The sequence below is a fragment of the Mesorhizobium sp. ISC11 genome, assembly GCF_037162595.1.
GTDB classification, from domain to species: Bacteria; Pseudomonadota; Alphaproteobacteria; order Rhizobiales; family Rhizobiaceae; genus Mesorhizobium; species Mesorhizobium ciceri.
On record NZ_JAVSPW010000001.1, the window covers coordinates 5,080,089 to 5,195,431 of the forward strand.

A 115,343-nucleotide genomic window follows, 5' to 3' on the forward strand; every position below is an offset into this window, starting at 1 on the left:
TCGAGCCGGGTGGGTATGTGAGGATTTATACCCTGAGCTCGGCGCCTGGTGAGCTGACGGTGATGTTCGATGGATGCAATCCCGGTGATGGGTCGACCGTCGATAGTTGGACCAACAATCCTGCGCGGCGTCAAAAGAAGTGGGAAAACGCCTTCGGCGATCCTTTGAACAAACTTCCCGATGAAATCCCGAATGCGGCTTCCGCGAGCCAATCTCCGATCATGGCTGGAATTCAGAAAATCAAGCTGTCGCTCTTCGATAGCAGCTTGGCCAAACAGGGCAGTCCCAAGCGATTGGTGGTCGCCTCTGACATGATCGAGCATACGACGATTTACTCGCAGTACCGATCGGGACTGGATTACCAAAAATACCTCAACAGCGCCGCCGACCGCACATATGGGACGTCGCTGGATGGGGTGGGCATCACAATTCTTTATATCGATCGGGCAAAGAAGCCATTTCAGACCCTGGATCACGCGGAGTTCTGGACACATTGGGTCCAGAACCATCACGGCGAGTTCGAAAAGCTGGTTGGCTTGGATGGGTTAAACTGATGGCGAGAGCGCACGACAAACCTTTGCTGGATCATCCACGTCTGCCGGTCGTGGTTTTCGCGGCATTGACACTCGGCGGGTGTGTATTCATCGCCATTGCAAAACTCTCAGGCGTAAATCCGATCGTCGCGGCGGTAGCACCGGCCTGCCTGATGTTTTTCTATCTCGGGGTTTCGATCTTTGCTGGAAAGCTACAACTGCACGACGAGCAGACCGGCGATAACCTCTACTATATGGGCTTCCTGTTCACCCTGACGAGCCTTGGGGTCTCGCTGTTTCAGTTTGGAACGGAAGGCTCAACCGACACGATCGTCCAAAATTTTGGCATCGCGATCACGTCGACGATCACCGGTATTGCTCTGAGGGTTTTCTACAATCAGATGCGGCGCGATCCCGCGGACATTGAGCGAACGGCGAGGCACGAACTTGCCGACATGACACGGCGTGTAAGAGCCGAGATGGAAAGCGTAACCAGGGAGTTCGCCGACTTTCGTCGTGTCAGCCATCAAATGCTCGAAGAGGGCTTTGCAGAGATTGCCGAGCAAGCGGCACGCAATGGGGAGCACATTCGATCTGCCCTGGACAATATTGCCATGGAATCGATCAAGCCTGTCCAAGAGGCGTCTGCCAAGCTCAGTGACGCGTTGCAGCACAATTTCGGGCAAGTCGAAACCCAGTTTGCTTCGATAGCGAACCGCGTTGGAGCTGCAGCGGATTTGCTGGATAAAGCCAACAGCTCGATGTCCAACTCTGTTGGAAAGCTCGGTAATCAAGCCGACAATATGGCTGCCAAGCTGGAAAAGGTGGTTGTTCCTGATGAGGTGCTGAAGAACGATCTGGCGCCGATGGTCAAGCTCCTGGGTAATGCTGTCGCACAATATGCGATAAAAACCGAAACAGCCTCGCAAGAGCAGCAAACGCGGATGACCGGTCTTGCCGACGCAGTGATCAAGGTGGCGACTGGAGTGGAGAGAGCGGCAGCGGCCGCAGAAAAGACCGCAGAAACTGTCCAAGCGCAGCAGCGTTTGACTGAGGAGTTCATGGCTGTGATGCAGAAACACAGCAATGAAACACGCGGCCTCGTCGCAACCCTTACACAACATAGCCTCCCGGCCGTGCGCACTCCCCAGCCTCTGAGCAATGCGATAGCGAACGATGTCGAGCGAGTGGCGGCACCTTCCACTGTTGCCTCCCCTGTGGAGACGCCAATCAAGGTTTCGGATGACACGGAGGGCGACACCTTCCGATCGTTAAGCAGTCCGGCGGAGGTGGAGAAGGGTGAACCGCCAAAGAGAGCAAGTTGGTGGGGCAGGTGAGTGAGGTTAGCGGAACAGCCATTACGTTTGAGCGCAAGGGCTATGGCCGCGGCCTGATACTCGGCCTGACGATGGCTGAGACGATGCTGCTTCTCGTTTTCTGCCTTTTGCTTGCTGCAGGCGCGCTCATCGCCAAGACAAAGAAAGAGGCTGCGGCAGCGCAGAAGATTGCGCAGTCCCTCAATGAGAACGCTCGCAAGCTTGACGAGGAAAACAAGCGGTTGCTGGCTCAGCTGAATGCCATGGTCAAGCCTGCAAGTCGACGCAATGTACCAGATCAAGAATGGCGTGAATTGGTCCGGGCCAAAGAGGCCGCAGAGGCAATCAAAAAAGTGGGACTGACCCTTGAGGAAGCGGTGAAAAGCGCGCCGGCCGCCAAAGTCCTCTCTGACAACGACGTCGACGTTGATCAGGCCAAAGCCATGATCGAGAAGATGAAGGTTCTGCGCGAGCTCGGCTACGTTGGCACGGGCAAGACGTCCAAGGATCTTGCTGACGCACTGAAGAAGGCAAGGAACGAGGCCTCTGCTGACAAGCCACACGATTGGCCACCGATCATCAGTCTTAGCGAGCTCGATGGCTATAATTTCGATACTGGAAGTGCGGAGCTTTCCGGTGGCTTCAAAACGAAGTTGCGGCAGATGTCGAAGACCATTGCTGGAATTGCAACTTCCTATGGTGTGGACGTCATTGAGGTGATTGGCCACACGGACGAGCAGGCGATGTCCGGTGACTCATCGAATATGGACAGAGGCCTTCAGCCCGTACTGGCGCGCAAGATGGACATTGGCACACTCCATCCTGCCGACAATGCCGGGCTTGGATTAGCGCGAGCGATCTCCGTCACAGGCATCCTGCGCGATATGCCGGAACTGAAAGGCTTCACCATCCTGCCAATGTCCGGCGGCCAGTTGATATTGCCTGGCGACCGGCTCACCGACGGCGCACAGGCCGGCGACGTCAAGGCGAGGAGGCGAATTGAGATCAGGGTCAGGCAACGTTCGCGAGAGACAGATATTGGACTGGTTCCGGTACCAAAGTTGTGAGGCGAACTGCCCTTGGGTTTCGCTCACAGGGCTTGGGGGGGATTGCGGGGATGGGGTTTTACGTTCGAAAATCGATTAGTGCGGGACCTTTCCGCTTTAACTTCTCGTCTGGCGGGGTTGGCGCGTCCGTTGGCGTGCAAGGTCTTCGTATCGGGACTGGCCCACGAGGGCATTATATTCATGCAGGCGTCGGCGGTCTCTACTACCGAGGCACTTTGGGAAAGCGCAGCGCCAAGCAGACGCTGCAACTGTCTGAATTCCCATCTGGGCCAAAGCCCCATCCAACATCCTCACCCGTGGAATATGTCAGCGGTGGCGTCGTGATGAGAGAAATCGAGTCCGCCGATGTGATCGAGATGCGTGATGAGACATTTGCCAATGTGCTTGATGAAATCAATGCGAGGCAATCGCAGACGCGAATGTCGCTCATCCTGGCCGTGCTGTTTGGGATCGCCGGATTGATCGCAGGCGCAATGCTGGGAGGTGGGGTGGCGCTGATCGGTATTGCTGCCTTTTTGCCGGGCATGCTTATTGGCAACTGGTTGGACAGCTACCGCCGGGTGAGCGTGCTCTACTATGATTTGGAGCAGGACGCGGAGGCGGCCTACGGGCGACTTGTCGCCGCCTTTGACACGCTCACACGCTGCGCGGCGAGTTGGCATGTCGCGGCTGGTGGCAAGATAGAGGATCTGACGACTTGGAAGCGCAATGCGGGAGCCACGATGTTGGTCGATAAAAAGTCGACGACGCTCCAAGCTTCCTTGCCGACGGTTGTTCGCAGCAATGTCACACCACCGTCGATACACGTCGGCCGGCAAATCCTTTATTTCATGCCAGACATGATTTTGGTGAAGGACGGAAACCAGTACGGTGCCGTTGGGTATGGAGACCTCAGGACGCAATTTGCCCCCAGCAATTTTATTGAGACCGGCAAAGTTCCATCTGATGCTGAGATCGTGAGCTATACCTGGGCTCATCCCAATAAGAATGGCGGACCCGACAAACGCTTCAGAGATAATCGGCAGATCCCTGTCTGTCGCTACGAAGCCTTGCGGTTTTCTAGCCCATCCGGGCTCAACGAGCTGGTGGAATTTTCCAAGACAAACGTCAGCCAGCCCTTTTGCCAGGCTCTATTGGCACTCGCGCAAATGCACCGAAACGCTGGTGGCCAGTCCGGCTTGCTGAAAGCGCGCTAAGGAATTGGCTTGGTCAGCAAATGCCTTCGCACGGAATTCCGTCGCCGTCCCGGTCCAATTTGGGTCCCCAGCTACAGTTATTGAGATACCAGCGCGCCTCATCGCATGAGGAGATTTGCTTACAATAGCGACGCGGTTGACACGAATAGCTCTGAGCTATTTGGCGACGGCCTGTAAGGCCGTAGGATGTGTCATTACCGGGTTTATTGTTGGCTGCATGTGTTGCTCGCCAATCCCAAGGGGCTGTGAAAGTGCCAACCCAGATGCCAATCTTGGCCCTTTGGGCATCTGCCTGTTGTGACGCGTAACTACCATGGCTGTATCGAGGCCAATCCAGGGCATAACCCTGTTCGACCATCCAAGACGCAATGCTAGCACCGTCCGCCCGCTGACAATCACCAACGAAGCGGTTGTAACGATCCCACGAAACAAAGTTGCACTGGATGGGTCGGGATTGACTGAGGAAGATGTCCAGTGCTTCTGCGGATTTGCGGCCGCATGGGTATTCTTGCCCGCTTGCGTCGCTGCAGTTTTGGCTGCTTTCAGGTGCGTCGATGCCATTGAAACGAATACGCTGTCCGTGGATCTCGATCGTGTCCCCGTCAACGATGGACGCTACGCCGACGATAGGCTTCGGTTTTGACCCGAGTGCGCTTGCTGTATTGGGTCCCGCGATCTGGTTGCCCCACCCTGTAAAGTAGGAGGTGACATAAGCGCCCACTGCTAGCGTGATCACCAGGATCGCGGCTAATGATTTATGTGAAAAGAAACGCTTGCGCATAATTGAAACCCGGCCGCGTCTTGGCCGCGAGCTGCGGCGATGGGAATAGCGATCGCGATTCAATTTTCGATCCTTTGCGAAGCTGCCAAATGTTTTGCTAGCGCGTCTTTGACTTCTTGGCTGCTGCTTTCTTGGGCGCGGCTGCTGTGCGACCGAGGCCAATCGATTTTGCCAATCTGGAGCGATTGGCTGAATAGTTAGGCGCGACCATGGGGTAATCGTTGGAGAGGCCCCATTTTTGGCGATAGGCGTCGGGCGTCAGTCCAAAATGCGTGTTCAAGTGTCTCTTGAGGGACTTGAACTTTTTGCCGTCTTCGAGGCAGACGATGTAGTCTGGAGTGACTGAGCGCTTGGGGTTGACCGCGGGAACTTGGTCGGGTTTTTCCGGTTCGGACGGCTGGCCGATACGCGCTAATGACGAATTGATGCTGGCAATAAGGTCCGGCAATGAGGAGACCGGCACTGAATTCTTGCTCACATAAGCCGCAACGATATCGGCGGTAAGCTCCATCAGCGCGGTGGCCGTATTTTGGATTTCGTCAGTCACTTCATGGCTCCGGACTTCTGCAGTGAAATCCCGATCTATTACTTATCGGCTAAAAAAACCAGTAGAGGGAGGATACTAAATGCCAGGCGCTAATAGTGATGAATGTTAAAGCGCCAATCAGAATGCGGAACCACGAGAGACGGTGGATTGATTGGGCGCGGCGTTTTCTTTGTATGACCAGGAAAGCGGCTTGAGGCTCACAGGCGGATGCATTTAGATTTGGACGAGTAGGACCTACGCATGACATTTTCGAAAGACCCGCCGCCGGAGGTTAAGCCCCAGAAGGATAAGGCAAAGACTGGATCTGAATTGGACCGCGTTCCAAGTGCGGGAGCCATTCGGGTCCGCAACGGACTCTCTGTGTCAGAAAAAGACATTGTGGAGGCGGCTAAATACGGGGGCAGGGAGCGAGAATCCTCGTCGGATAGCGACTAGGCAAAGGGGGCCAAGAATGCAGGCTCTGACCCATATCACACGTCGCAATATTGGACGGTGTCCAGAAGTGATCGCAGTCGTTTCTAATTGAACACGGCTGTTTTTTCTTGCGCGAACGCTCTACGCGGGCTCTAGCTGGTTCTCCTTTCAAAGGGGATGTAAGTCTTGGACGTAAAACAGTCAGTCTTCCAAAGCGATCTCCCTCTAAAGGAGAAACTCGAGCGCGCCAGGATGGAGTTGCTCGATCTTTCCGCCCGCAATCGACTTTTGAATGTGCCGCGGTTTTCCAAGAGCGCGAAGACGATCGATATCGTCGATGAGAAGTCGTCCGAAATTTATCGATTGCTGGTGACCGAAGGAAAGGCTTTTACCTTCCTGGCCGGCAAGCCCGATAGGCCGAAAGCGGGCCAGGATGAAAGCAGCCCTCCAGACGAAGAGATCGACTATTCCCCCGTCGCTCTCGCCCAACCAGAGGACGATGGAGTCGATAACAGAGGGATATCCGCGCGGCACTCGGACACCAAGCTGCAGACGCGTATGACCCCAACTGGGCTGCAGCGGCGGCTCCTTGATCTCTACCATGATGCCCGCACACTCGAGGAAGAGCAGGGCGTCAATATCCTCTTTCTGGCCCTTGGAATGCTGAAGTGGATTGACCCGAACAACAAAGAGAACATCCGTCAGGCCCCCCTCATTTTGGTGCCGGTTCGGCTTGAGCGAGGGGCCGCTGGAGAAAAATTCCGCCTACGAGCCCGGCCGGAAGATCTTACCGCAAACCTCTCCTTGGAACTCTATCTCGACCGCATTCACAAGCTCGCTCTGCCGCGTTTTGAGGTGGGAGATGACTTCGACGTCTCGGCCTATCTCGATGCCGTTGCCGAAGCAATTTCGACCAAAGAGGGTTGGGAGGTGCTTCGCGACGATATGGTGCTCGGCTTCTTCTCGTTTGCGAAGTTCTTGATGTACCGTGATCTGGATCCGGATCTCTGGCCCGATGGCGCAAAGATTATCGAACAACCGAAGATCCGCTCGCTTCTTTCAGATGGTTTCGAAACACGCGAGCCGCTTATGTCGGACGACATAGCGATTGATCCGCACATTGCGCCCGCCGAAATGTTGCATATCGTCGACAGTGACAGTTCTCAGACACTGGCGATCCATGACGTCAGAAAAGGTCGCGACCTCGTTATCCAAGGTCCGCCTGGGACAGGAAAATCGCAGACGATCGCAAACATTATTGGGTCGGCCGTTGCCGACGGAAAGACCGTGCTGTTCGTGGCCGAAAAGATGGCAGCGCTGGAGGTCGTCAAGCGACGGCTTGACACTGCTGGGGTGGGGGACGCCTGCCTTGAGCTGCATAGTAACAAGGCGAACAAGCGCATGATGCTAGAGGAGCTGCGGCGAACCTGGCAACTCGGATCGCCCAGGGGCCAGCTTCCTTCTTCCCTAACTGATCGCTTGCTGGAGGCTCGCGATAAACTCAACGCACATGCTGCACGAATGCACGTTGCGTTCGGAGCGTCCGAACTCACTCCTTATCAGGTTCTCGGCCAGCTAACCCGACTAAGGCAGGTCGGTCAGAAACCAGTGGACATCGAACTTACGGATGCCACAAGCTGGACAACTGACGGCGTTTCGCAACGTCGCAAATTGCTCGATGAGGTCTCTCAGCGGATCAACGAGATCGGCTTGCCGATCCACCACCCGTGGCGGGGAGTTGGCCTGGATGTCGTTCTTCCAACGACCATTGAGAGGCTCGTCCCACGCATCGCGGCGTTGCTGGACCAAGCCAAGGCACTGCACGCCAAACTGGTCGGTATCGCTGAGCGGATCAAGGCCGAGCCTCCGAAAATTCTCAGCGACAGCGGCGAGATAGAAGATCGCGCTGAGCTTCTCGCGTCCGCGCCTGGACTTCCTGCCGAGGCGCTCGTCTCGCCGGTATGGGATGAGCGTCCGAAAGACATTTCATCGCTTCTCTGGTCAGGAACGGATTTCGCCCGCAAGTCCGAGGAACTTTCGGAGCAGTTGGCGGCAACGGCTATCGACACGCCAATTGAAGGTCTCGAGACAGAGCTTGCAAAGCTTCCCTCGGAATTTCCGAAAGATGGTTTCCATCGTGCGCGACAGCTCACCATTCTGCTCCCACGCTTGAGGGAAGAAGCTGAGCGCCTGAATCAGGAACTCGGATCGGCGATATTGCCAGACACGTTGGCAGGCTTGCTCAGGCTGGCCGTGACCGGCGAGCGAGTAGCGGCAGCACCTGACGCAAGTCCGGAGGCCTTCGCAGCCACCGTTTGGGACTCCGGACTTGAGCAGGCAGGCGACCTTGCCGACAGCGTAGCGACGCTTGAGGCTGCCAGAGCCGACCTTCAGGGCAAGGTTGTTGACGCGGCGTGGAGCACCGAGGTGGCCGCGGCGCGGCAGGCGCTCGCCACACACACGGGAATATTGAAAGCATTGAACGGCGACTACCGTCGCGCCACAGCACTTGCGCGGACTATTGTGGTCGACCCTAGCGCGCCTGCGACGCAGATAGTTGGTCTCCTCGACCTTTTGATGAAGGGTCAGGCTGCCGCAGCAAGAGTCCGCGAAGGCGACGCTTTTGGCCGTTCCGCCTTCGGGGCAGATTGGCGTGGGGAGCGATCGGCTTCCGCGCCACTGCTCGCGCTAGTGGAGTGGATGCGGACTCTACGAGGGCTAGGCCCCGAACCTCGGATTATCGCCGGCCGGATGGCGGAACGCTCCGAGGCCGGTGCGCGTGCAGCGCGCGTTCGCAAGGTTATCGAAATCGGTCGGCCAATTATCGAAGGTTTCTGGAACGATCTCGGGCACCTCGCGTCATCCATGCTAGGCGACGTGGCTTCCGCCGAGCGGGCCTCGCTGCAACTGATGGAAGCGAAGGCGAGCACTGTAGCTCAAGCCGATGATGCGTCACGACAGGTTCTGACTGACGTTCCGGATCTAATCACTGAGCGGGTGGAGCTACTGCGCCGACTAGGCAGACTACAAGCACTTGCTCAAGGGATCGATGCGGGAGAGAGCCTTGGCAAGTTCGTATTCGGCTCGTCGTGGCACGGTCGAGGATCCGATTGGGCCGCTCTCACGCAAGCCGAGCTTTGGCTGAAAGAAAATGGCTCGATCCGACATCTGGCTGCGCGGTTGCCTGAAAGAATCGAGATCGCAAACTCGGCACGTTCAGCACGTGAAGCGGCCCAAGCGGCAGCGCGGGAATTGAAGGCGCTTACAGGGGATTTGAAAGCCGATGCTCCCTCCTTGTTTGGAGTAGTCGATTTTCCGGACGTCGCGATAGGCGAGGTCGTTTCTCGGCTGCAGGGTTGGCTCGATCATCAGGAGCAGCTCTCGAAATGGGTTGCCTATGAAGAGCGATCCGAAACGGCCCGAAAGGCTGGACTGGGACAGTTGATAGACGGCCTAGCCAACGGCCAGATTACAACAGGATCGGCTCGATCAGTTTTTGATATGGCCTACTACGAACGAATGTTTCTGGCGATGGCGACCGATGAGCCGGAGCTGGCAAGGTTCGACGGGGAACTGCATTCCAGGGCTGTACGTGACTTCGCAGATCTGGACCGCCAGCGCATCAAGGCCGGCGCCATCGAAGTTGTAACGGCTCATCACCGGAAAATTCCTTCAAGAGACGGCGGAGCTGGACCTGTCGGACTGCTTCGTTCTGAGATGGCGCGCAGACGAGGCCACATGCCCATCCGGCAATTGATGCAGAAGGCAGGCCCTGCCATCCAGGCGCTGAAGCCAGTGTTCATGATGAGCCCGCTTTCGGTGGCGCAATTCCTGTCGCCCGGCCGGATGTCCTTCGATCTGCTCGTGATGGACGAGGCGTCTCAGATCCAGCCCGTGGACGCACTTGGCTCGGTCGCCAGGGCCAGTCAGGTGGTCGTCGTTGGCGACGAACGCCAACTGCCACCCACGACATTCTTCGCGAAGATGACAGGCTCGCAGTCTGAAGATGACGAGGGTGAGGGCGCGCAGGTCGCCGACATTGAAAGCATCCTCGGCCTGTTCACGGCCCGCGGCTTGCCGCAGCGTATGCTGCGCTGGCACTACCGTAGCCGTCACCAATCTCTAATCGCAGTATCGAACAGCCAGTTCTACGAGAACCGGCTTTTCATCGTGCCAAGCCCTTATACCCAAGAGGCAGGTATGGGGTTGCGGTTTCATCATGTGCCGGAGGGGGTCTTCGATTCCGGCGGCACAGGAACCAATCCGGTAGAGGCGAGAGCAGTAGCGGAGGCGATCATCCGTCATGCGAAGGTGAACCCGCAAGAGACTCTAGGCGTTGCAACATTTTCGGTTAGCCAACGCCGCGCGATCCAGGATGAACTCGAAGCGCTGCGGCGACTAAATCCCGACACCGAGGAATTCTTTCACGCTCATCCAAGCGAGCCATTCTTCGTCAAGAACCTCGAAAATGTTCAAGGCGATGAGCGCGACGTGATCATGATCTCGGTGGGGTATGCCAAGAATGCCCAGGGATACATGGCCATGCGTTTCGGCCCTCTTGGCGCGGAAGGCGGCGAGCGTCGGCTCAACGTCCTCATAAGCCGCGCCAAGCGCAGCTGCGAAGTATTCGCGTCCATCACAGACGAGGACATCGACCTGGAGCGTGGCAAAGGGAAAGGCATCTTCGCCTTCAAGCTCTTCTTGCACTACGCGAGAACAGGGCGAATTTCGCTTGCCCAAGTCACGGTTCGCGAAATGGATTCAATCTTTGTAGAACAGGTAGCCAACGCGCTGATCGAAATGGGTTATCAGGTTCATGCTCAAGTGGGCATTGCCGGCTTCTTCATCGACCTCGCAGTTGCGGATCCAGAGAGGCCAGGCCGCTATATTCTTGGCATCGAATGCGATGGCGCAGAATATCACTCATCTCGCTCGGCCAGAGATCGAGACCGGCTTCGGCAGTCGGTTCTGGAAGACCATGGTTGGATCATCCATCGCATCTGGAGCGCTGACTGGTTCCAACGGCCTCGTGAGCAGCTGGAGCGAACCATACTAGCGATTGAGGCCGCCAGAAAAGAACTCGATGAGCGGGCCGAATTGGGGGTCCAGAGAAATCGAGCTGTAGCCGTGCAGGTTGTTACGGTCGACCGAGGCAACGTGACGGAAATCGGTCTCGAAAGCACAAACGGATCCGAGACACCCAATCGAGCCTACGAAGAGGCCGAACTAAAGCGACCGGGATCGTTCGAACTCCACGAGACGCCCAGCGGAATCATGGCCGGACTGGTCGAGCAGGTCGTGGCTACAGAAACGCCAATCCATGTCGACGAAATAGTTTCGCGTATTCGGGACGCCTGGGGTCTGCAGCGGGCCGGTGGCAGGATTCAGGATGCAATCGAGCGGGGGGTAAGCATAGCACAGAGAGGTGGTTCAGTAGCCCGTCGAGGCAACTTCTGCTTCAAGCCAGGTGTTCCTGTTCGTCTCAGGGATCGCAGTGGGGTCGTGTCCGCTGGATTGCGCAAGCCCGAAATGATTGCGCAGGACGAGGTCGCCCAAGGCGCTATGGAAGTCGTGAAATCCAACCTCGGTGCGACAGAGGAAGAAATCGCCACAGGCGTTGCCAGGATGCTGGGCTTCAAAGCCACAAGCGCACAATTAAGGCAGCTGATTTCAGCTGGGGTCGCCGATTTGGTTGCCAAAGGAGTGTTACGGTCCCAAGACGGCTTGTTGGTGGCCGGCGAATCCGCGAGCGAGAAATTAGCTGAAGTGTAACGGGGCGCTGCAGCGCCCTCGTTGCAATTTCTGTCGAAGCTCGGAACACCTCTTTTGCTGGCGGAGGCCGAATGGCATTTCGATTCGTACACACGGCCGATATTCATCTCGACTCGCCGCTTCGTTCGCTGGCGATGCGAAATCCCGATCTTGCCGGGCTGGTGGGCGACGCCAGCCGCCAGGCATTCGTTTCGATAGTGGATCTCTGCCTTGAGGAACGTGAGGCCGCGTTGGTCATTGCTGGCGACCTATACGATGGCGACCAGACTTCAATGAAGACAGCGCGGTTCTTGGGCGCGCAGATGACACGCCTGCACCAGGCCGGCATCATGGTTTTCAAGATCCGCGGTAATCATGACGCCCTGTCGCGGATTTCCAAACAGCTGGTATTTCCCGACACCGTTACCATCTTTGGTGGTCGTGCTCAGTCGGTATTGCAGACAGCCGGCGGTCTGGACGTCGTATTCCATGGTTTGAGCTTTGCGAACCCTAAGGCGCCGGACAGCCTGTTAACCAAATATCCGGCGGCTCGTGAAGGGGCCGTCAACATAGGCATCATGCATACCAGTCTGGCTGGATCGCCAGGTCACGACGTTTACGCGCCCTGCAGCATCGCTGACTTGCACGCCCACGGTTTCGACTATTGGGCCCTCGGCCACATCCATGCTCGCCAAGTCCATCCTGGCGCCAGTGCCGTGGTGATGCCGGGAATACCGCAGGGGAGGGATATCAACGAGGCCGGTGAGAAATCAGTCACCCTGGTGACGGTGCGCCACGACCGTTCGGTGGAGATCGAGGAACGGCTGACCAGCGTTGCGCAGTTCGAACGGGTGAGCGTCGACCTTACCGGAGCGGTGGAGTGGCCCGAGGCCGTCGCGCGTGTTCGCTTCGCACTCGAAGAGATGCGGGCAACCGTCCGATCGCGTCATGCTGTGGCTCGCATTGGCCTGACAGGAACGTCACCACTGATGTGGGCGCTGATCCGCGACAGGGACCTCCTTCTTGCCGAAGCCGAACAGGCTGCGGAACAGCTAGGCCATACGTGGGTGGAGAAGCTCGAGCTTGACCTCGCGCCGCCTCGGACGGAGACCGCCGAGGATATTGCTGATCCGATTTTCGAACTCGAGCAATCAATGCGTGCCGATGCCACCTCGGAGGCCTTCCGCGCTGAGGCGAGGGCGTTCGTCCAAAAGATGGTCGCCGACCTTCCGGCCGACGGGCGGGATTTTGCTGGGACGGACGAAGCCGGGCTGGAACAGTTCCTCGATCAGGTGCTTTCCAAGGGCGCGGACTTGGTGACTGCCCGCCTTAAGGCCGGTGGATCGTCATGAGGTTGCGGCGCCTTGACCTCATTCGTTATGGAAAGTTCACCGATCGTTCGATCGACTTCGGACCCAAACCGGAATCCGGACCTGATCTGCATATCGTGTTTGGCCTGAATGAGGCCGGCAAATCGACTGCGCTTTCGGCCTATCTAGACTTGCTGTTCGGCATCGAGGAACGGAGCCGCTACAACTTCCTGCACGAGTACAGTGCCATGCGCATCGGCGGGGTGCTGGAACTGGCCGGCTCCGAACACACGTTCACGCGTACGAAACAGCGCAGTAATTCGCTATTGAATGCGACGGGCCAACCGGTAAGCGAGGTGGCGATCACGGCGCATCTCGCCGGTCTGTCGCGCGACGCCTACACGACGATGTTCTCACTCGATGACGAGACGTTGGAAGCCGGCGGAAAATCTATCCTGGAGTCGCGGGGCGACCTCGGCAAGCTTCTGTTCACGGCCAGCGCCGGTCTTGGGAACGCAAGTGATACGTTGAACGCCCTCGAGGCCGAAGCAGACGCTCTGTATCGGAAGCAGGCGCATGGAACCGAACTGGCGCTGTTGAAGAAGCGCCTTGTTGACGTAAAGTCGCGCAGGGATGCGATCGACACCCTTGCATCAACCTACGAGGGCCTGGAGGCCGAACGTCTCGATGCAGCGCAGCAGTACGGCCGAACCATCAGCGATCGGGCGGTGCTGGTGGCCAGGCTGGATACCTTTGCTCGTTACGTGCGTGCTGCGCCGATGCTGGCGGATATCCGGCGCAAGATTGCCCGGCTGGATCAGCTGCCGGACATCGCCTCCCCAGCCCGGACATCGACGGGAAGTGTCACCGAACTGATCGATGACGATGCCAGCCTCAGAACGCGGCTGTCCGCAAACATCGACGAGACCGAGCGCCTGGCGGAAAAAGTCACTGCGGTCGACGAGGACGAACCGATCCTGTCGATTTCCGAACGCATTCGCGGGCTGGCGGAGAGCAAGGTGCGCCATACCGCGGCTGGCTTTGACTTGCCCACTCGCAGGATGGAGCTGCAAATCCTCAACAACAGCGTGGCGAGCTGCCTTGCCGCCTTGGGCCGATCTTCCGAGGCGGATCCTGGCGCGCTGCTTCTGCCTGCCGTCACCGTTGGCGTCGTTCGCGCCATGGTCGAGCAGAGGTCCGGGATTGCTACCGGGATGCGTGCCGCTCGCGACGAAGCCGCGGCGGCACTCGATGCGCTGCAGGTGGCAAGGCAGCGGGTCGGCGAGGAAAGGGCGGTGCCCGAACCTGCCAGGGCAAGGCTGGGCTCGGCTTTGTCGAAAGCGCGAGCAAGCGGACACCAGGCAGAGATTAGGACGGCTCGCGAGGCGGAAGATGCGGGAACAATCCGATGGAAGGCGGCGCTCGCGCGCTTGCGTCCATGGAACGGAGATGCCCTCGCTCTCGCCAACGTCGCGGTTCCGAGCGCCGGGCAGATTGCCGCCTGGAAGACGGTAGCGTCAGAACTGGCAAGGAACACCGCCGTACTTGCCGAACGCCTTGCTGAATACGAGGGCAACCATGCCATGCTCGCCGCACGATTGGATGCCCTTCGTGCCTCGGGCGACATTGTCGACGATGAAGCGGCTACCGCCATCCGCCGAGTTCGCGATGATGCGTGGGCAACGCACCGCGCAGCGCTGACCGGTGACACCGCTGACGACTTCGCCGTGGCATTGGCGCGCGATGACATTGCCAGCGCAGGCCGGCTGGCCGGCGCGGCGGATCTGGCTGAGATCCGGGCAACTACGCGCGAGCTGGCCGAGGCCGCGGCCAACCTGTCACGCAACGGCATCCAACGCACACAGCTCGGCAAGGATGTGGATACCCAATTGTTGGAAATCCGCGCGGCCGCCAGGGACCTGCTCGGAGACGCCGTGGAACCTTCGTCTGAGCGCCTGATCGAAAGGATCGAGGATCAGATCGAGGCGCGCAGCGATGCGCTCGCTGCCTGGGAGCAGATCGAACTTGCTCGCTTGAAGGCCGAGCGAGCCGCTGACGCCGGCGAGCAGATACGCTTGGAAATGAGAGCAGTGCTGGGAAGCGTCGGCATTGTATCAGAGTCCAACGACACCCTCGAAGCAATCATGGCCATCGCGGAGCCGTTTCTGGATCGGCAGCGCAAGGTGGACGCCGAGTATGCCGAGGCGCTCAGAATGGTGAGCTCCAAAGAAGAGGATCTAGCGGCACGACGGGTTGCAGTAGGTGTGGCGGAGCGTCGCGAGGAGGAATGGCTGGCCGGCATTACCGAAGCACTCAAGGGAACTTGGCTCGAAAGCGGGCTCTCCGCATCCGGCGTCGGCACTGTGCTCGATCAATTGGCCGAACTTTCAAGAAGCCTGCAGGAACGGGACGACCTGCAGCTGCGTATCGACAAGATGGAGGCCGACAGGGCCAATTTTCTGGTCGAGGTCATCGCCGTTGCGGTTGAAGCCGACGAGCCGACGAAGGATACCGACCCGGAGCAGTTGGCCATCCGCCTTGCCGAGCGCCTAGAGCGTGCCGAGCGGACACGTGAAACGAAGGCAAGCCTCGGCAACGACCTGAAGCGCCTCAAGGAGGCGCGCGACATCCTCGACACTGAGATTTTGGCACACGAACGCCGCAAGAACGAGGTGCTGGGCGTCTTTGGTGTCGCCACTCTGCCCGAGGTAGTCGAACGCGATGAGCTGTTGCGTGAGCGCGATGGCTTGCGCACCACCGTCGCCGAACTTGAGGAACGGATAGTGGCGGAGCTCGCGGTCGACGGATTCGAGCAGGCCCGCTCGATCCTGGACGCGATCGATTTCGACGGCCTCGCGGTCGAGAAGGCTGAGGGTGAGCAGCGGCTTCGCCTGTTCGATGAAACCATCCAGCAACAGCTGATCCGGCAGACGCGCGCGGCCGACAAGCTGGACGCCATCGGCGGTGATAGTGCGGTTGCACGCCTGGATGCTGAACGGCGCACAACCCTGCTGGAAATCGAGGAGAAGGCCGTTCGCTACATAGAGCTGAAGCTTGGCATCATGTCGGCTGGCAATGCTTTGCGGATCTACCGTGAGAGCCATCGCTCCGGCATGATGGCGCGCGCATCAGACGCGTTCAAGCTAATGACGCGTGGCCAGTATTCGGGGCTGACAACCCAGCCTGTAAGAGGTGGTGAGGTTCTCATTGCTGTGCAGGGTGACGGGCAATCCAAGGTCACCGAAGCGCTTTCAAAGGGTGCACGATTTCAGCTGTACCTTGCCCTAAGACTCGCCGGTTATTACGAGTTCGCGCAATTTCGGCCCTCGGTCCCATTCGTCGCCGACGACATCATGGAGACGTTCGACCATATTCGCTCGGAGGAGGTTTTCAGGCTGTTCGGAGCGATGGCAAACACAGGTCAGGTCATCTACCTGACGCACCATAAGCATCTATGTGAAATAGCTGAGGCTGTCGTACCGGGAACGAGGATCCATCAACTCGCACAGTAATTTTCTCCGGAATACGTGAACGAACCAGTGAAGGACGCCGAATTTGACGGCAAGTATGCGCCCAAAGTCAGACGTTCCGGCAAACTTCGCGTTCGTCCAAAAGCGGACATATCGCCCGAGCCATAGACGGCCCCGATGTGCCCATAATGGACGTCCTGCAAATTCATTGTCCTGCCGAATCTGGACTTCGAGAGCTGGCCCTAAACAGCAATTGTATCGCGCCTAGCCGTCCTATCGCCGGGGCGCCAATTGTAAACAACGGCGAACTATACCAATATCGTTACTGGCTTCTTCCGGTGCGACTCGGGAGAACGGGATGGGCAATGAACGCGAAGACGCAAACGGGAAAACACAGCGCCGCTGGCCAATACCTCGGCTATGCGCTTCAACCTGTACGCCTTTGCTTTCACCTGCTCAACGCGCCTAGCGGCGCCTTGGTCTCTCTTGAACATTTAGACGATGTGGCGGTTCACCTGGTCGGCGGCGAAGTCGTTCTTGAGCAAAGCAAGAGCGCACTGAAGCAAAATCCGATATCCGACTGGGCTGCGGACCTGTGGAAGTCTCTGGCCAACTGGCTCAGCTTCATGGCGGCGGGAGAGATCGACCCGGCGACCAGCCATTTCCGGCTATATGTCACACCGGTGAAGGCGGGTGCCTTCGCGATCGCGCTGAACGACGCGAAAACAGATGCCGACGTGGAGGCGCTGGTCGCTAACCTCGCCAAAGCCCACAGCAAGCTGAAAGCTGCACCGGCATGCGACGCCGACGTCCAAGCTTTCCTGAACGCTGATGCGGCTCATTGCGCCGCCTTGGTCAAGAATCTCGCCGTTATCAGCGTCGATGCAGATCCCGTCGATCCGATACGCGCGATCTTCAAGCCGACGGTCTCTCCGCTCATCATCGACCTAGTGTGCGAACGCGCGATCGGCGCTGCGAAGGAGGCGGCGGACAGGCTGATTAGAGCTGGCAAGCCCGCCATCTTGGACGTGGACGCGTTTCAGGCCGAGCAAAGAGCATTTGTTCAGAAGAACAACCTTCCAGGGCTGCTGTCGTCTTTCACCAAGCAACCGCCTGTCGAGGCCATCGAACAATTGATCGCCGACCGTCCCGCCTTCGTCCGCCAACTCGAGCTGATCGAGGTGGGAGACGAAGCGTGCGTCCGGGCTGTTAGCGATTACCTTAGGACGCTCGCCGACATCTCGATCTGGGGCGAAAGCGGGCTAATCTTTGAGAAGAACCTAAGTGACTGGGACGATGATCTTGTCGGTCGCTATGAGCACGTCAGTGCAGAGGTGCACGACATACAGGCCGGACACCCCGCAACGGTTCGTGGTAGAATAGTTTACAGGCGCTGCGCGCAGTTGCAGCCTCCACTCGATGGTCGAGTCGTCCCCGGTCATTTCGTCCACGGATCATTCAACGCCCTTGCCCACGGCCTGCGCCTCGGCTGGCATCCCGACTACCAGACTCTTTTGGAGCCAGCGACTTGATTGAGGCTGGCCGATCGCACCTACCGCTCAGCGACCTCGCCCTTGTCCAGAATCCAGGACTTGGGGCTTTCGCATTGTGGCAATTTGGCCAAGGTTTCCAGGCTGAGGACGAACGTCCAGCGCCGTTCGCCTTGGCGTTTCTCGTGCTGCCAATCGTCCTGCATCGCGCAACGCTCGAAATCGTGACTTCGACAAACCGACCCTCTGGACTGGCGCTCTTCGCGGCCAAGCTCGGGAAGGAACGGGAACAACTCCTCGCCGTCCACGAGCGAGCGCTGCTGCTGCGTACTCTGACATTGCAATCGGCCGCTGTCGGTGTGAGCGGGCGGCTGCTGTCCGTGGATTACAAGGATGCTACTTTAAGAGCAAACGTACCAGAACCGAAACCGAGGAGGCTCGTCCTTCCAGAGCGCGTCAAGCACCTCGGACCTGCCTCGGAGAAATTGGGTTTCTGGTTTTCGAACCTGGGGACCGCGCAGGTGGCCAACCTGTTACGGGTGGAGTTCTAGATGTATTTCCAGCTTCGAAAACTGATCCTTTGGCCCCGCAATGGTGCAGCGCCGCGGGTCGTCAAGTTCGAGCCCGGTGTCGTCAACGTCATCAGCGGCGCGTCGAAGACCGGGAAGTCCGCCGTTATCCCTATTGTTGATTACTGTCTGGGCTCGGAGAAATGCGCGATTCCGGTGGGCGTAATCCGCGAGAACTGCAGCTGGTTCGGCATTCTGATCGAGACGCTGGAGGGCGAAAAGCTCTTGGCGCGACGCGAACCGGGGGACCAACAGAGCACAGGCGACATGGTGCTGCTGGAGGGCGCACAGGTCGAAATTCCGGAGACGATCACCGACAAGACCACCAATGTCGACACGGTCAAGCGCGCGATGAACCGCCTGGCAGGACTGACTGACCTCGACTTCGAACCAGGTACAGAGAATGGATTCAAGCAAAGGCCAAGCTTCCGCGACCTCATGGCCTTCACGTTCCAACCTCAGAACGTGATCGCCAATCCCGACGTGATGTTTTTCAAGGCCGATACGACGGAACACCGGGAGAAGCTAAAGACCATCTTCCCGTACGTTCTGGGCGCGGTCACGGCAAAGATTCTCCAGGCGCGGTTTGAGATCGATCGGCTCCAGCGCAACCTCCGCCGGAAGGAGGCTGAGCTACGCGCGATCGTGTCGGCAACTGGCGCTTGGCGGGCGGAGGCGGAGGCGTGGCTGCGTCAGGCAGTCGAACTTGGCCTAGTCGATTCCTCCACTGAAGTGCCGAAGGACTGGAGTGACGTTGTTGACCTGCTTCGGCGCGTGTCGAACAGCAACTCAAGTCTTGCTCGACCAAGCCTGGCCGGCATCGATGTGGTGCTGACGCGTCTGGAAACCCTTCGTGCGTCGGAAACTGAAATCGCCGCGCGACTTACCGAGCATCGTCAGCGCCTGAACGAACTGCGCCGTCTGGTGGAGAGCAGCGAGGCGTACGGCGACGCCATGCGCATCCAACGTGACCGCTTGGACCTTTCCACGTGGCTGAGGGACTTGGCCGACGAGTTCGCCGATCCGTTGGTCGCACTCGGGGACGGCGGCCGCGAGAAGGTCTTGGCCCTTTGCGACAACCTCGGCGGTCTGGAGATCCGACTGCGGACCCACCCTGCGATGTCTAACACGCTTGACAAGGAAATCCTGCGCCAGCGCGGCGCCGCTGAAGCGGTCCTATCTGAGTTGAACGATGTCCGTAGCGAGATAGCGGTGCTGGAACGGGACTCTGACGTCGCCCGAGACGAGGCCAATCGCTTCGATAGGCTTGAGCGCTTCCTCGGTCGATTGGAGCAGGCGTTGCACGTCTACGACCGCGCCGACCAGTCGTCGGATTTGCGGCAGGAACTCACCTCGCTGCAGGCCGATATTGCAACGCTGCAAAAGACGATCTCCGAGGCCGACATCCAGCGCAAGCTATTCAACGCGTTGCACCAAGTCTCCCATCATGCCAATCGGCTGATTCCGCAGCTTGACGCGGAGTGGCCCGAGGCCCCGATTAGGCTGTTGATTGAAGACCTGACCGTCAAGGTGACTAGGGGAACGCGTGAGGACTACCTGTGGGAGATTGGCAGCGGCGCCAATTGGCTCGCGTATCACGTCGCACTAATGCTTGCGCTGCAGCACTACTTCCTGGCCGAACCTCATCACCCAGTCCCTGGTCAGCTGATCTTCGACCAACCTAGCCAAGTCTATTTTCCTAAGCGGGCGGCGGGCGACGAGGGCCCCGACCTCATCGCGTGGAGGGATCAGGACGTGGTCGCCGTCAGGAAGGTCTTTGCGCTCCTAGGCGCTGAGGTCATGGCCGCGAAAGGTCGCCTCCAGATCATCGTGCTGGATCATGCAGATGAGGACGTCTGGGGCAAGCTTCCCGGAGTCAAGTTGATTGAGGAATGGCGTGGACAGGCCCTCGTGCCTCAGGCTTGGATTGCCGCCGCATCTTCCAACGGTGGATAATAATCTGCTGCCAGAGGAGAAGGCATGGCGAACGTGGACGAGATCAACCGTCTGACGGCCCTTGGCTTGAACGTCATCACAGCCATGGATGTCGCGGAAGGAAAACTAGACGAAGCCTTCGAGGTCGCCCGCGCTCAGGAGAAACGCAAGGTCGACATCTGGTGCAAAGGAAGAAAGAACATTCCGGTTGCACTGACTGCGATATGGGACTGCGATCCTGCAAACTTCTATCTCGCGTTCGACGGCGATGATCCCAGCGACCACGCTTCGACGGATTTCATTCTTATCGACGCTGATGTCACTGACGTTGGCGGCAGGCTTACCTACGCCGCCAGCAGGGACAAGGGTCCTTGGCATCAACGTTACAAGAGCAAGAGCTGTGGGATCGCCTACCGATGGCTGCATGGCCGCGGTGTCACACCGCCTTTGCTCGGCGAGTACCAAGGCCAAGTTCACATCGTAGGAGGCATGCACCGCTTCCATCTTGCCAAGCACTATGGGACGACGCGCATGCCATTCCTCGTCCGGAGGGCCGAACTAGCCGCAGTAATGGCGTTGATCCCCTCGGCGACCGACACCGCCAACTCGTAATGGCGGGGACTGCAGAAAAGAAGCGAATGAGTTGCGAACTTACCGGGATCACTCCCCGAAAGCTGACCGACGGCTTCCGGCCCCGTTGCGGCCATTCTTACTCCCGCACTTTGGCTTTTCCAGCGCTAAACCGGCCTTGGGCGATGAATGGAAACGGTCAGATGTTCCCGGTCTGTGCTCGAAAAGTCGCATAAAAGGGCAGACTGGTGTGACGTCCGGAATTATTGGGCCTTTCACGGGTTTACCGGTCCCGAATTATCGGTTGCTGGCGGGCGGGCTATGCGATTGAAAACAGGAGAGTTTTCTGGCTAAGGGTGGGGTTTCAGACTGAGTTTACCAATGCCCTTAATGACGATTAATTCTGGATTGGCATCAGGTGATTGGGTTTGCGCAGAATATAGCCGCCCTTATTGGTAAACCCGCTCACGGTCGACAACGGATTGGTCAACCTAGGACGACAGGATTGGTAAACCGGAGCCGCCCTATCGACGAAGGTCTAGCTTGGCGCATTCACTGTCGCCGGTAGGCAGATATTCGGGCGACAATCGGGACCAGCGTGCGACGCCGCCAAGCGTGAGACACGTCGGCTACGCCGCAAATCGACACGGTTTGACCGGGCGCAATACCGCACCGATCTTCTAATCTCGGCTTAATTCCGGAGAGAGGCAGATAATTCCGGACGCCACACTGATTGGTAACCTAAGGCCACCCACCACGCGGATTGGTAGCCCACAGGAATAGGTTTGGTAACCCTTATCGAGTGAGGGCCGCTCGTACCTTTCGGCGGGTTCGTTTCAGTTCTAAGCCCGGCTTAATTCTGGACAACGACAGATAATTCTGGACGGCACAGTGGAACTCAACGCGTTGTAAGGATGGCATAGAGAAGCAGTAGCCCTCCAGTCTCGCTACTGGAAAAATTCTGGAAAATGGGTCTGCTTGGCTGGACGCAGAACGTTGTGATTATTCAGCCGGCATTTCTGAAGCTTCTCGAACACAAACAGCTTGCCTTCGCGCACGCTATCTTCGAGCGACTTCGCCTTCGCCAGATGCGCCGCAATCGCGCTGGCCAGCATGCAACCTGTTCCGCGCATCGATATAGCAAGGCGCGGCGTGTCGAAGTGGATGGGTTCATGATCGGAGCGTAACAGAATATCGGCCGATCGGGGACCCGACGCGTGCCCACCCTTGATCAGCAGGGCCTGAGGGCCGACGGCCTGCAGTCTTTGTCCTTGTTGGAGCGCACCGTCCTCATCCGAAGCCGGTTCGGAACCAGTAAGGAGCGCCAGTTCAGGAAGGTTGGGCGTGACAATGCAGCAAAGCGGCATCAAATCGCGCTTCATGGCAGCGATAGCGCCTGCTTCCAGAAGTGCGCGGCCTGAGGTGGAGGCCAGCACAGGGTCGAGTACTGCCGGCACTTGCGGAAATTTGCGCAGCACTGCGGCAACGGCAACAATGATCTTGGCAGTCGCCAGCATGCCGATCTTGATTGTGGCTACGTCGTTGGCCTGTAGCGCGGCACACATCTGATTGGCCACCATGCTGGGTGGCGAATGATGGATTTCGATCACGGCGTCGTGCGTTTGCACCGTTAGCGCTGTGACGGCGAGACAGGTGCGCACGCCAACGGCAGAGATCGTCTCGATGTCGCGTGCTATTCCAGCACCCCCGCTGGAATCTGATCCGCCAACGACAAGCACATGCGGTTCTCGTCTCATCGCCATCGGTCCGTCTTTTCGATCCATTCTCGCGTGCGCGCTTCGGGGTCGAAGCTCAACGTGATGTCCGTGACCACTGCGGCGCTGTTGGCGCCGGCCTCAAAGACGCCGTCGAGGCGGTCGGGGTTGAGGCCGCCGATGGCGACCAATGGGATCGGCGCCACCCGCCGCTTCCACTCGCTGATCCGCTCTAGCCCTTGCGGTGCCCACTTCATTTTCTTCAAAGTGGTGGGATAGATCGGACCGAGCGCGACATAGTCGGGCTCGGCAAACATGGCCGTTTCCAGCTCGACATGATCATGCGTGCTCAATCCGAGCCTGACGCCCGCTGCCCGTATCCTCGAGAGGTCGGCCGTTTGCAAATCCTCCTGGCCCAGATGCACGAAATCGCAGCCTTCCTCGATTGCCAGGCGCCAATAATCATTGATGATGAGCTGGCTTTTGTGTTGGACACACCAGGCCTTCGACTTGCGGATCTCCGCGCGCAGCCCGGTTTCATCCATGGTTTTGATGCGAAGCTGAATCAGCTTGACGCCGAGCGGCGCCAACCTTTCGATCCAGGCGGCGCTGTCGACGATCAGGTAGAAGGGATCGAGCTTCATGAAAAAACGGCCCTGCCGACCATCGGTGTCGATGGCACGGCGACGTCGCGCGGTTCGAGCATTCCCGAACTGAACGCCTCACGACCGGCGTCGACCGCCTTACCGAAAGCACGCGCCATGCCGACCGGATCTGCCGCCTTGGCGACCGCTGTGTTCAGGAGCACGGCGTCAAAGCCGAGTTCCATGACGGTGGCCGCGTGCGACGGCCGTCCGAGCCCCGCATCCACAATCAGCGGGACGCCAGGGAAATATCCGCGCATCGAGCGCAGCGCCGTCATGTTGACCGGTCCCAAGGCGGAACCGATCGGTGCGCACCACGGCATCAGGACCTTGCAGCCCGCTTCCAGCAGCCGCTCGGCGACAACGAGATCGTCGGTGGTATAGGGGAATACCGCAAAGCCGTCCTCGCACAGGATGCGGGCGGCTTCAACCAGACCGAACACATCCGGCTGTAGCGTGTCGTGATTGCCGATCACTTCGAGCTTGATCCAGTTGGTGCCGAAGACCTCGCGCGCCATTTTCGCGGTGGTGACGGCTTCCTTGACGGAGAGGCAGCCGGCGGTATTGGGCAGGGTTCTGGCGCCCAGCGAGCGGATCAACGACCAGAATTGTTCGCCGGCCCTACCGCCCGCCATCTCACGCCGCAACGAGACGGTCACCACCGACGTGCCCGATGCCTTGACTGCATCGGCAAGGATGGCCGGCGAAGGATACTGAGCCGTGCCGAGAAGCAGGCGCGACGAAAGCTCGGTTCCATAAAGCTCCAACATGCTAGCCGCCCTGCATGGGCGAGAGGATTTCGATCCGGTCGCCGTCGCTCAACTGGAACTCCGCGCGGTTGGCTTTGTGCACGAGGTCGCTGTTGACGGCGGTGGCGAGCCAATCGCCCTCATAGTCGAGCGCGGCAAGCAACTCGGCCAGCGTGGTGGCGGCAATCTCACGCGCCTCGCCGTTGACCATCAGTTTCATGAGCATGCTCCTTGGTTCTGTCTTGACTGAAAACCAGGTCGGCAGCCTGGCGCGCCATGGCGGGGGCGAGGAGAAAACCGTGACGATAAAGACCGTTGATCGCGATGATCTCACCGTCTGTTTCGACGCGTGGCAAATTGTCGGGAAATGCCGGACGGACACCCACACCGGTTTCAACGATCTCGGCCTCACCAAAGGCCGGATGGAGGGCATGGGCGGCGCCCAGCAGCTCCATCATGGAACGCGCCGTCACCGGTCCGGCGCTCTGGCTTTCAATCATCGTCGCTCCGATCATGAAACGGTGATCGGTGCGCGGCACGGCATAAAGCGGAAAGCGTGGATGAAGCAAACGGACCGGCCGCGACAGCGAGACATCAGGCGTGCGAAGGATCAGCATTTCGCCGCGAACACCGCGCAGCCTGTCATCGGCCGCTGCCATTCCCATGCAGTCTATCTGACGGGCGAATCCCGAAACAGGCCGGGCGTCGCAGCCGAAGTGGAATTTGACACCCATGGTCGCAAGCTTGTCATGAAGTGCCGCCATCGCCGGGCGTGGGTCGAGGTGAGCCTCGTCGGGGAAGAGCAATCCACGCCGGAAGCGGCCGGCGAGGTCGGGTTCCAGGAGCGCAATTTCGTTTTCATCGACGCGCCGATGCCCTGACGTGCGACTGGCGAACCGGTCAAGCTCACCGGCATCACGCGGCGCGGCCACGACCAATGTCCCGGCCCGTGTCACCTGACCCGACAGCACCGCATCCCACCAGTCGGCAGCATCGCGTCCGAGATCCAGCACCGGCTGCTCCGCGCTTTCGCGCTCGCACCATGGCGCCAGCATGCCGCCGGCGAACCACGACGCGTTGCCACCAAGGCCATGCCGCATCTCGGCGACGGTGACCGTCGCGCCGCGGGCGGCGAGTTCGAAAGCGACGGTGAGGCCGGCAACGCCGGCCCCTTTGACGAGCACCCTCATGATGGTTTGGGAGCCTCTGGCACGACCGGTACGCCAGTCTCGTCCGCCTGCATGTAGAGATCGCCGCCCTCCCGGTATTTTGCCGCCATTGCCGCCATGCCTTCCTTCTGGGCCTCGGCACGGATGTCGTGGGAAATGCGCATGGAGCAGAATTTCGGCCCGCACATCGAACAAAAATGTGCCAGCTTGTGCGCCTCCTTGGGCAAGGTCTGGTCGTGGAAGGACCGTGCGGTTTCGGGGTCGAGCGACAGGTTGAACTGGTCCTCCCAGCGGAACTCGAAGCGCGCGCGCGAAAGGGCATCATCCCTGGTTTTCGCTGCCGGATGGCCCTTCGCCAGATCGGCTGCATGGGCGGCTATCTTGTAGGTGATCACGCCAATCTTGACGTCGTTGCGGTCGGGAAGGCCGAGATGCTCTTTCGGCGTGACGTAGCAAAGCATTGCGGTGCCGAACCAGCCTATCATGGCGGCACCTATCCCTGAGGTGATGTGGTCATAGCCCGGCGCGATGTCGGTCGTCAGCGGCCCCAACGTGTAGAACGGCGCCTCACCGCACACTGCGAGCTGCTTGTCCATGTTCTGCTTGATCTTGTGCATGGGGACATGGCCCGGGCCTTCGATCATCACCTGGCAGTCCTTTGCCCAGGCAATCTTGGTGAGTTCTCCAAGTGTTTCCAGTTCGGCGAATTGCGCCGCGTCGTTCGCATCGGCGATTGAACCGGGACGAAGGCCGTCGCCGAGCGAGAAGGAGACGTCATAGGCTCTGGCGATGTCGCAGATCTCCTCGAAATGCTCGTAGAGGAAGCTCTCCCGGTGATGGTGCAGGCACCATTTGGCCATGATCGAGCCGCCGCGCGAGACGATGCCCGTGACCCGGTCGACGGTCAGCGGGATGTAGTGCAGCCGCACGCCGGCGTGGATGGTGAAATAGTCGACGCCTTGCTCGGCCTGCTCGATCAGCGTGTCGCGGTAGACCTCCCAGTTCAGATCCTCGGCGATGCCGTTGACCTTTTCCAGCGCCTGATAGAGCGGCACCGTACCGATCGGCACCGGCGCATTGCGCACGATCCAGTCGCGGATGTTGTGGATGTTGCGGCCGGTCGACAGGTCCATCACCGTGTCCGCGCCCCAGCGGATAGCCCAGACCATTTTTTCGACCTCTTCGGCCATCGACGATGTGACAGCCGAGTTACCGATGTTGGCGTTGATCTTGACCAGAAAATTGCGACCGATGATCATCGGCTCGCTCTCGGGATGATTGATGTTGGCGGGAATGATTGCGCGCCCGCGCGCCACCTCGTCGCGCACGAATTCGGGTGTGACGAAATCTGGGATCGCCGCGCCGAAGGCTTCGCCGTCGCGTTGCAGCTTGCCGCGCATCACCTCGCGGCCGAGATTCTCGCGGATGGCTACGAACTCCATTTCTGGCGTGATGATGCCGGCGCGCGCATAGGCAAGTTGGGTCACCGCCTTGCCCTGCTTGGCCTTGAGCGGCCGATTGCGTATCGGAAATTCCGGTGTCAGGCGCTCGCCGGTGGCGAATCCATTGTCTTCCGGCCGGACGTGGCGGCCGTCATAGGCTTCGACATCGCCACGCGCCGTGACCCATTCGTGGCGAAGCCGGGCAAGGCCTTTTTCGATGCTGGTTTCGACTGATGGATCGGTGTAGGGGCCGGACGGATCGTAGACGGTGACGGGCGGTTCGCCGGCCGTCGGATGGACGGAAATCTCGCGCATCGGCACCCTGATCTGCGGGTAGAGGACGCCGGGCTTGTGGATTTTCCGCGAGGCGGGCAGTGGTCCCGTCGATACGGCGGGGGTGAGGGCATTCATCGTGAGGCTCCTTTGCTCATGCATTGGAGACCCAGTTCTGTGCCGGAAGGATGAAAAGACGCTTCTGTAGACCTGCTGCAACAGGACCTCGGGCGTAAACTCCCGCAAAGCGCTTGCACCGTCCCTACGCCAGTATGAACTGGATCAGGTTCAACGGGTCACTGCGCCGCGAAAGCCAGCAGTATCTCAGCCCCTTGCCGGGACTCCCCTGGTGAATGCCTTAGGTTGAACGGGCTGACGCTATCTTGTCAAGCGCATTCGGGCGCCTTCGGCCGGTGGCGACGACCGGCGGCCAGCCGGGCGGAGAGCTCGCGCATGCATCGGGGACAAGTCACGCCCCGTAGACCGGGGCTGAATGGCCAAAGCCTCATTCGCTTCGTGAAGGATGGAGAAACTGTATTGGCCATGTGCGCGTATCGACCAAGTAGCTCAGGCGGTCACGGATGTGGTTATTCTGGTCGAAGGTGACGAACGGCCTTGGGGGTCACCTCCTTTAGGATTCAGAGGTTGGAAGACGGCTTCTCGCGATCACGGCCATCAGGAAATACCTGTCTTCGGCTCAACCTCGACATGGCGTCCGATCGACCGCAGATATACAGCTATCTCGTTCATGAGATGATCGCGTTCGCCGTAGATTTCAGCAATCCTACGCAGCTGTGGCTCGACGGCCCTCCGTTGCGCTGGCGTGAAATCAGCATCGCCAAAGACGTATCCCAAGTTGCCAATCGCGCAAATTTTGCAGCCGGCGTCCACAACTGCTTGTACGAATGCCGGAATGTCTTTTTCTTGCATGGTCTTCATGTCGAACCTCTCGTGAATGGCGTGCTTGCGCCCCAATCTGCCTTTTCAGCGTGTCCTCTGGGCGGCGCAAGCCCTGAGCGTGACTGTGCACGGGCAACCTCGACTATCCCATCTGCCACGCTCTTTAGAATCGGTGGGGTCTGGTGATCGCAGGCTGGGCCACTCAAAAGCCTGCAAGAAGAAAGTCATGGCGACCATTGCTCAAGATCGCAAGGGTGCGTGCAAGACCTTCCGTTGGCAGTCATGCACGCTCGCTCAGAGATAGTCCGGCCGCGGAAATTCTCCCTTATTCGTAAGAAAGCTCATTGAGCAACTGGGCATTGAGCAACTGGGTCTCACGTCACGGGTCTCGTGTGCTTCACAGCCGAAAAATAGCCGCCGTGGCAATTCTCGAAAAGTGCAGGCTACCTCGTTAAGGACACTGCGGATGATCGTTCGCGCTTGGCAAAAGCGAACGGATTAGTCTATGGCTCTCGGCAGGGGGGCGAGTTATGCGGCGGGTGCGAATCCTTCAAGTAGGCGATATTCACTATCCGGACTGGCATCCTTCCTCTAGCAACATCGATGCCAAGGATAGCAAGTTCGCTCCGAAAATAACGCAGAAGCTACGCGCGTCTTCGCTGCGTGCCGTCTTGACGAAACTTCGGCGGCTGACGACTTCGAAGCCCTTGGATTCGATCGCCTTCATGGGGGATTTCACGAGCCGTGGCGACAAGACCTTCATTGCTTCGGCATTCCAGCATTTCACGTTGCTCTGCCGCGCACAGGGACGCAGTTCAAAGGCGCTTCCGTTGATATTCGTACCGGGAAATCACGATGTGAACCGTGATGACGCGCGCGAACTTGGACCGACTGAGAAATTCAGCGAAATGGCGAGTTTAGCCGCCCGCTTGGGTTGGCAGACCGTTCCCGTGGACCAACCCGTGCACTTCAGACTTCCGACAGGATCCGCAGGCGCAAACTTCATCCTCGTCAACACAGCGATAGGCAGTTGGGAGCTTCAAAACCTTCCCGCGTTCCTTCGTGATCGTCTCGAGGCACTCAGTCCTTCTACAGAGCCTGTAGATCTCGGCTCGCCGGACATCTCGGGACATTCGCCCGCGACACCTCCCAGCGATCCAGACAAGGAGGCGTCCGACGACGAGTATTACGGTCAGATGGACACGCCATACATCTCGCGTGAGATGCTTGCAGGCCTACAGGAATTGCTCCAGCAGCCCGACATGCGTTACGGCATCATAATCGGCCATCACAATCTGCTGCCACAAAAGACTCCGCGCATTACGCCATACGCGGAGATGCTCAACAGCGGATTTGTCAGAACTCAGCTGCTGCAGGGCAACAAGCCTATCGTCTACCTGCATGGACACATACATGCTGATCCGGTCGAGATCGTCAACGATCCAAGGTTTCCGGACGGCAAATTGATCTGCATCTCAGCACCAGAGATACAGTCAGGTTTCAATGAGCTCGTCTTCTTCACGACCGATCAGGGAGAGCTCGTCGGCATCCGACTTATACCCTACCGCACCAATGTCGCCGACGGGACGGTCATGGAAGGCGAACATTGCTTTATTTCGACCATGTCCAACGGCAAGGCCTTTCTGAACAACGACACGTTTGACCTGCTGCGCCGACTGCGCGACCATGCCACCAGGCGCGGGAATGGGTTACTCTTCTGGGACGAGATCACTGAGATTGCTGCCTCCGCCGAGCTCGGGCTAGATCTGGAAGACTCTCTTCTGATGCTCCAAGCGGCGCGCTTCATCGAGATAGACGGCCTCACCAAGGCAAACTCGGCTTGGCGCATTAAGGTAAGGGACGAATAGCGATGGAGAATCCGTTCGGCCCCAACAGGATCGAGTACGAAAGCCGCCCGATACTGTGGTTCAGTCAGAAGTCGGCGTTGATTTCTGCCGCCGCCAAGCCGGTCTTCGTCGCAGGGACGAGAGGCAGCGGCAAGACCAGCATTCTTCGCTCGCTTTCCACAGTCCATATTCTTGAAGACAAAAGTCTCTCGGACCAAGTCGGCAAGCTCGCTTGGTATGGCGTCTTCTTCCAGCTCAATGAGACATTCTCGCCCCTAATCGACAACGCCGTTCTGAACCTCATTCCGGAGCGGATACGCTTCGACACGGCCGCCGTGATCCCGCGGCAATTCGTAATCTTCTCTCACTATCTGGAGCTGAAGATAGTCGAACGCCTGCTCGAGAGCATCGGCCAGCTCAGACGCGACGGCCACTTGAAATACCGGGCCTCCGAAGATAGGGACGTCGCCCTGGCACTGCATCGCGAAGTGCTGCACTTCATACCCCAACCTGCCCGTCTCGACTTCTTCAGCATCGATGAGCTGCGGGGTGGGATAACCCGGTACGTCGACGAATGCTTCAACGCGTTCTTCTTTGCCGCCGATGCCGGAGCGACCGGCTTCAGAGCAACAGACCCTGGCGCGATCATTAACAAGGTCGCGACCGCGATCACTCCACTTTTAAATGGCCCATCTTTCGCCGGTGACAGGGCGCCCTTCTTCAAGATACTGATTGACGACTGTGAAGCACTGACACCGCTCCAACAGCAGTTCCTGAACACCTTGGTGAGAAAGACGCGCGGCAACGTGAAATGGGTCCTCGCCTACATCGGCGGCCTCTACGACACGATCCGGACGATCATACCCGGCCAGTCGCTCTCGAATGCTGACCGGGACGTCGAGAATCTTGATTCAGTCGATCCGAGGGAGTTCGCCACGCTGTGCGAGAACGTGTCGTCGCTTCGGCTGTACTATGCGCTTCCTGACCATCTGCGGAGTGATCTCGAGCGCAACGATGCGCTCAGCGCGTTTTCGCTCAAAAACCGGCTGGGGCGGCTTTCCGTCAATGACATCATCGAGCGGGTTATCATATCGGGTCATTCCGAGGGCAGAGAAGAGCTTGTGGCACTTGCTGATGCAGCACGTGAATTCCTCTCCGTGAATTTGAGGACGGCGGATCAGCAGCAATTCCTTCTTGATCGAAAAGCGCGCCCTTATGCCGAAGGGCTGGCGCTCGCGCTCATGAACCCGGAAATTAAGCGCCGGCCCATGAGCAAGGCGGATGCTTCAAATCTGAAGAGGTCGATCGCCCGGAAACAGGGATGGGCTTTTCTGAAAGCGTGCCAGATGCTGCGTCTGCATGACTACCCGTACGTAGGGCACCAGATCATCACATCATTGAGCGACGTCTGTATACGCGATTTCCTTGATATAATGGGAGAGATCTTCCGCCGCAGTGTTCCGAGTTCCAGTGATCCACGAAAACTGGTGGAATTCATCAACTCGGATTTACAGATTCATCTCGAACAGCAGAGACAGGCTGTGAACGCCGCCTCTCAACGGAAGCTTGATGGACTTCAGGCGCTTTCACATCCGTACGAAGAAGAGAGCGTGCGCATGGTGCGGGCGTTGGGTTACCTGACCGCTCGCCTCCAGACAGAGTTTGCCGAAGAAAATGCTCTAGGAACGACAGAGAGAGGCATTTTCAGGGTTGATCTAAAGGAAATGCGCTCGCTGGTGAACCGACTGGAGCAACCCAGCGGAAAACTGGACGAGGTCCTGCGTCGGGCGGAAAGGGATGGGTTTATCCGGGAGGTCTCCGCCGCCGGCAACTTTGAGGTGGACCGCGCCGACCCCGCATCGAAGGAGATGATGATCAGATTGCATCGGCGATTTGCACCTTACTTCGGGTTCTCCTATCGCGGCCCGTACGAAATCAACACAATCCCTGCGGCGCGGATGGTCGACCTGCTTTTTACCAGGCATCGGCTCCCAGAAGACTGGGCCGACTCGGTGTTTAAGGAGCTCGTCGCGCGGCCCGCACTCAAGACCGAATTCCAGCACTCGCTTTTCGAGAGCGATCTCGAATGACCGCTTCAACTGTCGAGTATCGAGTCTTCGGCCATCTGGCCGTCACCGAGAAGGCGAGAGATGCAGGTACCTGCGAAACGATGGAGGCAGATATCGCGATCGTCGCGCTTGGATGGGAAACGCGTTTCGCCGCGTTCGAAAACCATCTTGACCTGAAGGTCGGCAAGATCGTGGTTCTGGACTTTGCTCTGAAGGAAGCGAACGTCCCAGCCGTCGAAGAAAACCGGCGAAAGCTCATCGCTATGGGTACCCGATGGGGCGTCGAAGTGACTGTGATCACCCTCGAGCCTTCCATCGAGTATCAGAAGAACATCAATCTCCTCGATCACCTGCTCACTCAGATGGCCGCTTCATGTGGCTCATACGAAGGAAGCCTGCGGAAGGTTTTCGTCGAGTGCTCGACGATGCCGCGAATCTACATCCAATGGCTGATTGCGGTGGCATTCAAGAAAATGTCGATTCAGTCTCTCGAATTCGGGTACGCCGAAGGTATCTACGGGAACGCGATCGGCAAAGAGGATTTTTCCAGCGGCTTGGACCGATACGTCACCGTCCCTCATCTTCAAGGCAGCGGAGGAATGGGCGAAGAGAAAGTCCTGCTCGTGGGGATCGGAGGAGATGCCGACGTATTCTACGGATTGATCGATATCGTCAGTCCGGAACGGATCTCGCTCCTCGTCCCAAGAAGCGACAAGAATGCGCATATCGATGCTTTGCTCGATCAACAGGTGGCCAAGGTACGTGAAACCCACCGGCTCGAAGATGGCGAAGTTCGCGACATCCAGGCTTTCGGGCTGATGGCCCACCTCGATGCTTTCGAGACGTATCTCGACGGGTTCGGCTCGCGTGCGGTGGTGAACGTTTTTGTCAGCGGCCCGAAGGTTCAGGCCATCGCTGCTGCCGTGCTCGCCTGCTCCGACAGCCGCGTCCATCTCAAGGCAAGAATTCCCACCTCCTATGCCCATCGTGAAGTCTCAGCGAATGGGCGGTATCATATCTATAGGCTGATTGACCTGACATCCCCTGCCTGCAGCCTTCCCGGGACGTTCTGACACTATCTTGCATTCGAGTAGCATCATGGTCCCAGTAGCCGTTCCGCCAAGCCTTCAGCGCATGTTCGTGTCGCCCGATCCGGTCGATGGGGGGCTAATTCCCACTTGGAAGCTGCTCTACATCAGATCAGGGGGGAATGCAGACTGGCAGAATTCCGTCTAATTAGCGACTAGCTAAAACATATACTCAGGCGAGACTGTTCAGCATAGAAATAGTGAGTCGGCCGTGAACTATCCGCAAGCCATTGATCTGGCCTGTTGATTGAGGCGGATAGCGGCTTTGGAATTGCAGGATTAGCGGTATTTGGACGCTGTTTTCCTGCAATTCGGTTTTGCGATTCCCTTGTGGCGCGGAGCGTGATTCACTCGGTTCGGCGGCGGCGAATCGAGGGGACAGCGAATGTCCAGGCCACGCGAGAAGCGCGAGACGGGAGAGCAGGACCTGTTCCGCTCCCGGCTCGACCAAATCATCAACATGAAGCACGAGCTGGTGCGGCTGGCGCAGGCGATCGACTGGCCGGTGCTGGAGGAGCGTTTCGGCGCCGTCTATTCGGACGGCCCCGGCATGCCGCCGCTGCCGACCCGGCTGATGGCGGGGCTGGCGATCCTCAAGCACACCTTCAACCTGTCGGATGAGGTGCTGTGCGAGCGCTGGGTGGAGAACCCTTATTTCCAGTATCTCACCGGCGAGACGTTCTTTTGCCATACGCTGCCGTTCGACCGCTCCTCGATGACGCGTTGGCGCAGCCGTATGGGCGAGGAGCGGATTATGGTGCTGTTGCAGGAGAGCCTCAGCCTCGCGGTCAAGACCGGGGCGATGAAACCGGCCGACACGCGCCAGGTGATCGTCGACACCACCGTGCAGCCGAAGAACGTCATGTTCCCGACCGACGCCAAGCTCATCCATCGGGCACGCGAACGGCTGGTGCGGCTGGCCAAGAGGACGGGTCTCCATTTGCGCCAGAGTTATGTGCGGGTCGGCAAGCTGGCGCTGATCAGCCACCAGCGCTATGCCCACGCCAAGCAGTTCAAGCGGGCCAACAAGGCGCTACGCAAGCTCAAGACCTATCTCGGCCGGACCATTCGCGACATTGGTCGCCAGATCGCCGGCGATCAGGGGCTGGACGCTGTTCAAATGGCCGCTCTACCAGGCCGCCACCGTTCTCGAGCAACGCCAGCGCCAGCGCGGCCGCAAGATCTACAGCCTGCACGCACACGAGGTGGAATGCATCGGCAAGGGCAAGGCGCATGCGCCCTACGAGTTCGGGGTGAAGGTGTCGGTGGCCACCACGCTGAAGCGCTCCAGGGGCGGCCAGTTCGCCCTGCATGCAAAAGCACTGCCCGGCAATCCCTATGACGGCCACACGCTGGCAAGCGTCATCCCCGACATGGAAAAGACCATCGGCAACGAGATCGGCCGCATCCTCGCCGACGCCGGCTATCGCGGCCACAACGCACCGCAGAGCCACAAGCTCAGGGTCTTCACCGCGGGCCAGAAACGCCGCGTCACCCCAGCCATCAAGCGCCAGATGCGACGGCGGTCGGCGGTCGAGCCCGTCATCGGCCACATCAAGAGCGAACACAGAATGGGCCGCAACTACCTCGCCGGCCAGCAGGGCGACACCCTCAACGCCATCCTGGCCGCCGCCGGCTACAACTTCTCCCTCCTGCTCAGGTGGCTGAAGGGGTTTTTGTCGCTCTTGATTGCCCTGCTTCAAATCCGGCCGAAGCCGGTCGCCGCTTAGGGCTCGGATTGTTCACGGTCGACTAGTGAGCACTCTCCAATATGTTAGGCTCTGTCGCAGTAGCGCAACAAGCTCAGTCTTTGGATGGGTGGTATGAGGATGAGACGACTGAATGTGTACAGGCTCAGTCTTTTTATCGAGGCTCTCGTTTTTGTCGTAAGCGCGTTCGGTGCGACGTGGCTTACCAGCTTTGTGAACGCGCCATGGTGGACATATGTGATTATAGCGGCCATCGCTATGGGCATGTTCGTCGCCGTGCGTGGGGTCCTTTCTGAGCCGCAACGTATGGGACTCTTGGCACACAACTCGGCAGCGACCTCTGCGTGAACCCAGACGCCTTGAAAATGTGCCCGATGCGTCCGGATTTTTGGCGGTGATCTTCATCAAATGCGATGAGCTGCAATTTCTGGCGACGGCCACGCTAAGGGCGGGCCTCCAGCACCATGTTGAACGGTGTCTCCGCGGCGCGACGCAATCGCTTGAAGCCGCCGCCGGTCACAACCTTGCGCAGCCTCGCCTCACCGGCCTGGGCTCCAAGCGCGAGCCCGACTTCCTGCGACACGGATGCGGGCGTGCACACGAAAGTGGAAGCGGCATAGTAAACGCGGCCGACGGGATTGAGGTTCGCCGCCAGATGATCATGCGCGAACGGCTCGACGATCATCCACGTGCCGTCCGGCTTGAGCGATCCGTGGACATGGGTGGCGGCGCCCGTCGGGTCGCCCATGTCGTGAAGGCAATCGAAGAATGTGACGAGGTCATAGGTTCCGGGATAGCTCTTGGCGGCCGCCACGTCGAACCGCGTGTTAACGCCGACGCCGGCTACCTCGGCCGCCTTGCGGGCGCGCTCAATCGAAGGGGCATGATAGTCGAAGCCGACGAAGCGCGAATTGGGGAAGGCCTGTGCCATGAGCACGGTCGATGCACCATGACCGCATCCAACATCCGCGACGTCCACGCCGCGTTCGAGCTTCTCGACGACGCCCTCCAAGGCCGGCAGCCAGGAGTCGATCAGATTGGCATTGTAGCCTGGACGGAAGAACCGTTCCGTACCGCGAAACAGACACGCGCTATGATCGTGCCACCCGACGCCCTTGCCGGACTGGAATGCCTGCCTCACCTTTTCTTCATCGAGCCACAGCGCGGACAGGAACTCGAATGCGCCTGCCATGAAGGCCGGGCTGTCTTCATCAGCGAACACCAGCTCTTGCTCGGCGTTGAGATAGAATTTGTCGCTCGCTTCATCGTAGTCGACGTAACCCGCCGCCGCCTGCCCGGAAAGCCATTCCCTTACGAGGCGTTCCTGGGTGCCGGTGCGTGTCGAAAGTTCGGCGGCCGTCATCTTGCCGCCTTCGCGCAATGCCTTGAACAGGCCGAGTCTGTCCCCCAGCAGGACTCCCGCGCCCGTTGCGATCGCACCGAGATCGCCGACCATTTTCCCCAAGAATGCGTCCAACTTTTCCTGATTCGCTTCAGACATCTGAATCTCCCTTTGGGTTCAATCTCTCCAGGCGACGGAGCCGTGCTCGTCATGAGGCGCCTTGAGCATCAGATGCTCGAAGACATGCAGATATCCCCGGCGGCTCATTCCGCGCTGCCGATCCTGCACCAGACCATATGGGTGACGACCGGCGCGGTGGTCGGGAATGACAGCCACCTCCATGCCGTTGAAAAGCAGGAAATCCGTCACTTTGCCCTCGTCGGTAACCGGCGGAGCCGGAGTGGTCGTCACCAGGGCAAGCCCTGTTGCAGCAGGTATCCTTGGGCAGCCTGTCAGAACATCGATGACTCCGGTTGTGGTGCCGGGGTGGGCGATCAGGGGCCAAGTGATTGTTCCGCGGCGGCTGTATGTTGTGGTAAGGTGATCATGCGAACTCTTGTTGGTCGGTCACGTGTTTTGCGGATGACCCGCATGTACTGTGCCAAATGAGAAAACCATTCAAACGCAATCCAGTAGATCTGACTGTATCCGACATTGTCGGAATTTGGACATCGCCGAACGCGAAGCGCTCGGGGCTTGTGACGATACTTGAGCGTGCTGCTTCGGAGGAGGGATGAGCCTCGAACCGGCCGCGAGGCCTTTTTCTGGCAACGGATATTCCGGCCGGGTTAGGCCGCGAGGAAAGCGACGGTGAATAAGAGGTAGAGGACCAACCGTTTTGAGCGGGTAGTTGCCGTGTTGCGCCCCCAGGCAAAGGCCAGCACCACGGAGCAGTATTTCTGGTGGCGATACTACAACGCCTTTTAGTGCCGGTTACCCGTTTTTACCCAGTTGGCCTGGTGCATTCAGAGCGAGCTCGTTGGAAACCGCTTATTGTGGCTATGAGCGAACTCGGGATGGAGGAGTGGACCCAAAAATTGGCAAAATGCCCCAGGGAGGATTACATGGGTCGCTCATTCCCCGTACTCGTTACAGGTGCGCGTCGCTTCGCAAACAGCTTGCTTTTGACTTGGCGTTTTTTGCCGTCTCGGCATCGCTCACTAATTCGGCCGCTGCCGACACCGTGAACTGGCGTCAATTCGAAGGGACCAGCATAACTTGGGCCTACGACATCCACCCCTATGCGGATGCTCTCGCTGCGCAATTTCCGGAGTTCGAGAAGCTGACCCGGCATCAAGGTCACGCCGGAACTCTACCCAGACGATTCTTACTGGAACAAGATGACGATCCAACTGACGACGAAGTCGCCAGCATGGGATGTGTTCGGCACTGGCATTCAGCCCGCGTAGGACCTCGCTCCGAGTGGCGCCCTGGAGCCGCTGGACAAATACCTGAGCGATTGGAAGCTTACCGATGCTGGATACGACTACATTACGTGGACATGATCAAGAAGTGCGCGGCTCCTTCCTTCGCGTCCGGCCGCAGCGCGATGACGATCGACTCAAATATGTTCGGCTTCTGGAACGATGTTGCGGGGAAGCCGGCATCCGGCAAGATCGCCTTCGCTCCGCCGCTGCACGCACCGAGCGCCACGAGCTTGGAGTCTGACATCTGGATCTGGGCTCTCGCCATGAACGCGGCTTCCGAAAAGAAGGGCACGGCCTGGCTGTTCATCCCGTGGGCCACCTCCAAGCAGGTGGCGCTCAAGGGTGCCCTTGCTGGCCAGCTCGTCAATCCGCCGCGCACGTCGACCTGGCAGACGACACCTGGACTAAGTACGCTTCGCAGCCCGAGTTCAACAACTTCGTTGACAGCTTCAAAAAGATACAGGACCAAGCCGCGCTGGCTTTCACACCGCGTGTCGGCTTCGGCGAAGCCATGAACGCATGGGCCGTGGCGATGCAGAAGATGGTAAACGGCGATGACGTCGAGACGACGTTGAGGGCGCTTGCCGAAGAAATCCGCACTGGCCTCTGATCAAAAGGAACAGGGCAGTACTATTGCACTGCCCTGTTCCCGCCAACGGCGGAGATCACGCCGTGTCACCCCAAGCACTTAAACCCAGCGTGCCGATGGCAGCCGAAGGACCTGGCGCGCGCGCCTCGTCCGGTTCGGCTTCGCTGGAGGGGCGTTCCATCGACTGTTTCAGCCTTGCAATCATCCAGGCGCTGGCCAAAAGCCAGATGGAGCGCCGGCTCAGGAACCGGCGCAAAAACTCGAGCCTGCCGGCGCTGATCGAGCTGGTGCTGGCGCGGCCGCTGGTGTCGGCAGGTCTGGTCGCGGCCGAGCTGAAAATTAGCCAGCGCGCTGCGCTCGGGCTGGTGCCGAACTCGGCATCCGTGAGGTGACCGGCAGGGGGCGCTACCGGGCGTGGGACCCCGTTTAGCTGCGGCGGGCTTTGGCGAAAGCGACAGCACTGATGATTTTTGCTGTACGCTCATTCTCCCTCATCTGCGCGTTGACAGAAAACCAGCAGGCGAGGGTCACAGCACGCTGTGCTCCCCGCGATTTCCGGAAAACCAATGAAAAACGACTTTGATCGATCGCGCGGGACGTATCATTCAACCATGTCGAGAACGGGCGTGACGGCACGTACACTATGGACCGAGAGAACTTTGTCTGGCGACTTTGCGCACGCTTGCAAAACTCTTCGGAAAACTTCCTTCTGTTGATCCAATGATCGTAATGAGCTGGAGTGGCATCGCCGCTCTCCTCGGTTCTTGCTCTCTCAGTTGAACTTGATGCTAGCCTGCACGAAAACGCCGTAGCGCTTTGCCTTCCAATCGTCGGCCTGCGGGGAACCACGACCGCCCATTGCCTCTTCGAAATGAGCGGTGCCGTTATTCGCCACGGCCGCAACACCGCCTCGAGCTGGACGCCATGCCCATCGCCGTCTTCGGGAATTAGCTTGATCTTGGGCGCATGTGGTGCTGCTCTTTGCCGTCGAGCCGCGTGAAGAGGAACGCCACGTCACCAGAAAGGCTGAGTCGCTCGGTGAGTTGCGTCTGCCCGGCCAAGCCGAGTCGCAGCGAATGCCAATCGTTGTCCTGGCTGAGAGGTTGACGTAGGTGGGACGGTTGGCACACAGGTTCCCCAGTTGGTCGCCTGCTGCGTGCAACCGAAAGCATCGTAGCTCTCGTGCCAGAAATTGTTGCCAACAAAAGCACCGATGCGGTAGCGCGGTGAGTTCAAGAAATTATATCCAAGATCGGCGGTGAAATAGCTGACGCCGCCCCCGCGCTGATCACTGAATGTGTTTGAGTAGCCCCCCATTTCCGTAAGAAGTCCTCGTCATGAGAAAATCCTCCCTGATGCCGCCCGCACCGAGGAGGCCTTTACGAAAATGCCAGTCGGATTGTGGACTCGAATGCGCGTCTAGATCGTCATAGGTGAGCCGCGAGACCAGTGACGTACCTTTATGATTGTAAAGTTCCTTCGATGCGTTGCCGGTACTGGCCAGTAACGTAGTCCACCCTCGAAGGAAAAGACTGAGGCCGCCGACCCGGCTACCGACGCCGACTCGCAATCACCGGCACTCGACGGCGGTTCGGAACTTCTCGGTGCCGCAGCGCCGGCCAAGCCGGACGGGCCCGGTGAAAAATTCGTCGTCGAGGGCAAGGCGCCCGCTGCTGCGCCCGGCCGCGCCGACGATTTTTCTTGGCCGCCAAGGCGGCAGCCTGCGGCCGGGGCCACAACCGAAACGACCACGGCGATCAGTCCGTAAGCTGCCCGGGGCAGCGGAAGGGCGGAAAGCGCCTTCAGGTGGCCGCACAAGTAGGGTCTCGAGACGGACTCAGCGCGGCAGCACGCTCGATCCCATCAGCGCCTCATCGATGGCGCGCGCCGCCTGGCGGCCCTCGCGGATCGCCCAGACGACCAGCGACTGGCCGCGCCGCACGTCGCCCGCCGCATAGAGCTTTTCGACGCTGGTCCTGTAGTCCCGGTCATTGGCCTCGACATTCTTCGAGCGGCGGCTGTCAATGGCGATCTTCATCTGGCCGGCCAGTTCCGACACCGGCCCGCGAGCGGCTGGCCCGGCAAAGCCGATGGCGATGAACGCGAGATCGGCGCGGATGACGAATTCGGTGCCGGCGATCGGCTTGCGCTTTTCGTCGACTTCGCAGCATTTGACCCCGGTCAGCTGGCCGTTTTCGCCGATGAATTCAAGCGTCGCCACCTGGAATTCGCGCTCGGCGCCTTCGGCCTGCGAGGATGACGTGCGCATCTTGGTCGCCCAGTATGGCCAGACCGACAGCTTGTCTTCCTTTTCCGGCGGCTGCGGCCGGATGTCGAGCTGGGTGACGCGCACCGCGCCCTGGCGGAAGGCGGTGCCGACGCAGTCGGAGGCAGTGTCGCCGCCGCCGACGACGACGACATGCTGGCCGCCGGCGAGGATCGGATGCGACGGCCACGCCACCGACTGGATCGGTTCGCCGCCGACACGCCTGTTCTGCTGCACCAGATAGGGCATCGCGTCATGCACGCCGCCGAGATCGTCGCCGGGAATGCCGGCCGCGCGCGGCGTTTCGGAACCGCCGCAATAAAGCACGGCGTCATGTTCGGCGAGCAGCTCGGCAACCGGCTTGTCGACGCCGACATTGACGCCGCAATGGAAGGTGACGCCCTCGCCCTGCATCTGCTCGATGCGCCGGTCGATATAGTGCTTCTCGATCTTGAAGTCGGGAATGCCGTAACGCATCAACCCGCCGGGCCGGCTCTCGCGCTCATAGACATGGACGTCGTGGCCGGCGCGGCCGAGCTGCTGGGCAGCCGACATGCCGGCCGGGCCGGAGCCGATGACGGCGACGCGCTTGCCGGTCTTCTTCTCCGGCGGATAGGGCCTGATATGGCCGGTCTCGTAAGCCTTGTCGGCGATCGCCTGCTCGACCGTCTTGATGGCGACGGGGATGTCCTCGAGGTTCAGCGTGCAGGCTTCCTCGCAAGGTGCGGGGCAGATGCGGCCGGTGAACTCCGGGAAATTGTTGGTCGAATGCAGGTTGCGGATCGCATTGTCCCAGTCGCCATTGTAGACGAGGTCGTTCCAGTCCGGGATCTGGTTGTGGATCGGGCAGCCCGTCGGCCCATGGCAGAACGGAATGCCGCAATCCATGCAGCGCGCGGCCTGTTTCTCGACCTCTTTGTCGGACATCGGCAGCGTGAATTCGCGGAAATGCCGGATGCGGTCGGAGGCCGGCTGGTACTTGTGCACCTGCCGGTCGATTTCGAGAAAGCCTGTTACCTTGCCCATAGTCCAGTTCCTGCTGTCCAGATGGTGCGCCTGGCGACGCCCTGCAGCTGGATCAGATGGGGCATCCCGTCCACACATGGGCCGCACCAAGTTGCCCAAAATTCGACTATGTACACTTGCCGGGCTCAAAGCTCGTGAGGGGCTCGCCATGCAGCCAGTTCTCGACTCTAATCGAAGGAGCCGGGGACTCCATCTGCAATACCACGTTGCGGTCCAAAGCTATTTCCAAAGGTTTCTGCACGAGCTGGTTTCCTCTCAGAGACGGCACACGGGTTCAGGGAGGAGCGCATCGCTCGTCTTGCCCCATTGAGTGCAGTCACAGTCACTCAGTCTCAAAAGCCATGCCAACGCGCTCAGCGCGCAGTTAGCGCCCATTGCTTCGAAAAACCTCGTCAGTGCCCAGATGTTGGTTGTAATGAACCTGACATTTGTCTGACGCTGTCAGCTTTTGGACACGCGATCACGCGCTTCGTGCCGCCAGATGGCCAGGCCGAGCCCTGTGTTGCCAGCGGTCGCTTCGATGATTGTACCGCCCCGCGCGTGCCACGCTGTTCGGCATTAACGATCATCGACAACGCAATGCGATCCTTGATCGATCCGCCGGGATTCTGGCTTTCGATCTTGACGAAGCGACGACACCTGCCGGTATCGAATCTCTTCAGTTCGACGACCGGCGTCTCCCCAATCAGATCGAGCACTGACAAATGGCGGACGCAGGCGAGAGGACGCCTTTGTCGACGGTCGGCGGAACATCTCGAGGCTCATGCGGCTGCGGTCTCCAGAATGTCGGCATAGTGCCGTTGCGCAATATCGGGATGCGAGCGCAGTCGGCTCTTCAGCAGTTGCGGAACAGGGGATTGTCGGGGTCGCTGGCGGGGCACCCGCTTCGGCAGCCAGTTCAGGCGGCAGGTCAAGAAACCGTATGTCGGCATCAAGCCGCGCGCCGAAGAAGAAGGGAATAGAAACAGTGCCCTTCGAAAGACCCAGGGCGACGGAAATCATTGCATCGGGCGAGTTCATGCGCCTGAAGCAGCGCTGGCTGCAACTGCTTCATAGCGACAGGCGGGCGGAGACTCTAGCGGGGCTTTCGCCGCTTGGTTGATTGAGGCTCTCGACGAAGCCACTAAGATTCGGCGGCCGATAATAGCTTGCTGCTCATTGGGACGCCGACCAACGCCGGGATTGAGAAAGGCAACCCTGCCCCACAAGGCGGGTGTCACACGTGCGGTGCGTCCGCTCGTCGCGCCGGATGGTCTTTGAGACCTGGGTTCACGGCTATTCAGATGCACCCCTGTCGGCTTTTCGGTGCAGGCCGCCAGGCGGCGTGTTGCAGCAGCGGTAATTAGTTTGAGAGCGTGCGAGCACGGGCTGCATAGTGAGATCATTTGCCGGCGTGGGGACCAAGGTGTGGCGCAGCCTTAGAGAACTCAACACCGAGACCGGAGCAACGGAGACGGCTCTTTCGTCGAGACAGTTTAATTGGAAGGCCGAGAAGCACCGGCTGGGTAGCGTCACGCCGCATCATTCTTTGCGGAGCTGGAGCGCGCGGGATCGCTGGAGCGGCTGGTGAAAGCGGTTGCCGGGGCGCACGCCAACAACAACACGTGAGCTGGCGCCTCGTGTGGCAAAAGGAGGGGGCGAGAGCCCATGGCCTGCAATGAAGCGATCAAGCATTGCGATCGTGGAACCAAGCTGCCTAGTCGACCATCCGGACCGCGGCCTTCAAGCCAGCTCGCCTTGGAATCGGCCTTCCAGGAATCACCGTCAAGGCCGACTCACGACCTTTTCGCCATGAGCCGCGAAGAGGGCATTCCGCCGGAAGCCGATGGCTGCCTTCTCTCGTTCATCGACGGCTATGTGGTGAGCGGCCATGTGCCGGTCGGCACGGTCAACAAGCTCTTGACCGAGCGGCCCGACATCAAAGGGCATGACGCTGCCCGGCATGCCGATGGGCTCCCCCGGCATGAGTGGCACGAAGGAAGCGCCCTTCGAGATTCTCGAAATCCGAAAGTCTGACGCGACCGGCGGCATCTACGCCACGGAATAGGAGGCTTCGATGATGGAATGCATGAGCGGCATGATGATGTTCGGCACGGGCCTGGTGTGGCTGCTTGTCGTCGTCGTGCTCGTCCTCGGGACGGCCGCGCTGATCAAATACCTGTTCTCCAGCGGCGGCAAAGGAGAAGGGCGTCGGTCCTCTTATCGATGCGTGGCCGCGGCAGGCCTCGGATTGGTCTGGACATTGCCTTGGCTCGCCAACCGGATGGCCGCGCCCCGGCCGCGGCGATAGCGCTAGGCAAGACGGTTTTAGCCAGGCGAAGGTCAGCGCGATTGGAAAGCCCGCTGCCTTCGGGACGCATGCCGGCGCCGGGACCGGCCGCGGTCGTCGGCGGCGGCTACCAGAGCGACATGCCGGGCTTCGGGAATGTCCTCACCGACGAGGAGATCCGGGCCGTTCTGGCCTTCATCAAAAGCACATGGCCCGAGCGGGAACGCGCCTATCAGGCAGATGAGCCGCCGGGAGCGGGAGCAGACACAGTGAGACCAATCCTAGCCGCGGAGCCCTCGAACGCCCCCAACCGGAATGCATTGTCCATGAAAGCGAAACCGTCGCTTGCGATTCAATTTCTGGCGCTGATCCTCGGGACCTCCGCGCTGGCCCACCATCCGGGCGCCGATCTCGACAAGATGAGGGACAGCGCGGAGAGGTTCTTCCAGGCGATCGACGAGCAGGCCGCGCCGCCTTTCGAACTGGCCGACGCGGACGGAAGGGCCGTCCGCCTTCCGATCTCTCCGACAAGATCGTGGTGCTCTACTTCATGACGAGGTAACCTTGGAAGAAGAAGGCGACGGCCACTGGCGGCAGGATGGCAAGCACGCTGGCCGCAAAAAGCGGCCCATACTCATAGAAGCGGGCCGGTTCTGTCGCAAATCGTGCTTTTGGCCACAACTGGACGCTTTCGCGCGCTTATGGACCAGCTCACATGACAGGGCTCGACGTGCCCCGGGGTGGCGCCCTACTTCCACGCTCGCACTGTCACACTCCCGCCGAAAGGCGGGTTTAGTGAGTTATGGCAGTGACTGTGCCACCAGTCCAAACGTCGAGTTTCGCGGCAACTTCGACGCTTTCCTTAGCTGACTTGCCCAAAACCAGCGCGGCCAAAGCATACTGCTTGCCGCTCCCGATGGCATAATATTCACCTTTCACGGGATCACTTGGCAGCCAATTGCCGTCCAACAATACGGCTTCCCCATTTTTGCGCACTATCAGCGCCTCAAATTCAAAATTGTCGTCGTTGCGCGGCACAGGAATATCAGAAACATCCATGCCCTTCTCAACCCAGTCTCGAACGGCCTTTGGAATACCCAAGGACGAAGAGGAAACGCCGATGAGTGTGCCGTCGCATAAGCGAAACACCTTCGTTTTCTCACCGACGGATACTGAGTCAAAACCCAAGGCTCGGCCGTCGCCAGCCATGGTTCCGTTCCTGTAAGCTATTGTTGTCATTGGCACCCTTCTATCGCTGCATCAAACTTCAGGACCTTGCGCATGTCCCCTGTGTCAAGGTCACTGACCGACGGCCTATTTGCCTGATACACGATACAGGCTGCGCTCCTTGAGTTCGCGCACGGGTGGCCGTCATCTTGCCGCCTTCGCGCAATGCCTTGAACAGGCCGAGTCTGTCCCCCAGCGGGAATGACAACCACCTCCATGTCGTTGAAACGCAGGAAATCCGTCACTTTGCCTCGTCGGTAACGGGCGGAGCCGGAGCGGTCGTCACCGGGCAAGCGCGGTCGCAGTAGGTATCCTGGGCAGCCCGTCAGACATGGATGGCTTCGGTTGTGTCATGCGACTTCTTGTTGGTCGGTCACGTGTTTCCGGATAACCAGCATGCGCTGTGCCAAATGAGAAAACCATTTAAAGTCAATCCAGCAGATCTGACTGTATTCCGACATTGTCGGAAATTGGACATCGCCGAACGCGGGCGCTCGGGGCTTGTGATGATACTTGGGCGTGCTGCTTCGGAGGAGGGATGCGCCTCGTACCGGCCGCGAAGCCTTCCTGCATTTAAGGCGCCAGATCAATTGAACGCGATGCCGGGCAGCGTCGCAGCGGCTAAGCCAGCCACTCGCATTGCTCCCTGACAGGATGGTGCCGATCCTGCTGAGATCGCATGCTGGCGCGACGTTGCTTTGCGGCCACCGTCGCGCCTGCCCGTGAACTGTTCGCGCCTGTGCTCATGCTCGCCTTGACACCCTCGATGGGTCCATCCGGGATGGTCAACCATCCGGAACATAGCGGGCAGGCGGGCATCTTCACCAGCAGTCTCTGTGTCGCTCTCGTGGCGGCAAACAAGATCGAGGCTGGCGGGGTGATGATCAACGGTCCTCGAACCATCGATTTTGATCGCGGTGGCCGTTCAGTGCGTTCAAGCACGAGGCGCCGTTAGACGGCACCGCAGCATCATAGCGAAGTGCCATGCAGGACGACTCCCTGCAGCATCGTCTCGCGCAGCCAAACACTTGCCGGATCACTGTTGTGAACGGCCGGGCGTTTGACGGCCTGTGACGCGAAAAGGCAACGGAAGATCTAGCATTTATGGGGGAAATGTTTTTTCGGAGTGCTTGACCCGCAGGAAGGGCAGGGCATGACTGCCTATCGCCCGACCCGGCAAGGCCGCACTCATGACCGGCTGGGCTCGGTTAATCCTGCATGCCGCGCCCATGAGGTTACTTGTCCGGAGTGCGTCGAGCACAACGAGGAGATGTAGTTCACGATCTTTGAAAAGCGTGGTCAACCATCCAAAGTGTGGATGCCTTTCATCGAAACAAACGATTTCATCAATGTTCTGGAATCCTGCATGGGCAGAAGCACCTGATGGACACCGATGCCCCCACTGCCTCATGGCGTGGCGAGCGTCTTAAGAAACCGCCCGAAAGGAGATTTTTCATGCGCTCTACCGGGCAGTGGAGTGCTGGGAAAGGGAGTTGCAACTGACCGGCCATGTCAAACTGTCCGACTTCTTCCGAGCCTATGGACAGACCGGGAGACGCGCACGTGTAGCGGCTCACATCGTCATACTGCACCTACGCCACACACCGGCCGGACCTGATCCGGCTTTATGAGCATTGGGTTTTGTCAGTTGCCCAAGCGTGATGGCTTTCGCGACGCGGCGCGCCTCAGGAACTGAGCCGCGTCCAGGTCGAAACGCGGGAAAGAAAGACAGGAAACAGAATGGCCGATCAATTCGCAACGGACGTCATTGCCCTGATCAAGAAACGCGCCGAGTCGGAGAGCGGTGAGGGAATGCCTGCGTCATTCGTCGGCGAGATAACAATCGCCACGGAACTGGACGCGCTCGGGTTCGATTCGCTGGGTTTGGCGGACGTCCTCTGGGATGTGGAGCAGGCCTACGGCATCAAGATCGACATGAACACGGCCGATGCCTGGTCCAATCTCAAGAATGTCGGCGACGTCGTGGAAGCCGTCCGCGGCTTGCTTGCGAAGGAGGCTTGAATGCACAGGCGCGTCGTTATCACCGGAGTGGGCGGCCTGTGCGGACTGGGCACCGACGCCGCCTCTATGTGGAAAGAGATGCGCGAAGGCCGCTCCGCCATCGGCCCGATCGCCAATTCCGAGCTTCATGACCTGGAGGGCATGACCGGCGCTGAGATCAAGGCGCTGCCCCAGCACGACATCAACCGGGGGCATCTCATCTCCATGGACCGCTTCAGCTTGCTCGCCGTGCTTGCAGCGCGCGAAGCCATGCGGCAGGCCGGACTTTCCTGCGACGAGGGGAATGCCCATCGCTTCGGCGCGACAGTGGGCGTCGGATTTACCGGTTCGTACGCAACAGAACAAACTTACCGCTCACTGCTTTTGGGTAGCGCAATCCGTGCTGAACTCTTCACTGGAGTAAAGGTGATGCCCAGCGCCGCTTCCGTCCATCTTAGCTTGAGCCTCGGCTTGCGCGGGCCGGTCTTCGGGGTGACCTCCGCATGTGCCTCGGCCAACCATGCGATCGCCTCGGCGGTGGACCAGATCAAGCTGGGCCGGGCCGACGTAATGGTTTCCGGGGGCAGCGACGCACCCTTCGCATGGGGCGTGCTGAAAGCATGGGAAGCAATGCGCGTGCTTTCACCCGATACCTGCCGGCCCTTCTCCGCCGATAGGAAGGGCCTGGTGCTGGGCGAGGGTGCGGGCATGGCCGTGCTGGAAAGCTACGAGCATGCCACGAGGCGTGGTGCCACAATTCTTGCCGAGATCGCCGGCGTCGGCCTTTCCGCCGATGCCTTCCACATTGCCGCGCCATCTGTCGAGGGGCCAGCGTCGGCGATGCGCGCCTGCCTTGCCGATGCCGGGCTGAATGCCGAGGACGTCGACTACCTCAACGCGCACGGCACCGGTACCAAGAGCAATGATCAGACTGAAACGGCGGCGATCAAGCGTGTGTTTGGAAACCACGCTTATTCGATGTCCATCTCTTCCACCAAGTCCACGCACGCGCATTGCCTCGGCGCAGCGAGCGCGCTTGAAATGATCGCCTGCGTGATGGCAATCCAAGAGGACGTCGTGCCGCCGACCGCCAACTATCGCGAGCCAGATCCCGCTTGCGACCTCGACATCACACCCAATGTGCCGCGGGAGCGCAAGGTGCGCGTCGCCATGAGCAACGCCTTCGCCATGGGCGGTACGAACGCAGTTCTGGCATTCAGGCAGGTGTAGAAGCCATGCAAGACGCCTCATTTGAGGTCACCTGTCGTATCTAGCTGCTTGCCGGACCACTATGTAAAGCGAGCGCTATTGGCTGCCTCTGCGATGCGGGAATTGGCAGCGGACGTCTCTCGATCAAACAGGCATCTTGCTTGTAGAATTCTTTTAATCGTGAAGCGGCGCGAGTGCGCTATCCGTTGAGGTGAGCAAGGCCGGCGCCCTGGGTGAGCGCTGGTGTCGGGTGGTGGAAAGTACAGGGGGAGCTGTGTGGCCCCTCTTTCTCGGCCTCGACGATGTGCGAAGGAGCCTGCGCGGCGAACGGGCCAACGCCCCAGGCTCAGAACCTGGGCGAACCTAACTCCCGCCAAAGGACAGCCCAGAGCTGGATACACGAAAGAGATACTGAACCCGCGAATCAGATTCTGATCAATCGTCGTGTCTGAGCTCCACTCGGCTCTTACGGAGATAATCGCGCGGCCCGGCAACGGCCGCGCGTGCCGCGGGCGTGAGCTTTGCGCTTCGTCAGAAGTGCCTCGAGCGTGACGACGATAATTGACCAGCCATATGGAACGCATTCGCCCAGTTATCCAAAGCGTGGATACCTTTCATCTAAACAAAGGATTTTACCGTTTTTGCTGCAGGTCCCATAGAAGCGCTTCAAGTTGGAAAGATAGGTAGTTCCGATGGTTGCGTTGGATCTGAGGAGCATCATCTGGTGTGCGGGGCGTACAAAGTCAGTCGCATCTGCATTGCGGCTTGGTCTTTCGGCGGTCCCCACAAGTTACGCCCCGTTGGCGCGACGCCAATTATTTAATCAATGCTTGGACATTTATCTCAACCAGACAGCTACAAGGTGAGGTCTTCCATGCGTCCGAATGTCGAGTGGAAGTTGTGCTGGGAAAATGAGCTGCAACTGGCCGACCATGTCGAACTCTCCGACTTTTTTCGAAAGACCTATGGACGGACTGGCGCCTTCAACGCGGAGCCATTCGAAGGCGGCCGCAGTTGGGCCGGCGCGAGGCCGGAATTCCGCGCAATCGGCTACGACGCGCATGGGGTAGCGGCTCACATCGGCATGCTGCGGCGCTTCATCAAAGTTGGCGAGGTCGACTTGATCGTCGCTGAATTGGGCCTGTACGCGGTTCGTCCGGATCTTGAAGGGCTCGGAATCGGTTTTTCGATGCGCGTGGCGTACCCAGTGCTCCATCAGTTGGGTGTTCCATTCGCTTTCGGCACGGTTCGGCACGCGCTGCGAAACCATGTCGAAAGATTCTGCAGAGCCGGCCTCGCGAACATTGTGTCGGGCGTTCGCGTACGGTCGACCCGTCCAGATGTGCATCCCGACCTGCCGCCCACGCGCCTGGAAGACGTACTCGTGTTGGTTTCGCCGATCGGACGCTCGATGGACGAGTGGCCGTCTGGTACCCTGATCGACCGGAACGGTCCGGAACTATGAAGCCTCTGGACTACATATGCGAAGGGCAGAGTGACAATGCCGATCGCATTGCAGAGCGCAGCGTCTATCTGACGTTTGACGACGGTCCCAATTCATTTTTCACACCGCAGATACTCAATGTGCTGGCGCAACATCAGGTGCCGGCGACCTTCTTCGTTGTTGGGGCCTACGCGGCCGACGAGCCGGAACTCGTTCGCCGAATTATTACAGACGGCCACGGTATAGCCAACCACACGATGACTCATCCGGACCTAGCTAAATGCGGGTCCGTCGAAGTCGACTGCCAGATAGTTGAGGCAAACAGAGTCATAGGGATGGCTTGCCCGCAGGCCATGGTTCGGTACTTTCGTGCACCCTATGGCATCTGGACCGAAGAAGTAATCGCTGCATTAGCGGGTGAGGCATTGGCGCCCGTCCATTGGTCCATTGATCCACGCGACTGGTCTCGCCCCGGCGTTGACGCCATCGTCGACAGAGTGCTCGCCGATATCCGGCCGGGCGCAATCGTGCTGTTGCACGACGGGTGCGCTCCCGACGAATTGCAACCAGGCAATCAAGCCAGTCTGCGCGACCAGACGGTGACAGCGTTGTCACGCCTAATTCCAGAATTGCACGGCCGCGGATTTGTAATCCGATCACTTCCTCAACATCCCTGAACAAACAGAGATCCTATGGACCTTCTCACCACAGCCAGTACTGTTGCCGTTTCGTCTTATGCGGTGCTCTCGACTGTTTACAGAGGCATGCAAGCGGTCTACTCCCAACCGGAAAATGTTACGCCGCCGTCGGAAAGCTTGTTCGGATCCGACCGTTGGCCGAGCGTGGATGTCATTATCCCCTGCTACAATGAGGACCCGCGCACACTCGCGGCGTGTTTAGCTTCCATTGCAAATCAAGATTACTCCGGAACATTTCAGGTCTATCTGGTTGACGACGGTTCTGGAAATCGTAATGCCGTCATCCCGGTACATCACGCCTACGAGGGCGACCCGAGATTCAATTTCATTCTGCTCCGCGAAAATGTTGGCAAACGCAAGGCGCAGATCGCCGCCATCCGCCGCTCATCTGGAGATTTCGTGCTCAGCGTCGACTCTGACACGACACTTGCGTCCGACGTCATCACGAAGCTTGCAGTAAAAATGCGGGATTCCATGGTCGGAGCGGCCATGGGCCAGCTGACGGCATACAACCGCAGCGACACTTGGTTGACCCGATTGATCGATATGGAATACTGGCTGGCTTGCAATGAGGAGCGCGCGGCGCAAGGTCGCTTTGGTGCGGTCATGTGCTGCTGCGGCCCATGTGCAATGTACCGCCGGTCTTGTCTCCTTTCTCTGCTGGATCAATACGAGACGCAGCTGTTCAGGGGGAAACCAAGCGACTTCGGTGAAGACCGTCATCTTACGATCCTCATGCTGAAAGCAGGCTTTCGAACCGAGTACGTTCCAGGTGCCGTCGCGGCGACAGTCGTTCCGGACAAGATGGGACCTTATTTGCGCCAACAACTCCGCTGGGCACGAAGCACTTTCCGGGACACGATGCTTGCGCGAGGTCTACTGCGTGGCCTGGATCGCTATCTAACTTTGGATGTGATGGGAGAGAATCTCGGCCCATTGTTGCTCGGCATCGCGGTAGTAACGGCGCTCGGTGAGTTACTATTTTCACATACAGTAAATTGGTGGACGGTGCTGGCTATTGTCACGATGACCATAATCAGATCTACGGTGTTATCTTTCCGCACTCGGCAGCTTCGATTCATCGGCTATTCAATGCACGCGTTAATCAGGATATTCCTGTTGATCCCCTTGAAGGCTTACGCCCTGTGTACATTGAGCAATAGCGATTGGCTGTCGCGTAAAAGTGTTCCCCTGCCCAACAGCAGCACAAAGGAAATCACAAGCGCGATGCCGCTTGGCGGAGCAAATGCTGCGGGCAATTCTGGAATTGCGGAGTCACTTCATACTGCAGATCTTTCGCTCACAGCTAGTGAAGTCTGACGGCCTTGCAGCGCCGAGTGACCGAGTAAGTTGTGTCAGTCGACACGGGGTGAAGCTTGTCGAGTTACCTATGGTCAGAACGGGGACTATGTGGAAGCGACACGTGGCATCTTGACGTTATTCTTTGGCGGAAGCGATACACACGTCGCTCCGGCCGCGACTTTCCAAAGGTGTCATCTCAAGGCGGTGGCCTGCTCTGAACCAGAATTCGCAAGTAAGCTGCCGGTGGCCAATCGGACTCATTCCGCTTGAGATAGACGCATGTCCAATGTAGCAATCGACCTTACCGGCGTAACCAAATTATTCGGAAACAAGCTCGTTGTGGACGGGCTGTCCTTCACCGTTGCATCGGGAGAGTGCTTCGGTCTGCTGGGGCCTAACGGCGCAGGCAAGAGCACGATTGCGCGTATGCTCCTCGGTATGACCCGGCCTGACGCGGGTGATATAACAGTCCTCGGTCTACCAGTGCCGGCACGCAGCCGCTTGGCCCGCAAGGGCATAGGCGTGGTCCCGCAGTTCGACAATCTCGACCTGGAATTTACGGTACGTGAGAACCTGTTGGTGTTCGGGCGCTACTTCGGCATGAGTACAAGAGAGATCAACGCCGTCATCCCACGGCTGCTCGAGTTCGCTCGCCTTGAGAGCAAGGCGGATTCACGTGTCGGCCTGCTATCCGGCGGGATGAAGCGGCGCCTGACGCTGGCACGTGCTCTGATCAACGACCCCCAGTTGCTTGTGATGGATGAGCCCACGACCGGCCTCGACCCGCATGCCCGCCATCTGATCTGGGAGCGACTTCGTTTCCTGCTGGCGAGCGGAAAAACGATCATTTTGACCACCCATTTCATGGAAGAGGCTGAGCGGCTTTGTGATCGGCTGTGTGTTCTCGAGCGGGGACGCAAGATCGCCGAGGGCAGTCCTCATGCGCTGATCGACGAGTACATTGGGTGCAACGTGATCGAGATCTTCGGCGGTAATCCACAGGAGCTGATTTCGCTGATCAGACCGTACGTTCAGCGTGTCGAGGTAAGCGGCGAGACGCTCTTTTGCTATGCGCCTGAGCCGGAGGATGTGCGCATCCAGCTTCGCGGTCGAGCGGGTCTGCGTATTCTAGAGCGTCCACCCAGTCTGGAGGACGTTTTCTTGCGGTTAACCGGACGTGAGATGGAGAAGTGAGCAATGGGTGAACGTTTTGCGGCCGCTCTACCCGCCAACGCCTGGAACTGGATGGCGGTGTGGCGCCGCAATCATCTGGCATGGAAGAAGGTGGCATTTGCTTCAATGCTCGGCACCCTTGCTGATCCGATGATTTACCTTTTCGGGCTCGGCACTGGCCTTGGACTGTTGGTAGGCCGCATCGAAGGTGCATCCTACATCGCCTTTCTGGCAGCCGGCATGGTTGCGACGAGCGCGATGACAGCATCAACCTTCGAAACAATTTACGCGGTTTTCGGTCGAATGCGCGATCAGGGCACTTGGGAAGCAATCCTGCACACACAACTTACCCTCGGCGACATCGTTCTCGGTGAATTGACCTGGGCAGCCACAAAGGCTTTTCTGGCCGGTACGACAATTGCGATTGTTGCGGCCGCGCTAGGTTATGCCGCGTGGACGTCGGTTCTCTACGTGCTACCGGTCGTCGCTCTCACCGGATTCGCCTTTGCGAGCCTGGCCATGCTCGTCATCGCGCTCGCGCCCAGTTATCACTATTTTATTTTCTATCAGACGCTTGTCATCACACCCATGCTGTTCCTTTCGGGCGCGGTTTTTCCAGTCGGCCAATTGCCAGGAGTGTTTCAGCAGATTGCGGCCTTCTCGCCCCTGGCGAATTCTATCGAGCTAATCCGTCCGGTGATGCTCGGCCGCCTGGGCGACAATGTAGGGCTGCATATAGGCGCACTTTGCATGTTCGCTGTATTGCCTTTTTTTCTGTCGGCTGGACTGTTTCATCGACGACTAATGCGTTGACGCTTGCTTACACCCATTAACCAGAAGGAGGTCCGCAATGCCGGATGCAAACTGCCCACAGCGGCCCGGAGGCATGCGTATGCTAGGAATCGCGAGTGGTACAACGCCGAAGCCGGGCGCCACCCAGCCGCTGCAGGCACCCGCCCAGCTTCGCGACCACACCTCGAAGAACAGGCTGGATGGTGAGGCGCGGACCCACCCGGAGCGTTCAATCGATAGCAGCCAAGCTTCTTGTGCGCGTCCACAGACCGTCGCGGCCATTATTTAGTTGGATACACATGCAATGACCCACAACGAAGCAACTCCTGAGCCTTTTGTGATCCTTGCTATGCCAAGGACCGGAACACACTATTTAGAAGAATTGCTAAACGAGCATCCGACCGTTTTGAGTAACGGTGAGTTGCTAAACGAATATGATCCCAATTGGCCCAGCACTGATCGCCTGCTAGGCACGGATCGCGAGCTTCTTGAGCTTGCCTATGTGCGCTGCCCTATGCGCGACTACAAGAATGTGACGCATCTTGGATGCAAGATCAATGAACCTCAGTTTCGCGAGCGTCCCGCATTCTTTGCGGAACTGGCTCGTTGGCCAGCACTCAAGGTCATCCTTGTTGTTCGCCGAAACGTATTGGAATCGCTCCGATCCTTTGTGCAGGCCAGGGAAAGCGGTCACTGGCTGAAGTTCAGCTGGGACAACGATACCGCTCGGCCACCGAGCGTCAGGTTGTCAATCGCCGACTGTGAGGCTTATTTCAAAGCCGCCGACGATTTTCACGCTCGCGTTATGGACTCCTTCACGTCGACCAACCTGCTTGTAATGGAATACGAGAGCCTACTTCACGAACCTGCCCAATGCCTGGGAGCGGTTTGGGATTTCCTGGGCGTTCCAGCGCTTGAGCCATCAGATAACGCCATCCTGCAGCGCCAGGAAACGCGACCGCTGGATCAAACGGTGGAGAACTTTGACGAGTTGCGGATTCACTTCGCACGGGGACCTTATTCAAGATTTTTTGACCTCGGAGATTCAATGCGCTCCTACGCTTAATCGCTTGTACCGCGTGCTCTGATGGGCGTGTAGGATATCCTGCAGTTTGCGCGCATTCCGTCGCAAAACTGACAAACCAAAGTCACCAAGACGACAGAGATATCGGCCGGCAGTCGATCTGCGGCAGACATCAAAGACACGGCCGCAAGGCGACCTGGTCAATTCCCTCTCTGGCGAAGCACTTCTTCAGACGCGATCTTTGGCGAGCCTTGAGTGCAAATTCCGGCAAAGGTGGAGGGTTCCAGTGCGCAACCCGCACCAATCTCGCTGGACGGGACAGGCCTCCAGTTGGCACGGCGCTTGCTCCGAGATGACAGCAGCGCTCGACCGGAGCGCAGCATGGGAGAAGGAGGAGCCCCCACCCCGATCCGGTCAGGGAGAGAGAAACGGTGTTGGTTCCAAGAGTCCCCCGCGCGATCGCAGCGCCCCGCAAGCCCCATTTTGCCCGGACCTACGTGCAGGTGCTTGCCGCCATAGTCCTGGGAGCCGCAATTGGCTACCTCTATCCGGAAACCGGCCAGAGCCTGAAGCCGCTCGGCGATGCCTTCATCAAAGTCGTCAAGATGATTATCGCACCTGTCATCTTCCTGACAATTGCGACCGGCATTGCCGGCATGAGCGATCTGCAGAAGGTCGGCCGAGTTGCCGCCAAGGCGATGGTTTATTTCCTCACCTTCTCGACACTTGCACTCGTTGTCGGACTGATTGTCGCGAATATCGTTCAACCTGGCGCCGGCCTCAACATCGATCCGGCCTCGCTCGATGTCCAAGCCGTTAAGGGCTATGTGGCCACGGCTCACGAGCAGTCCGTGACCAGCTTCCTGATGAACATCATCCCGTCAACGATTGCCAGTGCCTTCGCGGAAGGCGACATCCTGCAAGTCCTGTTCTTCTCGGTCCTGTTCGGCATTGCTTTGGCGATGACCGGAGAGACGAGCAGGCCGGTCGTTACCTTTCTCCAGGCGCTTACCGCCCCCATTTTTAAGCTCGTCGGCATTCTGATGAAGGCTGCACCCATCGGCGCCTTCGGCGCAATGGCCTTTACGATCGGCAAATACGGAATCGGTTCGGTGGCCAACCTCGCGATACTGGTCGCGACGTTCTATCTTACCGCCTTCCTCTTCGTGTTCGGGGTTCTCGGCGCGGTCTGCCGCTACAACGGCTTCTCGATCTTTTCTCTCGTCCGCTACATCAAGGACGAGCTGCTGCTTGTCCTGGCAACGTCCTCCTCGGAGGCCGCGCTGCCCTCGCTAATGGAGAAGATGGAGAAGGCCGGCGCCGCCCGTTCGGTCGTAAGTCTCGTCATCCCTACTGGATACTCATTCAATCTGGACGGTACCAATATCTACATGACGATCGCCGCCCTCTTCATCGCCCAGGCGACGAACACAGATTTGTCAATTGCCGATCAGATCCTCCTGCTGCTAATTGCGATGCTTTCCTCGAAGGGTGCGGCAGGCGTCACCGGCGCCGGCTTCATCACATTGGCCGCTACTCTCTCTGTCGTGCCGAGTGTTCCCGTTGCCGGAATGGCTCTAATTCTTGGCGTGGACCGCTTCATGTCGGAATGCCGCGCGCTGACGAATTTAGTCGGTAATGCGGTGGCATCGCTCGTTGTCGCTCGCTGGGAAGGCGAATTGGACCAGTCACGGATGGAAACCGCTTTCCGCGGTTAGGGTTACATCAAACTGGCTCCCCGCAAGCAAGATCGCAACAGCGCGACGTGTAAGTAGCGGCCTTGACACAACAGTCGAATTGCCAGCCTCCAAAGAGCGCTGGAAATAGAGTACTAACGCAGTGAGTAATACAACACCATGAAGCCCCTAAGCAAACGAACGGTTCACGGAGACTCATCTGGGTGCGCATGGAGCGCTGTTCGTCGAATGCGCTATCCGCGGGGTGGGGGAACTATTTCAGCTTGCCGCCCCAAGCCGTCGCGGGAGCGCACCGGATGATGGAGGACCGGCCGATCAGAATCGCTAGGGGAAAGCGCGTCACAATAGCCGATCTCGCCCGCGAAGCCGGAGTCAGCGTAGCAACAGTCGATCGGGTTCTGAACGTCCGCCTTCCGGTGCGAGAGGAGACCGCCCAGCGGGTCCATGCGGCCGCGCACGCGATCGGCTATCATGCTGCCGGTCTCATCAAACAGCGCTTGCAGCAGCACCTGCCGCACTACAAGCTGGGCTTCATCTTGAGAAAACCTACCCACGATTTCTACCAAGATTTCGCTCGCAAGATCGAAGAGTCGGTCAGTATGGCTAAATCCTTCCACGGCCTTCCGATCATCGAGTTCGCGCAGTCACATTTGCCGCGTGACCTGCTCCCGCTTCTTAAGGACCTTGGGAGCCGCTGCCAGGCGATCGCCATGGTGGCGGCCGATCACCCGAAAATCACAGCATCAGTCGAGGAGCTCAAGGCGAAAGGTATCCCGGTATTTTCGCTGCTATCCGACTTCGCCGATGGCGTGCGCGAGGGCTACATCGGCCTCAACAACAGCAAGGTCGGACGGACTGCCGCTTGGGTGTTTTCCAAGGCCGCAAAACGGCCCGGCAAGGTGGCGGTGTTTGTCGGAAGCCATCGCTTCCAGGCGCATGCGACGCGGGAAACGGCCTTTCGTGCGTATTTTCGTGAGAACGCGCCAAAATTCGAGGTGCTTGATGCGCTCGTGAACCTTGATGAACGGCAGCTCACTTACGAAAAATTGCTGGATCTTATGCAGCGGGAACCAGAGCTCGTCGGCTTCTATATGGCCGGCGGGGGGATAGAGGGGGCAATTTCCGCGCTCCGAGAAGAGGGGAGCGGTCAGGATCTCGTCGCGATCGTGAGTGAAATGACGCCGCAGTCACGTGGGGCGCTTGCGGATGACATCTTGACGATGGCGGTCGGCACGCCAATGCGCCGACTTTGCCAGGAGCTGATAATGGCAATGGAGCGGGCCATCAAAGCCGGCGTCGCGGAGAGCCCGGGGCAGACATTTCTGCCGTTCGACATTTATCTTCCGGAAAATATTTGACCTTGATGGATTTCTATCATGAGCGCCCATTTTCCTTTCACCGATGAAAGGAAAGCTCGATTGACTCGGCCGTCTCTGTCCGATCTGTGAACCGGCGTGGTTCCGTCTTGAAAGAAGCCGGATGCCGAAATGGCAGCCGCGCTTCATGGAAGGAAAGTCAAGCAATGCGCCAGGTATCGCCCCGCTTTGCACTCGATCACATGGCGGCGCCCCGCCTTGACGTCAGTGCGCTTTTCGCGCTTGCCCGTGACCAAGGCCTGACCGACGTCCAAATCCGTTACCCTCATTTCAGCAATCCTGTCGCACGCGGCATTCCGGCTGCGGACGTTCGGTTGGCCGCTACCGAAGCGGGCGTCACGATCATCTCTGTCAACGCCTTGCAGCGGTTCAACGACTGGACTCCAACGCGTCAGGCCGAGGCAAGCAACCTCGCCGATTATGCGACGGCGTGCGGGGCGGAGACGCTCGTGTTGGTGCCGGCCAACCGCAGCTCGTGGCCCACCAATAGCGAGCGCCAGGACAATCTTCGTTTCGCTCTAAACGAGATCAAGCCAATCCTCCAGTCGCGGGGTCTGATCGGTCTCATCGAGCCGCTGGGTTTCCGAACCTGCTCGCTTCGATCAAAGAAGGAAGCGGCCGAGGCCGTTGCCGCGGTTGATGGCCAGTCCGTCTTTCGCCTCGTGCACGACACGTTCCACCACACCCTGGCCGGGGAGACATGCCTGTTCTGCGAGCTTACCGGCCTGGTGCACATTTCAAGCGTAAACGACCCGACCTTCTGGATTTACCCCGATCGCTTTCTTGCAGGTTCCGACAATGGCAGCCAGATTCAGGCGCTGCTGGATGGCGGCTACGCGGGACCTTTCTCATTCGAGCTGGTCGAGGAAGTCCATTCTCTGGACGATCTCGCAGGCGCACTTGCCGCCAGCATCGACTTTATCCGGCGAGGGCTATTGTCGTCAAAGTAGATGGTGACAGGAGTAGTGACTATAGGTGCGCCTGAATTTTCCGTGGGTTCACAGCGGGGCAGCCATCCGAGATGCCTCCTGTATCATTATCTCCCGCATCCAGATGCTTGCCGGATCGCTATTGTGGAGGGCCGGCCATTGGAGGGTCTCGGTGAATGTGGGAAATGGCAGCGGAAGTTCGATAACCCGCAGGGGGAACGTTTTTTCGAAATGCCTGACCAGCCGTAAGGGCATGGTCGCTATACGAGCTGTGCCGGACACCATAGGTGGAATCATGCTGAAGCCCTGCACGGCGACCTCGACACGTCTCTTAAGGCCATGCTCAAGCAAAAACCATTCCTCGATAGACGGCTTCATCGTACGCCCGAACCTGACCGCGACGTGCCTCATCGACATGTATCTCTCGAATGTAAGCTGCTGTGGCAGCTGCTTGTTTGTGGGACAGCCTACGCACACGAGCTTCTCGTCAAACAGCGCAACGCTTGAATGCACACTCGACGTGAACATATCCGGTAGAATTAGAAAATCGACGTCACCGCGCCGGAGAAGCTCATCGGGGCTATCGTCGACAGGCAGCAGTTCGAAGCTGACGGCGGGGGCTTCCCGTGAAATACGCTCCACAAGCTTTTCGAAAAACACGAGCGTGACGAAATCGGAAAGAATGATCCTGAAGAGGCGATCGGCTCGAGCTGGGTCAAACGGATCCGAAGAAATAATCGAGCACTGGATGTGCTGGAGAGCGTCGCGAACTGCGGGGGCAAATGCTGCCGCACGCGGGGTTAGAAATCTTTCGCGACCTCTTATCGTAAACAGTTCATCGCGGAAATAATCGCGCAGTCGGGCGACGGCCGCACTCATGGCGGGCTGACTCAGGTTAATCCTGCGTGCCGCCGCCGAGAGATTACGCTCCGTCAGGAGTGCGTCGAGCACAACGAGGAGATTTAGATCAAGTCCTTTGAAACGCATGTCATCAGCCATCCATGGGATGGATGCCTTTAACCGAAACAAACGACTTTAACAATTTAGCATTCTTGCAATCTTTTGTCGCAAAAAGTTTATGATGGATGACGTTAAGGTCCGACATATGAGCCGCGTGATCTGCCGAAGCGAGCAATCGTTCGTACTGTGCAGGTCAGAGATTGGCAGTTTGAAACGCCGGGCCGATGGCGCCGGTCTATCAACCAGCGTCTTCGGCGGCCCCGACCTAGCTAGGCGTGGAACCTAATAGGGTGCACCTTTCCAGTCCGAGGCGACTGATGGGCGGTTTGATCCTAAGCTGCCGTGAGGCCTGTGCCAATTGTATCGGCGAGCCAATGCAGCAGTCCGGCAGCGTTTTTGAGAGCTGTTGTAGGCTCGGCCTAAGCCCATTGGCGCAAGCCTATCTGAACGAAGCGCTTGGCCTTGCCGCTATCCGGTATGTGATCTGTGGTGCCTTCTCGTCCTGCTGTTCTTGTTTTGGAACGCCCTTATGGTGAGCCCATCCGGGACGTGGGGCACCGGGAGCACAAAGGTGCAGGCAGGCCGTCAATAGACCGTGGGCTGAGAGCCCGAGCTCGTTACATGGCCGCCCCTCGCGACTTTCCCGGATGCGCTGCGAGCGCGGATCAGTAGATGTCGTGTTGCCCGCCAGCTCCCGTCTTTGACCGAGCCAAGAAGGAGGAACGGGCATGCTTATCATCGGACTGGATATTCACCGCGCCTTCGCCGAAGCAGTGGCATGGGAGGAGGGCAGGCTCAGGCGACTCGGCCGCGTCGACATGCGGCGCGATCTGCTGGCGGCGTTCGCCGCGAAGCTGTCGCCGAACGATGTCGGGGTGATCGAGGCCACCGGCAACGCGACGTCCGCTGCAGCTGTGGTTGCGCCGCATGTGAAGAAGGTGGGGATCGCCAAGCCGAAACAGGTGTTTATCGTTGCCTATGCCAAGATCAAAACGACGATCGACGCCGACGTTCTTGCGCAGCTCTATGCCAGCGGCTTCTTGCCAGAAGTCTGGATTGCGGACGAGCCGACGCAGGCTCTGCGTCGACAGGTGACACGGCGCAATCAGATTGTCCGACAGAGATCTCGATTGAAGAGCGTCATCCAGTCGATCCTTCATAGCCACCTGATCCGTCCTGCCCGCATGCTGACCTGTGCGGCGCCAAGGGTCGGACCTGGTTAATCGAGCAGGTCGTACCGCAGGACGAGCGCCTCGCGATCGATGGGCATCTGCGCGAGTTCGACCGATTGGGCGAAGACCTCCAGGTCATCGAACGCGATCTTGTCCGCTCGGCTCTCGAGGATGAAGGCGTGAAGCGGCTGATGACCATTCCCGGCGTCGACATCACCGTCGCGCTGGCGATGAAGGGCGGCGATCGGCGACGTGTCGCGCTTCGACGATCCGCAGAAGCTCGTGACCTATCTCGGGTTGAACCCAAGCGTCCAGCAGTCCGGCCAGGTCCGGCCTACCATGGGCGGATCACCAAGCAGGGCCGTGGTCATGCGCGCGGCATGCTCGTCGAGGCGGCCTGGGCGGCCGCTCGTGCTCCCGGACCGTTGCGAGCCTTCTCCCTGCGGCGTGCGAGCCCGGCGCGGACAGCATGTCGCGGCCGTGGCAACCGCACGCAAACTCTCTGTCGTGATCTGTCATCTGTTGAGAAGGGCGAGAGTTACGCGTGGGCTCGACCCTCCCTGCATGCCAAGAAGCTTGCGCGATGTGGAACTCAAGGCCGGGAGCAAGGCTGTGCGCGGCCAAAAGGGAGCGCACGCCTACAACATAAAGAGCCACCGGGAAGAAGAGCGCCGCTGGGTGGAGCAGGCCGAGGGCGCCTATGCACGCCTCGTCGCCGGTTGGAACCCACGAGGTCCGAAGAGGGTAGGCACGGATGCCGCAAACGAGGCGCGACGATAGAAGCTGCGCGGCAGGGCTCTCATCTCGGACCCTGCTCTTCGCCACGCGGTCGTCCGTGCGCGACAGGAGAATAGCGCAGATTTATCAAAAAGGCTCTTGTCGATCACATCAGTGGTCTTGGGCGCTGTACGGCCGGGTGAAGACTTTGCAGGTGGCCCGGAAAGCGTTTGACCTGCAGCGAAGCAATTGTCGTCATTACGCGCTCGACCCGGGCGCCCAGCTTGGCATAAGGGCTACGTGGCCTCAGGAAGCGTCGTCGCCAATGCAGACCATGGACGAATTCCCAGCCGATGCCGAGATGCCGGTCGACCGTGCCTGTCGCCGTCCGGTGATGCGATGCCCCCGAGCGGATGAGTTCGCCCCGGATGCTCCCGGTCACGACGCACGGGTTCGGGTTCCAAGGCGCTCAGTTTTGTTCGCGCCCAATCGGTGTAGGACGCGGCAGAAATACGAGCGTGACGAAATCGGAAAGAATGATCCTGAAGCGGCGATTCGGTAGAGCCGGGTCAAACTATCCGACGAAATAAACGATCACTGGATGGGCGGGGGAGCGTCGCAAACTGGAGGGCAAGAGCTCCCGGACGCAGCGTTAAGTTTGAATACCTCCGCGGACATGGTCGCGAGCTTATCGCGCAAATAAATCGAGCAGCCGAGCGCCGGCCGCACTCATGACCGGCTGGGCTCGGTTAATCCTGCATGCCGCGCCCATGAGGTTACTTGTCCGGAGTGCGTCGAGCACAACGAGGAGATGTAGTTCACGATCTTTGAAAAGCGTGGTCAACCATCCAAAGTGTGGATGCCTTTCATCGAAACAAACGATTTCATCAATGTTCTGGAATCCTGCATGGGCAGAAGCACCTGATGGACACCGATGCCCCCACTGCCTCATGGCGTGGCGAGCGTCTTAAGAAACCGCCCGAAAGGAGATTTTTCATGCGCTCTACCGGGCAGTGGAGTGCTGGGAAAGGGAGTTGCAACTGACCGGGTCCGACTTCTTCCGAGCCTATGGACAGACTGGGAGACGCGCACGGTGTAGCGGCTCACATCGTCATACTGCACCTACGCCACACACCGGCCGGACCTGATCCGGCTTTATGAGCATTGGGCTTTGTCAGTTGCCCAAGCGTGATGGCTTTCGCGACGCGGCGCGCCTCAGGAACTGAGCCGCGTCCAGGTCGAAACGCGGGAAAGAAAGACAGGAAACAGAATGGCCGATCAATTCGCAACGGACGTCATTGCCCTGATCAAGAAACGCGCCGAGTCGGAGAGCGGTGAGGGAATGCCTACGTCATTCGTCGGCGAGATAACAATCGCCACGGAACTGGACGCGCTCGGGTTTGATTCGCTGGGTTTGGCGGACGTCCTCTGGGATGTGGAGCAGGCCTACGGCATCAAGATCGACATGAACACGGCCGATGCCTGGTCCAATCTCAAGAATGTCGGCGACGTCGTGGAAGCCGTCCGCGGCTTGCTTGCGAAGGAGGCTTGAATGCACAGGCGCGTCGTTATCACCGGAGTGGGCGGCCTGTGCGGACTGGGCACCGACGCCGCCTCTATGTGGAAAGAGATGCGCGAAGGCCGCTCCGCCATCGGCCCGATCGCCAATTCCGAGCTTCATGACCTGGAGGGCATGACCGGCGCTGAGATCAAGGCGCTGCCCCAGCACGACATCAATCGCAAGCAGTTCGTCTCCATGGCCCGCTTCAGCTTGCTCGCCGTGCTTGCAGCGCGCGAAGCCATGCGGCAGGCCGGACTTTCCTGCGACGAGAGGAATGCCCATCGCTTCGGCGCGACAGTGGGCGTCGGCGGCTTGGGCTGGGATGTGATGGAGGAAACTTACCGGGCCCTCCTTTTGGACGGCGCGAGGCGAGTTGGCATCCTCGCTGTACCCAAAACGATGCCAAGCGCCGCCGCCGGCCAGGTGAGCTTGAGCCTCGGCTTGCGCGGGCCGGTCTTCGGGGTGACCTCCGCATGTGCCTCGGCCAACCATGCGATCGCCTCGGCGGTGGACCAGATCAAGCTGGGCCGGGCCGACGTAATGGTTTCCGGAGGCAGCGACGCACCCTTCGCATGGGGCGTGCTGAAAGCATGGGAAGCAATGCGCGTGCTTTCACCCGATACCTGCCGGCCCTTCTCCGCCGATAGGAAGGGCCTGGTGCTGGGCGAGGGTGCGGGCATGGCCGTGCTGGAAAGCTACGAGCATGCCACGAGGCGTGGTGCCACAATTCTTGCCGAGATCGCCGGCGTCGGCCTTTCCGCCGATGCCTTCCACATTGCCGCGCCATCTGTCGAGGGGCCAGCGTCGGCGATGCGCGCCTGCCTTGCCGATGCCGGGCTGAATGCCGAGGACGTCGACTACCTCAACGCGCACGGCACCGGTACCAAAAGCAATGATCAGACTGAAACGGCGGCGATCAAGCGTGTGTTTGGAAACCACGCTTATTCGATGTCCATCTCTTCCACCAAGTCCACGCACGCGCATTGCCTCGGCGCAGCGAGCGCGCTTGAAATGATCGCCTGCGTGATGGCAATCCAAGAGGACGTCGTGCCGCCGACCGCCAACTATCGCGAGCCAGATCCCGCTTGCGACCTCGACATCACACCCAATGTGCCGCGGGAGCGCAAGGTGCGCGTCGCCATGAGCAACGCCTTCGCCATGGGCGGTACGAACGCAGTTCTGGCATTCAGGCAGGTGTAGAAGCCATGCAAGACGCCTCATTTGAGGTCACCTGTCGTATCTAGCTGCTTGAGGGGCGGGGCATTGTGATACAGGGAGAGCTGTGGGGTCCCTCCTTCTCGGCCTCGACGATGTGGAAGGAGCCTGTGCGGCGAAACGGGCTAGACGCCCCCAGGCCCAGAACTTGGGCGAAACCAACTCCCACCAAAGGACAGCCGGTTTAGTAGCCGAACAATGAAACCTCGCTCGACGAGCCGCCGTCTCTACTGTCTCCGGCCTCACGCGGTTGAAGCGAACAGCGCAGCAGCTACTGTTCCGCACAACTCGGATGGCAATTGGGACAAGTCCGCACATGTCGTCACGTACGCTGAACGCCGCAGGTACAGCCAAACTGGGGCGGGGCGTTTCTGCCGTTTTGATAGAATTCTATCAAACTGACAATTTTCCTTGCATAAATGCAAGGAGAGCTCGGTTGACTCCCCTCCTTTCTTGTCAAGGATGAGTTTGCAGGCTGCGGTGCGGCAGAAGCCGGACAGAACAGCGACCGGTCGAGTAAAGGCCTGCGCAAACCGCATATTGCGAGCGCCCGCGCGGAGGAAGACGCTCGTCCTGGTGAAAGGCAACGATGCTCAGGCGCCATTGCCATTTGCCGAGGGCGTCCGCGCGCCGAAAATTTCGAAGCAACAAAGGTGAGATCGAGAATGATGATGACGAAATACAACACAGCTCACCGTCCAGTGCAGTTCTACCGGCGGGTGGCGGAGTGGGATGGGCTGCCAAATGGAACGTAAAAAGATCAGCAAGGAGATGCTTGGCGATAGTCAGGCGCTGCGCAAGCTGCGTGAGCACCTTGTCAAGGTGGCCAAGGCGAAGACTACGGTCCTGTTGCGAGGTGAATCCGGAACCGGTAAGGAGCTGGTTGCCAAAGCCATTCACGAGCTCTCGCCTCGCGCCAAGCAGCCCTTCATCAAGGTCAATTGCGCGGCGCTCACCGAGACGCTTCTGGAATCTGACTTGTTCGGTCATGAGAAGGGTGCCTTCACCGACGCGAGCAGTTTGCGCAAGGGGCGCTTTGAGGCTGCCGACAAAGGCACATTGTTTCTGGACGAGATTGGCGAAATATCAGGTTCGTTCCAGGCTAAGCTGCTGCGTGTCCTGCAGGAGCAGGAGTTTGAGCGCGTCGGCAGCAACCACACCATTAAAGTTGATGTTCGCGTGATTGCCGCAACGAACAGGGACTTGGAAACGGCAGTTCAACGCAAGGAGTTCCGGCAAGACCTCTATTATCGCATCAACGTCGTCACTTTACGCGTGCCGGCATTGCGCGAAAGGCGAGGTGATATTCCGCTCTTGGCCGCTCAGTTTCTCAAGAATTTCAATACTGAGAATGATCACACGCTGACCTTCGCTCCCGAAGCGATTGAGGTGCTAATGAACTGCGAATTTCCAGGCAACATCCGAGAGCTCGAAAACTGCGTTCAGCGGACGGCAGTTCTGGCGACGGGTCCATCAATCCTCAGAACTGACTTTGCCTGTTACGCGGATCAGTGCTTGGCCGCGGCGCTGTGGAAGAACGGACCGCCGACGTCAGAGAAGTCGACTACGATCGAGCCTTCCGCCGCCTGTGCCGCCCCGCCCGTCGGCGACGGGCAAGCGCCGATAGGCCCTGCCACGAGTCGTGGTAGGGTGCCCGATGCCGATACGGTCATTGCTGCCATGGAAAAGTGTGGCTGGGTGCAGGCAAAGGCGGCGCGCCTGCTCGGTTTGACCCCGCGCCAGATCGGCTACGTGCTGAGAAAACGCGGTATCGAGATCAAGCGTCTCTGAAACAACCCGCCGAGCAAGAGCTGGAGCAGGTCAAGCATTGGTGCTCTGGCGAGCCCATCGGCCAGGCTTACGAAGTGGGTGTGAACAGCGCTGCCAAGATTCCGGCCGTGTGCTTTCTACCACGTAGTCATACTGGGGCTCTGCGACTGACAAACTAAAAAGGAGTAATCCTATGGCTAGTAACTTCGCTCTACACCGCAAGGGCAAATCAATTCGACGTGCCTGGATCCAGAAATAATCGATGTATTATTGGTGACACGCCAGCATGCGTAGAGGCGACGCGCAGATCTCCGCTGGCGGGACCTGGTCGATACATTAGCTGATGGCTTACCGCTCGATATCACGCAATCTGAGATGGGCATGAAAGTGAGTTCGACCGCTGGACAGTTGCCGACCTCGTCAGGTATTGGCCCCTGCGACCGGTTGATCTGCGATATCCAAATTCGCGGAAGTTGGTCGAGACGAAACTGTCGCCCCGGCTCGTGACCGACCGCGCGCCCGGCAAGACCGAGTTACAAAGTTGCCGAGGCAGTTTGATGTGCGTTCCTGCATCACTGTACGGGACACGACCTGACGGGAGACTATGATGCGTAGCCAAAAAGAAAAGATGCTCGCAGGCGAGTTTTACAATGCGGCGGATCCGGAGATCCAAGCTGACCTGTTGGCCACCGGGGCTTGGCTCAAGCGGTACAATGATACGCTGGGGCAGACCACGGGGCATTGGCATGAGCTTTTGTCCGAGCGGCTGGGAGAGGTTGGGCGCGGAACGGTCATCCGTCCGCCCTTTTTTTGCGACTACGGATTCAATATCCGCATTGGAGCCAATGCCTACATCAACTTCAACTGCGTTATTCTTGACGTGGTAGAGGTCAAAATCGGGCAAGGAACGGCAATTGGGCCTGCTGTGCAGATTTATACCGCCGATCATCCACATGATGCCGAGCAGCGGCAGGCCGGCCTGCAGGTCGGGCGTCCTGTTCACATTGGCAGCCGTGTCTGGATCGGCGGTGGAGCAATCATTCTGCCTGGCGTCACGATTGGTGATAATGCAGTGGTAGGCGCTGGCTGCGTGGTCACACGAGATGTTCCCGCCGGGGCAAAGGTAGTGGGAATTCCTGCTCGCGTGGCCGACCCACATAAACAGGCATAATCAACCTCGTTGACCCTGGAGGTGCATGCGAACTGTCGAAACTGTGCCGAATTTTTGTCGAAGCCATTGAGCGCTGCATATGTTGTCGCGACTCGGGCGCTTCAGTTCTTTTGCCACGGGGGTCACAAGATCATGTGCGTAATGCCGCCGCAACGTGCTCACGTCCCGCAGCAGCGGACCCTTTCACATCGCCCAACGAATTCAGAGCCTACGTTGTGCTGCCACTAGCATTACTACTCACGAATGTATTCCCAACTGAGTTTTCGCCCTTGGAGGCAAGCAGCGACTCACCAGCAATCGCCGGCCATTAATCCTGGCTAGCATCGACCCCGACGAGGCGAGCCGCGGCGTTGCGGATCGGCATGTCGATGACCGTGATTGCGCCTTCGGCAAGGAAACGACGTTCGTTTCTGGTCAGCGTAGCCGAATCGATCACCGCAAAATGTGGGCCAGTGGAGCGCTTCATCAGCTGTCTGGCATATGTGCGCAGCATCTGATCGTTGAAGCGGCAGCCCACGAAGAAAAAACCCCGGTTGACGCGCCGTTGCTTCACCGCGTCCGGGATCGGCGTCTGGATATCAATTTCGGTTAGGACTTCGACGTAATCGGAATCAGCCACGAGGAAGTTTGCCGCCGGCCTGACGCTGCCGTGCGGCGCATAGAGCACCGTCCTAGCCACTTGTTCGGCCTCGAGTTCTGTTCCTGACAAATCGTAAGTTCTCGTCCAGATGTTACCGATTCCGGTCGCGCGCGTCGTTCCTTGTATCTCGACAACGTCTGTTTGGCCGGCCTCTGCAAGGGCTGCTCGCATGGCGCCATCGTACCAGCTGTCGATGATGACAGACAGTTGAAGGGTTGCGAGCCAGGCGTGAAGAACGGTCGGCTCGGCGGGGGCTGCGAATATCTCCGCCATCCACGCTTGGAGAGTCCGACGATGTCGGCGCTGCTCGATAAACTGCGCGACCGACCACATATTGGTGCGAATCCTGGAAGGGGCAGGCGCCCGCTTGTTGAGGGCCGCGGCGACATCTTCAGGGGTGCAAGGTACAGGTGATTCCGGTGGGTTAAGCTGCAGAAGACCAGGACCGAGATAGGGGATCACTCGATCGGCCTTGAGAGCGCCGTTCAGCAGGTCAATCAGTTTTTTGGCAAAACTGCCCCGGACGACGACGAGATGGTCCCAGCTCAGCATCGTGTTCATACGCGTTTCCTCTCCGCCACTGAACCCACCGGCATCAGGCCCCGTCGGAAATCTTCATCGCCTCGACGGTGATCGGCAAACGCGTGTCGCGCGGAAGGTCGGGCAGCATGAGCCGCCAACCGTTCCTGAGCGTCACGGTCCCGCCCCATAAGTCAGCGTTCTCAATCTCGGTGATCGGCTCTTCGAGATCCTTCTTGGGGACATAAGCCGACAAGCCAGTAGCGGTCCTGCGAATCATTACTTTCATCCGGCTGTTCCCCCGTTGGAAATGCCTTCAGCTCCGCAGGGAACCTCGACTTTGTCGAGGCTAATGAGTTCGCGCGCTCGCATGCCGACGACCGTGCCACGATCGATCCATTCGACCGCATAGATGAAGAATTGCTGGAGAAAGGTTCCAATGTCGCGCACGTAGCCTTCGTCGCCCTTCCGCACGAGGTTTTCGCCGATCTCCTTGCCGGGATAGGTGCCGTCGTTTTTTATGTGGCGTATCGCACGGACCCGCTCACCCTGCATGAACCGTGGCGGTCTGCCGATTTCGACCTCCTGTTCGCGTCTGGACCACATGCTGTCCATTCCTTTCTCGAGGTTTTTGTTGTGGTCGCGGGTTGCAGGCGTCGTCGTGCGGCGAACCCGACCGTTTCGGTAGGAATCAAGCGGGAACGCAGGTTTTCGGTACCGGACAGACCGACACGCATTGCTGCGTATCGAAGGCCTCCTTGCATTCGGTGCACTTGTTTGGATCGATCACATAGGCGTCGCCCTTGAACTTGATCGCTTCCGAAGGACATTCGAACTCGCAGGCCCCGCATTGGGTACATTGGGATGCGATGATCTTTAAAGCCATTCTAACTCCTGGTTATCGGACGAGACGGCTCAGGCCGTCGCCGCTAGTGGTCTGATCCCAAACTCTGCCGCGTAAAGTGCGCTGACTGCGGTCTCGATGTAGTCATGGCCATAGGCGTCGGTTACGCGCAGTCCAGCTCGCGAGAGTTGTTCCTTCGGGCGATTTCCGATCTTGGCGCATAGCACTATGTGTATGCCTTCGAGCGCTGCGATGACGCCCTCGAGGATGGCGTCTTCGCCCCCGCCTCCGAGGCAATACCGCTCGACCTTCCGATGCCCGACCAAGCTGATCCCTCTAGGCGAGACTTCATAAACCTGGAATTCCTTCGCGTGGCCGAAGTGTTCGTTGACCCGTCCACCTCCCTTAGTGGCCACCGCAACCAGAAGCGACTTTTCGGAGTCTGTTGCCTTGACCATACCGATGGCCTCGCTCCTCGCCGCCTCATGATCACGGCGCTCGTGTGCGACCACCTGCCGATAGGCCTGACGCTTGCCAGCATCGTAGGCGACATCGTCGGGAATCCCGTCCAGCGTGAATTCCTGGCCACGATCTTCACCGAGCAGGCCGACAGCATCTGCCCGGCACTGCCGGCAGTGGCGCATCAACTTGGCGCCACCTTCAAGTCGATCCTGAAGAGCCATCATCTCCATTGCCGTTGGGCCGCGCTGCCCGATGAGTCCGTAGTGGGTACCGTGCGCCGGGTCCGAAATCAGAGGCATCACGTTGTGCAGAAACGCGCCCCGCTCCCTGACCATTTTGTTCACCTCAAACAGGTGCTGGTCGTTCACTCCAGGAATCATCACCGAGTTGATTTTGGTGAGGATGCCGCGCGCGCTCAGCATCTCCAGGCCCAGCATCTGCCGCGCGTGCAAGATTCGAGCGGCTTCGATGCCGAAGTAGCGGCGATTTTCATAAAAGATCCAAGGATAAATCTTTGCGCCGACTTCCGGGTCGACCATGTTGATGGTGATCGTCACGTGATCAACATTCATTTCGGCAAGCTCGGCGACATGGTCCGGCAGCACGAGCCCGTTGGTGGAGACGCACAGCTTTATGTCGGGGATTTCCCTGATGACGCAGTCGAACGTTGCCTTCGTTTTCTCCCAGTCGTAACAGGCATCCCCCGGCCCAGCGATGCCAAGAACCGAAAGCTGCGGAACTTTGTTGGCAACCGCGATGACCTTGCGTAGCGCTTGGTCGGGCGTCAGCTTCTCAGACACAACACCAGGCCGGCTCTCGTTGGCGCAATCGTATTTGCGATTGCAGTAGTTGCACTGGACATTGCAAGCCGGCGCGACCGCCACATGCATACGCGCGAAATAGTGATGCGCTTCCTCCGAAAAGCAGGGGTGATCCTTGATCCTTTCCCAAATAGCCGGATCCCCTTCGCCCGGGCTGGTCGGCGACGAGCCGTAGGAGGACGATGCGCAGACGGATTTCGCGGCTGCCAGAAAACCCTCGGATGTCGTGCTAGTCGGACCCTCAATCGAAACTGTCGGTGAGGACATCAAACGGCTCCGTTGCTGGTAACGTCGCGGTTCAAGGTGCAAGAGCCATACCAACTTAAAACAGCGGCTTCAGTTCACTATTTGGGTCAATATCGCATTGTGTCAGGCGGGCGCGACACAATTTTGTCCTGCTTGCGACAGCACAAGTCCAAATCCGTTCAGAAGCACAAAGCACTCCTTGTCGCGCACAGGGCGCGCAAGACCACTGGCCTGACGATTGGCTCATCAGGCTCTTAGAATTTCCTTCGGCTCGATACTATGCCGGCGTATCGCCTAGCCGACTTGTCGCAGCGTGAGGCCGAGAATTCGAGCCGCATTAGCCTGAACCCAGCCGGCCTTCTCCATTGTGTCGATCAGCCGTCAGGCTCCGTCCGCCGCGGTCCCAGCCCCCGTCCGGCCGTATCGTTAGAATCGCAACCGGCTATTTCGTGCTCAGGGGGCGCCGATGCGCCGAACCGGCATCGTGCTGGCCCGTGAGAGCTCGTCGATGACATTGCCACGTTCCGAAAGATTGGTTCCTTCCAGAGGAGAACGCCAAGCACGCAGTTCTCCGGCTCGCGGACGTTGCCGGGGAAATAGCATTGCGAGATCAGCTCAACTGCCGACGGCGCAAAGCCATGGTTCTCCATATTTCAAGGGTAAGCGCTGTGTCCTTCCAGGAGGACCCGGCGATCTGTGGGCCTGCCGATTCTGACGTGGATCGGAGATCGGCTTGTGTCTGAACTTGAACTTAAGATTGACGCTGAGCGGCAGCCTCGGCGTTTTCGAGGGTGATCAACGGCGCTGTTGGTCGGCGGCGTTGGTCGATGGACGACAAGGCACGGAGTCATCTCCGAGACCCTGGAGCCGACGCGGTGATCTCGGAGGTTGCCCGGCGCTACGGGCCGCGGCCGCGGCGGAACGCTCGCAAGCTTGCGACGCTGGCAGGACAGGCCACTCCCGCCTAGTGGTTTCGGTGGCGCCACCGGAACGACCCGTTGGGCCAACATCCGTGCACCAGAGCTCAAGGCCACGGCCTGAGAATCGGCCGCCGCTCACCCTTTACTTGGTTCCTCAGAGAAGGAGAGCAACTTCCGTCGGTGCGAGGGTCATTGCGTCGGCCAGTGGCGAGTTCCTGCCACGCCCAGCCATCCTGCTTCGCGACCCATTCTCGCGCTCCCGCCATCGCGGGTGGAGTGGATTAGTGCAGACGACATAGGTTCGGGGCCTGCCGTTGCCGAGCGGGTGCTCGAGCTTAAGTCCGCTTTCGTAGGTGCCTGCCTGCGCCGCACTCAGTCCGTGAGCGAGTGTCCCTCGGGAATGCCGAATGCTGTTGGCGGCGGAGTCGGCATGAAGATACCCGTCCTTCCTCCGCAACCAATTTTCGACGGGCGGCAACGATGTCGGGGGGCATGGTGCTGAATCCACTTTGACCGCTCTCGACGATGGCGCCGTCGAGATAAACGAGATGGCTGATATGGTCGGGTATCCGGTCGGCGGCGCCGGTGATGCTGATGCCGCCTAGACTGTGACCGACAAGGATCACATCGCTCAGTTCTTCCGTCACAATGTGGTTGACGATGTCGGTCACGAATGTGTCGGGCGTGATGTCCTTGCACAGCAAACGTGCGCGTTCGCCGACACCTGTCTGGGTCGGCGTGGTCATGTGGTATCCCATCTTACGAAGATTGGCGGCCACGTCCCGCCAACACCATCCGCCATGCCAGGCACCATGCACTAGCACATACGTCTTTGCCATGGGTTGTGCCGTTCCACTTGCTCACCGGCCGTTGTGGCTGCCATCCGGCACGATGGCCGGGCGTTGTCCCAAAGGGGGGCTCGACCACGTGACCGGTGGTAAGTCCGGCGCACAGGGCAGCGCCGTGGCCTCGAGGACACCGCTAACGAGTCAAGGAAATTTGAATTGCGAAAGGCCAATATTCACTAGCTCTTTGCAAGTGGATGGAGAGGCTCATGGTGTGCCGCAGTTGCTCGCTGCCGGCATGCTCTTGGCACGGTTCCGGCTGATCATCCGAACTTGAACAGGACACCAAAGCCGCCGCGCGGATAGTTCCACTCGATGTCGCCGCCTTTCTCGCACAATATCCGGCAGGTGCCGCATTCCATGCAGCCGTCGGCGGTGATCTCGACTTGACCCTTGTCATTCAACTCATAGCATTTCGCCGGACAGACGTAGGTCAACGCAAGCAAGTTCGCGCTTGGCTTGTCGTGCGGTCGCACTATAATATGGGGGCGGCCGGAATCGACCAGATAGCGGTTCTGGTAAAGTTTGTCCTCGACACGAACCTTCGTCACTGCGATCGTCATCTTGTACCCTCTTCAGCGCCATGCCAATGCCAGGCGGACCGCGTCGCTGACCAACCCCCAGCGCGAGCGCGCGTTGATGAAGGCGGCCGTGGTGTTCTTTTCCTTCTCGATCTTCGGCGTGCCGTCGACACGCATGAAGTTCTGAGCGGCATGCGACATCAACCGCGGATAGCTGTCAAAAAAGTTGCTGGAATTGGTGTGGAGCAAGGCTGGCATGTCCTTGTATTTCTTAAGATCCTTGATCACAAAGGAGTCATCCAGCATCGTCTTGTAGAGCGCAAGGTTCGCTTTGGTCATAGGACTGTTGCGGCTTTTGACTTTGATGATCGCCTCAGCCGCGACACGACCCGAGGTCATGGCAAGGTTCGAACCCTCACGGTGAATGGCATTGTTCAGTTGCGCTGCGTCGCCGACGATGACCCAACCGTCGCCGAAGAGCTGCGGAATGGCCTTGTAACCACCTTCGGGGATAAGATGGGCGGCATATTCTTTCACCTCCGAGCCAGCGATCAGCGGCCGGATCGAAGGATGGTTTTTCATCGCATCTAGGAGGGCGGACGGGCTCTCCATCGTCGCGGCGAAATCCGAGACCAGGCAGCCGATGCCGAGTGAAATCGACTCCTTGTTGGTGTAAAGGAAGCCGAGCCCGGCCATGCTGCGAGAGATCGTGCCCACGGCCTCGATTACGCAGCCTTCATCGCCCTTGACCCCGAACCGCTGGCCAATGACCTCTTCGGGCAAGAAATGCATTTCCTTGACGGCAAGCGCCACGGTCTCCGGCTTCGGCATCTCGCGCAGGCCTGCGCGAGTGCCAAGCAATCCCGACACCCCTTCTGCGAGAACGACCACATTCGCGAAGACCACTCCGCCAGCCCGGTCTGTGCGGACGCCGATCACCTTGCCATTGCCATCACGGACGAGTTCCGTCGCGGTCGTCTCACACAGGACCGTCGCGCCAGCCTCGCGCACCTTGCGGGAAAACCATTTGTCGAACTGGGCGCGGATGATCGTGTAGCGGTTGGGTTTCGCCTCATTGAAGTCGTCCGACCGGTAATGAATTCCGGTGTGAGACGTGTCGTCCATCACCCAAAGTCGCTGTTCGACCAGGTGCCGCTCGAGGGGCGCATCATCCCGGAAGTCCGGGATGATCTTCTCCAGCATGTTCGCGTACATTATGGCACCCTGGACGTTCTTAGAGCCCGGATATTCACCGCGCTCCAACTGCAGTACCTTCAGCCCCTGGCTTGCCAAAGTGTAAGCAGCTGCGTTTCCAGACATGCCGGCTCCGACCACAATGGCATCGAATTGTTCAATCATGTCCTCTCCCTCAACTCGCAAGCTTGTCTCGACTGTGCGGCGACAGCCGCCGGGTGAAGGCTTCCGTCAGTGCGGGCAGGAAGCGGATTGCATCCGTGACGATCCCGAGGTGGGCGAACTCGAAAATCGGCGCGTTCGGATCGGTGTTGATCGCGACGATGAGATCGGCCCCCTCGACCCCAACTCGGTGCTGGATGGCGCCGGAAATTCCGGCCGCGATGTAAAGCTTCGGTCGAATGGTCTTGCCAGTTTGTCCAATCTGTCGATTAGCCGGCATCCAGCCCTTCTGGACCAAGGGGCGCGAACAGCCATGCTCGGCGCCGATCGCTCGGGCAAGATTCTTCACAAGCTGAAGGTTCTCCGCCGCTCCGAGACCGAGGCCTCCCGCAACCACGACATCCGCATAGGCAAGATTTGCCATTGCCGACTGGTTATCCGGTAGGAAGCCGAGGACTTTGGTGACGATATCGTCCTCAACGAGCGACAGCTTGTGCCGCATGACACGCCCGACCGGCTTATCCACCCGTTGCGGCATAGGCATGACCCTTGGTCGCACCGTCGCCATTTGCGGCCGGTAATTTAGTGTATAGATCGTACACAACAATGAGCCACCAAAAGTCGGACGGGTCGCGGCGAGTGAACCGTCGGAATCTACATCAAGTTCGGTGCAGTCGGCCGTGAGCCCCGTCTGCAGGGTCGTCGCTACCGAGCCTGCAAGATCCCTGCCCAGTGTGGTCGCGCCGAGAAGGAGGATTTCGGGTTTATGGGTATTGACCAGATCCGTGAGCGCCTTGGCGAACGGCTCGTTCCGGTAGTCGGCGAGCGGCGGCGCATCGACGATGTAGACAAGATCCGCCCCGTAAGCGAAGGCCTCGGCAGCAGCGTCCTCGACCATCTCGCCCGGCGGTCCCAGCACGACGCCCGCGAGCTGGACTTCAAGCTTGTCGGCCAATTTGCGGCCTTCGCCCAGCAGTTCGAATGATACAGGATGCACATTGCCGCGTTCGAGCTCGAGGAAGACCCACACGTGCCGGTAGTCTTTGAAACGGTCGGGAAGTTCTTTCTTTACACCGGCACGGCCGGGGGCAATGCGAGGGGTAGTTTGGCTTGCGGTCGACATTTTCTGCTCCTGGCCGTCACGTGCCGCTGTTGAAGGCCAGCTCATGTTCCAGCGCCGGCCGGCGGGTTAAGATATCGGCGATGAGTTCATCGGCTATGTCCTGCAAGCCCCTTTCCGCGGTGTCGATCTGCGCCGCGCTTTCTGCCCGTGCGGTGGGGGCGAAAACACGCTTGACGACTGTAGGCGAGCCACGCAGACCGCACCGGGTGAGATCGTCAATGCCGGCGTCGGCTGCAGTCCACTTCACGACTTGGCTGCGCGCCGCGCACAGAGCCTGCTGGAGCGAGCCCCGGCGGATTTCGTTGGTGTCTTCCAGCATGGTAATGAGGCAAGGGAGTCTGCTCTTCAGCAACTGGGTGCCGCCTTCGGCGCGACGCGCGACTTCGATCTCTCGCGTATCGAGATCGATGGAGGCAATCTTCGCGACATAGGTAAGTTGCGATAAATCTAGGCGCTTGGCTATGCCCGGTCCGACCTGGGCGGTATCGCCGTCAATCGTCTGCTTGCCGGTGAAGACGATGTCCGGCCTGCCGAAAGTCTCCCCAATTTTTGCGATTGCTTGCGAAAGAGCAAAGGAAGTCGCCAGCGTATCGGATCCGGCAAAATAGCGGTCCGTCAAGAGAACTGCTCGGTCAGCACCGTAACCGAGCGCCTTTCGCAGCGAGTCCTCCGCCATGGGCGGACCCATTGTGAGCACAGTAACCTCGCCACCATGAACGTCGCGCAGTTTGAGCGCTTCTTCGAGGGCGAACAGGTCGTAAGGATTGATGATGGTCGGAACACCCTGACGCATGATCGTGTTCGTCACCGGGTGCACGCGGATCTGTGCCGAATCCGGCACCTGCTTAATGCAGATTACGATATGCATTGGCGGTTTCTCTAAGCTCCCAGTCCGGATTCGTGCTTGGCGGTTCACCTCATTGCCTGCATCGTTCATGCCAAGTCGTCTTCCTGCCTCTATTCCAGAAGGTGGCTTCGTTTGCTTCCGAGGAGGCGTCATGAGGACTGGATTTGTCGACTTCTCGACATTGTCGCGTCGCAGCCGTGTCGGGCTCATTACTTTCCGAACCGCTTCAGTGCAGAGTCGAGCGGGACGAAGGCGCGGCCAGGTGCGGGACATATGTTTGGATCGTGGTCCCTTAGCACCTTGAACACACGTTGCGTGAGCGGCGAGGAAGTCGCGAAATCTTCGTAGGCGCGTTCCAGCTTGGCGCGCACCCGCGCGGCGATTACCTGGTTAGGCAGACCGGAGAAATCTTCTTCGGCAAGGTATTGGCCCACGCGCTTCATGATATGGAGCCGCGAGACATTCATCACTTTCGGGTCGTAGGAGACGCCAAGGCAGGCGAAGAAGTCCTCCGCGGCCGACAGGCCCTTCAGTCGCGCTAGGATATCGGTGCGATCGATCGGGCGGCTATCAGCGGAGCAGTTCATTGTATTCTCCCGGCGCGTAATTGTGGTGTCGATGCATTGGTGACATTGCTGACGGCGTGCCGACCTCTGGCACGGCGGCTGGGCAAGAGACTTGGCGATCTCAAGCTTTTCTGAAGTGGTGAAGGCGACCCCGAGTTTGACTGCTCTCCATTGCGCAGGGTCGTCACGTTGAGGAAGACCTCACGGCTCGTCGGCTATTGTGCCGCTCGGACCCGGGCCGGAATGAAGCTGTTCCGCACCTCGCCCGCACAGTCCAGCACTGGGAACGGCCCGTAGCTTCTCGGTGATCGCAGGCAGGACCTCAAGCACGCGGTCTACGTCATCTTCGCCGTTGTCACGCGACAAGGAGAAGCGGACTGCCCCACATGCCGCGTTCATAGCGATCAGAACATGGCTCGGTTCCAGTGAGCCAGAGGCACAGGCGGACCCGGCGGAACAGGCGATTCCCAGCCGGCTCAGGACAATTGGAATTGCATCGCCTTCGATACCTTCGAATCCAATGTTTGCAGTGTTTGGCAATCGCTCTTGCGGATCGCCGTTGATGGATGTGTTTGGGATGCGCTGGATGATCCCGTTCTCAAGGCGGTCGCGCAACCATTTTATTCGTTTTGTCTCGTCCATGAATTTCAAGGCGAGTTCGGCCGCCATGCCCAGTCCGACTATGCCGGGTGTGTTTTCAGTGCCTGCACGCCGGTCGCGCTCTTGGTGCCCACCCTTGATCATGGAGGAGAAGCGCACGCCACGTCTTACATAAAGCGCGCCTATCCCCTTTGGACCATGCAGCTTGTGGGCGGAGAGCGACAGCATGTCGATCGCGGTCGATTTCAGCTCAATCGGAAGCCTTCCGACCGCCTGCACTGCATCAGTGTGGAAAAGCGCGCCGACTTCCCTGGCTAGATCGGCAAGCTTAACCACGGGAAAGATCGTACCGGTCTCATTGTTCGCCCACATTATCGAGACGATTGCCACTTGTGGAGTGAGAGCGGTTCTGTAGGCGTCCAGGTCGAGCCGGCCGTGGTGATCGACTGGGATAATGTGCACCTTGACGCCGCGCGTCTTTTCAAGGTGCGCGCACAACTTCAGAACGGCCGGATGTTCAACCGCGGAAGTCACTATTTCCGTTCGGTCGGGCATCACCTCCAGCGCCGAAAGGATGGCTGTACTGTCGCTTTCAGTCCCGCCCGAGGTGAAGATGATCTCGTCCTCGAATCCCGCGCCGATGAGGGCTTGCAACTGTTGCCTCGCCTTTCTCACGGCTTCAGCAACCGATGCGCCATAGGCGTGCATGGACGAATGATTGCCAAATTGCTCCGTAAAGAAAGGCAACATCGCTCCAACGACTGCAGGATCAACCCGCGTCGTTGCGTTGTTGTCGAGATAGACAGGGTTCATGGGAGTGATCCTTCAACTGCTGAAATGATTCAAGGGTAGGCGGGCGGCCATTGAACCTCTGGCGCATATCGTATCTGGTAAGGTGGGCGGCCGGGCGAGCGATGGCTTGGCTGACCGGTCGCTGTCGACATTGCCCTTTGGTGGCGGCATCTGCCGGGAATTCAGCTGTTTCGGGCAATTTTGTTTGCTTGCCCACGGCAACGATCGATGATCGCGATTTGGCGCATCACCGAACGCAATTGTTCCGGGCCGACAGTGCGTGTCGGCCGGTTCCAGAGCGCCGGCGGTTACCGGTTCGACGCAGTATTCCTTGGCGTCGCTATAGTCGAACATAGCCTGTTCCCTAGCAATCATTTGCAGGACTTGCCGCAGCCGCACGTCTCACGCGCATTGGGGTTATCGAAAACAAAGCCGGATGTTTCGAGCCCATTGACGAAGTCCACGGTCATGCCGGCGGCATGGGGTTGGGAGCCTCTATCCATGAACACCTTGAGCCCATCTCGCTCGATGATCGCATCGCCCTCACGTGAGACGCTCTCCAGGCCCATTGAGTATTGGAAGCCGGCGCAGCCGCCGGCATGGACCATGATGCGAAATCCTTCCGCCGGCTCGCTGGCGCGGTAAAGAGCGGCCTTGATGGCGGCAACAGCGTTGTCGGTGAGCGTAATCATGGCTCGATTTCTCCTCGGTCCGACGTTTTCGCGGATCATCTCGCATGGACCGTGCCAAAGGGAAGACGTGTCAAAAACCGTAGGACATCCCGACGTCTCTTATGCTCGATTGCTGGGGAGACGTCCGACAACCGACACTTACTGTCGGATTTGTCGCGTCCGCGTCACAGGAAGGGCGCCTGAGTTCGCGATGCACTCACGCGTAAAGCAATGAACAGAGCCAAAGATGTTCAGAGCTTGCCGCGGAGCAACTGGCACGATTTTTGTGAAGCCTTCGTTGCGGCGGCAAAATTGCCGGCCGATTCACCTTTGGGTTGCCCTCGCAATCGAAGAACGAAGGAGAGCAATATGATCCATCAGACCCGCCTTGAGTGGGAAAGCAGCACCGCCGGTGGTACCCGAATGCTCGATCGGCCGATTGGCGCCGACCACCCAACAATCGCTCTCTACCGGCGATTGGCCGCTGACCGCCCGGAGACAGGATTCGACTGGCATGTGCCTGACGATCGATCGCGTCCGCCGTGCACACCCCTGAGGCCCGTTTTTCGATCGATCGTCAAAAGAAGAACGGGGCAGGGGTAAAAACATGGATCAGCGCAAGAAGCGGTCGCCCAACGAAATCCGGCGTGCGTGGGAAGTCTGTCCGAACATTCCCGCGCGTGATTTCGCAGCCCAATTGGCCATTTCGGAAGCGGAACTGGTCGCGGCCCATTGCGGTTTCGGCGCGGCACGCATCGACCCGCGCGTCAATCACGTTCTGACGGGCCTCGAATTCGTGGGCGAAGTGACGGCGCTGACCCGCAATCAAGGTGCCGTGCACGAAAAGATTGGCGTCTTCAACAGAGTGATAACCGGCAACAATCACGCCATGGTCCTTGGTGACGAATTCGACCTTCGCGTCTTCCCGCAAGCTTGGAGGTATGGTTTCGCTGTTGAAAGGCGCCATCGCGGCGGAATCCAGCGCAGTTTGCAATTCTTCGACGCCACCGGCGCAGCAGTGCATAAGGTGCATCTCAGGCCGGTCTCCAACCTTCATGCCTATCGAAAGCTGGTGGCCGAGCTCGTATCCGCCAACCAGGAGCCGACCATGTCGCTTAAGGCGAGAGTAGCCGACCTGGGCGCGAGGACTGCGGACTGGGCCGGCACGGTGGACGACCTACGCGAGCACTGGAGCCGGCTGACTGACGTCAACCTTCTAAAGACGCTCAAGCTCAGCCGCTGCCAGGCTTTGCGCATGGTCGGCCAGGATTACGCTTGGCTGCTCGACAATGCCGCAGTTGGCGCCGTGCTCCAGCGTGCGGCCGAAGACGAATTGCCGATCATGTGCTTCGTCGGCAACCGAGGTTCTATCCAGACCCATTCCGGCTTAATCAAGTCGGTCAAGCAGATCGGGCCGTGCATCCATGTGCTGGACGAAATGTTCCGGCTGCATCTCAGGACCCACCAAATCCGTGAGGTTTGGGCCGTGCGCAAGCCGACCAATGACAGTCACGTCACCTCGCTCGAAGCATATGGGTCCGACGGCAAGATCATCATCCAGTTGTTCGGTGCGCGCAAGGAAGGCGAACGCGAGCGCGACGACTGGCGGGTTCTGGCGGAAAACCTGCCTCGTTTCCCCGACAGCTACATGAGAAAAGACCGATCGTCGTCGGTGGGACGCCGGCGCCCATCTGCCTCCGCAGCCAGTAGCCGGGCATTGAAGCCGAGACCGGGGACACGATGACGCAATAAGCGCGCTGTATTATCGCAACGCGATGAGCAGGAAGCAATTTGGCGCTGCCCCATCGACCGCATGGTTACGACGAAGCCGCGGCCTTTGGGCCGAGCTCAGAGGTGGCAATAGCGTGAACGCCGCCGACCGTCACTCCCCACCAGGCGGTCAGGTTTTGCGGTTCGGGCCGAGCAAAAATACTGTCAAGACAGCGAGGAACGTGGCAACCGCGCTGTAGACAAAGACACTGGCAATACCCGTGTGATCCACCAATAGGCCACCGAAAGTTGTGCCGGCTGCGATGGCCACTTGGAAGGTTATGACCATCAGTACACCAGCGCTCTCGGCCTGTTTCGGAGCGGCGCGTAGCACCATCCATGTCTGCAATCCGACCGGGACCGCGCCAAAAGCAAAGCCCCATACGGCAACTGCAATTGCCGAGGTCAAGGCCGATGCTCCCATGGTCAGGAGCGAGACAGCGGCTACGGCAATGAGCAGGGGCGGCAGGGCCGCGACCGCCTTGAGACTGTGTTTGGTGAGGAATGCGCCGGCTAAATTGCCGAAGACGCCGGCCGTGCCAAAAGCAAGGAACACGAGCGGGATTGACTTCTTTTCGAGCGCAGGAACGCTCTCGAGAAAGGCGCGGATGTAGGCGAAGCTGGCAAAATGGCCGGAAGCGACCAATAGCACGACTAGCACCGCAACCTTCATCGCCGGATTCTTCGCGACATCCAGCGGGCTGCGGAATCTGCGCACTTCGATCGGAGGCAGTGGCGGAATGGTTACGAGTTGCACGAGCAGCGCAACGGCACTCACGATTGCGGCGACCTTGAACGAGGCTCGCCATCCCCAAATGTCACCGACATAAGCGCCGATTGGAGCCGCGCAGACGGAGGCGACAGAAACGCCGGTGAGGATGATCGACATGGCGCGCGGCATGAGGTGACTTGGAACCAGCCGCATCGCCAACGCTGCCGAAATAGACCAAAAACCACCAAGCGATATGCCAAGGACGACGCGTGCCGCCAGCAAAACCGGCAGCGACCCCGCAACCTCTGCCAGAACGTTCGACAGGATCAGCAGGAGCGTCATCGCCCAGATGACGACCCTGCGGTCCAGACGCTTTGTCACCATGGCGATTATCGGTGCCGAGATCGCCGCGACGATTGCGGTCGCTGTTAGCGCCTGTCCAGCCGTGCCCGTGGTGATACGGAGATCATGCGCGAGCGGTGTCAGAACGCTGGCGGGCAGAAACTCTGCCGTCACAAGCCCGAAGGTGCCGAAGGAAAGCGAAATGATGGCACCCCATGCAGGGCCAGAACGTTGATATGGACTTTCTGGGTCAAGCCGATCTCGGTCGAACAAAGCCGCGTCCACTAAATCTGTCGCCGATTCGGTCATGAATGAGTTCTCCGGCTAGGAGCTGTTGCAGCAGGGGTGGCTACATCGCCGGGGATCAAAGCCGCGAGACCTTCCGGCGGCGGCCAGTCGGCATCAGTCGAGGCCTCGGCGCCCGACGCATCCGAGGCCTCATCGGAGGGCCGACGGACCCAACCGTCGACAATGCGGGAGAGTTCTCGGCGCGGTCGCATCGATCGCATTCGTGAAGTGCGGTCTGTTCACTGCGAACCAAGCAAGCCGAACGCGGTGTCCTCGATCGAGGCCTTGATGGGGGGATGATCGACGATCTCTATATTGCTTTGAAGCAGGAAGTTCCGTCGCCATATGTGGTTATCCTGGCAGCCAGAATTGAGCGGTTGTCGCAAGCACCAAGGCGGTCGCAATGAGTGCAACGAGGCGGAAGTCTGATGGATGGCTGCGGTTCGATGGCCGCGCGATCGACAAAATTGAGGTGATGAGTTATCCCTTTTGAAGCCGTTGCTCCCAATTCTGGGATAAGGTAATTGCAGGCGGTCCCAGCAACGTCGGGCGGCCTTTTTGGTGATCGAATTCATGGGACGACACTCTCGGTCCGTGACGCATCTGCGAATGACTGCGCAAGTTCCGTGCCATCAACGACAAATCTGGCTCTGCTGAGCGGGTGGTGGAGGCACGAGCGTGGGCTATCCCAAGAGCTTGCCGCAAGGTTGTTCGAAGTTGAGGTGCCGGATAGACCGCAAATATGTCGGGCGGCCTGGGGTTGGCCAACACGAAGATGCGCAAGTTCAAAAGGACGAGCTGAACCCTTGCCGATATCCGTCCGAGGCTGATCTGGAGAAGGTCAAGAACTGCGTCTTGAAGGCTTCCGCCGCACCGGCAAATGCGAAGCCAAGGTGCTGGGCAAGATGGACAGGGCCATCCAACCCGTCGACTGGACGCTCATTAATGGCGTCGGTGTGGCTCTGTAGCTGGCGAGAAAAACGCCCTGCTGAAAGACAAAAGCTCGTGTGGCCGGCTCTGAAGGACGGCCAATGAGGCAGGCGAGGAGAGGCTATAGTCCATTCGTGTAGGCTGATCTTGTCCCACGGAGGCGGCTAACCACCCCGCCAGACATCATCGAGGGGAGCGCCACTAGGCTCACCCCAAGTGTTGGTCGTTTCCACCTGGTGACCTCGGCCAAGTCACCAAGCCGCTTAGCGCAAGCTTTCGAACTGGATGCTCCCCAGGCACATGATCGGCTAGCGATCCCACCAGTTGAGTTGCTCCAAGTCGGTGTCTAGCTTTCTACATTCTGTGTCCGACGCTGGACAAGAATGTTGCAATCCCGACCAGTAAGTCAGCACAGGCGCCACCTGTTGCCCAGCAAAACGGCAAGGATTATCGAAAGACGAATTCGGCACGGAGCTTGCACCAACGATTGCATGCAAATGCCGACAGCATCTCATGAACGGTCTCTCGATTCTGGCGCGGTTAAATCGCGGCCGGTTCCAGATCATGTCCCGCCCGAAATGGTGAGGGACTTCAACCTGTTTACGTCGCCCGGCATGTTGCCGACGGCTAACGGGGATCCGCATGCCGCGGTTGCTTGCGTTCATGCCGGGCCTCCGATCTTTTATTCAACCAGCAACACGCGCGACGGTCGGGGTACCTGGGTCATCACTCGCGCGAGCGACCAGCGCCGGGTGCTGCAGGACACCGAAACGTTTTCCAGCCATCGCAGCATCTTCGCCTCTGTGCTCGGCGAGAGCTGGCCGATGATCCCGCTTGAGCTCGATCCGCCATTCCACGGTGTTTTTCGCTCACTGCTCAATCCGCTGCTTTCGCCAAAGCGGGTAATGGCATTGGAGCCGGCTGTCCGGGAACGAGCGATCAAGCTGATCGACAGGATCGCCGCATCAGGCACGAGCTGCGACATCATGAAGGATTTTGCAGTTCCGTTCGCGGTCAATATCTTCCTTCGCTTTATTGGGCTTTCGGACGACGGACTAGAAACATTTGTCGGCTGGGCTAGAGATCTGCTCCACGGCGATAAGGAGCAACGACCACCCGCAGCCCGGGCGATCGTGGCCTTCATCGACGAACTTGCCACCGAGCGCCGCAAGGAGCCGGTCGATGATTTCATGACCTTCATCGTGAAGGCAAAGGTCGAGGGTCGTCTGCTCAGTGACGAAGAAGTCCGTGGCATCGGCGTGCTTGTGTTCGTCGCGGGACTCGACACGGTCTCAGCAGCCATATGCTTCGACTTGGCCCATCTCGCGCGCAACCCCAAAGATCAGGAATTGCTACGAAGCGAACCTGACCGGATTGCCGTCGCTGCGGAAGAATTGCTGCGCGCCTATTCGACCATTCAGATGATCCGAGTGGCAACGAAGGATGTCGACTTCAAAGGCGCGCCGATCCGCAAGGGAGATTATGTTTCCTGTGCCACGATGATTGCCAATCGTGACCCGGCGGAATTCGAATGCCCGAATGAGATCGATCTGGCGCGCGAGGACAACCGGCACGCTGCCTTTGGCTATGGTCCCCATCGTTGTCTTGGCTCACACCTTGCCCGGCGGGAGATTGTCATTGGCCTGGAGGAGTGGCTGGCGCGCATCCCAGCCTTTCGGATCAAGACAGGGACTGAACCTATCACCTTCGGCGGCCATGTGTTCGGGATCGAGAATCTGATCCTGGACTGGTCCTGAAGTTTCAGCCAACGACATTGGAGTTCGCTATGCGTGTCGTCGTACATAAAGCCAGATGCCAGGGTCATGCGCGCTGCTGGGCGCGGGCGCCGAGAGTCTTCAAGCTTGATGACGCCGGCTACATCTTGCCCGGTGATATTGATGTTGCCGATGGGGAGCAACTGCTTGCCTCAAAAGGGGTACGAGCCTGCCCCGAACAAGCTCTGGAAGTTGACGAGCCCCCCGCTAACTCAGTTGTAGAGAGAGACACACGCAAAGTGCAGACTGGCATCGGGAAGGACAAAACAATCATACAATTCGCGACAGACCCTGTCGACCACGCGAAAATTACCGAACTGCGTGACCGAGAGGCGATCCGCAACTGCCTGTATCGGTACTGCCGCGGGATAGACCGCGCCGATGAGGCGGCGCTGCGTAGCGCATACTGGCCCGAAGCGTATGACAGGCACGGTCCCTATTGCGGACCGGCAGAGGACTTCATCCAATTTGCTCTCGGTCTGCCGGGGCACCGTAACATCCATCAAATCACGAACAGCCTGATCGACTTCATCAGTTCAGCAGAGGCCGCGGTCGAGAGCTATTTCACCGCGCTGCAACGCGGACCGGATACAGACCAAGAAATACGTCAGACGCTGCTTTGCGGCCGTTACTGCGATCTGTTTCAGAAGAGGCAGGACGAGTGGCGAATTGCGGAACGGACAGTCGTCTACGATTGGGTTGAGGAGCAAATCCCGCCAGCGATTCTTGAGGCAGATAGGTTCGGCCAGCGACAGCCGATTGGAGCACCACATCCAGACGATCCCATCTACCAGTTGCTCAAGGGTCACATCCCCACCGACCAAGATGGCGTCGAGGGTCCCCAACTGGGAGCTGCATAAGTGGGTAGAAATGGAGGATGAGCGCCCTACGGGAACGACATCTGTGTGGGGCCGCAACTGGCGGTCACTGCAACGATTTGGCTCGGCCCTTCATTCCGCCCAAGGTTGATGGGCTGAGATCACAAGCGGTCATCGTGGAGAAGCTCTCGTGAAACTGGCAGCACGCACCGTAATCATCACAGGCGCTGCGGGCGGGATCGGCCGTGCCCTGGTCGATATCCTTGCCGCGGACGGAGACACTGTAGTTGCGGTGGACCTTCCGGGCAGTGGTGTGGTTGAACTGGCTCGGGATCTCGGGTCGCCGCACGTCGGTCTGGAGTGCGATGTGTCGCGAGAGAAGGACATGCTCTCACTTTTCGGCCAGGTCGAAGCACGCTTCGCGCAAATCGATGTCCTCATCAACAATGCGGCGGTTGGACCCACGATGGATAGGATCATCGACACCGCTGTCGATACCTTCCGACGCGGCGTGACAGTGAACCTTATTGGGCCATTCGTTATGGCCAGGGAAGCGGCGCGGCGCATGAAGCCGGGCGGTGCGATCGTCAATGTGGCTTCGATGGCGGGCGTGGTCGGCAATCCCAGGCGCAACGCCTACGCAGCCTCGAAAGCTGGCGTGATCTCGTTGACAAAGTCCCTTGCATGCGAGTGGGCTATGCGAGGAATCCGCGTCACGGCGGTGGCGCCGGGCTCCGTCCGCACCCCAATGGTCACAGAACTGGCACGCGCTGGCAAAATGGACCTCGCGGCGATACGCCGCCGCGTGCCGATGGGGCGCTTGGCTCGCCCCGACGAGATCGCCAGGGTCGTGCGTTTTCTGAGCAGCACGCAGGCGCGCTACATCACCGGCTCGGTGCTGGCAGTCGACGGAGGCTGGATGTCATTCAACCAGCCGGGGGATGCTCACCCGCCGGTGGATGGTGCGCTCCAAGCCGAGCTCTCCTGTCCGGCCGAATGCACAGATGCGCGAATCGTGCTCGTCACCGGTGGCGCAAAAAGCATTGGCGCGGCCGTCGCTCGCCGCTTTGCCGCGAACGGCGACACCGTCGTGATTGCTGATAAAGATGGCACTGCAGCGGCAGAGCTGGCTACATCGCTCCCCGGCAAGCATCTGGCGAAATCGCTGGACGTGGCCGTCGAGAGCGATGTGGTGTCGATGTTCGAAGAACTGAGGGGACGCTTCGGGTATATCGATGTTCTGGTCAATAGTGCTGATACCGCCGACAGGATTGTGCCTGCGATCGAGCAACTGTCGAAACAGCTCGAACACGTCCTGGATGTCAACCTTACCGGCGCCTTCACCTGCGCGCGCGAAGCGATCAAGGCTATGCGCCCGGGCGGCGTGATCCTCAATCTCGGGTCGATCGACAGCTTTCTGCCGTTCGCGCCGCGCCATGCCTACGGCGCCTCCAAGGCGGGGATGGATATGCTGACCCGTTGCATGGCGGCCGAACTCGGGCCGGTCGGAATTCGGACAGCCACCGTCGCTCCTGGCCACATCCGCACGCCCGCACTTGCTCAGTTGGCCAAAGCCGGCCGCATCGACCTGACAGCAATCGGACGACGCATCCCCATGGGCAGGATGGGACGGCCAGAAGACGTCGCAGATGCATCGTTCTTCCTTGCTTCGTCTGACGCCTCATACATCAACGGCTCGATCCTCTACGTGGACGGCGGCTGGACCTCGTTCGGTGATGCGGGAAACGCCAGCGAGCTCTATGACGAATGTTTTGCGGAGGCGGCAGGTTAATTGCCAGGCCTTCGCAGGGCGACCGGCCGAGCATTATGAAGCCTCGGCTCCACGACGCACCTGAGGTGCTTGAGATCCAAGCATGCGCATGCCGAGCACATTCCCGGTCGGCTGACGTGTCTATAACGAGGAGAAATCATGGAATTTGCCACTTTCATTCTGGCCGCCCAGCGTGGCTATCACCAATCCTCAGAAAGCGTCATCCGCAACTCCATCGAACAGGCCGTCGCTTCGGAGCAGGCTGGGTTCAACACCGCGTGGTTTGCTGAGCACCACTTCAACAATTACAGCCTCATACCATCCCCGCTGATGATGGTGGCGCACTGCGCCGGCTTGACAAGCACGATTCGCCTGGGCACTGCCGTCTGCGTGCTGCCGCTTTACCAACCGCAGCGCCTGCTGTCCGAGATCGGCTTCGCCGACATCGTTGCGAACGGCCGTCTCGAGCTCGGCGTAGGCTTGGGATACCAGCAGTTCGAGTTCGAACGGTTCGGCGTGGACATCGATGAGGCGCCGGCCGTCTTTTCGGAATACCTGGACATCATTCTCAAGGGCCTCAACCAAAACGTCTTCGAACACGACGGCCAATATGAGAAGATCCCCCCAACAGCGATTTCGGTCCGCACAGTCCAGCAGCCGACGCCGCCTATCTGGATCGCTGGCGGAGCCGCACGGATGGCTCGGGCCTACCGCGAGGGGCACAATTTTTTTGTCACAGCCTTCCACGACGGCTTAGAGACTTTGACCACACTGCGTGAATCAGTCGAGAGGGCGGCGGCATCCGAGGAAAAGAACGTCACCGACGTCAAGATATCGCTGCTGCGCTGCTGCTATGCCAGCCACGACGAGTTGGAGATCAACAGCTATCTCGACAATGCCCGCTTCCAGCGCCGGCTTTCTGAAGCCCTGCATCAGCGCCGCCAACAGAGCCACGATGGCTACCTGCTGCAGGAGACACCGACCCAGCAGGATCTGTCCTTCGAGACCATGCGCAAAAATTTGCCGATTGGCAGCGTAAATCGCGTGATTGATCGCCTGCTGGAAGAGATCGATATCTTGAAACCGGACCAGATCGCAGTTCAGACTCAATTGGGCGACTTCGACCAAAAGACGATGCTGCGCCAGATCGAGCTCTGGGGCGACAAGATCATCCCTGCGGTCAACAAGGCGCTTTGTCATGCCGGAAGCTGAAGCCGGCCGTTACGATGATGGCTGCCTATCCAGCGCGCAATGGCGTGGGTCCGAGCTAGGGAGGAGCTTCGATCAGCATGTGCTGCCCTGCGTACATTCACGTTCGCTTGAGGAGGTCCAGGCGGGCGAGGTGTTGGCGACGGAGGGGACAGGCCTTTCGTCTGTCGAATTGCGTGATGTCTTGGCCGCAACTTTCCCGTCTACCTCCAGCAGCGTATTCGCTTTGGAGGAGTTGAGCGAGCCCGAGCCGGAACTGGAAGAGGAACTGCTACGCCGGCTGCTGCTAGCGCATGCTGCGCCGGCCGACCCGGCGAGCGCCCGCTTGGCCAAGATCATCGCCCGGCGTGCGATGCGCATGGACCATCTTTGGCGGGATCTTGGCCTCTCAAATCGCGCTGAGCTCAGCCGCCTGCTTGCCAGACATTTTCCCGCGCTGGCGGCAGGCAACACAGAAAACATGAAATGGAAAAAGTACTTTTACCGCAAGCTGTGTGAGGCCGAAGGCTTTTCGTCATGCACAGCACCCAGTTGCGGGGAATGCCATGACTTCGAAAGCTGCTTCGGCCCGGAGGAAGTTGAGAGTTGCCTCTCGCCGACCACGAATGTCGGTTAGTCACTTCGCTTGATCGCAGCTGCGGACAAACGCTTATCGCGGCGCCGTCGTATGGAGGAAGGGATGTTCATCGCCTCGCGATATTTGGTGACGGTACGGCGAGCGACATCGATGCCGGTCTCCTTGAGTTGAGCAACGATGTCTTCGTCGGAATGTACCTTGTCGAGCGATTCTTCGGCTATGATTGCCTTGATCCGATGGCGGACAGCTTTGGCGGAGTGCGCATCGCCGCCCTCGCAGGATGCGATTGGCGCAGCGAAAAAATGCTTCAGCTCGAACACCCCGCGCGGAGTTAACATGTACCTGTTCGAAGCCACCCGGCTTACCGTCGACTGGTGCATGCCGATCTCGTCAGCGACATTTTTGAGACAGAGAGGCCGCAGATGGGCGGCGCCGTGTGTAAAAAAGGCATCCTGCTGGCGCACGATTTCGGTCGCAACCTTAAGGATCGTCTTAGCGCGCTGCTTGAGACTGCTGATCAGCCAGTTCCCTGTTTCCTGGCAATGGTCGAGAAACGCTTTGCCTTCCGGATTTTGCTTGGTCAGCTGCGAGATTTCGGCGACATAGGTTTGGTTAATCAACACTTTGGGCAGCGTGGCCGGATCAAGCTCCACCCGCCATCCACCTTCGGACGAGGGCATTACCCAGACGTCCGGTACGATGGTTTCCGGCGTCCCGGACTGGAACCGGTCTCCAGGCTTGGGATCGAGCGCGCGGATTTCGTTCCTCATGTCGAGGAGATCCTCCTCGTCGACTCCGCAACGCTGCTTCAATCCCTGAAAATCCCCCCGTGCAAGCATCTCGAGATTGGCGACCAAAGCTGCCATAGCCGGGTCGAACCGGTCTTGCTGGCGCAGCTGAATCTCCAGGCATTCGCTGAGAGTTCGCGCAAAAATGCCCGGCGGATCAAATTGCTGCAAGATTCCGATGACCCGTTCCACATCAGCTTGCCGAACGTTTAACCTACTGGCCAGATCGAAAAGGTTTACCTGAAGATAGCCAGTGTCCTCCAGATGAGCGGCGAGCTGTCCGGCAATCAGCCGCTCCTGGGGGGTGAACGGGGTGAGGGCGACCTGGCGGGCGACATGGTCGTGCAATGTTTCGGTGTGGGCGGTAAACTCCTCGACGGCAGGTCGATCGTTGCCGCTACTGCGTTGCGACTTCCATTGCCCGCGCCCGCCAGACGGCCCGCCAATGGGCGATTCGCCGATTTCGCTTCTGCTTTGACTGCTCCGCTGATCCACCCCTGGCAGCGGCGAATCGTCGTCAAACGGGTCAGGCTTCAAAACGGGGTTCTTCTCGAGTGCCTGCTGCACGAGCTGATGGAGTTCAGTATGCGTCAATCGCAGCAAGCGAATAGCTTCAATGGCTTGAGGCGATAAGACCATACGTTGCTTCTGGCGTTGAAGCAGGCTTGCTGAGAGATGCATGTTGAACCGTGATCTGCCGAGGAGGCTCTAGTGTGTGCTTGGGTTGTGTGAGACTTTCCACTTCTGGGTCATGCCGCCGCCTTCAATTTGTCGAGAACGTTTTGCGGGGATGAAACGCCATAGGGGTCCGTCTCGCAGTTGTCACAGAAGCCTTCCTCCTCGAACCACTGCTCCACCACGCCATCGTCGATCAGAGCGGCGTATCGCCAGGAGCGCATGCCAAAGCCCAGATTGTCCTTCGCGACCAGCATGCCCATTTTGCGCGTGAACTCGCCCGACCCGTCTGGGATCAGCTCGATCTTCTGCAGCCCCAAGGACTTTCCCCACGCATTCATGACGAAAGCATCGTTGACCGAGACGCAGTAGATCGCGTCAATTCGCAGTTCCAGAAATTGATCATAGAGTTTTTCGAAATCGGGCAGTTGGAAGGTCGAGCAGGTCGGGGTGAAGGCGCCAGGCAGCGAGAACAGGATGATGCGCTTGCCCCCGAAATAATCGTCGGAGGTCTTGTTCTCCCACCGATAAGGATTTGGCCCCCCGATCGACTCATCGCGAACACGCGTGCGAAAGGTCACGAGAGGAACGTTCTTTCTATAGGTCATTGATTTGCTTCCAGGCCAAAGTGGTACGGTGCATTTTTCGGTTAAACTGAAGCGGCATCGACTTCGGTCGACAGTTCCGGCAGCCTCGCGCCTTGGCGTGGTTGCCTCGGACCGGTCTTGTGCAAGACCGCCCCCGAGCAGGCACGTTCAACGGCGACGAGCTTCCGCGGAGACGGGGAATTTTGCTCGCGTGCTTTATCGAGCTTTGAGAGGTAGGCATGGTCTGCAACCGTGATTTTGACTGCGTTCTATCGACCGAGTCGCAAGCGCCATGCCAATTGACCCGATGCCTTGGGTTCACTTCGGTTTTTGCAGCAACTTTCGTGTTGTGCAGTAATGCCGGTCGATATTATTGCTCAAGCAGCACTGGAAATTGGGTGCGACTCCGTTCGGCAAACCCGGCCTTTGTCCGAAGCCGGACACGAATGTCGGAAATAGCCAAACGCCAGGATCTGGGGCGGGTTAAGAAACGTTACCGTGGGCACCGGCTTCAGCACAATTGCGCCACGCGAGCATGGCTCCCAGCGTCAATGCCGTGCAGCAGCGAGACGAAGTCACTGCAGAATATCAACCTCTGCGAAGTCGTTGAAACCCAGCATGTGCGAGCCGTTCGAGGCGCAGATCAAGGCATGCTCGAGGAAGAGCTCGTGCTCTCGGCAGCAAGTGTTGCGACGTCTGACAAGGATCGTCGCGCTTCAAGGAAAAGAACCTGAATGGTGCACGGCTTGTGAAGGCCGGCGCATGGAAATGGCTGGGCTGATCATCCTCCATGAGGGTTGAATGAAGAGCTGGCCCCTATCTCCCTCAGCTGCAACGGGGGGAGATAGGGCATGTCCGTCTATCGCGCTGGGTAACATTCCTCGGTGATGCAATAAGGGGGAGCAATTTCTCATTTCGGCAGACACGACCCAGCTCTCCTTTCATGCGCTGATTCCCCCAGGGGAAATCGCGACTCCAGGCTTCCTATGCAGCGAATCGCGGTGCTGTCCGATGTCCGACAATGTCGGATGCGGATCGTAGCTGGGCTAGATCCGTCACTTTGCCTCGATGGTTTCCCACTGGCCTCATATCTGCTTCGCCCAAATGCGGCGACATAACCTGTGCGGCATCTGTGAATGGATCGACTTCAATCCAGACCTCGGAGGTCCCGATGCGCGAAGGGAGCTTGCCGATATGACGGCCACCATAGCGAACCACGGTCCGGACGACGAGGGGACTTGGATCGGCGGGCCTGCGGCGCTGGGACACCACCGCCTGGCAATCATCGATATCCAGGGCGGCCGCCAGCCGAGGATGCTCCAGGAGGATGGCCGACCTGACTTGGTGCTCGTCTACTCGGGTGAGACTTACAACTACCGCGAGCTGCGTCAACAGCTGGCCGGCCTAGTCCATCGCATGAACACGAGCAGTGACACCGAGGTGGTGCTGCACCGCCCCCGCGAGTAGGGCTCTTCGGCGGGTACACTTTTTTCACGAAATCCGTGAATGTTTCTCGCGACATCATCCCGCAATCGGTGGTGCAGCGGGTGAAGAGCCCGTATCCGGCTATCCAGAATGCCGCCTACGACAAGATACTACGTACGCGATTCACTGTGATGCTGGACGACCTAGTGCCGGCAGCGGCACCGCTGTTGTCCGTCGACAGGTCCCGCGCTTGCTCGGTGCGACCAACAACCTTAAGCGCTAGGGCGTAACCTGACCCTGCAAGATCTCCTCACCGACTATAAGGTGCGCCTCACGATCTGAGACGATGGGACAGGATGGCTAAGGAGGTGCGCCGTCTTGCATGCCCCGCCAGCGAGGCGAACCCTCTTGGCTACGCGCGCCACCAGCGACGCTCCATATCGTCAGGCCTGCGTCTCATGCTCAGATGAGCCGGTATTTGGCTCTCTCATCAGCAAACCGAGAGAGCCCATGCCAAGACGGAAGCAAGCAAGACGAACGAGCGTCAGAGATATCCTGCGCCTGACCCATAAACAGGGCAGTCCGGTGGGCCAGGTGGCAGAGCAACTGAGGTTCGGCAAGACTTCGGCTTCCACCTATCTGCGGGCGCTGGAGACGGGCTGTCGTGCAGGCCCTGCATGCGGCTTTGAGGACGATGCGATGTTGAAACACCGTCTGTTGGGCCGAATCGGCCGTCGGCCACACGTTGGGTCGTCATCAGGTTCTCGACAGCTTCCCGGTGTCAAATCCAAACCGTGGTCGGCGATCCCCACCAGGGTGGGAAGGCAGCGCTGATATAGCCGAACGTCGATCAAGTCACGATCAACGATTGCCTCATGTCACATGCCCTGCGGGACTGAAAAACGGAGAAGAACATGTGCGATGCAAAACTGAAGACCGTGCTTTCGCTTTTTTCGCCGGTGGCCAGCAAATTAGATGCTCTCTCGTCCAACGGACCAGCGACGGATGCAAATTGCGTTAAGCTAAATACGAACGAGAACCCGTTTCCGTTGCCGAAGAGCGTAATGCAAAGTGCAATTGCTGCGATCGAACACCAGTATCTTTATCCGGAAGACGACAATCTCAGCTTAAGGGCAGCTGCCTCCGATGCTTACGGATTTTCCAAAGATCAGGTGATTGCCGGCAACGGTTCGTCGGAGCTGCTCGGACTCATCTACAGAGCTTTCCTCGCCCCAGGAGATAGAGTGGCAATGCTGTCGCCCGGATTTTCGTTCAACCGTAAACTTGCCATGTTGCAGGGTGCCGAGTTTCTCGAAATCGCATCGAGCGAAGCTCATCCCCTGCCGATAGAAAAACTGCTGTCCGGCCCTGCAAAAGACGCGAAGTTCATTCTGTTGGCTAATCCGAACAATCCGACCGGAACATTCGTGCCGGTGGCCGAAATCGAACGCCTTGTGGAGCAAGCAGATCGCTTGATCGTCTTGGATGAGGCCTACGTTGACTTCGCACCCGACCATGCCCTGCGCCTCGTCAATAGACATCCGAATCTTTTGATCTTGAGGACTTTTTCAAAGAGCTATGCTGCTGCTGGCGTGCGAGTCGGCTTCGGTTTCGGTCACCCAGAAATCATTGGCAGGCTGCGCAACATCCAGAATGTCTTCAACATGAACGTGATCGGGCAGGCGGTCGGGAAAAGCATTCTTGCGCATCGCCACGCCTACGAAGAGAACCACAGGCACATCAAGCATGAACGACAGCGAGTGACCCTGGCGCTGTTGCAACTTGGCTTTTCCGTAACACCCTCCCACGCAAACTTTTTGCTGGCCCGTGTGCCAGCGGGACAGGAGGGCTCATGCTGGCAAGCCGCGTTGAAAGAGCAGGCGATCCTCATCGCCAGCTTTCCTGACGTAGATTTGAAGAACTGTATTCGCGTCAGCATTGGCACCACAGAGCAGATGGACAAATTCCTTGCTGCCGCCAAACGCGTCTGTATGAGCTTTAAGAAGAATCGCGGTGTGCTCAAGCATGAAGTCAATTCACATTAAGCATCAAGTAATGATATGTCTGAGCTATGATGGTTAGCGAATAAATATAGGTAATTTGGAGAACAATTAATTGAAGAAAATTTCCGCTTCGGGCCTGACCTTCGGCATCTTCGATCATCTGGACGAAAACGGCGATGACATCGCACAGCAATATGCAGATCGGCTGAGCCTAGCAGAAGCGTGCGATGGCTTTGGCTTTTATGCGTATCATCTCGCCGAGCACCACTGTACCCCGCATGGCAGAGGTCCATCACCGAATATGTTCTTAGCGAGCGTCGCCCAGCGAACCCGCAGTCTTCGTGTTGGTCCCATGGTAATGCTACTTGCGCTCTATCATCCGCTGCGTGCCTTCGAGGAGATCTGCATGCTTGATCAGTTGAGCGGCGGCAGGCTTGAACTCGGCATAGGGCGCGGCTCTGCTCCCACTGAATTGGGATACTTCGGGGTTGCTGTAGAAGCAGCACCAGAACAGTATGCGGAGGCCAGTGAGATTCTCATCAATGCGATGAAAGGCGGGACGCTTTCTTATCAGGGCCGCCACTTTGAGTTGAAAGATGTTCCGCTGACGTTGAGACCTCACCAATATCCCCATCCGCCGACATGGATCGCCACCAATCGACCCGAGCCGGCTAGCTGGGCCGCTGCGAATGGGGCAAACATCGCCTGCGTCGGACCCTCCACTTCTGTTCGCAGCGTTACCGACGCGTTCCGCGCCGCCCGAATTCACGATGCTGACATTGGCCAGCAAGCGCCATTTCTTGGATTGCTCCGAATGGTGGTGATAGGGCCTTCTGAAACAGATGCGTATTTGCTCGCAGCACCTGCCTATGAACGATGGCTCAATAGCTTCAAATTTCTATACGAACTAAATGCCATTTCCACTCCACCAAACTTGCCTTTGAACTTCGATGCAGCAATTGAAAGTGAATTGTGCGTCGTGGGAACGGCAGATTCTGTCCGAAAAGCTCTCCTTGATCAGCTGGAAGAGGCAGGTGCTAATTATCTTCTGTGTCAACTGGCATTTGGAGATTTGCCGCTGGATGCCTCACTATACACCGCATCGGCCATTCGATCCGAAATCATGGCTCGAGTTGCCGCATCGTGAATCCGTCGTGTGATTGGAGGAGCAGCGGCAGCGCTGCTCCTCATTGCGAAACGGTTGTGGGGGCCGGACTCCTGTGTCAGGTGTAAACCATTGGAGCACGTCCTATCTGATCCAGGTCATATCCTGCGGCTTTGAAGTAGTTGGCACATTCGGCTGGGGTGAAGAGGTCGACGACCGCGCCGAGGCGTCCTGACCTTGCCCCTCTGATCTAATCCGGTTTGAAGTTCGTTCTGGCCCATCCAGAGGACCAGGACATGAAACGCAGCCGCTTCTCTGAAGAGCAGATCATCGGAATTTTGAAGAAACACGAGGCCGGGGTATCGGTTGGCGATCTGTGCCGCAAGCACGGGGTCAGCGACGCCTCGATCTACAATTGGAAGGCCCGCTTCGGCGGATGGATGTCACCGAGGCTCGGCGACCTGAAGGCGCTGGAGGACGAGAACACGCGCCTGAAGCGGCTTTTGGCCGACGCCATGCTCGACAATGCCGCGTTGAAGGACCTTGTGGGAAAGAAATGGTGACGCCCGCCGCCAAGCGGAAAGCTGTCGCTCGCCTGAAGGAAGGCTTCGGGATGAGCGAACGGCGGGCGTGTAAAGCCATCGGCTGTTGCCGCATGACGGTTCGCTACCAGACCAGCAGGCCGGACGACCGGGAGGTTCGCGAGCGGATGAAGGCGATCGCGCAGGAGCGTCGCCGGTTCGGCTACCGGCGTCTTCTCGTGATGCTGAGGCGGGAGGGCCTGGTCGTGAACCACAAGAAGCTGTTCCGGCTCTATCGGGAGGAGAAGCTCGCCGTTCGCCGCCGTGGCGGCCGCAAGCGGGCGATCGGGACCAGGGCGCCGATGCTGGTGCCGCTGAGGCCCGACGAGCGCTGGTCGCTCGACTTCGTATCGGACCAGCTCACCGACGGGCGCCGCTTCCGCATCCTGGCCGTCGTCGACGACTGCACGAGACAGTGCCTGGCACTCATCGTTGATACGTCTCTCTCGGGCATGCGGGTTGCCCGCGAATTGGACCGGCTCATCACCAGCGCGGCCGGCCCAGGATGATCGTCAGCGACAATGGCAGCGAGTTCACCTCGAACGCCATCCTCTCCTGGGCGGATCAGAACCGCGTCGAATGGCATTACATTGCGCCCGGCAAGCCGATGCAGAATGGCTTCATCGAGAGCTTCAACGGCCGACTGCGCGATGAACTGCTCAACGAGACGCTGTTCACCTCGCTGGCTCAGGCGCGCGTAGCCATCGCCCTGTGGCACGCCGACTACAACACCGCGCGGCCGCACTCCCCCCTGGCAGACCCCGGCCAAGTTCGCCAGCACCTTCAATCCGCGACGGTCGCTCGCGCTGCGCTATGCCAAAGGCTCCGCGCCAGCGCCCGTCGCTTCACCCGCCCAGCAGGGCACAACCCACGCCGGAAACGAACTCAAAACTGCTGGGGCAACGTCAGTCCCATAGAGCCTTGATGGTTATCTCGGCCTTTGCTCGCAGCAGCGCCTTAGGTTGGGCGAAGGCGTTCTCAATTGATGGTGTGGATGGCTCCTGCTCCCGGCGTCGCATTGCGCCATAGTTGGGATGTTGTCATCCCCGAGCAAAGGAGCCATCCATGTCAGAACTTGCCACAGTAGGCATCGACCTCGCGAAGAGTGTCTTCCAGGTCCATGGCGTCGACGAGAACGGTCGGGTTCTCGTGCGCCGCCAGCTTCGCCGAAGCCAGTTGCTGGCGTTTTTCCAGAAGCGTCCGCGATGCCTGATCGGCATGGAGGCTTGCGCAGGTTCTCACGACTGGGGGCGCCGGCTTCAGGATATGGGGCATGACGTCCGGCTGATGCCACCATCCTACGTGAAGCCTTACGTGAAGCGCGGGAAGACGGATGCTGCGGACGCGGCCGCCATCTGTGAAGCCGTGACGCGCCCCTCCATGCGGTTTGTCGCGATCAAGAGCGAAGCCTGCTCGTCGGTTCTGGTTCTTCACCGCACGCGGGACTTTCTGGTTCGCCAGCGCACGCAGATCGGCAACGCGATTCGAGCCCACATGACGGAGTTCGGTGTCATAACGGCGAAGGGCGCGCAAAATGTCGATCGTTTGCGGGAACAACTGGATCGGCTGCCGCAAGCGGCTCGGCTGCCCATAACCCTGCTTTTCGAACAGTTGGCCGAGACGAACGAGCGGATCGAACGGCTGACCGAAGAGATCAAAGAGACCCACGAGCAAAATGAGGCAAGCCAGCGTCTGGCTACGATCCCGGGCGTCGGCATGCTTTCGGCGACGATCATCGCGGCGACGACACCTGATGTCAGCAATTTCGACTGCGCGAGGGACTATGCAGCTTGGCTCGGCCTTACACCCAAACCGCACTCCACCGGCGGCAAGCAGAAGGTCGGCCGAATATCGAAGATGGGTAATCGATATATCCGCCGGTTGCTCTATCTGGGCGCCATGGCACAGATCATGCTCAGATGTAGACTGAAGCGCGAGCCCGGATCGGACTGGCTATCAAGCATGTTGATGCGGAAGAAGACGAAGGTCGTCGCCATCGCTTTGGCGCATCGCATGGCAAGAACAATTTTCGCCGTCCTTAGGGACGGATCACGCTACGAGCCACAGGCAGCCTGACAGGCTCTCGGAATGGTCAGGGCAAAGTGAGGTGATGGCGAACAAACGGAGACGAAGAACCAGGACACCCCGATCAATCCGAAGCGCCTCAAGCGCGCTCGATTGAGTGGGACCTGTTCTCCAAGCGGATATTCATCAGGGCGCGCAGCGATCCCGTTGCACATTCAGACGCCGTATACATGGCCGCAACCGACCTGTTCACCAAACCCGATCTGACACCCTTGACCCGCAGGAGCCATCCATACACGGATTGAAGTCGGGACTGTAGGGCGGCAGGTAGAGCAGGCTCGCCTGCGGCCTCAATCGCGCCGCGCAGGGTTCTCCAGGCGGATGTCGCCAATGTCAAATTTGCTGGCATCCATGTCGCCCTCGCCAACCGCACAAGCGAAGGCCAGAAAGCCAACATGTGTTCTGCGGCTTAATTAAGAGCCAGCCGATGTCGGCCGAACATCACCTTGTCTCGAAGTCGACGATCGGACAGCAGGTTGCGAAAGTTGGCGCGATGCGAAACAAACTGCTGAAGCGCTCAACTTTTATTGATCACGCGTGTTGGACGCGACGCACTCCCGTTCCAATCGGGCTGAGCGCAAATTCTCCCGGTTCACAAAACTGAGTCGCTGGAGTAGTGGGGGCGCAGAGAAATCTCCGGTCGCAGCCTTACCCGGTCAAAACAAGGATACCAATGATGAAGACTCTCGCCGTCTGCTCTGGCGGATTGGACTCCGTTTCCCTTGCTCACATGGTGGCAGCGGAGCACGAACTCACCGGCCTTCTATCTTTCGACTATGGCCAACGGCACAGGAAGGAATTGGGCTTCGCCGCTCTTTGCGCGCAGCGACTGAAGGTCCCGCACCAGATCATCGACATCGGCGAAATTGGCCGTGGCCTTTCCGGCTCAGCGCTGACTAGCAGTATCGACGTGCCGGACGGCCACTACGCCGAAGACACGATGAAGATTACGGTGGTGCCGAACCGCAATGCCATCATGTTGGCAATCGCCTTCGGTCTCGCCGCCGCCCACAGCGCCGAAGCGGTGGCGGCGGCCGTGCATGGTGGGGACCATTTCATCTATCCCGATTGCCGTCCGGCCTTCATTGAAGCTTTCCAGACAATGCAAGACCGCGCGCTCGACGGCTATGCGCAGATACGCCTCTATGCACCGTATGTGAATCTCAGAAAAGCTGACATTGTTGCGGATGGCGCAAGATACGGCACCCCGTTTGCTGAGACCTGGTCCTGTTACAAGGGCGGCGTGCGTCACTGCGGACGATGCGGGACCTGCGTCGAGCGGCGCGAAGCGTTCCATCTCGCCGGGCACGCTGATCCCACCGACTACGAGGACGCCGATTTCTGGCTTGAGGCGCTGCGCAGGAGGCGCGCGTAATGTTCCACATCAGCAAGGAATTCCACTTCTCGGCCTCGCATCAGCTCACCTCCTTGCCTCCCAACCATCAATGCGCGCGCCTGCACGGGCATAACTATGTCGTCGTAGTGCAGCTGTCGGCCAAGGAACTGGACGCCCACGGCTTCGTGCGCGACTATCACGATCTGGCGCCGCTCAAACGCTACATTGACGAGAGCTTCGACCATCGGCACCTCAACGACGTGCTGGGACATGAGAAGGTCACGGCGGAATGCCTGGCCAGACATTTCTATGAATGGTGCAAGGCACGTCTGCCGCAGACCGCGGCCGTGCGCGTTAGCGAAACACCGAAAACTTGGGCGGAATACCGTCCGTGACCGACATGCATCCCGCAATCCGTGTGAGCGAGATATTCGGGCCGACTATCCAGGGCGAGGGCGTGCTCATCGGCTTGCCGACGGTGTTCATCAGAACCGGCGGATGTGATTATCGCTGTTCATGGTGCGACAGCCTTCACGCGGTGGACAATCAGTATCGCCATGAATGGCTACCGATGCCGATCGATGCCGTGTGGCAAACCGTCCATGCGCTTTCCGGCGGCAGGCCGGTTATGGTCTCCTTGTCAGGCGGCAACCCGGCCATTCAGCCGTTCGGTCCCCTCATAGAACGCGGCCATCGCGAGGGCTATCGTTTTGCACTGGAAACGCAGGGTTCCGTGGTGAGGGAGTGGTTTGCGGATCTTGACGTGCTGACCCTTAGCCCAAAGCCGCCGTCCAGCGAGATGACGACCCGTTGGGCTGCGTTTGATGCATGCCTCGAAGCGGCGCAAGAGAAGCCGCAAATCGTGCTCAAGCTCGTCGTTTTCGACGAGAGTGACTATGCCTACGCCAAAGAAGTCGCGGCGAGATATCCGCACCTTCCGATCTATCTGCAACCCGGCAATCACACGCCGCCGCGCCCTGGCAGTGAAGACGCCTCTGTCGACTTGGACGGAATAATGATGCGAATGGAATGGCTTGTCGAAAGGGTGACTAGCGACAGGTGGTTCGAAGCCCGCGTGTTGCCGCAGCTGCACGTTCTGCTTTGGGGTAACAAGAGGGCGGTCTAGTCTGCGGCTTGCGTCGCACCGGAAGGCCGGGCTCCAACGGCTTGGCAGGCTCTCTTCGCGTGCCGAGTACAGCCGAGCTTTGTTCGCGTCAGCGGTCTCGCGATTGTGCGGCTGGAAACCGCCCGGACACCCCGCTGCCGGCGTGTGTCACCTTGACTCCGATGAGCTGTCGTCACGCAAAGTTGAAATCCGCAAGAACTGGCCTTCTCGCCCCACCTGCTCCGTCGCAAGCACGTCATCCCCTCATCCTTGTCCAGCTCTTATCGATGTATCTCATTGTCCGGCCTGACGCACGACTGTCAGCATGGGAATGCATCCATTGCGCAAATGCCTTCCATAAAGAAGATCGATTTCCTCACTGGCCCAACGTGAAATATAGCAACGTTTTCGTGGCGTGGGTCGGCTGCGTCGGGAGTAGCGATGAAAACGTATTAGGGTCGCCTGCGTCTCCTTGGGCAGCGAGTGTAAAGTATAGCGATGCGGCCTCCGGCGCGAACGGCAGCCGCGCAGTGATCACCTTCGCCTGTGCCTTTGCGGCGGGGGTCAAGCGCTGGTCTGCTCAAATTTTTTATCGTTTAGCTGGTTGAAACTGCTCCCGTTGCGGGCTGCAGAAGCCGGCCAGCCGAGAAACGGCAGCCGCACTTATGAAAGCACGCCAAGGCATGCGGGCATCTATCAGTTGCAAAGGACAATACTGGCCGCGCCGATTGGCCATCACGCGTCCATTAGGGCAGCCACCAACATCAGTTCGCAAGAGGAGCAAAAGTAATATGTATCGTCGTCACCTGATCAAAGGGTTGGTTGCGCTCGGCGCATGCCGGATTTGCGTTCAAGCCGCCCAAGCGACCAGTGCCCATTGGGGGTACACCGGTCCGGTCGGACCGGAGCACTGGGCTGATCTGGATAAGGAAAATTTCGTATGCTCTGCCGGCACGCAGCAATCGCCGATCAATATCAACAGCGCGGTCAAGGCGGATATCCCGCATATCGCCATCGGCTGGCACAAGGGCGGCGGCAATATGGTGAACAACGGCCACACCATTCAAATCAATATGCCACAAGGCAGCACGCTGACCCGCGGCGATCGTGTCTACGAACTGGTACAGTTCCATTTCCATGCGCCAAGCGAACATCACGTGGCGGGCAAGAGCTTCCCGATGGAGGTGCATTTCGTTCACAAGGACACGCAAAGTGGTACTCTGGGCGTGCTGGGCGTCTTTTTAACGCCCGGCGCGACAAATGCCAGCTTTGCTGCCCTTGCTGCGGCCTTTCCCGAACTGCCGAATGGGGAGGTGACGATCGACGAGGTGAATCCCAACTGGCTTCTGCCAGCCTCGCTTGGCTATTGGACTTATGAGGGCTCACTGACGACGCCGCCGTGCACCGAAAACGTCGAGTGGATGGTGGCGATGGAACCGGTTGACGTTGATCCGGCAGACATCCAGCGATTTGCCTCCCTCTACCCGTCGAACGCGCGCCCTATTCATTCACCCAATCGACGCTTCATCCTGCGCCAGAGTTGAGCGCCGCCCCAGCGGTTCCGCACGGTCCAACATTCTTGGCACAAGTTGGCGCGAAGCCTCCTCTTCCGGTCTGGCGGTCTGACGGCGCTCCCCAAGCTGGCTAGTCTAAATGATAGGGATTCGGTGCCGACACCACTCGTCCCAAAGACGTCGCGGCGAGGTTTGTCTGCAACCCGGCAATCACACGCCGCCCCGCCGTGGTAATGAAGACGTCTCTGTCGAGTCCGACGGAATATGATGCGCATGGAATCGCTGGTAGAAAAGGTGACCAGCGACAGGTGGTTCGAAGCCCGCGTCTTGCCGCAGCTGCACGTTCTACTCTGGGGTAACAAGAGGGTGGTGTATACCTTCTCCTAGCTTCGCCGCCAACTACTCGGTTTTCCGAATTGCTCTCTATATTCTTGAAGACGATGCGTTCGTTAAAGACATGTGCTGCGCACCTGGTGTAAAAGCTGCTCTCATCATGCAGAGGTCAAGCCAGTCGGGCTCATCCGAGGCTATGGCCGTGAGCACTGTTCAGTTCGGCAGAGAGGGCGCTTTTGTACACACTTTGCGATCGTGGCGGCCCCGTGGGCAGATCTGCAAGCTGCCGCGACACTAACCTCTCGAAGCCTGCCCGCCCGCCTGTTGATGCGTGTCTCCCAGTAAGATCCTGTCCAAGAACGTGATAATCTTCTTGCCAGTGTTGTAGCTGATGTTGCCCTTGATGCCGCAGCCTACCGCGGCGGGACCAAACTCAATGGCAAGCAGGCCGGCTAGGATCGTGCAGCCAGTCGCGAGCCTCGCCCACAACGGGGTCTCACGCGCATGAGGGCGCCGACCATGGGTTCGGCGGTTCGTACGCGTATAACACGTATCTTTCTGAAAAAATCAATGCTCTCGGCTAAGCTACTGAATTATCTGGCTTCCATATAGCGCGTCGGCGGAACCAACTTGTAGACGGGCTATGAAAGGTTAAGCGCGGATGTCTATCGGCCGCCGGCGTTCCCGCTCTGTGAGCCTGCCTGAACTACCCGCGCCGCGGTCAAGCCCCAGGCTCCTGCTCATCCAGCGACCGCCCGATCAATGGCAGGCTGGAAAGACAAGAGCCGATGTCTTCCGATGGTCTCGCCATCAGCTTTGGGCTAACTTCCCCATTCTCCCGCTTCGAGCTCGACTCACGGCGGTTTGGATGGCGCACGACAATCTGTGTCGGCTTTGTCGTGTCCGTGACAGACGCCTGAAAGGCCCGTTCGCGCGTTTTGCCGCCATCTAAGCGGCTGGAATTTAATGACAAAGTTTCTTCTGGGATCGGCCGATCACGCTGGTACGCTTTTTGCGATGCTTGGTGTGAGGCGGCACGAGCTGCCTATCGGCACTTGTGTCGCGGGCAGTCGCGATGATTAGAACGAAGGAAGGAAAGCTATTATGTCAGGTCTGCGTCAGATCGCCTTTTACGGAAAAGGCGGCATCGGCAAGTCCACCACGTCCCAAAATACGCTCGCTGCCCTTGTCGACCTCGGGCAGAGAATCCTCATCGTAGGATGCGACCCCAAAGCCGATTCCACACGCTTGATCCTGAATTCGAAAGCTCAGGATACCGTCCTGGATCTCGCCGCACAGGAAGGTTCGGTGGAAGACCTCGAACTCCAGGACGTGCTCAAGGTGGGCTACAGAGGCATCAAGTGCGTGGAGTCCGGCGGCCCCGAGCCGGGTGTCGGTTGCGCCGGCCGCGGCGTCATCACCTCGATCAATTTCCTCGAGGAGAATGGCGCTTATGACGATGTCGATTATGTCTCCTATGACGTCCTCGGCGACGTGGTATGCGGCGGCTTCGCCATGCCGATCCGCGAAGGCAAGGCCCAGGAGATCTATATCGTCATGTCCGGCGAGATGATGGCGCTCTATGCCGCCAACAACATCGCCAAGGGCATCCTCAAATATGCCCATTCGGGCGGTGTGCGGCTGGGCGGGCTGATCTGCAATGAACGTCAAACCGACCGCGAACTCGATCTGGCCGAAGCACTGGCTGGCCGATTGAATTCCAAGCTCATCCACTTCGTGCCCCGCGACAACATCGTCCAACATGCCGAACTCAGGAAGATGTCGGTGATCCAGTACGCGCCGGACTCAAAGCAGGCAGGGGAATACCGCGCTCTGGCCGAGAAGATCCACGCCAATTCGGGCCAGGGTACGATCCCGACGCCGATCACCATGGAGGAGCTGGAGGAGATGCTGCTCGACTTCGGCATCATGAAGACCGACGAGCAGATGCTTGCCGAGCTTCACTCCAAGGAAGCGGCGAAGGCGGCAGCCCAGTAGTGACATTAGCGCTGCCATCAATCGGCGCGCCTTGCAGAGAACGGCGCCTATTCTTTGAGGCGTCACCCAACCTTGAAAGGGGGACTCATGAGCCGGGAATACGAGAATGACGGTGCTCTTCATGCGAAGCTTATCGAAGAGGTGCTGTCGCATTATCCCGACAAGGCGGCGAAGCGCCGCAAGAAGCACCTCAACGTCGCAAAGAGCGGCAACGAGGCTGGCGGGGAAAGCGAGGTCCTTTCCGAATGCGACGTCAAATCGAACATCAAGTCCATTCCCGGGGTGATGACGATTCGCGGCTGTGCATATGCTGGTTCGAAAGGCGTGGTGTGGGGGCCAGTCAAGGATATGGTCCATATCTCGCACGGCCCGGTCGGCTGCGGCCAATATTCTTGGTCGCAGCGCCGCAACTACTACGTCGGTACAACGGGCGTCGACACGTTCGGGACAATGCAGTTCACCTCCGATTTCCAGGAGAAGGACATCGTCTTCGGCGGCGACAAGAAGCTGGAACAGATCATTGACGAGATTGAAGTCTTGTTTCCGCTCAACAACGGCATCACCGTGCAGTCCGAATGCCCTATCGGCCTGATTGGCGATGACACCGAGGCCGTTTCTCGCAAAAAGACCAAGGAGTATGACAAGACGATCGTGCCGGTACGCTGCGAGGGCTTCCGCGGCGTCTCGCAGTCGCTTGGCCACCACATCGCCAATGATGCAATCCGGGATTGGGTCTTCGACAAAAAGGATGTCAAGTTCGAGGCCGGCCCCTACGACGTCAACGTCATCGGCGACTACAATATCGGCGGCGATGCCTGGGCCTCGCGCATACTGCTTGAGGAGATAGGGCTGCGCGTGGTTGGCAACTGGTCGGGTGACGCCACACTCGCAGAGATCGAGCGCGCCCCGAAGGCTAAGCTCAATCTTATCCACTGCTACCGGTCGATGAATTACATCTGTCGGCATATGGAGGAAAAGTATGGCGTCGCCTGGATGGAGTACAATTTCTTCGGTCCCTCCCAGATCGAAGCCTCTCTGCGCAACATAGCCAAGCATTTTGGGCCGGAAATCGAGGAGAAGACCGAAAAGGTCATTGCCAAGTACAGGCCGCTTGTTGATGCGGTCATCGCCAAGTACCTGTCGCGCCTGGAAGGAAATACCGTGATGCTCTATGTGGGCGGCCTGCGCCCCCGCCACGTCGTCACGGCCTACGAGGACCTCGGCATGGTCATCGTGGGCACCGGCTATGAATTCGCCCACAGCGACGACTATCAGCGCACCGGCCACTACGTGAAGAACGGCACGCTGATCTACGATGACGTGACCGGCTATGAGTTGGAGAAATTCATCGAAGGGATTCGCCCAAATCTGGTCGGCTCGGGAATCAAAGAAAAATACCCGGTGCAGAAGATGGGCATACCGTTCCGCCAGATGCATTCCTGGGATTATTCAGGCCCGTATCACGGCTACGATGGCTTTGCCATTTTCGCACGTGATGTGGATCTCGCCATTAACAACCCGGTCTGGGACCTATTCCACGCGCCTTGGAAAAGAAGCCGGGGCGATGAGCGGGCGATGGCTGCCGAATAAACATTTGCTTCAGCCCCAGTCTCCCACTGAGACGGTGAACTCCCGCGGCCTCTGATCCGCCGGAGCCTGGAACGTCTTGACGTCCTGAGCTGCCGTCCCGCGCAGCCAGATGCAAAAGAGGTAATCATCATGCCGCAGTCGGCTGAAAAAATTCTCGATCACGCTCCCCTGTTCCGCGAGCCGGAATACAGAAAGATGCTCGCTGAGAAGAAGCTAAACTTCGAATGTCCGCACCCCGATGAAATCGTTTCCGATCAGCGCGATTTCACCCAGACGTGGGAATACCGCGAAAAGAACCTCGCCCGCAAAGCGCTTGTCGTGAACCCGGCCAAGGCCTGCCAGCCGCTGGGTGCGGTATTCGCTGCCGCCGGCTTCGAGCGAACCATGTCCTTCGTCCACGGCAGCCAAGGTTGCGTCGCCTATTACCGCTCGCACCTGTCGCGCCATTTCAAGGAGCCTGCCGCGGCGGTCTCCTCCTCAATGACCGAGGATGCGGCGGTGTTTGGCGGCCTGAAGAACATGGTCGACGGGCTCGCCAACACCTACCAGCTCTACGACCCCAAGATGATTGCCGTGTCGACGACCTGTATGGCAGAGGTCATTGGCGACGACCTGCACAGCTTCATCCAGAACGCCAAGGACGAAGATTCAGTCCCGCGCGACTTCGACGTGCCCTTTGCCCACACCCCGGCCTTCGTTGGCAGTCATGTCGACGGCTATGACAACATGGTCAAAGGCATTTTGGAGCACTTCTGGAAAGGTCAGGAGCGTACGCAAATCGAAGGAACCATCAACATCATTCCGGGCTTCGACGGCTTCTGCGTCGGCAACAACCGGGAGCTCAAGCGCCTGCTCGATGTAATGGGCGTGTCCTATACATTGATCCAGGATGCCTCTGACCAGTTCGATACGCCTTCGGACGGTGAATACCGCATGTATGACGGGGGCACGAAGATCAACGAGGTGAAGAAGGCCCTCAACGCCGAGGCAACGCTTTCGCTGCAGCATCACAACACCCGAAAGACACTGGGCTATTGCGAGGAGGTCGGGCAGGCGACGGCCTCGTTCCACTATCCGCTCGGCGTTCAGGCGACGGACGAATTCCTGATGGAGGTCGCGGCGATTTCCGGCAAGGAGATTCCCGAGGCAATTCGCCTCGAGCGCGGCCGACTGGTAGACGCCATGGCGGACAGCCAATCCTGGTTGCATGGTAAGAAATACGCCATCTACGGTGATCCCGACTTCGTTCACGCAATGGCCCGCTTTGTCATGGAGACCGGCGGCGAGCCAACCCATTGCCTCGCCACCAATGGCACCTCGGCATGGGAAGCCGATTTGAAGAAGCTGCTAGCATCCTCGCCTTTCGGCAAGGCTGCCCAGGTTTGGGCGGGCAAGGACCTGTGGGCGCTGCGCTCACTGCTCTTTACCGAGCCGGTGGACCTTTTGATCGGCAATTCCTACGGCAAGTACCTGGAGCGCGACACCGGAACACCGCTGATCCGGCTGATGTTTCCGATTTTCGATCGGCACCATCATCACCGCTTTGCGCTCTTTGGCTACCAGGGCGCGTTGCGCGTGCTGACGACGATCCTCGACAAGATCTTCGACAAACTCGATCGCGAGACGAGCGAGACGGGTGTGACGGATTATTCCTATGACCTCACGCGCTAAGAGCCGTGGCCGGCTTTTCGCCGAGGCCATTCCTTGCCCAATGGACTGGGGAGGCTGAGCAATGTCCTCCCTCAGCGCCAAAATCAAGGACGCCTTCGATGAGCCCGCCTGCGATAAGAACCGTGGCAAAGATGCCAAGGCGCGCAAGGAGGGCTGCTCGAAGTCGCTGACACCAGGGGCGGCAGCCGGCGGCTGCGCCTTTGACGGAGCCAAGATCGTCCTGCAGCCGATCACCGACGTTGCGCATCTGGTCCATGCGCCGCTCGCCTGCGAGGGCAATTCTTGGGACAACCGTGGTGCGGTTTCGTCAGGGCCGACCTTGTGGCGGACAAGCTTCACGACCGACCTCACCGAACTCGACCTTGTGATGGGGCAGGGCGAGCGGAAACTCTTCAAGGCGATCCGCGAGATCAAGCACACATACGCGCCGCCGGCGATCTTCGTCTACTCGACTTGCGTAACGGCGCTGATCGGTGACGACATCGAGGCCGTGTGCAAACGCGCCACGGAAAAGTTCGGTTTGGCCGTGGTGCCGATCAATGCGCCTGGCCTGGCAGGCTCCAAGAACCTCGGCAATAAGCTCGCCGCCGAGGCGTTGCTCGATCATGTCATCGGCACGGTCGAACCCGACGACCCCGGACCCTACGACATCAACATCCTTGGCGAATTCAACCTCTCGGGCGAATTCTGGCTTGTAAAGCCGCTCCTCGATCGGCTCGGGATCCGGGTGCGCGCCTGCATTCCCGGCGATGCGCGTTACCGCGACATTGCTTCCGCGCACCGCGCCCGGGCGGCAATGATGGTGTGCTCGACCGCGCTGATCAGTCTTGCCCGCAAGATGGAGGAGCGCTGGGACATCCCGTTCTTCGAGGGCTCCTTCTATGGCATCTCCGACACATCGCAAGCTCTTCGAAACCTTGTCAGGCTGCTGGTGAGGAAGGGCGCCGATCCGGAGATCCTCGAGCGCACAGAGACGCTGATCGCGCAGCAGGAGGCGATCGCGTGGAAGAAACTCGAATCCTACCGGCAAAGGCTCCAAGGCAAGCGCGTGCTGCTCAACACAGGCGGTGTGAAGTCCTGGTCGGTTGTCCATGCGCTGATGGAGATCGGAATCGAGATCGTCGGCACCTCGATCAAGAAATCTACGGTGCAGGACAAGGAGCGCATCAAACAAGTTCTCAAGCACGACAAGCACATGTTCGAATCCATGGCTGCGAGCGAGCTGTACGCCATGCTCTCTGAACACAGGGCCGATATCATGCTGTCGGGCGGTCGCACGCAATTCATTGCGCTCAAGGCCAAGACGCCCTGGCTCGATATCAACCAGGAGCGCCAGCATCCTTATGCCGGCTATGACGGCATGGTGGAACTCGTACGCCAGATTGACCTCGCCATTCACAATCCGATCTGGTCTCAGGTGCGCCAGCCGGCCCCGTGGGATTGCCAGCCTGAGCTGATAGGCGAATTGCCGTGCACGAGGAACGAGACCGCGTACCTGTTTGATGAATTCGCCTGCGCGACGGCACACGAGTGTTGAGGCGACCGATGGCCCGCATCCTTCCCCAGAGCAAATCGGCGGCAGTCAACCCGCTGAAGTCGTCGCAGCCGCTGGGTGCCGCCTTTGCCTTTCTTGGCGTCGACGGTGCGATGCCGCTGTTCCACGGCAGCCAAGGCTGCACAAGCTTTGCGCTCGTTCTCTTCGTGCGGCACTTCAAAGAAGCGATTCCCTTGCAGACTACGGCGATGGATGAGGTGGCGACCATCCTCGGCGCAGCCGACCATCTGGAAGAGGCGATCCTCAACCTCAAGAACCGCACGAAGCCAACGCTGATCGGAGTGTGCACGACCGCGCTGGTGGAGACGCGTGGCGAAGATTGCGCGGGTGATATTGCCAACATCATGCGGAAGCACACGCAACAGCTTGCGGGTACGGAGGTCGTGCTGGCCAACACGCCGGATTTTGACGGCGCGATCGAAGAGGGCTGGGCCAAGGCAGTCACCGCAATGATCGAAGGGATTACGCGCTCGGGCGAACGGGCGCGGCACCCGAAGAAGATCGCAATCCTGCCCGGATGCAACCTCTCTGTCGCCGACATCGAGCATATGCGGGACATGGTTGAAAGCTTTGGGCTCAAGCCGGTTATTCTGCCCGACATTTCAGGCTCGCTCGACGGTACGGTTCCTGACCGCTGGGTAGCGACCACATACGGCGGCACCAGCGTCGAAGACATTCGCGAGTTGGGTACGGCCATGCGATGCATCGCCATCGGTGAGCACATGCGCCGCCCGGCGAAAGCGCTGCTCGGGTTGACCGGCGTGCCTTACGTGTTGTTCCAGTCACTGACTGGGCTGCAGGACACGGACCGCTTCGTGTCGCTGCTGTCTTCGATTTCGGGCGCGGCGGTACCGGCCCGCGTGCGCCGGCGCCGGGCGCAATTGCAGGACGCGATGCTCGACGGACATTTCCATTTCGGCGGCAAGAAAATTGCCATCGCTGCCGAACCAGACCAGCTGTTCCAACTTGCAACCTTCTTTGCTGGTCTCGGCTCCGAGATAGCCGCGGCCGTCACAACGACCGACAGGTCTAAAATTCTCAAGAAAGTCCCGGCGGTTTCGGTTCAGATCGGCGATCTCGGCGATCTGGAAAGTCTTGCCGTCGGTGCTGACCTGCTTGTCACGCATTCGCACGGGCGCCAAGCATCGGAGCGGCTCGGAATTCCGCTCATGCGCATCGGGTTCCCGGTCTTCGATCGACTAGGCAGCCAGCACAAGCTCGCAATTCTCTATCAGGGCACCCGCGACATGATCTTCGAGGTCGCCAGCATCTTCCAGGCCAACCAACACGCGCCCACTCCTGAGGCGCTTGATCCACTCCGTAATCGAGAAATATCACGATGAACGCTGTTCGCCGCCTCTCGCTGGTCAGTAATGAGGTTTTCGCCCCGATGCCTGAACGACGTAAGGGCGCATTGCGCGTTGCGATCGCCACTCAGGACATGCAGGACCTCAACGCCCATTTCGGGTCGGCCAGGCGCTTTGCTGTCTACGACGTGACGCGCGAGGAATGGAATCTCGTAGAAGCCGTGGCCTTCGATGACGTGTCCGATGAAAGCGGGGAGCATCGGGCCGAGCGCGATGATCGCATCACGCCAAAGGTGGATGCGCTCAAGGGCTGTCAGATCCTGTTTTGTCTGGCAATTGGCGGCCCTTCGGCAGCCAAGCTTGTCGCGGCAAAAATCCACCCGATCAAAGTGGCGGAGCCCCAATCGATCCCACAGGTGCTCTTGCGCACGCAGATGATGCTCAGGACGTGTCCTCCGCCTTGGCTGCGCAAGGTGCTGGCGCGAGCGGGCATTGCCGAAAAGAAACCGTCCTTCGAGGACGAGGACTGAAAAGAGGAGGACGCCAATGCCTGACCCCGCAATCCCCCCAGCTGTCGCCGAAGACGAGGCGGCTCTTTGCACCCCGTTCGTCAAATGCCTCGTGCGGCTGATCCGTTCTCAGGATTCCTATGGCTCGTGGGAACGCAAAGCGGACGCTGAGCTGCTGGGCGACTTCATCATTACCAAGGATCAGCGCCGAGGGATCCCAATCATCGGAGATCCCGATCCCGACGTGCTGTGGAGGCTCGACAAGTACTACGCCGCCATCGGGCTTGCGATCGAGGAGCGCTGCGGCCTTATGGCATCGCCGATGATCCAGGTGAGCCATGAGGGTTTTGGTCGGGTGCTTTTCACGACCGGACGGCTGGTCGTTCTGTCCAAAACGCTGCGCGATGTCCACCGGTTTGGCTTCGAGACGCTCCTGAAGCTCGCCACGGCCGGTACGAAGTTGGTCGACGATGCGATTTCAGTCATCGAAACCTTTCCCCACGTGGCGCTGGCATGATGGGCGCGATTTTCGAGAAAGGCCATCATGACGGACCCGAGAAACTATGTTGGCCAGTCCCCTCGATCCAGGGACTCGAGGCCGACCAGGTTGTTGGGGTATCGCCGATGAAGAAGCCGCTGGTCCTGATCTGCTCGCAAGATGCCGAGTTCTATCTGCTCTACAGCCACATACTGGAGGTTGACGGTTTCAGCAGTGAGACGGCAGACGGCGCGAAGGCTGCGCTGGCCTTGGCCGAACAACGGGAGCTTCAGGCCGTAGTGCTGGATTGCGACCCAGCCAGCATAAACGGGTCCGCAATTTGCGCCCAACTCAAGCGGGAACCGCGCACCACCGACCTGCCTATCATCGCCCTGATCGCGCCTGGCGCCGAGCACCAGCACCTCGATCTCTTGAAGGCAGGCGTTGAGAGCTTTGTGCGGCCGGTGGCTCCGGCCAAGCTGCTCGACTGCCTGCGGGCGAGGCTCGGGCTGACCAAGCGTGGTCCGAACGGGGTTGAAAACGACAGTTGGATTTGTTGTGGAGGCCTGGAGATGAAGCTCGATGCCCATAGGGTTCGCGGTAATGGCCACGACATCCATCTCGGACGGATCGATTTCAACGTGCTGCGGCTTATGATTGAGGCCCCCGGCAAGGTCTTCAGCCGGGACGAGCTTATCGGGGCGGCCTGGCTGCCCAACATTCATGTCGGTGCACGCACCGTCGATGTCCATATCAGTCGAATCAGGAGGGCGCTGAAAACGGCCTTGCCCGGCAGCGTCATCCGCACCGTCAGGTCGGCCGGCTACTCGCTCGAGAAGCCGGACGACTGAAATCGGTGATCGAACGTGGTGCCGCTCTCTCTTCCTCCGGAGAGCGGTGTTGCCGCTTTGAGGCGCTCCTAACGAAGACCAGGAGAAGCAGGCAAATGGAATTTAAAAGCATATTCAGTGTGACGGGTGCTGATCATTCTGATGAGGACCTCACAACAGCTGCCGGACTGTGTGCCGAGGTCGGCGCGCACCTATCGGTACTCATTATACCGCCTCCATTGCTCTTGATGTCGTCTCCGCCCCCCGAATGGAATACAGGACGTGCACAGGCAATTGCAGTACCGAACTATCGATTTCAGCAAATCGAGAAATTTTCACAGGACGTGACCAGAATGGAAAGACGGTCCGCGGATATCCTCAAAAGGCTGAAAGCTATGTCGCTTTCCTGTGACGTTGACACCGACTATTGCGATCCGGCTAGCCTCGGTGAAGTGGCACGACAGCGGGCGCTCTGCGCTGACCTGACGATCGTTGGAGGAGACCTCCTCAACGATGAGACTCTCGGACCTCCTGTTGTCAACGGCTGCTTGTTCGATAGCGGAAAGCCGGTGCTCATCGTGCCGAAGGGCGTTAAGGCGACGCTGTCGCCTCGACGCGTGCTGGTCGGCTGGGATTCGCGTGTAGAGGCCTCGCGTGCGGTTCGGGAAGCTCTTAGTATCCTATCCGCTGCCAGGGAAGTCTGTGTCGCTATGGTCGATCCAAAGGCGCAAAACAACGGGAAAGGCGCGCAGTCTGGAGCTGACATCGCTGCCTATCTTACTCGGCACGGTGCTCGGGTCTCCGTTGACCTGCTTAAGAGCGCCGGCAAATCGGCGGGCACAGTGCTGACCCAGCACGCGAACGACATCTGTGCTGACATGATGGTTATGGGTGCTTATGGCAGCCGTGGGCTGCGTGAGCGGATTTTCGGCGGTCCGCCGAGCTGGAGCTTTGGGAAGACCACATTGCCGCTGTTTTTGGCTCGCTGATCAGCTCCGTAGGAACACCGATCAGGTCGTAGGACCGCCAACCAGTCCGAAGTCGTCGTCGGTTACCGGTCGGATTGCGGAGACATGGCTGGATCCGCGAACATCTTGCGACGCTTGTCAGAGCCAAACCGGACGCCTCGACTGCTTCACGACGCTCTCGTGAACCAACTCGTGCGAGATCGTCCGCAACGGGCAGTAAAGACGAACGGCTGCAGCAGACCGCAGCCAAGCCACAGGGCGGGTGTACCAGGAGACCCCGCCTCGTGCGCGAACCCTGTTGGAAGGCCCCTTATCAGTACCCGGACGCGCGTCAAATCGGCGGCTGTCCCTGTCAGCCTGCGGTGTGCAAGGGCCGCTGCCGCGGAGCTTCCCCTGCCCGATCGTCGGGCGTGCGACAATGTCGGATTCCAGACGAGCTGGAACTGCGCGAACTCGTTGGTTTGACAGGTCTTTATCCGGCACGCCGCATGCATGGGAGTCTCCGAAAGCATTAAGAGCCGTTATCCATGGTTACGCCCCTCGAAAGAAAGAGCCGCTTCCGTCGTGGCAGGGAAACAGCCACTCCTGGGGTGGAGGCCGGCGCTAGAAGCCGCCGTAAGATCCGGAAGAGCCGCGCGACAGCATCACACACTTTCCTTCTGCTCTTGGGTTCGGATCACGCCGCGCCGCTGTCGATGCCGCCGACATTGAGCCCAAGACCTGGAAGGCGGCACACGCTTTTGCTGTCCTCTCAGTCGGGACCGCGGCTCAAGCATGCCTGTGAGGTTCGCATTGCTCAATGCCCGGCGATCGACGTCAACATGCCGCTGAGTTGGAAAACACTCCTAGAGGAGTAAGGATAAGTGGACCTCTTTTGTATTGGTGTGGGTGCTGGACCATCTAATTTGAGCCTTGCGTGTCAGATACAGGAAGAGATTGCGCAAGGGGCACTGTTCCTGGACCGGGAGGTCGATTTCCGAGGACATCCAGGCAGCGCTTTCGATTGCGCGGAGCTCCAGGTCGGCCACTTCCAGGATCTGGTTACTCTGGTCAATCCGCGATCAGCCTACACATTCGTAAACTACCTCCACGAGAACGGGCGTCTTTACAATTTCCTCAATGCGCAATTTCACGGGGTGCTTAGAGCCGAGTTCGCCCAATATCTCAACTGGGCGTTCCAGAAGAATCCGCTTGTCCGTGGCGGCGAGGCCGTTCGCGAAATCCGCTTTGACGGCGAGTTTCGCGTGCGGACGGACAACGCGGTCCTTGATGCAAGAAACCTCGTCATCGACATAGGCAAGCAGGCGCAAATTCCGCCTCAGTTTCATGGCTGGACTGGACCCAACCTGTTCCACTCATCTGAGTTGGCCCACATCAATCCTGAGGTGCAAAAAAAGCATGTCTGCGTTGTTGGCGGCGGACAGTCGGGAGCCGAGCTGCTACTGCACCTTGTCGGCCGGCCGAAAGAACGGCGGCCCGCGGCGATCACATGGGTCTTGACGCGCGAGATGCCTTTCGACGACCACGCGTTCACAAACGGGCTGTTCACGCCATGCTTCTCGGATCGTTTTGCTGCGATGAGCGAGGTGCATCGACAGCTGTTCCTGCGGCGTTTCGCGCTTGCCTCCGAGGGCATTTCAGAAAGCAAGTTGCGCGCGGTCTATCAGGCGCTCTACCACCACGCCTTTCTCGAGCCACACCAATGCGAGATCACATTGCGGCCAAGTTGCAACGTGTCGCGCTGCATCAATGCCGGAGCAGGGCACAGGCTCACGCTGCAACGCGGCTTGGACAACATCGGAGAAGTAACCGCCGATATCGTCATCCTGGCCACCGGGTACGAGAAACCGCTGCCGGGTTTCCTAGAACCGATCGCAGATCGCCTCGAACAGATCGGCAATGAGCTCGCCATCGGCGAGGATTTTTCGGTGTACTGGGACGGACCGCGAGACCGACGCCTTTTCGTTCAGAACGCCTGCCTTGGACAGCGCGGGCTGGCTGATCCGAACTTTGGGCTGCTGGCC

Annotated in this window: 89 protein-coding genes, 12 pseudogenes and 1 riboswitch (2 of these 102 cut by a window edge); of the genes and pseudogenes, 66 read left to right on the forward strand and 35 right to left on the reverse strand. The window is 59.0% G+C overall.

The genetic code is table 11. The annotated features are described in order from the left end of the window. The 4 genes in view from RPF88_RS24665 to RPF88_RS24680 are tightly spaced (at most 50 nt apart) and all read left to right on the forward strand, a layout consistent with a single transcriptional unit that may run on beyond the window. A protein-coding gene (locus tag RPF88_RS24665) for a hypothetical protein (protein ID WP_063169429.1) crosses the window boundary here: on the forward strand, window positions 1–554 show its 3' portion. Its footprint begins 265 nt before the window's first position; the window shows 554 of its 819 coding nt (coding positions 266–819); its start codon lies beyond the left edge, outside the window; the stop codon is at window positions 552–554. Next, entirely contained in the window at window positions 554–1,870 is a 1,317-nt protein-coding gene (locus tag RPF88_RS24670; RefSeq protein WP_063169428.1) for a hypothetical protein, read from the forward strand. Before RPF88_RS24665 ends, RPF88_RS24670 begins: the two co-directional genes overlap by 1 nt. Then, window positions 1,867–2,916 carry a hypothetical protein gene (locus RPF88_RS24675; RefSeq protein ID WP_082826712.1) on the forward strand — a complete coding sequence of 350 codons (1,050 nt, stop codon included), beginning with the start codon at window positions 1,867–1,869 and terminating at the stop codon, window positions 2,914–2,916. Before RPF88_RS24670 ends, RPF88_RS24675 begins: the two co-directional genes overlap by 4 nt. A 50-nt stretch (window positions 2,917–2,966) precedes the next feature. Then, complete coding sequence (locus tag RPF88_RS24680; protein ID WP_095770037.1) at window positions 2,967–4,112, forward strand: DUF4236 domain-containing protein; 1,146 nt, start codon at window positions 2,967–2,969, stop codon at window positions 4,110–4,112. Between the two features lie 13 nt (window positions 4,113–4,125). Here the strand turns inward: RPF88_RS24680 and RPF88_RS24685 are convergent, their stop codons facing one another. Next, on the reverse strand, window positions 4,126–4,956 hold the full coding sequence (locus RPF88_RS24685) for a thermonuclease family protein (protein WP_127224212.1): 831 nt from the start codon (window positions 4,954–4,956) through the stop codon (window positions 4,126–4,128). Window positions 4,957–4,990: 34 nt separating this feature from the next. Next, window positions 4,991–5,440 carry a MucR family transcriptional regulator gene (locus RPF88_RS24690; RefSeq protein ID WP_063169425.1) on the reverse strand — a complete coding sequence of 150 codons (450 nt, stop codon included), beginning with the start codon at window positions 5,438–5,440 and terminating at the stop codon, window positions 4,991–4,993. A 600-nt stretch (window positions 5,441–6,040) separates the two neighbouring features. Between RPF88_RS24690 and RPF88_RS24695 the strand changes: the two genes are divergently transcribed. From RPF88_RS24695 to RPF88_RS24725, 7 genes are all read left to right on the forward strand, one after another. Continuing rightward, window positions 6,041–11,626, forward strand: coding sequence for a DUF3320 domain-containing protein (locus RPF88_RS24695; protein WP_063169424.1), 5,586 nt, complete (start codon window positions 6,041–6,043; stop codon window positions 11,624–11,626). 71 nt (window positions 11,627–11,697) lie between these two features. Continuing rightward, window positions 11,698–12,957, forward strand: a complete 1,260-nt coding sequence (locus RPF88_RS24700) for a metallophosphoesterase family protein (RefSeq protein WP_337123388.1) — start codon at window positions 11,698–11,700, stop codon at window positions 12,955–12,957. Next, window positions 12,954–16,427: an ATP-binding protein gene (locus RPF88_RS24705; protein WP_063169422.1), complete on the forward strand. Its 3,474-nt coding sequence runs from the start codon at window positions 12,954–12,956 to the stop codon at window positions 16,425–16,427. Before RPF88_RS24700 ends, RPF88_RS24705 begins: the two co-directional genes overlap by 4 nt. A gap of 323 nt (window positions 16,428–16,750) precedes the next feature. Further along, the gene (locus RPF88_RS24710) at window positions 16,751–17,917 is read left to right on the forward strand and encodes an ABC-three component system protein (protein WP_063169421.1); all 1,167 of its coding nucleotides are present in this window, start codon (window positions 16,751–16,753) and stop codon (window positions 17,915–17,917) included. Then, on the forward strand, window positions 17,914–18,426 hold the full coding sequence (locus RPF88_RS24715; protein WP_063169420.1) for a three component ABC system middle component: 513 nt from the start codon (window positions 17,914–17,916) through the stop codon (window positions 18,424–18,426). Before RPF88_RS24710 ends, RPF88_RS24715 begins: the two co-directional genes overlap by 4 nt. Then, complete coding sequence (locus tag RPF88_RS24720; protein WP_063169419.1) at window positions 18,427–20,400, forward strand: DUF3732 domain-containing protein; 1,974 nt, start codon at window positions 18,427–18,429, stop codon at window positions 20,398–20,400. It abuts the gene before it with no gap. Window positions 20,401–20,424: 24 nt separating this feature from the next. After that, window positions 20,425–20,991, forward strand: coding sequence for a hypothetical protein (locus RPF88_RS24725; protein ID WP_063169418.1), 567 nt, complete (start codon window positions 20,425–20,427; stop codon window positions 20,989–20,991). 905 nt (window positions 20,992–21,896) lie between these two features. Here RPF88_RS24725 and RPF88_RS24730 read toward each other — a convergent pair. The 7 genes from RPF88_RS24730 to RPF88_RS24760 all read right to left on the reverse strand — a co-directional run bounded on the left by RPF88_RS24730 (window position 21,897) and on the right by RPF88_RS24760 (window position 27,880). Further along, window positions 21,897–22,712, reverse strand: coding sequence for a hydroxymethylpyrimidine/phosphomethylpyrimidine kinase (locus RPF88_RS24730; RefSeq protein ID WP_063169417.1), 816 nt, complete (start codon window positions 22,710–22,712; stop codon window positions 21,897–21,899). Further along, window positions 22,703–23,308 (reverse strand): thiamine phosphate synthase, encoded by a 606-nt coding sequence (locus RPF88_RS24735; RefSeq protein ID WP_063169416.1) that lies wholly within the window; start codon window positions 23,306–23,308, stop codon window positions 22,703–22,705. The genes RPF88_RS24730 and RPF88_RS24735 overlap by 10 nt, the downstream gene beginning before the upstream one ends. Continuing rightward, the gene (locus RPF88_RS24740) at window positions 23,305–24,078 is read right to left on the reverse strand and encodes a thiazole synthase (protein ID WP_024504259.1); all 774 of its coding nucleotides are present in this window, start codon (window positions 24,076–24,078) and stop codon (window positions 23,305–23,307) included. The genes RPF88_RS24735 and RPF88_RS24740 overlap by 4 nt, the downstream gene beginning before the upstream one ends. 1 nt (window position 24,079) lies before the next feature. After that, window positions 24,080–24,277 carry a sulfur carrier protein ThiS gene (thiS, locus tag RPF88_RS24745; RefSeq protein WP_024504260.1) on the reverse strand — a complete coding sequence of 66 codons (198 nt, stop codon included), beginning with the start codon at window positions 24,275–24,277 and terminating at the stop codon, window positions 24,080–24,082. After that, complete coding sequence (gene thiO / locus RPF88_RS24750; protein ID WP_063169415.1) at window positions 24,246–25,247, reverse strand: glycine oxidase ThiO; 1,002 nt, start codon at window positions 25,245–25,247, stop codon at window positions 24,246–24,248. The genes thiS and thiO overlap by 32 nt, the downstream gene beginning before the upstream one ends. Next, window positions 25,244–27,079 carry a phosphomethylpyrimidine synthase ThiC gene (gene thiC, locus RPF88_RS24755; RefSeq protein WP_063169414.1) on the reverse strand — a complete coding sequence of 612 codons (1,836 nt, stop codon included), beginning with the start codon at window positions 27,077–27,079 and terminating at the stop codon, window positions 25,244–25,246. The genes thiO and thiC overlap by 4 nt, the downstream gene beginning before the upstream one ends. A 103-nt stretch (window positions 27,080–27,182) precedes the next feature. Further along, window positions 27,183–27,299, reverse strand: a riboswitch (TPP riboswitch). 317 nt (window positions 27,300–27,616) lie between these two features. Beyond that, complete coding sequence (locus RPF88_RS24760; protein WP_082826710.1) at window positions 27,617–27,880, reverse strand: hypothetical protein; 264 nt, start codon at window positions 27,878–27,880, stop codon at window positions 27,617–27,619. A 491-nt stretch (window positions 27,881–28,371) separates the two neighbouring features. Here RPF88_RS24760 and RPF88_RS24765 point away from each other — a divergent pair, with 491 nt between their 5' ends. The 4 genes and pseudogenes from RPF88_RS24765 (at window position 28,372) to RPF88_RS24780 (ending at window position 34,575) form a co-directional block, all read left to right on the forward strand. After that, on the forward strand, window positions 28,372–29,709 hold the full coding sequence (locus RPF88_RS24765) for a metallophosphoesterase family protein (RefSeq protein WP_127248690.1): 1,338 nt from the start codon (window positions 28,372–28,374) through the stop codon (window positions 29,707–29,709). Window positions 29,710–29,711: 2 nt separating this feature from the next. Next, window positions 29,712–31,778, forward strand: a complete 2,067-nt coding sequence (locus RPF88_RS24770; protein ID WP_063169412.1) for an ORC-CDC6 family AAA ATPase — start codon at window positions 29,712–29,714, stop codon at window positions 31,776–31,778. After that, window positions 31,775–32,830, forward strand: coding sequence for a hypothetical protein (locus RPF88_RS24775; protein ID WP_063169411.1), 1,056 nt, complete (start codon window positions 31,775–31,777; stop codon window positions 32,828–32,830). Before RPF88_RS24770 ends, RPF88_RS24775 begins: the two co-directional genes overlap by 4 nt. 400 nt (window positions 32,831–33,230) lie before the next feature. Beyond that, window positions 33,231–34,575: pseudogene (locus RPF88_RS24780) on the forward strand (IS5 family transposase). 421 nt (window positions 34,576–34,996) lie between these two features. Here the strand turns inward: RPF88_RS24780 and RPF88_RS24785 are convergent. Next, window positions 34,997–36,055, reverse strand: a complete 1,059-nt coding sequence (locus tag RPF88_RS24785) for a class I SAM-dependent methyltransferase (RefSeq protein ID WP_024504268.1) — start codon at window positions 36,053–36,055, stop codon at window positions 34,997–34,999. A 57-nt stretch (window positions 36,056–36,112) separates the two neighbouring features. Continuing rightward, window positions 36,113–36,334 (reverse strand): annotated as a pseudogene (locus tag RPF88_RS24790) (insulinase family protein); the annotation flags it as partial. Between the two features lie 1,057 nt (window positions 36,335–37,391). On the opposite strand from RPF88_RS24790, the gene RPF88_RS24795 reads away from it, so the two are divergent. The 3 genes and pseudogenes from RPF88_RS24795 to RPF88_RS24805 form a co-directional block, all read left to right on the forward strand. Continuing rightward, on the forward strand, window positions 37,392–37,838 hold the full coding sequence (locus RPF88_RS24795) for an extracellular solute-binding protein (protein WP_236383562.1): 447 nt from the start codon (window positions 37,392–37,394) through the stop codon (window positions 37,836–37,838). Window positions 37,839–38,121: 283 nt separating this feature from the next. Next, a pseudogene (locus RPF88_RS33430) lies at window positions 38,122–38,342 on the forward strand (helix-turn-helix domain-containing protein); the annotation flags it as partial. 1,143 nt (window positions 38,343–39,485) lie between these two features. Further along, window positions 39,486–39,680: pseudogene (locus RPF88_RS24805) on the forward strand (DUF459 domain-containing protein); the annotation flags it as partial. Between the two features lie 69 nt (window positions 39,681–39,749). Here the strand turns inward: RPF88_RS24805 and RPF88_RS24810 are convergent. The 4 genes and pseudogenes from RPF88_RS24810 to RPF88_RS24825 form a co-directional block, all read right to left on the reverse strand. Next, window positions 39,750–41,204, reverse strand: coding sequence for a glutamate synthase subunit beta (locus RPF88_RS24810; protein ID WP_063169408.1), 1,455 nt, complete (start codon window positions 41,202–41,204; stop codon window positions 39,750–39,752). Between the two features lie 41 nt (window positions 41,205–41,245). Continuing rightward, window positions 41,246–41,397 (reverse strand): annotated as a pseudogene (locus RPF88_RS24815) (TlpA family protein disulfide reductase); the annotation flags it as partial. A gap of 290 nt (window positions 41,398–41,687) precedes the next feature. Then, window positions 41,688–41,957: pseudogene (locus RPF88_RS24820) on the reverse strand (pyridoxal-phosphate dependent enzyme); the annotation flags it as partial. Between the two features lie 8 nt (window positions 41,958–41,965). After that, a pseudogene (locus tag RPF88_RS24825) lies at window positions 41,966–42,170 on the reverse strand (isopenicillin N synthase family oxygenase); the annotation flags it as partial. A 681-nt stretch (window positions 42,171–42,851) separates the two neighbouring features. Between RPF88_RS24825 and RPF88_RS24830 the strand changes: the two are divergent. Genes RPF88_RS24830 through RPF88_RS24840 form a run of 3 tightly spaced genes read left to right on the forward strand, consistent with a single transcriptional unit; the run spans window position 42,852 to window position 44,027 of the window. Next, complete coding sequence (locus RPF88_RS24830; RefSeq protein WP_063169406.1) at window positions 42,852–43,220, forward strand: DUF411 domain-containing protein; 369 nt, start codon at window positions 42,852–42,854, stop codon at window positions 43,218–43,220. Between the two features lie 40 nt (window positions 43,221–43,260). After that, window positions 43,261–43,494 (forward strand): hypothetical protein, encoded by a 234-nt coding sequence (locus RPF88_RS24835; protein ID WP_127312611.1) that lies wholly within the window; start codon window positions 43,261–43,263, stop codon window positions 43,492–43,494. A 41-nt stretch (window positions 43,495–43,535) separates the two neighbouring features. Further along, window positions 43,536–44,027 carry a c-type cytochrome gene (locus RPF88_RS24840; RefSeq protein WP_244514239.1) on the forward strand — a complete coding sequence of 164 codons (492 nt, stop codon included), beginning with the start codon at window positions 43,536–43,538 and terminating at the stop codon, window positions 44,025–44,027. A 238-nt stretch (window positions 44,028–44,265) separates the two neighbouring features. Here the strand turns inward: RPF88_RS24840 and RPF88_RS24845 are convergent, their stop codons facing one another. Further along, a complete protein-coding gene (locus RPF88_RS24845) occupies window positions 44,266–44,682 on the reverse strand; it encodes a hypothetical protein (RefSeq protein WP_063169404.1) in 417 nt (138 codons plus the stop codon). A gap of 697 nt (window positions 44,683–45,379) precedes the next feature. Between RPF88_RS24845 and RPF88_RS24850 the strand changes: the two genes are divergently transcribed. The 12 genes from RPF88_RS24850 (at window position 45,380) to RPF88_RS24905 (ending at window position 58,366) form a co-directional block, all read left to right on the forward strand. Further along, window positions 45,380–45,655: a hypothetical protein gene (locus RPF88_RS24850; protein WP_063169403.1), complete on the forward strand. Its 276-nt coding sequence runs from the start codon at window positions 45,380–45,382 to the stop codon at window positions 45,653–45,655. Between the two features lie 785 nt (window positions 45,656–46,440). Continuing rightward, complete coding sequence (locus RPF88_RS24855; protein WP_029356603.1) at window positions 46,441–46,722, forward strand: acyl carrier protein; 282 nt, start codon at window positions 46,441–46,443, stop codon at window positions 46,720–46,722. Further along, on the forward strand, window positions 46,723–47,931 hold the full coding sequence (locus RPF88_RS24860) for a beta-ketoacyl-[acyl-carrier-protein] synthase family protein (protein WP_337123393.1): 1,209 nt from the start codon (window positions 46,723–46,725) through the stop codon (window positions 47,929–47,931). 853 nt (window positions 47,932–48,784) lie between these two features. Next, window positions 48,785–49,375 (forward strand): NodA family N-acyltransferase, encoded by a 591-nt coding sequence (locus tag RPF88_RS24865; protein ID WP_063169401.1) that lies wholly within the window; start codon window positions 48,785–48,787, stop codon window positions 49,373–49,375. After that, on the forward strand, window positions 49,372–50,031 hold the full coding sequence (gene nodB / locus RPF88_RS24870) for a chitooligosaccharide deacetylase NodB (protein WP_063169400.1): 660 nt from the start codon (window positions 49,372–49,374) through the stop codon (window positions 50,029–50,031). Before RPF88_RS24865 ends, nodB begins: the two co-directional genes overlap by 4 nt. Before the next feature lie 15 nt (window positions 50,032–50,046). Continuing rightward, window positions 50,047–51,372, forward strand: a complete 1,326-nt coding sequence (gene nodC / locus RPF88_RS24875) for a chitooligosaccharide synthase NodC (RefSeq protein WP_063169399.1) — start codon at window positions 50,047–50,049, stop codon at window positions 51,370–51,372. 261 nt (window positions 51,373–51,633) lie between these two features. Continuing rightward, the gene (nodI, locus tag RPF88_RS24880; RefSeq protein WP_024505873.1) at window positions 51,634–52,548 is read left to right on the forward strand and encodes a nodulation factor ABC transporter ATP-binding protein NodI; all 915 of its coding nucleotides are present in this window, start codon (window positions 51,634–51,636) and stop codon (window positions 52,546–52,548) included. Window positions 52,549–52,551: 3 nt separating this feature from the next. Next, window positions 52,552–53,340, forward strand: a complete 789-nt coding sequence (locus RPF88_RS24885; protein WP_063169398.1) for an ABC transporter permease — start codon at window positions 52,552–52,554, stop codon at window positions 53,338–53,340. A gap of 283 nt (window positions 53,341–53,623) precedes the next feature. Beyond that, window positions 53,624–54,385 carry a sulfotransferase domain-containing protein gene (locus RPF88_RS24890; RefSeq protein WP_127266955.1) on the forward strand — a complete coding sequence of 254 codons (762 nt, stop codon included), beginning with the start codon at window positions 53,624–53,626 and terminating at the stop codon, window positions 54,383–54,385. A 389-nt stretch (window positions 54,386–54,774) separates the two neighbouring features. Beyond that, window positions 54,775–56,061: a dicarboxylate/amino acid:cation symporter gene (locus tag RPF88_RS24895; RefSeq protein ID WP_063169396.1), complete on the forward strand. Its 1,287-nt coding sequence runs from the start codon at window positions 54,775–54,777 to the stop codon at window positions 56,059–56,061. Window positions 56,062–56,336: 275 nt separating this feature from the next. Further along, on the forward strand, window positions 56,337–57,398 hold the full coding sequence (locus RPF88_RS24900; protein WP_051695606.1) for a LacI family DNA-binding transcriptional regulator: 1,062 nt from the start codon (window positions 56,337–56,339) through the stop codon (window positions 57,396–57,398). 164 nt (window positions 57,399–57,562) lie between these two features. Beyond that, a complete protein-coding gene (locus tag RPF88_RS24905; protein WP_063169395.1) occupies window positions 57,563–58,366 on the forward strand; it encodes a TIM barrel protein in 804 nt (267 codons plus the stop codon). Window positions 58,367–58,414: 48 nt separating this feature from the next. Here RPF88_RS24905 and RPF88_RS24910 read toward each other — a convergent pair whose 3' ends face one another. Continuing rightward, window positions 58,415–59,332 (reverse strand): LysR family transcriptional regulator, encoded by a 918-nt coding sequence (locus RPF88_RS24910; RefSeq protein ID WP_063170390.1) that lies wholly within the window; start codon window positions 59,330–59,332, stop codon window positions 58,415–58,417. A gap of 701 nt (window positions 59,333–60,033) precedes the next feature. On the opposite strand from RPF88_RS24910, the gene RPF88_RS33435 reads away from it, so the two are divergent. From RPF88_RS33435 to RPF88_RS24935, 6 genes and pseudogenes are all read left to right on the forward strand, one after another. Continuing rightward, window positions 60,034–60,528, forward strand: coding sequence for an IS110 family transposase (locus RPF88_RS33435; protein WP_095769983.1), 495 nt, complete (start codon window positions 60,034–60,036; stop codon window positions 60,526–60,528). 179 nt (window positions 60,529–60,707) lie between these two features. Beyond that, window positions 60,708–61,331, forward strand: coding sequence for a hypothetical protein (locus tag RPF88_RS33440; RefSeq protein WP_353812186.1), 624 nt, complete (start codon window positions 60,708–60,710; stop codon window positions 61,329–61,331). Window positions 61,332–62,464: 1,133 nt separating this feature from the next. Beyond that, window positions 62,465–62,746 carry an acyl carrier protein gene (locus tag RPF88_RS24920; protein ID WP_126057635.1) on the forward strand — a complete coding sequence of 94 codons (282 nt, stop codon included), beginning with the start codon at window positions 62,465–62,467 and terminating at the stop codon, window positions 62,744–62,746. After that, window positions 62,747–63,955, forward strand: a complete 1,209-nt coding sequence (locus RPF88_RS24925) for a beta-ketoacyl-[acyl-carrier-protein] synthase family protein (RefSeq protein WP_135931259.1) — start codon at window positions 62,747–62,749, stop codon at window positions 63,953–63,955. A gap of 762 nt (window positions 63,956–64,717) precedes the next feature. Next, window positions 64,718–65,761: pseudogene (gene nifA / locus RPF88_RS24930) on the forward strand (nif-specific transcriptional activator NifA); the annotation flags it as partial. 583 nt (window positions 65,762–66,344) lie between these two features. Further along, on the forward strand, window positions 66,345–66,911 hold the full coding sequence (locus tag RPF88_RS24935) for a sugar O-acetyltransferase (protein ID WP_024505228.1): 567 nt from the start codon (window positions 66,345–66,347) through the stop codon (window positions 66,909–66,911). A 307-nt stretch (window positions 66,912–67,218) separates the two neighbouring features. Here RPF88_RS24935 and RPF88_RS24940 read toward each other — a convergent pair whose 3' ends face one another. The 15 genes from RPF88_RS24940 to RPF88_RS25010 form a co-directional block, all read right to left on the reverse strand. Then, entirely contained in the window at window positions 67,219–68,112 is an 894-nt protein-coding gene (locus RPF88_RS24940; protein ID WP_024505229.1) for an SIR2 family NAD-dependent protein deacylase, read from the reverse strand. 34 nt (window positions 68,113–68,146) lie between these two features. Next, window positions 68,147–68,359 (reverse strand): putative nitrogen fixation protein NifT, encoded by a 213-nt coding sequence (gene nifT / locus RPF88_RS24945; protein ID WP_024505230.1) that lies wholly within the window; start codon window positions 68,357–68,359, stop codon window positions 68,147–68,149. Continuing rightward, window positions 68,356–68,676, reverse strand: coding sequence for a nitrogen fixation protein NifZ (locus tag RPF88_RS24950; protein ID WP_024505231.1), 321 nt, complete (start codon window positions 68,674–68,676; stop codon window positions 68,356–68,358). The genes nifT and RPF88_RS24950 overlap by 4 nt, the downstream gene beginning before the upstream one ends. Window positions 68,677–68,761: 85 nt before the next feature. Then, window positions 68,762–68,956: a 4Fe-4S binding protein gene (locus tag RPF88_RS24955; RefSeq protein WP_024505232.1), complete on the reverse strand. Its 195-nt coding sequence runs from the start codon at window positions 68,954–68,956 to the stop codon at window positions 68,762–68,764. 29 nt (window positions 68,957–68,985) lie between these two features. Continuing rightward, complete coding sequence (gene nifB / locus RPF88_RS24960; protein WP_127318073.1) at window positions 68,986–70,464, reverse strand: nitrogenase cofactor biosynthesis protein NifB; 1,479 nt, start codon at window positions 70,462–70,464, stop codon at window positions 68,986–68,988. A gap of 273 nt (window positions 70,465–70,737) precedes the next feature. After that, entirely contained in the window at window positions 70,738–70,809 is a 72-nt protein-coding gene (locus tag RPF88_RS24965) for a helix-turn-helix domain-containing protein (RefSeq protein ID WP_442921306.1), read from the reverse strand. A gap of 889 nt (window positions 70,810–71,698) precedes the next feature. Further along, a complete protein-coding gene (locus tag RPF88_RS24970) occupies window positions 71,699–72,202 on the reverse strand; it encodes an alpha/beta fold hydrolase (RefSeq protein WP_245463579.1) in 504 nt (167 codons plus the stop codon). A 269-nt stretch (window positions 72,203–72,471) separates the two neighbouring features. Then, window positions 72,472–72,771 (reverse strand): ferredoxin family protein, encoded by a 300-nt coding sequence (locus tag RPF88_RS24975; RefSeq protein ID WP_024505235.1) that lies wholly within the window; start codon window positions 72,769–72,771, stop codon window positions 72,472–72,474. 12 nt (window positions 72,772–72,783) lie between these two features. Further along, entirely contained in the window at window positions 72,784–74,088 is a 1,305-nt protein-coding gene (locus tag RPF88_RS24980) for an FAD-binding protein (RefSeq protein ID WP_127318071.1), read from the reverse strand. Window positions 74,089–74,098: 10 nt separating this feature from the next. After that, window positions 74,099–75,208 (reverse strand): electron transfer flavoprotein subunit alpha/FixB family protein, encoded by a 1,110-nt coding sequence (locus tag RPF88_RS24985; protein ID WP_127318069.1) that lies wholly within the window; start codon window positions 75,206–75,208, stop codon window positions 74,099–74,101. 16 nt (window positions 75,209–75,224) lie between these two features. Then, window positions 75,225–76,076, reverse strand: coding sequence for an electron transfer flavoprotein subunit beta/FixA family protein (locus RPF88_RS24990; protein WP_127318067.1), 852 nt, complete (start codon window positions 76,074–76,076; stop codon window positions 75,225–75,227). Between the two features lie 188 nt (window positions 76,077–76,264). Continuing rightward, window positions 76,265–76,642: a nitrogenase stabilizing/protective protein NifW gene (nifW, locus tag RPF88_RS24995; RefSeq protein ID WP_024505239.1), complete on the reverse strand. Its 378-nt coding sequence runs from the start codon at window positions 76,640–76,642 to the stop codon at window positions 76,265–76,267. Between the two features lie 180 nt (window positions 76,643–76,822). Continuing rightward, window positions 76,823–78,034, reverse strand: coding sequence for a cysteine desulfurase NifS (gene nifS / locus RPF88_RS25000; protein ID WP_126063817.1), 1,212 nt, complete (start codon window positions 78,032–78,034; stop codon window positions 76,823–76,825). A 12-nt stretch (window positions 78,035–78,046) separates the two neighbouring features. Next, window positions 78,047–78,367, reverse strand: a complete 321-nt coding sequence (locus tag RPF88_RS25005; protein ID WP_127318065.1) for a hypothetical protein — start codon at window positions 78,365–78,367, stop codon at window positions 78,047–78,049. 17 nt (window positions 78,368–78,384) lie between these two features. Beyond that, a complete protein-coding gene (locus RPF88_RS25010; RefSeq protein WP_127318079.1) occupies window positions 78,385–78,705 on the reverse strand; it encodes a HesB/IscA family protein in 321 nt (106 codons plus the stop codon). A 586-nt stretch (window positions 78,706–79,291) separates the two neighbouring features. Between RPF88_RS25010 and RPF88_RS25015 the strand changes: the two are divergent. Further along, window positions 79,292–80,323: pseudogene (locus RPF88_RS25015) on the forward strand (hemin-degrading factor); the annotation flags it as partial. A gap of 261 nt (window positions 80,324–80,584) precedes the next feature. On the opposite strand, the gene RPF88_RS25020 reads toward RPF88_RS25015, so the two are convergent. Continuing rightward, complete coding sequence (locus RPF88_RS25020; RefSeq protein WP_127318061.1) at window positions 80,585–81,817, reverse strand: MFS transporter; 1,233 nt, start codon at window positions 81,815–81,817, stop codon at window positions 80,585–80,587. A gap of 1,487 nt (window positions 81,818–83,304) precedes the next feature. Between RPF88_RS25020 and RPF88_RS25025 the strand changes: the two genes are divergently transcribed. The 6 genes and pseudogenes from RPF88_RS25025 (at window position 83,305) to RPF88_RS25050 (ending at window position 88,915) form a co-directional block, all read left to right on the forward strand. After that, a complete protein-coding gene (locus RPF88_RS25025) occupies window positions 83,305–84,483 on the forward strand; it encodes a cytochrome P450 (protein WP_024505246.1) in 1,179 nt (392 codons plus the stop codon). A gap of 29 nt (window positions 84,484–84,512) precedes the next feature. Beyond that, window positions 84,513–84,635 (forward strand): annotated as a pseudogene (locus RPF88_RS25030) (ferredoxin); the annotation flags it as partial. Between the two features lie 138 nt (window positions 84,636–84,773). Then, a complete protein-coding gene (locus RPF88_RS25035; RefSeq protein WP_245463580.1) occupies window positions 84,774–85,361 on the forward strand; it encodes a nuclear transport factor 2 family protein in 588 nt (195 codons plus the stop codon). A gap of 148 nt (window positions 85,362–85,509) precedes the next feature. Next, window positions 85,510–87,111, forward strand: a complete 1,602-nt coding sequence (locus RPF88_RS25040) for an SDR family oxidoreductase (protein ID WP_063169384.1) — start codon at window positions 85,510–85,512, stop codon at window positions 87,109–87,111. 138 nt (window positions 87,112–87,249) lie between these two features. Continuing rightward, complete coding sequence (locus RPF88_RS25045) at window positions 87,250–88,302, forward strand: LLM class flavin-dependent oxidoreductase (RefSeq protein ID WP_024505249.1); 1,053 nt, start codon at window positions 87,250–87,252, stop codon at window positions 88,300–88,302. Beyond that, entirely contained in the window at window positions 88,289–88,915 is a 627-nt protein-coding gene (locus RPF88_RS25050; RefSeq protein WP_024505250.1) for a nitrogen fixation protein NifQ, read from the forward strand. Before RPF88_RS25045 ends, RPF88_RS25050 begins: the two co-directional genes overlap by 14 nt. Here RPF88_RS25050 and rpoN read toward each other — a convergent pair. Together rpoN and RPF88_RS25060 are read right to left on the reverse strand one after the other, a co-directional pair. Next, entirely contained in the window at window positions 88,912–90,345 is a 1,434-nt protein-coding gene (gene rpoN / locus RPF88_RS25055) for an RNA polymerase factor sigma-54 (RefSeq protein WP_337123398.1), read from the reverse strand. The two genes, RPF88_RS25050 and rpoN, sit on opposite strands and share 4 nt — an antisense overlap. A 68-nt stretch (window positions 90,346–90,413) precedes the next feature. Continuing rightward, complete coding sequence (locus tag RPF88_RS25060) at window positions 90,414–90,947, reverse strand: peroxiredoxin (protein WP_024505252.1); 534 nt, start codon at window positions 90,945–90,947, stop codon at window positions 90,414–90,416. 1,173 nt (window positions 90,948–92,120) lie between these two features. On the opposite strand from RPF88_RS25060, the gene RPF88_RS25065 reads away from it, so the two are divergent. The 20 genes and pseudogenes from RPF88_RS25065 to RPF88_RS25160 all read left to right on the forward strand — a co-directional run. Further along, the gene (locus RPF88_RS25065; RefSeq protein ID WP_206523012.1) at window positions 92,121–92,393 is read left to right on the forward strand and encodes a hypothetical protein; all 273 of its coding nucleotides are present in this window, start codon (window positions 92,121–92,123) and stop codon (window positions 92,391–92,393) included. Window positions 92,394–93,265: 872 nt separating this feature from the next. Then, window positions 93,266–94,396 carry a histidinol-phosphate transaminase gene (hisC, locus tag RPF88_RS25070; RefSeq protein WP_127318055.1) on the forward strand — a complete coding sequence of 377 codons (1,131 nt, stop codon included), beginning with the start codon at window positions 93,266–93,268 and terminating at the stop codon, window positions 94,394–94,396. A gap of 70 nt (window positions 94,397–94,466) precedes the next feature. Beyond that, window positions 94,467–95,501 (forward strand): LLM class flavin-dependent oxidoreductase, encoded by a 1,035-nt coding sequence (locus RPF88_RS25075; protein ID WP_127408329.1) that lies wholly within the window; start codon window positions 94,467–94,469, stop codon window positions 95,499–95,501. 254 nt (window positions 95,502–95,755) lie between these two features. After that, window positions 95,756–96,957: pseudogene (locus RPF88_RS25080) on the forward strand (IS3 family transposase). 148 nt (window positions 96,958–97,105) lie between these two features. Beyond that, window positions 97,106–98,116, forward strand: coding sequence for an IS110 family transposase (locus RPF88_RS25085; RefSeq protein ID WP_337123401.1), 1,011 nt, complete (start codon window positions 97,106–97,108; stop codon window positions 98,114–98,116). Between the two features lie 685 nt (window positions 98,117–98,801). Beyond that, window positions 98,802–99,500 carry a 7-cyano-7-deazaguanine synthase QueC gene (gene queC / locus RPF88_RS25090; protein ID WP_024505257.1) on the forward strand — a complete coding sequence of 233 codons (699 nt, stop codon included), beginning with the start codon at window positions 98,802–98,804 and terminating at the stop codon, window positions 99,498–99,500. Further along, complete coding sequence (gene queD / locus RPF88_RS25095) at window positions 99,500–99,856, forward strand: 6-carboxytetrahydropterin synthase QueD (protein ID WP_024505258.1); 357 nt, start codon at window positions 99,500–99,502, stop codon at window positions 99,854–99,856. The genes queC and queD overlap by 1 nt, the downstream gene beginning before the upstream one ends. Before the next feature lie 5 nt (window positions 99,857–99,861). Next, entirely contained in the window at window positions 99,862–100,587 is a 726-nt protein-coding gene (queE, locus tag RPF88_RS25100) for a 7-carboxy-7-deazaguanine synthase QueE (RefSeq protein ID WP_164752747.1), read from the forward strand. Between the two features lie 770 nt (window positions 100,588–101,357). Then, window positions 101,358–102,110: a carbonic anhydrase gene (locus tag RPF88_RS25105; protein ID WP_063169372.1), complete on the forward strand. Its 753-nt coding sequence runs from the start codon at window positions 101,358–101,360 to the stop codon at window positions 102,108–102,110. Window positions 102,111–102,270: 160 nt separating this feature from the next. Next, window positions 102,271–102,467 (forward strand): annotated as a pseudogene (locus RPF88_RS25110) (7-carboxy-7-deazaguanine synthase QueE); the annotation flags it as partial. A 1,050-nt stretch (window positions 102,468–103,517) separates the two neighbouring features. Then, window positions 103,518–104,411: a nitrogenase iron protein gene (nifH, locus tag RPF88_RS25115; protein ID WP_024505261.1), complete on the forward strand. Its 894-nt coding sequence runs from the start codon at window positions 103,518–103,520 to the stop codon at window positions 104,409–104,411. A gap of 87 nt (window positions 104,412–104,498) precedes the next feature. Then, entirely contained in the window at window positions 104,499–106,001 is a 1,503-nt protein-coding gene (gene nifD, locus RPF88_RS25120) for a nitrogenase molybdenum-iron protein alpha chain (RefSeq protein ID WP_024505262.1), read from the forward strand. A 129-nt stretch (window positions 106,002–106,130) separates the two neighbouring features. Continuing rightward, window positions 106,131–107,672 (forward strand): nitrogenase molybdenum-iron protein subunit beta, encoded by a 1,542-nt coding sequence (gene nifK / locus RPF88_RS25125; protein ID WP_024505263.1) that lies wholly within the window; start codon window positions 106,131–106,133, stop codon window positions 107,670–107,672. Window positions 107,673–107,733: 61 nt separating this feature from the next. Beyond that, window positions 107,734–109,209, forward strand: a complete 1,476-nt coding sequence (nifE, locus tag RPF88_RS25130) for a nitrogenase iron-molybdenum cofactor biosynthesis protein NifE (RefSeq protein WP_095489376.1) — start codon at window positions 107,734–107,736, stop codon at window positions 109,207–109,209. Between the two features lie 8 nt (window positions 109,210–109,217). Continuing rightward, window positions 109,218–110,570 (forward strand): nitrogenase iron-molybdenum cofactor biosynthesis protein NifN, encoded by a 1,353-nt coding sequence (nifN, locus tag RPF88_RS25135; RefSeq protein WP_126104986.1) that lies wholly within the window; start codon window positions 109,218–109,220, stop codon window positions 110,568–110,570. Beyond that, the gene (gene nifX / locus RPF88_RS25140; RefSeq protein WP_126097324.1) at window positions 110,567–111,064 is read left to right on the forward strand and encodes a nitrogen fixation protein NifX; all 498 of its coding nucleotides are present in this window, start codon (window positions 110,567–110,569) and stop codon (window positions 111,062–111,064) included. The genes nifN and nifX overlap by 4 nt, the downstream gene beginning before the upstream one ends. A 16-nt stretch (window positions 111,065–111,080) precedes the next feature. Then, window positions 111,081–111,560, forward strand: a complete 480-nt coding sequence (locus RPF88_RS25145; RefSeq protein WP_127308803.1) for a NifX-associated nitrogen fixation protein — start codon at window positions 111,081–111,083, stop codon at window positions 111,558–111,560. A 107-nt stretch (window positions 111,561–111,667) separates the two neighbouring features. Further along, on the forward strand, window positions 111,668–112,372 hold the full coding sequence (locus RPF88_RS25150; protein ID WP_245465747.1) for a response regulator transcription factor: 705 nt from the start codon (window positions 111,668–111,670) through the stop codon (window positions 112,370–112,372). A 95-nt stretch (window positions 112,373–112,467) separates the two neighbouring features. Further along, on the forward strand, window positions 112,468–113,340 hold the full coding sequence (locus RPF88_RS25155) for a universal stress protein (protein WP_127230841.1): 873 nt from the start codon (window positions 112,468–112,470) through the stop codon (window positions 113,338–113,340). A gap of 842 nt (window positions 113,341–114,182) precedes the next feature. After that, a protein-coding gene (locus tag RPF88_RS25160) for a lysine N(6)-hydroxylase/L-ornithine N(5)-oxygenase family protein (RefSeq protein WP_063169368.1) crosses the window boundary here: on the forward strand, window positions 114,183–115,343 show its 5' portion. Its footprint extends 138 nt past the window's final position; 1,161 of the gene's 1,299 nt are visible here — the first part of the coding sequence; the start codon lies at window positions 114,183–114,185; its stop codon lies beyond the right edge, outside the window.

Excerpts from the sequence above, each read along its gene's own strand:
- RPF88_RS24670 (WP_063169428.1), top strand. The coding sequence starts at position 554 with ATGGCGAGAGCGCACGACAAACCTTTGCTGGATCATCCACGTCTGCCG.
- RPF88_RS24680 (WP_095770037.1), top strand. The coding sequence starts at position 2,967 with ATGGGGTTTTACGTTCGAAAATCGATTAGTGCGGGACCTTTCCGCTTT.
- RPF88_RS24700 (WP_337123388.1), top strand. The coding sequence starts at position 11,698 with ATGGCATTTCGATTCGTACACACGGCCGATATTCATCTCGACTCGCCG.
- RPF88_RS24705 (WP_063169422.1), top strand. The coding sequence starts at position 12,954 with ATGAGGTTGCGGCGCCTTGACCTCATTCGTTATGGAAAGTTCACCGAT.
- RPF88_RS24710 (WP_063169421.1), top strand. The coding sequence starts at position 16,751 with ATGAACGCGAAGACGCAAACGGGAAAACACAGCGCCGCTGGCCAATAC.
- RPF88_RS24720 (WP_063169419.1), top strand. The coding sequence starts at position 18,427 with ATGTATTTCCAGCTTCGAAAACTGATCCTTTGGCCCCGCAATGGTGCA.
- RPF88_RS24725 (WP_063169418.1), top strand. The coding sequence starts at position 20,425 with ATGGCGAACGTGGACGAGATCAACCGTCTGACGGCCCTTGGCTTGAAC.
- RPF88_RS24730 (WP_063169417.1), bottom strand. The coding sequence starts at position 22,712 with ATGGCGATGAGACGAGAACCGCATGTGCTTGTCGTTGGCGGATCAGAT.
- RPF88_RS24735 (WP_063169416.1), bottom strand. The coding sequence starts at position 23,308 with ATGAAGCTCGATCCCTTCTACCTGATCGTCGACAGCGCCGCCTGGATC.
- RPF88_RS24740 (WP_024504259.1), bottom strand. The coding sequence starts at position 24,078 with ATGTTGGAGCTTTATGGAACCGAGCTTTCGTCGCGCCTGCTTCTCGGC.
- thiS (WP_024504260.1), bottom strand. The coding sequence starts at position 24,277 with ATGAAACTGATGGTCAACGGCGAGGCGCGTGAGATTGCCGCCACCACG.
- thiO (WP_063169415.1), bottom strand. The coding sequence starts at position 25,247 with ATGAGGGTGCTCGTCAAAGGGGCCGGCGTTGCCGGCCTCACCGTCGCT.
- thiC (WP_063169414.1), bottom strand. The coding sequence starts at position 27,079 with ATGAATGCCCTCACCCCCGCCGTATCGACGGGACCACTGCCCGCCTCG.
- RPF88_RS24760 (WP_082826710.1), bottom strand. The coding sequence starts at position 27,880 with ATGAAGACCATGCAAGAAAAAGACATTCCGGCATTCGTACAAGCAGTT.
- RPF88_RS24765 (WP_127248690.1), top strand. The coding sequence starts at position 28,372 with ATGCGGCGGGTGCGAATCCTTCAAGTAGGCGATATTCACTATCCGGAC.
- RPF88_RS24770 (WP_063169412.1), top strand. The coding sequence starts at position 29,712 with ATGGAGAATCCGTTCGGCCCCAACAGGATCGAGTACGAAAGCCGCCCG.
- RPF88_RS24775 (WP_063169411.1), top strand. The coding sequence starts at position 31,775 with ATGACCGCTTCAACTGTCGAGTATCGAGTCTTCGGCCATCTGGCCGTC.
- RPF88_RS24785 (WP_024504268.1), bottom strand. The coding sequence starts at position 36,055 with ATGTCTGAAGCGAATCAGGAAAAGTTGGACGCATTCTTGGGGAAAATG.
- RPF88_RS24810 (WP_063169408.1), bottom strand. The coding sequence starts at position 41,204 with ATGGGCAAGGTAACAGGCTTTCTCGAAATCGACCGGCAGGTGCACAAG.
- RPF88_RS24830 (WP_063169406.1), top strand. The coding sequence starts at position 42,852 with ATGGCCTGCAATGAAGCGATCAAGCATTGCGATCGTGGAACCAAGCTG.
- RPF88_RS24835 (WP_127312611.1), top strand. The coding sequence starts at position 43,261 with ATGATGGAATGCATGAGCGGCATGATGATGTTCGGCACGGGCCTGGTG.
- RPF88_RS24845 (WP_063169404.1), bottom strand. The coding sequence starts at position 44,682 with ATGGCTGGCGACGGCCGAGCCTTGGGTTTTGACTCAGTATCCGTCGGT.
- RPF88_RS24850 (WP_063169403.1), top strand. The coding sequence starts at position 45,380 with ATGCTGGCGCGACGTTGCTTTGCGGCCACCGTCGCGCCTGCCCGTGAA.
- RPF88_RS24855 (WP_029356603.1), top strand. The coding sequence starts at position 46,441 with ATGGCCGATCAATTCGCAACGGACGTCATTGCCCTGATCAAGAAACGC.
- RPF88_RS24860 (WP_337123393.1), top strand. The coding sequence starts at position 46,723 with ATGCACAGGCGCGTCGTTATCACCGGAGTGGGCGGCCTGTGCGGACTG.
- RPF88_RS24865 (WP_063169401.1), top strand. The coding sequence starts at position 48,785 with ATGCGTCCGAATGTCGAGTGGAAGTTGTGCTGGGAAAATGAGCTGCAA.
- nodB (WP_063169400.1), top strand. The coding sequence starts at position 49,372 with ATGAAGCCTCTGGACTACATATGCGAAGGGCAGAGTGACAATGCCGAT.
- nodC (WP_063169399.1), top strand. The coding sequence starts at position 50,047 with ATGGACCTTCTCACCACAGCCAGTACTGTTGCCGTTTCGTCTTATGCG.
- nodI (WP_024505873.1), top strand. The coding sequence starts at position 51,634 with ATGTCCAATGTAGCAATCGACCTTACCGGCGTAACCAAATTATTCGGA.
- RPF88_RS24885 (WP_063169398.1), top strand. The coding sequence starts at position 52,552 with ATGGGTGAACGTTTTGCGGCCGCTCTACCCGCCAACGCCTGGAACTGG.
- RPF88_RS24890 (WP_127266955.1), top strand. The coding sequence starts at position 53,624 with ATGACCCACAACGAAGCAACTCCTGAGCCTTTTGTGATCCTTGCTATG.
- RPF88_RS24900 (WP_051695606.1), top strand. The coding sequence starts at position 56,337 with ATGATGGAGGACCGGCCGATCAGAATCGCTAGGGGAAAGCGCGTCACA.
- RPF88_RS24905 (WP_063169395.1), top strand. The coding sequence starts at position 57,563 with ATGCGCCAGGTATCGCCCCGCTTTGCACTCGATCACATGGCGGCGCCC.
- RPF88_RS24910 (WP_063170390.1), bottom strand. The coding sequence starts at position 59,332 with ATGCGTTTCAAAGGACTTGATCTAAATCTCCTCGTTGTGCTCGACGCA.
- RPF88_RS33435 (WP_095769983.1), top strand. The coding sequence starts at position 60,034 with ATGCTTATCATCGGACTGGATATTCACCGCGCCTTCGCCGAAGCAGTG.
- RPF88_RS33440 (WP_353812186.1), top strand. The coding sequence starts at position 60,708 with ATGAAGGGCGGCGATCGGCGACGTGTCGCGCTTCGACGATCCGCAGAA.
- RPF88_RS24920 (WP_126057635.1), top strand. The coding sequence starts at position 62,465 with ATGGCCGATCAATTCGCAACGGACGTCATTGCCCTGATCAAGAAACGC.
- RPF88_RS24925 (WP_135931259.1), top strand. The coding sequence starts at position 62,747 with ATGCACAGGCGCGTCGTTATCACCGGAGTGGGCGGCCTGTGCGGACTG.
- RPF88_RS24935 (WP_024505228.1), top strand. The coding sequence starts at position 66,345 with ATGATGCGTAGCCAAAAAGAAAAGATGCTCGCAGGCGAGTTTTACAAT.
- RPF88_RS24940 (WP_024505229.1), bottom strand. The coding sequence starts at position 68,112 with ATGAACACGATGCTGAGCTGGGACCATCTCGTCGTCGTCCGGGGCAGT.
- nifT (WP_024505230.1), bottom strand. The coding sequence starts at position 68,359 with ATGAAAGTAATGATTCGCAGGACCGCTACTGGCTTGTCGGCTTATGTC.
- RPF88_RS24950 (WP_024505231.1), bottom strand. The coding sequence starts at position 68,676 with ATGTGGTCCAGACGCGAACAGGAGGTCGAAATCGGCAGACCGCCACGG.
- RPF88_RS24955 (WP_024505232.1), bottom strand. The coding sequence starts at position 68,956 with ATGGCTTTAAAGATCATCGCATCCCAATGTACCCAATGCGGGGCCTGC.
- nifB (WP_127318073.1), bottom strand. The coding sequence starts at position 70,464 with ATGTCCTCACCGACAGTTTCGATTGAGGGTCCGACTAGCACGACATCC.
- RPF88_RS24970 (WP_245463579.1), bottom strand. The coding sequence starts at position 72,202 with ATGGCAAAGACGTATGTGCTAGTGCATGGTGCCTGGCATGGCGGATGG.
- RPF88_RS24975 (WP_024505235.1), bottom strand. The coding sequence starts at position 72,771 with ATGACGATCGCAGTGACGAAGGTTCGTGTCGAGGACAAACTTTACCAG.
- RPF88_RS24980 (WP_127318071.1), bottom strand. The coding sequence starts at position 74,088 with ATGATTGAACAATTCGATGCCATTGTGGTCGGAGCCGGCATGTCTGGA.
- RPF88_RS24985 (WP_127318069.1), bottom strand. The coding sequence starts at position 75,208 with ATGTCGACCGCAAGCCAAACTACCCCTCGCATTGCCCCCGGCCGTGCC.
- RPF88_RS24990 (WP_127318067.1), bottom strand. The coding sequence starts at position 76,076 with ATGCATATCGTAATCTGCATTAAGCAGGTGCCGGATTCGGCACAGATC.
- nifW (WP_024505239.1), bottom strand. The coding sequence starts at position 76,642 with ATGAACTGCTCCGCTGATAGCCGCCCGATCGATCGCACCGATATCCTA.
- nifS (WP_126063817.1), bottom strand. The coding sequence starts at position 78,034 with ATGAACCCTGTCTATCTCGACAACAACGCAACGACGCGGGTTGATCCT.
- RPF88_RS25005 (WP_127318065.1), bottom strand. The coding sequence starts at position 78,367 with ATGTTCGACTATAGCGACGCCAAGGAATACTGCGTCGAACCGGTAACC.
- RPF88_RS25010 (WP_127318079.1), bottom strand. The coding sequence starts at position 78,705 with ATGATTACGCTCACCGACAACGCTGTTGCCGCCATCAAGGCCGCTCTT.
- RPF88_RS25020 (WP_127318061.1), bottom strand. The coding sequence starts at position 81,817 with ATGACCGAATCGGCGACAGATTTAGTGGACGCGGCTTTGTTCGACCGA.
- RPF88_RS25025 (WP_024505246.1), top strand. The coding sequence starts at position 83,305 with ATGGTGAGGGACTTCAACCTGTTTACGTCGCCCGGCATGTTGCCGACG.
- RPF88_RS25045 (WP_024505249.1), top strand. The coding sequence starts at position 87,250 with ATGGAATTTGCCACTTTCATTCTGGCCGCCCAGCGTGGCTATCACCAA.
- RPF88_RS25050 (WP_024505250.1), top strand. The coding sequence starts at position 88,289 with ATGCCGGAAGCTGAAGCCGGCCGTTACGATGATGGCTGCCTATCCAGC.
- rpoN (WP_337123398.1), bottom strand. The coding sequence starts at position 90,345 with ATGCATCTCTCAGCAAGCCTGCTTCAACGCCAGAAGCAACGTATGGTC.
- RPF88_RS25060 (WP_024505252.1), bottom strand. The coding sequence starts at position 90,947 with ATGACCTATAGAAAGAACGTTCCTCTCGTGACCTTTCGCACGCGTGTT.
- RPF88_RS25065 (WP_206523012.1), top strand. The coding sequence starts at position 92,121 with ATGACGGCCACCATAGCGAACCACGGTCCGGACGACGAGGGGACTTGG.
- hisC (WP_127318055.1), top strand. The coding sequence starts at position 93,266 with ATGTGCGATGCAAAACTGAAGACCGTGCTTTCGCTTTTTTCGCCGGTG.
- RPF88_RS25085 (WP_337123401.1), top strand. The coding sequence starts at position 97,106 with ATGTCAGAACTTGCCACAGTAGGCATCGACCTCGCGAAGAGTGTCTTC.
- queC (WP_024505257.1), top strand. The coding sequence starts at position 98,802 with ATGAAGACTCTCGCCGTCTGCTCTGGCGGATTGGACTCCGTTTCCCTT.
- queD (WP_024505258.1), top strand. The coding sequence starts at position 99,500 with ATGTTCCACATCAGCAAGGAATTCCACTTCTCGGCCTCGCATCAGCTC.
- queE (WP_164752747.1), top strand. The coding sequence starts at position 99,862 with ATGCATCCCGCAATCCGTGTGAGCGAGATATTCGGGCCGACTATCCAG.
- RPF88_RS25105 (WP_063169372.1), top strand. The coding sequence starts at position 101,358 with ATGTATCGTCGTCACCTGATCAAAGGGTTGGTTGCGCTCGGCGCATGC.
- nifH (WP_024505261.1), top strand. The coding sequence starts at position 103,518 with ATGTCAGGTCTGCGTCAGATCGCCTTTTACGGAAAAGGCGGCATCGGC.
- nifD (WP_024505262.1), top strand. The coding sequence starts at position 104,499 with ATGAGCCGGGAATACGAGAATGACGGTGCTCTTCATGCGAAGCTTATC.
- nifK (WP_024505263.1), top strand. The coding sequence starts at position 106,131 with ATGCCGCAGTCGGCTGAAAAAATTCTCGATCACGCTCCCCTGTTCCGC.
- nifE (WP_095489376.1), top strand. The coding sequence starts at position 107,734 with ATGTCCTCCCTCAGCGCCAAAATCAAGGACGCCTTCGATGAGCCCGCC.
- nifN (WP_126104986.1), top strand. The coding sequence starts at position 109,218 with ATGGCCCGCATCCTTCCCCAGAGCAAATCGGCGGCAGTCAACCCGCTG.
- nifX (WP_126097324.1), top strand. The coding sequence starts at position 110,567 with ATGAACGCTGTTCGCCGCCTCTCGCTGGTCAGTAATGAGGTTTTCGCC.
- RPF88_RS25145 (WP_127308803.1), top strand. The coding sequence starts at position 111,081 with ATGCCTGACCCCGCAATCCCCCCAGCTGTCGCCGAAGACGAGGCGGCT.
- RPF88_RS25150 (WP_245465747.1), top strand. The coding sequence starts at position 111,668 with ATGAAGAAGCCGCTGGTCCTGATCTGCTCGCAAGATGCCGAGTTCTAT.
- RPF88_RS25155 (WP_127230841.1), top strand. The coding sequence starts at position 112,468 with ATGGAATTTAAAAGCATATTCAGTGTGACGGGTGCTGATCATTCTGAT.